This window comes from Mesorhizobium sp. (genome assembly GCF_004963255.1).
In the GTDB taxonomy this organism is placed as follows: Bacteria; Pseudomonadota; Alphaproteobacteria; order Rhizobiales; family Rhizobiaceae; genus Mesorhizobium.
Map to the genome: position 1 here is coordinate 1 of NZ_SUGA01000011.1, position 111,527 is coordinate 111,527.

The following is a 111,527-nucleotide window of genomic DNA, read 5'->3' on the forward strand; positions in this document are numbered from 1 at the left end:
ACCGAATACTGGACCGAGACGCGGCCGCGCTTCACGGCAGACGATATCGAACAGGCGCTTGCCGGCGTGAAGCTGGTGGAGGCGGCGAACGAACGCGACGAAGCGGCGGCAATCGCCATTGCGTTGCGGCGCGCCGTAGAGATCCCAGGCAAGCGCGCGGCGCTCGTCACCGGCGACCGCGCGCTGGCGCGACGGGTTTCGGCCGAACTGCTGCGCTTCGGCGTCGTCGCCGACGATTCCGGCGGCGCGCCGCTCATCAACACGCCAGCCGCCAGCCTGCTCAGGCTCGCGCTGAGCGCCGCGTTCCGGCCCGGCGACCCGGTAAGCCTGCTCTCCTTGCTCAAGCATCCGCTGCTCGGGCTCGGTCTCGAACGCCAGGCCGTGCGCAAGGCGGCCGAGCTCGTCGAGCTGGTCGCCTTACGAGGAGGCACAGGCCGGCCGGATGTCGCATCGCTCGGCGTGCTTTTCGAGACGCGGCTTGCGGAACTGAGCGGCGACACCCGCCAGCCCTTCTGGTTTTCGCGCCTGACCGTGCGCGGCATCGAGCAGGCGCACGGCATGCTTGGCCGCCTTTCCAAGGCGCTCTCGCCGCTCACCGCGATCCGCGACGAGAAGGACGCTGACATCGCGACGCTGACCAGCGCAAGCGTCGTCGCGCTGGAGGATCTGGGCCGCGCCGCCGACGGGAACCTCGCCGAGCTCTATGCCGGCGACGCCGGAGAAAAACTCGCCGAGCTGTTGCGCGGGCTGGTCGCCGCAGCCTCGCCCTTCACCTTCGCCGCTTCGGAATGGCCCGACGTGATGGAAGCGCTGATCGCGCCGGAGACGGTGAAGCCGGCGCAAGGCACCGACCGCAACATCGCCATCTGGGGCGCGCTGGAAGCGCGATTGCAGAATGTCGACACGCTGGTCATCGGCGGGCTCAATGAAGGGGTCTGGCCGCGCAAGCCCGAGAGCGACCGCTTCATGTCGCGGCTGATGAAGACCGGCATCGACCTCGAACCGCCTGAACGGCGCATCGGCCTTGCCGCGCATGATTTCCAGATGGCGATGGGCGCGGCGGAAGTGGTGCTGACGCGTTCGGCGCGCTCCGGCGACGCGCCGGCCGTGCCGTCGCGTTGGCTGCAGCGCATGCTGACCTTCATCGGCAAGGAGCCGGCGGCGGCCCTTCGCGCGCGCGGCGACGCGCTGCTCGGCTGGGCGCGCGCGCTCGATGCCGGCGAGAAGAAGGATTTTGCCCCCCGCCCGCAGCCCAGGCCGCCGCTCAGCATGCGCCCGCTGCATTTCTCCGTCACCGAGATCGAGACGCTGCGCCGCGACCCCTACGCGGTCTATGCGCGGCGCATCCTCGGGCTCTCGCCGCTGGAGCCATTGATCCGCGATCCGGGCGCGGCCGAACGCGGCACGCTGTTCCACGAGATCCTGCATCTGTTCTCGCGGCGGGTGGAGGATCCAAGGGCGCCGAATGCGCTCTCGAGCCTCATCGAAGCCGGCCGTCTCTGCTTTGCCGAGGCAAAGCTTCCACCGGATATCGAGGCCATCTGGTGGCCGCGTTTCGAAAAGCTCGCCGAGAACATCATCGAATGGGAGCATACCCGCGCCGATGCGGTCGCCATGCGCTATGCCGAGGAACGCGCCGACAAGACGGTGGTCGGCCGCACCGGCGTGACGCTGTCCGGCTATGCCGACCGCGTCGATCTGCTCGCCGGTGGCATGGCCGACATACTCGACTACAAGACCGGCTCCTCGCCCTCGAAAGCGCAGGCGCATACGCTGCTGTCGCCACAGCTCGCGCTGGAGGGCGCGCTGCTCAGGCGCGGCGCCTTCAAGGAACTCGGCATTCGCGAGCCCTCGCAGCTTGCCTTCGTGCGGCTGAAGCCGAATGGCGAGGTGTTCGAGGAATCGATTCTCGAATACAACCGCAAGCCCCGCACCGCCAATGACCTGTCCGAGGAAGCCTGGGCGCGGCTGGAGCGTCTGCTCTTCCACTATGCCGACCCGACCACCGGCTATCTGTCGCGCGCCCTTCCGTTTCGCGAGGGCGAGGCCGACGGCGATTACGACCATCTGGCGCGCGTACTGGAATGGTCGGCGGGTGGCGCCAGCGAAGACGAGGCGGAAGGATGAAATATCCGATCCCCTCCGATACCGCCGCCAGCCAGGCGCGCGCCTCGGATCCTGCCTATTCCGCCTGGGTGTCGGCCAATGCCGGCTCGGGCAAGACGCATGTGCTGGCGCAGCGCGTCATCCGTCTCCTGCTCAACGGCACCGATCCGTCGAAGATCCTGTGCCTGACCTATACGCGGGCTGCCGCCGCAAACATGTCGAACCGCGTGTTCTCCACCCTGTCGGAATGGACAGCGCTGCCCGATGCGGAGCTGGCGATCAGGATCGCGGCGCTGGACGGCCGCGGCGCCGACCGCGACACGATGCGGCGCGCGCGGCGCCTGTTTGCCGAGGCGCTGGAGACGCCGGGCGGGCTGAAGATCCAGACCATCCACGCCTTCTGCGAATCCGTGCTGCACCAGTTCCCGCTCGAAGCCAACATCCCGGCGCATTTCGAGATGCTCGATCCGCAGATGGAGGCCTCGCTGTTCGCCGATGCCCGCCGCGACATGATTTCGGGTGCCGGCGCCGGCGTCGAAGGCCTGGCGGAAGCCTTCGCCACCGTGCTGGAGCGCGGCGGCGAGTTCGGGCTCGATTCCCTGCTTGCCGAGATCGTCGGCAAGCGCGACGAGTTGCGCGATTTCATCGCCAAGCTCGGCAGGGATCGGGATTTCCGGCTGCTCTTCGCCGAATTCGGCTTCGGGCCCGGGCAGACGGCCGAGGGCATCGCCGCTTCGCTCTGGCCGCTGCCTGGCTTCGATCCCGGCCAATTCGCCGAATTCGCGCAAGCCGCCGAGGCCGCCGACGCGCGCCAGGTGCTGAACAATGTCATCCCTTACGCCCGGGGCGCCTTCGCCGAAGCCGACCCGATCCGGCGGCTGCGGCTGCTGGCAAAGGCCTTTCTCAAGGCCGACGGCCACCCCTATGAGCCGGCCAAGATCTTCAAGAAGGCGCTGGTCGACCGGCTGCCGGATTTGCCCGACCGCTACCTTGCGACGGCCAGGGCGATCCTCGACGTGTCGGACCGGCTGGCGCTGTTCCGCATGCTGGAAGGGACGGCGGCGGCGCTCACCGTCGCCGGCTGGCTGATCGCGCGCTACGAGCAGTTGAAGCGCGGACGAGGCTTCCTCGACTTCAACGATCTCATCACCCGCACCGTGAGCCTGCTGTCACGGCCCGATGCCGGACCATGGGTGCAGTTCAAGCTCGACCAGGGCATCGATCATATCCTGCTCGACGAGGCGCAGGACACCAGCCCCGACCAGTGGGAAGTGGTGAAGAAGCTGACGGAAGAGTTCTTCGCCGGGCTCGGCCAGCGCGAGGCCGTGACGCGCACGATCTTTGCCGTGGGGGATGAAAAGCAGTCGATCTACTCCTTCCAGGGCGCGGCGCCCGATTCCTTTGCCGAAAGCCGGCTGTTGTTTGCCGGGCGCGTGCGCGACGCTGAAGCCGCCTTCGCCAACTTGAAGCTCACCTGGTCGTTCCGTTCGAGCGACGACGTGCTGGCCGCGGTCGACCGCGTCTTCGCGGAACCCGGCGTGCGGCGCGGCATCAGCCACGATCCCGATCCGCTCAGCCACAAGGCGATCCGCAATGACGCGCCCGGCTATGTCGAGGTGTGGCCTTCGGTCGGCGCCGAAATGGTCGAGGAGCCGGACGATTGGACGCTGCCGGTCAACCATGCCAGCGCTCCCGCGGTGCGCGTCGCCGAGCATGTCGCCACGACCATCCAGACCTGGCTCAAGCAAGGCGAGGTGATCGAAGGCAAGGGCAGGAAATTGACCGCCGGCGACATCCTGGTGCTGGTGCGCAAGCGCGATCGCTTCGTCCATGCGCTGTCGCGCAGCCTGAAGAACCGGCAGATCCCGGTCGCCGGCGCCGATCGGCTCAGCCTGCCCGGCCATATCGCCGTGCAGGACCTGATCGCGCTCGGGCATTTCCTGATCCAGCCGGAGGACGATCTTTCCTTGGCCGCCGTGCTGCGCAGCCCGATCTTCGAGGTCTCCGAGGAGACCTTGCTGGCGCTTGCCGGCCAAAGGCCGAAGGGCCAGTCGCTGATCGCCTCACTCAGGCATCACGCGGCCGAGGATGTTTCGCTCGCCGCTGTCGTTAGCCGGCTCGATGGCTGGGCAACCGAAGTGGCGTTCAAGCCGGTCTTCGAATTCTACGCCGCGGCGCTGGCGCGCGACGAGCTGCGCCGCAAGATGACGGCGCGGCTCGGACCCGAAGCCGGCGACATCCTCGACGAATTCCTGAGCTTTTGCCTGGCCGAGGAACGGACCGGACTGCCGGGGCTGGAATCCTTCCTGTCGACACTGGAGAATGCGGGCCCCGAGATCAAGCGCGAGATGGACCAGACACGCGACGAGGTCCGCGTCATGACCGTGCACGCCGCCAAGGGCCTGGAAGCGCCGGTGGTCTTCCTGGTCGATGGCGGCTCGGCGCCGTTCAGCGACCAGCATCTGCCGCGGCTGATGCCGTTCGAGAGCTCGGGGACGCAATGGAAAGGCAAGGGCTATCTATGGCGCTCGGCCAGCGATGTCGCCAACGGCGTCTCGAAGGCGGCCTCGGTGCGGGCGCGCGAGCTGGCGGACGACGAATACCGGCGGCTGCTCTATGTCGGCATGACGCGCGCCGAGGACCGGCTGATCGTCTGCGGCTATCACGGCAAGCGGCAGCCCAGCACGGGCACTTGGCATTCGGTCGTCAGCCGCGCGCTGCTCGGTGCGCCCGAGAGTTCGGAGCGGCGGCATCCGGCGACGGCCGATGTGGCCGTGCATCGCTTCCACATGACGAAATTGCCACCCGTCGCGCTGGCAAAGGGCGAAGCCGAGCATCGAATCGAGCATGCCGCGCCGCTGCCGGACGGACTATTCCAGCCGTTGCCGCCTTATGAGGAGCTGCCGCGTCCGCTTTCGCCCTCCGGCGCGTCGGCGCTGATCGAGGAAGCGAAAGATGCCGTCCCCGATACGCGCTCGCCGGTGCTCGACGCTGCCGCCGAGCCCGGCTTCGCGGTCTTGCGCGGCCTTGCCCTGCACAAATTGCTGCAGATGCTGCCCGGCATCGCCGAGGCGGAAAGGCACGGTGCGGCCGAGCGCTATCTGGCGCGCGCCGGCGCCGATTGGCCGGCGGACGAGCGCGACAGGGCGATGGAAGCGGTGCTCTCCATCCTCTCTGACGATCGCTTCGGGGCGCTGTTCTGGCCGTCGTCGCGCGCGGAAGTCGCGATCATGGGCAACATCGAGGTGAAGGGCAGGCTGCGTTCCATCTCCGGCAAGATCGACCGGCTGGCGGTCACTGCGCAAAAAGTGTCGATCGTCGACTACAAGACCAATCGGCCGGCCCCCACAAACTTGGCCGAAGTGCCGCCTGCCTATGTACTGCAGCTTGCGCTCTACCGGGCGCTGCTCCAGCCGCTCTATCCGGGGCGCGAGGTGACGGCGGCGCTGCTGTTCACCGAGGCGCCGCGGCTGATCGAGCTGCCGGCGGCGGCCATGGACGACGCCCTTGCCCGACTCACGGGAGCGTGACACAAGAACTGCTTGAACATCGCCGCCACAACCACCACATTTGGTGCAACCCGAGTTTTCGAAAGGATTTCAGCATGGCCACCGTCAAGGTCGACAATGGCAATTTCCAGGCCGATGTGCTCAACGCCAAGGAGCCGGTCGTGGTGGATTTCTGGGCCGAGTGGTGCGGCCCGTGCAAGATGATCGGCCCGTCGCTGGAAGAGATTGCCAAGGAGCTCGGCTCCAAGGTGAAGATCGCCAAGCTCAACATCGATGAGAATCCCGAGCTTGCCGCGCAGTTCGGCGTGCGCTCGATCCCGACACTGATGATCTTCAAGGGCGGCGAAGTGGCCGACATGAAAGTGGGTGCCGCGCCGAAGACGGCGCTGTCGCACTGGATCAACGGCGCCATCGCCTGAGCCAATTCGGATATCCAACGAACAAGCCCGGCCAATCGCGCCGGGCTTTTCTTTGGCGCCATCGCTCATGGCGCCCTGGCCCTGACGTTCGCGCCCGCCATCTCCTCTTCTACAAGAAAAGGAGAATGCCATGACCGGAACAGCCAAGGCCACAGTCCATGTCGACAATGAGCGGGTGATCGTCACCGAATATCGCTTCGCGCCGGGCGCCAACACCGGCTGGCACCGACACGGCCACGACTATGTCGTCGTGCCGCTGATGGACGGCAAGGTGAAGCTGGTGACCAAGGACGGCGAATCCTTCGCCGAGATGAAGCAAGGCGCGCCCTATTTCCGCCGTGAGGGCGTCGAGCACGACGTCATCAACGCCAATGACGGCGAGTACGCTTTTATCGAGATAGAGTTGAAGTAGCCGTCACCAGTCCGCGACGCGATCGCCGCCGGCGAACTGCGCGCTTTTGCCGGTGTATTCGAACAGCTCGATCCTCACGCCGTTGGGGTCACTGATCCAGGCTTGGTAAGTGTCGTCGCAGGCGAGCTTCTTCGGCGTCACCTCGACGCCTTTCGAGCGAATATGGGCGACGGCCGCGTCGATATCTTCCACCTCCAGGCAGAAGTGGTTGATCTGGTGGCGGTCGCTGTAGCTGGCCTCGTGCTTTTCAAAGACCTCGACATGGCTGCGGCCGCCGCAGTCGAGATAGAAGCCGAAAATCCTGCCGTCGCGCAGGAAATTGAACCTTGTGTCCATGCCGAGCACATCGCGATAGAAGGAGCGCGTCGCCTCCAGGTCGTGCGCGAAGATGCAGACATGGGCGAGCTGCCTGACTTTGATCATGGCCGGTTCCTTTCGGCCCCCGCCGAAATCCGCAGCGCTGTCTCGACCTGACCTTAGGTCGGCGGCGTGCCGTTTTCGGCCAGCACGGCGCCGGCGAAATAGAGCGAGCCGCCGATCAGGATGCGCGGCGCCGGGCCGTCCCAGGAGTCGCGCAACAGCATCAGCGCGCTGGCGACGGAGCTGACGGGCTCGGCCGACAGGCCCGCTTCTTCGGCCCGCAACGCCAGCTCGTCGTTCGGCACACCGGCATCGCTGTTGGTCACCGGCACGGTGTAGACATGGCGGGCGAGACCCTTGAAGGCGCTGAAATAGCCGGTCTGGTCCTTGGTGTTGATCATGCCGGAAATCAGCACCAGCGGCCTCGGATTCTTCTCCTCCTGCTCGGCCAGCGCCTCGGCAATGACGATGCCGGCGCCGGGATTGTGGCCGCCGTCCAGCCAGATATCGGACCCTTTCGGCGCAAGCTCCACCAGCTTGCCCTGCGTCAGCTTCTGCATGCGTGCCGGCCAGGCGACATGGATCATCGCCCGCTCGGCGGCGCGATGGCCGATCTCGAAGCCAGCCGCCTTGACGGCGGCGATCGCCGCCGCGGCGTTGGCGTATTGATGGCGCCCGGGCAGACGCGGCAAAGGCAGGTCCATCAGCCCGTCCTCGTCCTGGTAGACCATGCGGCCATTCTCCTCGAAAGCGAGGAAATCCTGGCCATAGATCACGGTCGGGCAATCCAGCCGCTCGGCCGTCTCGATCAGCACCTGAAGCGCGGTGTCGCTTTCCTGGGCGCCGATCACCACCGGGCAGCCGCGCTTCATGATGCCCGCTTTCTCGGCGGCGATCAGCTCGACGCGGTCGCCGAGATAGGCTTCGTGGTCCATCGAGATCGGCATGATCACCGAAACCGCCGGCCGCTTGATGACGTTGGTGGCGTCGAAACGGCCGCCAAGGCCGACCTCGATGATCGCCGCCTCCGCCGGATGCTCCGAAAACAGGATGAAGGTGACGGCGGTGAGAATCTCGAAGACGGTGATCTTCTGGCCTTGATTGGCTTCGGCGACGCGGGCGATGGCCTCCGCGAAAACCTCGTCCTCGACGAGCTTGCCGCCGCCTTCGGCCGCCAGCCGGTAGCGCTCATGCCAGTTCACCAGATGCGGCGAGGTATGGACATGGACGAGATGGCCGACCGCCTCCAGCAGCGCGCGCGAGAAGGCGGCGCAGGAGCCCTTGCCATTGGTGCCGGCGATGTGGATGACCGGCGGCAGCCGGTCCTGCGGATTGCCGAGGCGTTCGAGAAGCCGGGTGACGCGGTCCAGCGAAAGGTCGAAGCCTTTCGGATGCAGCGTCATCAGATGTTCGATTTCGCGTTCGGCGGAGAGCGTTGTCATGGCGGAATCCTAGCGCATGCTTCCGAAGCCGGGAATCGGTTTCGAAACGGCCATGCGCAAATCAGAGGCTACAGCACAGAACGGACGGCGCAAATCGCGGTTCGCGGCGAACGGTGTGGCGTCAGGCCGATCCCGCCTAGGCTTGCGGCCGCGCCTCGGCGTTGACCACCGCCGGCGGCAGGATCTCCGGCTCCAACGGCTTCTCGGCTTGCGGCATCTTGAGCAGCATCTTCAGGAGCCGCGCGATTGTCTGGCGCATCTCGAGGCGCGAGACGACCATGTCGACCATGCCGTGCTCCATCAGATATTCGGCGCGCTGGAAACCGTCGGGCAGCTTTTCGCGAATGGTCTGCTCGATGACGCGCGGCCCGGCAAAGCCGATCAGAGCGCCGGGCTCGGCGATGTGGACATCGCCCAGCATGGCGTAGGAGGCGGTGACGCCGCCGGTGGTGGGGTTGGTCAGCACGACGATATAGGGCAGGCCGGCTTCCTTCAGCCGGTCGACGCCTACCGTGGTGCGCGGCAGTTGCATCAGCGACAGGATGCCCTCCTGCATGCGGGCGCCGCCGGAGGCGGCGAACAGGATCAGCGGCCGCCTGCGCTGCAGCGCGACCTCGAAGGCGTGCACGATGGCCTCACCGGCGGCCATGCCGAGCGAGCCGCCCATGAAGGCAAAATCCTGCACTGTGACTATGACCGGCAGCCCATCAATGGTGCCGGCGCCGTTGAGGATCGCATCCTCGAGGCTGGTCTTGGCCTTCGCCTCCTTCAGACGATCGGTGTAGCGCTTCTCGTCGCGGAACTTCAACGGGTCCTGGACGACCTTGGGATTTTCCAGCACCTCGTATTTGCCGTCGTCGAAGAAGTATTTCAGCCGCTCCTTGGCCGAGATCTTCATGTGGTGGCCGGAGGCCGGGATGACGAACTGGTTGGATTCGAGTTCCTTGTGGAAGATCATCTCGCCGGTCTCGGGATCCTTGATCCAGAGGTTTTCCGGCATGTCGGTGCGCCGGCCGAGCATCGAATTGATCTTCGGGCGAACGTAATTGGTGATCCAGTTCATGGCTTCGGCTCCCGTCCTGGAAAGGACTTCACGCAATTCCAGGAAAAGTCTGTGGCGATTTTCCGTCCGGAACTGCTTGTAGAGGAATAGTCAGGCTATTCGGCGGCAGCAAGGCGGGCCGAACGGACGCCCTGGGCGAGGCCGCTGACCAGCGTGGCGACGGCTTCGGCCGGATCGGCTGTCTTCTCGCCCTTCGGTCCCAACACATTGGCGACCGCGTTGACGATCGCCGTGCCGACCACCACGCCGTCGGCCGAGGCGCCAATGACGCGCGCCTGCTCGGCGGTCTTGACGCCGAAGCCGACGCAGACCGGCAGCGCGGTGTGGCCCTTGATGCGGGTGACCGCCGCGGAGACCTTGGCGGTGTCGGCAAGCGCCGAGCCGGTGATGCCGGTCATCGAGACGTAATAGACGAAGCCGGAGGTGTTTTCGAGCACCTTGGGCAGGCGCTTGTCGTCGGTGGTCGGCGTCGCCAGACGGATGAAGTTGACGCCGGCCTTGAGGGCCGGAATGCAGAGCTCCTCGTCCATTTCCGGCGGCAGGTCGACGACGATCAGGCCGTCGATCCCGCTGGCCTTGGCGTCGGCGAGGAAGCGGTCGACGCCGTAGATATAGATCGGATTGTAGTAGCCCATCAGCACGATCGGCGTCTCGTCGTCGCCGGCGCGGAACTCGGACGCCATCTTCAGCGTCCTGGCCAGGGTCTGGCCGCCCTTCAGCGCCCGAAGACCCGCCGCCTGGATGGCCGGACCGTCGGCCATCGGATCGGAGAATGGCATGCCGAGCTCGATGACGTCGCTGCCGGAGACGGGCAGCGCCTTCATGATCGACAGCGAGGTCTCGTAATCGGGGTCGCCGCCCATGATGTAGGTGACCAGAGCCGGACGGCCTTCGGCTTTGAGCTTCGCCATGCGGCGGTCGATGCGGGTGGTCATTGTCAGATCTCCATGCCCAGCATCTTGGCCACCGTATGCACGTCCTTGTCGCCGCGGCCGGACAAATTGACGATGACGAGCTGGTCCTTGTCCATCTTCGGCACGATCTTCATCGCATGGGCGATGGCATGCGCCGATTCCAGCGCCGGGATGATGCCTTCGACCCGGGTGGTGAGCTGGAAGGCCTCCAGCGCCTCGTCGTCGAGGATCGGCTCATACCGGACGCGGCCGGAATCGCGCAGCCAGGAGTGCTCGGGGCCGACACCCGGATAATCGAGGCCGGCCGAGATCGAGTGGCCGTCCAGGATCTGGCCGTCGGCATTCTGCAAGAGATAGGTGCGGTTGCCATGCAGCACGCCGGGCCTGCCGGCATTCATCGAGGCGCAATGCTCGACGCCGTCGAGGCCGCGCCCTCCCGCTTCGATTCCGATGATGCGGACTTCCTTGTCGTCAAGGAAGGGATGGAAGAGGCCGATGGCGTTGGAGCCGCCGCCGACGGCGGCGATGATGACATCCGGCAGCCGGCCTTCCTGCTCCAGCATCTGCGCGCGGGCCTCCGAGCCGATCACCGACTGGAAGTCGCGCACCATCTCCGGATAGGGATGCGGGCCGGCGGCGGTGCCGATCAGGTAGTAGGTGTCCTCGACATTGGTGACCCAGTCGCGCAGGGCTTCGTTCATGGCGTCCTTCAGCGTGCCGTGGCCGGCAGTGACCGGCCGCACCTCGGCGCCGAGCAGCTTCATGCGGAAGACGTTGGGGCTCTGGCGGGCAACGTCGGTGGCGCCCATGTAGACGACGCAAGGGTAGCCGAAGCGCGCCGCCACGGTCGCCGAAGCCACGCCATGCTGGCCGGCGCCGGTCTCGGCGATGATGCGCTTCTTGCCCATGCGCTTGGCGAGCAGGATCTGGCCGAGGCAGTTGTTGATCTTGTGCGAGCCGGTGTGGTTGAGGTCCTCGCGCTTGAAATAGACCTTTGCGCCGCCGAGATGCTTCGTCAGGCCTTCGGCGAAATAGAGTTTTGAGGGCCGTCCGGCATAGTGGGTCGACAGGTTCTGCAGCTCGGCCTTGAACTCCGGATCGTTCTTGGCGTGGTTCCACTGCTCCTCGAGGTCGAGGATCAGCGGCATCAGCGTCTCGGCGACGAAACGGCCGCCGAAAATGCCGAACATGCCCTGCTCATCGGGTCCGGTGCGGAAGGAATTGGGCATAGCCGGCTTGTTCATCGCCGATCTCTCCTTGACTTGGTGAGCATGTCCTTGTCGGAAAACCGGATTCCACTTTTCCGGGACATGCTGCATTTTGGTTTCGAGCATGTCCTTATCGGAAAACCGGATTCCACTTTTCCGGGACATGCTCGGGTTTGAGCCTGCTCAGGCGGCGCGGTCGTCGCGCGCGGCCCTGACGGCCCGGAAAAACTGCTCGATCAGCGCCGGATCCTTGACGCCCGGAGCGCTTTCCACACCGGACGAAACATCGATTCCGGGAGGGTTGGCCAGTCTCAGGGCATCGCCGATATTGGCGGCGTTGAGCCCACCGGAAAGCATGTAATCGAGCCCGGCGTCAAGGCCGGCAAGGATGCGCCAGTCGAAGGCGACGCCATTGCCGCCCGGCAGCTGCGATCCCTTGGGCGGCTTGGCGTCGAACATGAAACGATCGGCAATCCCGACGAACGGCTTTATACGCCCGAGATCGGCTGTCTCGCTGACGGAAAACACCTTCATGACGGGCAGGTCGTAACGGGCCTTGAGTTCCGCCACGCGCTCCGGCGTCTCGGAGCCATGCAACTGCAGCATGTCCGGCTGCATTTTTGCAACGATGTCATCCAAGAACTCATCGTCGGCATCGACGGTGACGGCAACGGCCAAGGCCTTGCCGCGCGCCGCTTCGCGCAGCCGCCCGGCCTCGGCCGGCTCGACATAGCGCGGGCTCTTGGCGAAGAAAATAAAGCCGACATGGCTGGCGCCGCCGGCAAGGGCGGCGGCCATCGCGGCGTCGGTCTTCAATCCGCAGATCTTGATGTCGAGCGTCATGGGCCGGGCTTGGCACGAAACGGCCAAAGAGTCGAGAAAAAGCATGCTGTTGCCACCACGGCGGAAAACGCTACCTTCATATAGGAACCACAGGCGAGAGCAGGATAATCATGGCCGACCGGACCGTCGCCGAACTCCGACAAAAGATCGCGCAGGCGCGCGAGGTGATCGCGCATCTGATCGACAAGGCCGCCGTCAACGGCGCCGAGGCGCACCGGGCGCTGGAGTATTTCGGCAGCGACGCCTTCGACCGGGATTTCCTGCCCTGGCCGCATATCGAGGAAGGGCTGCGGCCGGAGGAGCTGAACGCGGCGAATGACGATTGAGCGTCCAATGGGCTCAAGCCGATAGCAGAGAGGCTGGCGGGACAGCGCCTCCTCTGTCCTGCCGGACATCTCCCCCACGAGGGGGGAGATCAGATGTCACTCCGGCTTTCGCCAATCACCGATGTAGATGAGGCGCTGCCGGCGAAACTGCCAATCTCCCCCCTTGTGGGGGAGATGCCCGGCAGGGCAGAGGGGGCGCGAAGGAACTCCGTCGTCTCAAACGTTGCGCGCATGCGCGCAACAGCAGAGAGCTACTCGAACACAATCGCCTGCAGCGCCCCGCCGTTCCGCTTCAGCCAATCCTTGCAGCGGTCGGTGTCGGGGCACAGCTTCTCGCACAATCTCCAGAATTTCGGGCCGTGGTTCATCTCCTTCAGATGCGCCACCTCATGCGCCACCAGGTAGTTTATCACCGCCGGCGGGGCCATCATGATGCGCCAGGAGAAGGAGAGGTTGCCCTCCGAGGTGCATGATCCCCAGCGGCTGGAGGTATCCTTGTACCTTATGGCCTTGGCGCGCTTGCCGATCGCCTCGGTGTGCTTGACCACCAGCCTCTCGATCTCCTTCTTGGCCTCGCGCTTGAGATGGTCGGCGACGCGGCGCGGCAGATGGATGCGCTCGCCATGGACGACCAGAAGCGGGCCGCGGTCGTCGCGCGAGACGGTGACGGTGCCGCGCTTCGAAGGCTCATGGACGATGCGGTGCGGCACGCCGCGGATCGGGATTTTTATGCCGGGCCGCACTTGCGGGCGGGTCGGCACCTTGGCCAGGCGCTGCTCCAGCCAGTCTTGGTGGCGGTCGAGGAATTTCTCCACCTCGCCCCGGCGCAGGCCGGGCGGCACGGTGACGCGAAGGCCCTGGCCGCCGGAATCGATGCGCAAAGTGAGCCGCCTGGCCCTGGCGCTTTCGACGATCTTCAGCGGCAAAGTTCGCCCGGCGACGCAATGTTCGCGCTCCACCACAGGGGTGGGCTTTGGCTTGGTCAGATTGCGAAAGAAGCCGAGGGTCATGGTTGGACGATACGCGATTCGAAAAAAACGGCCAGTGGAGGGAAGCTACAAAGAGAACAAAAAAGAAACGGCGCCGCTGAACGCGACGCCGTTGTGTCATCCCAAGACCTGTCGCAGGATCTCAGTCGTCGAGCAGGTTCGTGCCCTTGCCGCGCTTGGCAGCGGGCTTGTCGGCCGAGCCGGTGGTGGTCGGCGCGGTATGCTTGTTGCGCTGGGCCATGAAGCGGTCGAACTCGTCCTGGTCCTTGGCGCGGCGCAGCTCGCGGGCGTAGTCGTCGAACTCGGTCAGCATCTCGTCAAGCTTGCGGCGCTCCTCGGCGAGGCGCTCCAGCTCCTTCTCGCGCCAGTCGTCGAAGGCGACGTTGCCGGTGCGAGCCGAGCCGTGGCCCCATCGGGCCGCCTTGTCGGAGCCGCGGCGGCAGCCGGCGAAGATGCCGTCGGTCGCGCGGTTGACGTCGCGCTTGAAGCCTTCCAGCCGGTCGCCCCAGATGATGTAGGCGAGCATGGCGAAGCCGAGCGGCCAAAACACCATGAAGCCGATGACCATCAGCGCGATGGTGGCCGGCGTCCAGGCCGGACGGATCAATGCACTCGTATTCATTTCTCCCAATCCTTCCGTTGGAGACAGCCAAACCGGCTGCGTGGAATCGAAATGGGAAGGCGAAATGGGCTATTCAAGACAAATCCGGCCAAAACCGGCGAAGCTTCTGAAATGATTATCGCTTTTTGAGTTTTTCCAGGAAAAGCACTGCCATGCCGGCGACAAGCCCCCAGAACGCCGCGCCGACGCCGAAGAGGGTGAGCCCCGAAGCCGTCACGGCGAAGGTGACGGTGGCCGGCATGCGTTCGCCGGCGTCATGAAGGGCTATCGACAGCGCGTTGGCCAGGGGCGCCGTCAACGCAAGCCCCGCGACCAGCACGATCAGGCTTTGCGGCAGGACGGCGAAGATCGCCACCAGCGAGGCGCCGAAGATGGCGAAGATGAGATAGGCGAGCGCGTAGAACGGACCGGTCTTCCACCGCTCGGCCGGATCGGGATGGACATCGGGGCCGGTGCAGATGGCGGCCGAGATCGCCGCGAGATTTGTGGTCGCGGCACCGAACGGCGCCGAGAGCAGCGAGAACAGGCCGGTGACGCCGATCAGCGGGCCGGGCTCCGGATGATAGCCGGCGGCGCGCAGCACCGCGAGGCCCGAAAGGTTCTGCGAGGCCATGGTGACGAGATAGAGCGGCAGGGCAAGGCCGATGATCGCCGAGGCGGTGAATTGCGGCGCAATGAACGTCAATGTCGACAGTTCCGGCACCGGCAGGCTGCCGACGCGGCCGGTGAGGAAAGCGGCAAGGCCGCCGCCGATCAGCACCACCAGCACCGATAAAGCCGGATTGAACAGGCGGATGACGAAGAAGGCGGCGATCAGCGGCAGGATCAGCCAGGGATCGGCGGGAATGGCCTTCACCGCATTGACGGCGAAACTGACCAGGATGCCGGCCAGCATGCCGGACGCGACCGAGGCCGGGATCTGCGCGATCAGCCGGGTCAGCGGCTTGAACAGGCCGGTGGCGACCAAAAGGACACCGGTGACCATGAAGGCGCCAACGGCCTGCGGCGTCGTGAAACCGCTGGAGGCAGCGATCAGGGCGAGACCCGGCGTCGACCAGGCGGTGATGACCGGCATTTTCGTGCGCCAGGACAGCCACAGGCATTCCACGACCATGGCAAGGCAGATCGCCGTCACGCCGCTCGCGGTCTCGATCTGGGTGGCGCCGACCGCCTTGGCGGCGGCGATGACGAGGGCCAGCGTGCCGCCAAAGCCGACGATCGCGGCGACGAAGGCGGATATCGGGATGGAGATGCGCATGGTCAGGCGGCCCGCTTGACCATGTCGGCGACGGCGCGCTTCAGCATGTCGAGATCCTCGGGACGGGACAGGCGATGATCGCCGTCGGGGATCAGCGACAGCGTCACATCGTCGGCGGGAAGCATCGATGCGAGCTTCAAGGCATGGCTGGACGGCACGTCCGGATCGGCCAGGCCCTGCAATATGTGCACCGGACAGTGCGTGTCGATCGGTCCGGTCATGACCCGGTTGGCGCGGCCGTCCTCGATCAGCGCTCGGGTGTAGATATAAGGCTCGTCCGAATAGTCGGACGGCTCGGTGAAAAATCCCTTTTTCGAAAGATCGCGCTTCTGTGCCTTGGTCAGCACCGGTTCGATCAGCTCGAATGTGAAGTCAGGCGCCGGCGCAAGCAGCACGAGACCGGCCACGCGGTCGTCGCCCGCCCGGCGCAATTCCTGGACCATGCGCAGCGCGATCCACGCCCCCATCGAGGAGCCGACCAGGATCTGCTTGCCTTTGCTGAAGCGCCGGAAGACGGCGAGGCTCTCGGCCAGCCATCTGGAGATCGTGCCGTCGGCGAATTCGCCGCCCGACTCGCCATGGCCGGAATAGTCGTGGCGCAGATAGGCGTGGCCCTCGCGAGCGGCCCAGGCAGCAAGCGTCTCCGCCTTCGTGCCCAGCATGTCGGACTTGTAGCCGCCGAGCCACACCACGCCGGGCGCCGTGCCAGGCGCCTGCCTGACGGCGATGCTCGACCCGTCCACATCAATGAAAACCGGAGCGCTGGCGGCCATGGGCTTGTCCTTTCCGCCGGTCTTTTGACACAGGCGGTGGTTCAACGAAAAGTGCTCGCGGCATTTCTTTGCTTGGTGCAGGTAAAGGCAAGCGGACAGGTGATTTTCCAACCGGGCTGTGCTATTGACTCACGCCCCGCGCTCCCCACATAGGCGCGTCCAGCAATTCGAATTACTGAACCCTGAACGAAACGGCCGAGGAGACCACGACCATTCGCAGACCTTTCAAAGCAGCGGCACCCACCAAGGACGGGCCGCGCTCCAACCGAGACATCCGGGTACCCCGGGTCCAGCTTATCGATGCCGACGGCCAGAACCGTGGCGATGTTTCCATCAATGACGCGTTGCTGCTCGCCGAAGAGGCCGGGCTCGATCTCGTCGAGATATCGCCCAATGCGGTGCCGCCGGTCGTCAAGATCCTCGATCTCGGCAAGCTGAAATACGCCAACCAGAAGAAGGCGGCCGAAGCCCGCAAGAACCAGAAGGTCATCGAGATCAAGGAGATCAAGATGCGCCCGAACATCGACAGCCATGACTATGAGACCAAGATGAAGGCCGTGCGGCGCTTCTTCGAGGAAGGCGACAAGGTCAAGCTGACGCTGCGCTTCCGCGGCCGCGAGATGGCGCATATGGAGCTCGGCATGCAGCTTCTGAACAAGGTGCGCGAGGAAGTGTCGACGATCGCCAAGGTCGAGGCGGAGCCGAAGCTCGAAGGCCGCCAGATGATGATGGTTCTGGCGCCGCGCTAAATCCCGCCAAAATCATGGTGCAGGGCGTCCCGACGATCGGCGGGACGCCTGTTTTCTATCCGATCGCGGGCAAATCGACGATCGGGTTCCTCGGTGGCGAGCAAAACTCGACGATCGCTTCGCGATCACGAGCAAACGATCGGGTTTTTCCTCATGGGCGATGAAGTGAAGTCCAAGCCTGCCCGGCAAACGCCAGGTCTCGGCGGCTACCAGCATATGCGCCGCCTCGTGCTGGCCGTGCTGATCGTTGTGCTGTTTGCCGCGCTTGTGTTCGGACAGTCGACTTTTCCGCCGGACACGCCGGTGCACGAAACGATCGAGATGTTCGGCGTGCTCTTGATCTTTCTCGGCATAGTCGGGCGATTGTGGTCGACGCTCTATATCGGCGGGCGCAAATCCTCCGAAGTGGTCACCGGCGGACCCTATTCGATCACCCGCAACCCGCTCTATCTGTTCTCGACCGTGGCGGCCGCCGGCGTCGGCGCGCAGATCGGCTCGTTTTCAGGCATCATTCTCTTTGCGCTGCTGTGCGCCGGCGCGTTCCACATCGTCATCCTGCGCGAGGAGCGCTATCTGAAGGAAGTGCTCGGCGCGGCCTACCAGGCTTATCTGGCCAAGGTGCCGCGCTTCTTCCCGAACCTTTCGCTCTACCAGGAGGGCGACACCGGCAGCTTCAAGCCGCGCCTGCTGTTGAACACGCTGCTCGACGGCCTGGTGTTCCTGGTCGCGCTGCCGGCCTTCGAGCTGATCGATGGCGCGCAGCAGTCGGGAGTGTTGCCGGTGCTCTTCCGTCTGCCCTGATCAAGACAGCGCGTCGCATCGCTGCAGGTGTTGCACACAGGCCGTCTTTGATCTATAGGACCGCCGTTCCAAGAAAACCGCCCGGCAGGGCATGCCGTGGCGGTTTCATTTGCTTTTCGGGCTTTGGTCGGCCCGAAGCGGACAAGAAGCGCGATGGTGCGCCACCAATACGGAGTAGCAAAATGCCCAAGATGAAGACCAAATCGGCCGCCAAGAAGCGGTTCAAGATTACTGCCACCGGCAAGGTGCTGTCGGCTGCCGCCGGCAAGCGCCACGGCATGATCAAGCGTTCCAACAAGTTCATTCGCGATGCCCGCGGCACGATGGTTCTGGCTGAACCGGACGGCAAGAAGGTCATCAAGAATTTTCTGCCGAACGGCCTCTGAGCATTTCGGTTTCAGGAACAGTATTTAAGGAGATCATGACATGGCACGCGTAAAGAGAGGCGTTACCGCCCACGCCAAGCACAAGAAGGTCCTGAAAGCCGCCAAGGGTTTCTACGGCCGCCGCAAGAACACCATCCGCATCGCCAAGCAGGCGGTGGAGAAGTCGCTGCAGTATGCCTACCGCGACCGCAAGAACCGCAAGCGCTCGTTCCGCGCGCTGTGGATCCAGCGCATCAACGCGGCGACCCACGAGCACGGCCTGACCTATGGCCGCTTCATCGACGGCCTCAACAAGGCCGGCATCGAGATCGACCGCAAGGTCCTGTCGGACATGGCCATCCACGAGCCGCAGGCTTTCGCAGCACTCGTGGCCAAGGCCAAAGTCGCGCTCGAATACCTGAAGAACACCACGCCGAATGCTTTTGAGAGCGCTGTCGCCTAAGCCAGCGCTTCCCAAGCATTTCTAGTACTGATTTGGGGAACCCGCGCTGGCACGGCTGGCGCGGGTTTTTCTTATGCCTGATCAAACCAAGATGGTGACGCACCACATGGGTGCTGTCCGCCCGAACGAAGAGAGTTTCGCCGTGAACGCCACTGCTGGAAATCTTGAAGCCCTGGAAGCTTCGCTGCTCGCCGAGATCGCGGCCGCCTCGGACGAGGCCGCGATCGAGGCGGTGCGCGTCTCGGCGCTGGGCAAGAAGGGCTCGGTCTCCGAAATGCTGAAGACGTTGGGCGCCATGAGCGCCGAGGAGCGGCAGGTGAAGGGCCCGGCGATCAACGGCCTGAAGAACCGCGTCACCGAGGCGCTAACCCAGCGCAAGGCTGAATTGAAGGACGTGGCGATCGCGGCCCGGCTCGCCGCCGAGAAGGTCGATGTCACGCTCCCTGTTCGCCAGTCGCCGGCCGAGCGCGGCCGCATCCATCCGATCAGCCAGGTGATCGACGAGATCGCGGCGATCTTCGGCGATCTCGGCTTCTCGATCGCCGAAGGTCCGGATATCGAGACCGACCATTACAATTTCACCGCGCTGAACTTCCCCGAGGGACATCCGGCGCGCGAGATGCACGACACCTTCTTCTTCCAGCCTGACGAGAAGGGCGAGCGCAAGCTGTTGCGCACGCACACCTCGCCCGTGCAGATCCGCACCATGGAGCGGCAGAAGCCGCCGATCCGCATCGTCATTCCCGGCAAGACCTACCGGCAGGATTCCGACGCGACGCATTCGCCGATGTTCCACCAGGTCGAAGGGCTGGTGATCGACAAGACGGCCAACATCGCCAACATGAAGTGGGTGCTGGAGGAGTTCTGCAAGGCCTTCTTCGAGGTGCCGAGCGTCAAGATGCGCTTCCGCCCATCCTTCTTTCCGTTCACCGAGCCCAGTCTCGAGGTCGACATCCAGTGCGACCGCTCGCGTCCGGGCGAAGTGCGCTTCGGCGAAGGCTCGGACTGGATGGAGATCCTGGGCTGCGGCATGGTGCATCCCAACGTGCTGCGTTATGGCGGGCTCGATCCCGACGAATATCAGGGCTTTGCCTGGGGCATGGGCATCGACCGCATCGCCATGCTGAAATACGGCATGCCGGATTTGCGCGCCTTCTTCGATGCCGACGTGCGGTGGCTCACGCATTACGGCTTCCGGCCGCTCGACCTGCCGACGCTGTTCGGGGGGCTATCGACATGACGGCACCCCACACCGGCGGCTGCCGTTGCGGCGCGGTGCGGTTCGAGGCCTCGGCCGAGCCGCACCACATCAGCTATTGCCATTGCGGCGACTGCCGGCGCGCCACGGGCGCGCCGGTGTCGGCTTTTGTCGGCTTCATGGCCGACCAGGTCGCGCTCGAAGGCAAGTCGCTGAAAAGCTATCGCAATGGCCCGGTGGAGCGCTCCTTCTGCGGCACCTGCGGCTCGCCCATCGCCTATGTCGACAAGCGGCTCGACAACCGGATCTATTTCATGCTCGGCGCCATGGATATGCCGGCCTATTTCAAGCCGACGCTGCACGCCTATGTGCGCGAGCAACTGCCCTTCCTGCACATGCCGGACGACCTGCCGAGACATCTGAAGACCAGCGTGCCCCGACCAGAAGGGCAAGGACCGAACGGAACAGAACCATGAAATTCACGCTCTCCTGGCTCAAGGACCATCTCGAGACCGACGCCTCGCTTGCCGAGATCGTCGAGCGGCTGACCGCGATCGGGCTCGAAGTCGAACATGTCGACGACAAGGCCGGCCTGAAACCCTTCGTCATCGCCAAGGTGCTGACGGCGGTGCAGCACCAAGACGCCGACCGGCTGCGCGTGCTGACCGTGGACACCGGCAACGGCAAGCCCCCGGTGCAGGTGGTGTGCGGCGCGCCCAATGCCCGCGCGGGGATGATCGGCGCCTTCGCCGCGCCCGGCACCTACATCCCGGGCATCGACGTGACGCTCTCGGTCGGCAAGATCCGCGGCGTCGAAAGCCATGGCATGATGTGCTCGGAACGCGAGCTGGAACTGTCGGACGAGCACAGCGGCATCATCGATTTGCCTGAGGATGCGCCGGTCGGCACGAGCTTCGCGGCCTACGCGCATCTCGACGATCCGGTGATCGAGATCAATCTGACGCCGAACCGGCCGGATGCGGCCAGCGTCTACGGCATCGCCCGCGATCTCGCAGCGAGCGGGCTCGGCCGGCTGAAGACAGCACCGGTGGAAGCGATTCCCGGCAAGGGCGCGACACCGGTCAAGGTCACGATCGAGGCGCCCGAGCTTTGCCCCGGCTTTGCGCTGAGGCTGGTCAGGGGCGTCAAGAACGGCCCGTCGCCGAAATGGCTGCAGCAGCGACTGATCGCCATCGGGCTTCGGCCGATCAGCGCGCTGGTCGACATCACCAACTACGTCACCTTCGATCGCGGCCGGCCGCTGCATGTGTTCGACGCCAAGAAAGTCGCCGGCAACCTCGTCGTGCGCCGCGCCAAGGATGGCGAAAAGGTGCGGGCGCTGGACGGACGCGAATACACGCTGACGCCTGAGATGTGCGTGATCGCGGACGACAATGGCGTGGAATCGATCGCAGGCATCATGGGCGGCGAGCATTCGGGCTGCGACGAGAACACCACCGACGTGTTGATCGAATCCGCGCTCTGGGATCCGATCACCACGGCCCGCACCGGCCGCGCGCTTGGCATCATCACCGACGCGCGCTATCGCTTCGAGCGCGGCGTCGATCCCGAATTCATGGTGCCGGGCGTGGAGCTCGCAACCAGGCTGGTGCTCGATTTCTGCGGCGGCACGCCTTCCGAAATCGAGGCCGCCGGCTATGCCGGACACAAGCCGATGGTCGTGTCCTTCCCGTTGTCGGAAGTGAAGCGGCTGACCGGCATCGAGGTGCCGAAAGAAGAAGTCCTCGACATCCTTACCCGTCTTGGCTTCGAGCCGCAGGGTTCGGGCGAGGTCGTCAAGGTGACGGTTCCGTCCTGGCGGCCGGACATCGACGGCAAGGCCGACCTGGTCGAAGAGGTGATGCGCATCCATGGCGTCGACAACATCTTGGCCCAGCCGCTGACCTCGCACGACGCCGTCAACGGCAAGATCTTGACCACGCTTCAGGTGCGCACCCGCGCTGCCAAGAGGGCGCTCGCCGTGCGCGGGATGATGGAAGCCGTGACCTGGTCGTTCATCCCGGCCAAGCATGCCGAGCTGTTCGGCGGCGGTCAGACGGCGCTGAAGCTCGCCAACCCGATCGCCGCCGACATGTCCGACATGCGGCCTTCGCTGCTGCCCGGATTGATCGCCGCGGCGCAGCGCAATGCCGACCGCGGCATCGGCGACGTGGCGCTGTTCGAGGTCTCCGGCACCTATGAAGGCGACGCGCCCGAACAGCAGCGGCGCGTCGCTGCCGGCGTCCGGCGCGGCACGGCCAAGCTCGAAGGTTCGGGCCGCAGCTGGGCCGGCAATGCCGGGCCAGTCGGCGTGTTCGACGCCAAGGCGGACGCGATCGCGGCGCTGGAAGCCTGCGGCGCGCCAGTCGACCGGCTGCAGATCGAGCCCGGCGGCCCGGCCTGGTATCACCCGGGACGTTCCGGCACGATCAAGCTTGGCCCCAAGACCGTGCTCGGCACTTTCGGCGAGTTCCATCCGAAGACGCTGGACGGGCTTGACGCGTCCGGCCCGATCTGCGGCTTCGAAGTCTTCGTCGACGCCGTGCCGGAGCCGAAGGCCAAGCCGACGCGCACCAAGCCGAAGCTGGAGCTGTCGCCCTTCCAGGCGGTGAAGCGCGATTTCGCCTTCGTCGTCGACAGGACGGTCGAGGCCGGAACGCTGGTGCGGGCAGCCTTGGCCGCCGACAAAAAGCTGGTCACCGGCGTTTCGGTGTTCGACGTCTTCGAGGGCGCCTCGCTCGGCGAAGCCAAGAAGTCGATCGCCATCGAGGTCTCGATCCAGCCGGTCGAAAAGACGCTGACCGACGAGGATTTCGAGGCGCTGGCCAAGCGCATCGTCGAGAACGTCAACAAGCAGACAGGCGGCGTGTTGAGAGCATAAGGCATTGCCGGAAGGTGGCGAATCGCCTTCCAAAGGGCGATGGACCACCTCCGCTATTCCGGCCTTCCCTTCGAACAGCAGCGCGCGGCGTTCCTTGGCATCGTCGCGGCCGACCCGCTGTTGGCCGAGACGCTGGCGCGGACGCGAGAACTTGCGCTGCCAGATTGGCTGGTGGTTTCCGGCGCGCTCTACAACAGCGTGTGGAACCATCTGACCGGCAAGCCGCCGGGCTACGGCATCAAGGATGTTGATCTGTTCTATTTCGATGACGCCGATCCCTCCTACGAGGCCGAGGATGCAGTGATCCGCCGGGCGGCGCAGTATTTCGAGGGGCTGCCGTTGCCGGTCGAGGTGCGCAACCAGGCGCGGGTGCATCTGTGGTATCCGGTGAAGTTTGGGCGGGAATGCCCGCGGTACGCGAGTTCGAGCGAGTCGGTGAGCTATTTTGCGTCGAAGACGCATGCGGTTGGGGTGCGGTACGATGCTGACGGGGCGCTGGAGCTGGTGGCGCCGTTCGGGCTGGATGATGTTTTTTCGTTTCGCATCACGCCGAACAGGGCGCTGGACAATCAGCGGACGCATGAGGCGAAGGGCAGAAGGGCCAGGGAGTGCTGGCCGGAGATTGAGGTGGTGCCTTGGTAGGGGTGCAGAATAAAATAAGTCGGCGCGAGGCCCCCCTCGCGCCGACCTTTCAACTCTCACCCATTCACCAGCGCCAGCAATTCCTCCGTATAGCGCTTGCCGACCACCTTATCCGGCGACAATGCATCGCCGATCGCCGCAACCTCGGCGGCGCTCAACTCAATCCCAGCCGCCGTCGTGTTCTGCTCCAGATGCCGTATCTTCCTTGCACCGGGGATCGGCACGATGAAATCGCCCTGGTGCAGCACCCAGGCGAGCGCCAGCTGCGCCGGTGTCACGCCCCTTTCCGTCGCCATCTTCTCCAGCACCGCGACGACGGCGTTATTGGCCTCCATCGCTTCCGCCTGGAAGCGCGGCAGGGTCAGGCGCCAGTCGCCGGCGCCGAGCGCGTCCGGCTTGGCGATCGTGCCGGTGAGCAGGCCGCGGCCGAGCGGGCTGTAGGGCACGAAACCGATGCCGAGCTCGCGGCAGACGGGGAAGACCTCGTGCTCGGGATCGCGGCTCCACAGCGAATATTCGCTCTGAACCGCGGCGATCGGGTGCACGGCATGCGCCCGGCGCAATGTCGCGCCGCTCACCTCCGACAGGCCCAGCGCCTTCACCTTGCCCTCGCGAACCAGCTCGGCCATGGCGCCGACCGTGTCCTCGATCGGCACGTTGGGATCGACGCGGTGCTGGTAATAGAGGTCGATGACGTCAGTATCGAGCCGCTTCAGCGAAGCTTCCGCTACGGCCTTGACGTGCTCGGGACGGCTGTCGACGCCGATCATGCGGTCGGTGCCCGAGCCGTGCTCGGAAATCTTGAAGCCGAATTTGGTGGCGATGGTGACCTTGTCTCGCACCGGCTTCAGCGCCTTGCCGAGCAGGATTTCGTTCTCGAACGGGCCGTAGACTTCGGCGGTGTCGAAGAAGGTCACGCCGATTTCGACGGCGCGGCGCAGCGTGGCGATGGCCTCGGCCTCCGGCTGGCCGCCATAGCCGAAGCTCATGCCCATGCAGCCGAGGCCGACGGGAAAGACTTCGAGTTCAGTTCCGAGTTTGCGGGTTTGCATGGCGCATCTCCTTGTTGCGATGGGCATGAGATAGCGCCTGGCACCTTGTTCGATAATGGTTCTCTTTTGTACGGCTTGCTCTATAAAATAGAACAATGAACCGAACGAACCTCTCGCAGCTCGCCGTGCTTGCCAGCGTCGCCCAATGCGCCAGTTTTCGCGGCGCCGCGCGCGAGCTTGGCATCGCGCCCTCGGCGGTAAGCCACGCGGTGTCGAGCCTGGAGGCGCGGCTCGGCGTGCGGCTTCTGGCCCGCAGCACGCGCAGCGTCGCGCCGACCGAGGAAGGCGCGCAGCTGCTCGAACGGCTGCGGCCGGCGCTGTCCGAGATCGACCTGGCGCTGGAGACCGCGGTCGAGGCGCGCGATCGGCCGGCGGGCAATCTGCGGCTCACCGTGCCGCGCACCGCCGCCCACCTGACGCTCACGCCCAGGCTCGGCGCCTTTGCCGCGGCGTATCCCGATATCGTGCTGGAGATCGTCATCGAGGATCGCTTCACCGACGTGGTCGAAGGCGGCTTCGATGCCGGCGTGCGGCTCGGCGAAAGCCTGCAGCGCGACATGATCGCGGTGCGCATCGGGCCGAACATCCGGGGCGCGGTGGTCGGCGCGCCCTCCTACTTCGCTTCCATGCCAAAGCCGCGCCATCCGCGCGATCTGGCCGACCACCGCTGCATCCGCTTCCGTTTCTTCAGCGGCACCCTCTACCGCTGGGAATTCGAGAAGGACGGCGAGGAGATCGAGATCGCGGCGCAAGGGCCGCTGATCCTCGACGAGGACCACCTGATCGCCCAGGCGGCGGTCGACGGCGCCGGTCTCGCCTTCGTCTTCGAGCCCTATGTGCGGGCGCCGCTCGCCGACGGCCGCCTGATCCGCGTGCTGGAGGACTGGTGCCCGTCCTTCGAGGGTTTCTTTGTCTATTATCCCAGCCGCCGGCAGATGCGCCCGGCGCTGCGGGCGTTTGTCGATTTCTTCAAGGTGAGCGGGTAAGCCCACCCTCCCCCTTGTGGGGAGGACTATCGCATATGGCACTCCCCCTCACCCAGCCTCCGCTTCGCTCGGCTGACCATTCCGGGGCGAGCCACGGGTCTCGCCCGTCCTTCGGACCCCCGAGGGGAGAGGAGATTGCCGGCGTCGGCGCCAGTCTCTTCTCCCCATTGGGGAGAAGGTGGCCGCGAAGCGGCCGGATAAGGGGCTGGCGCTGCCATATGCGATTGCCCCGTTGTGGGGAGGGTAAGGCTCCCGGAAGAAAGCCGGCGCTGGCTTCGTTCGCCTCGCATGCAATCCCTCACCAACACTCCCACCCGCTACGGCTGGGCGATGATCGTCCTGCACTGGCTGATCGGCATCATCTTCATCGGCCAGTTCGCGCTCGGCGTCGTCATGACGCGCACGACAAGCCAGCGGACGTCCTTCGAGCTGATCCAGCTGCACAAATCCTTTGGCTTCCTGCTGCTCGGGCTGATCATCCTGCGCATCGCCTGGCGAGTCGGCAACGCGGCCCCGCCGCTGCCCGTTTCCGTCGGAACGCTGGAGCGCCGGGCCGCGCCGCTGGCGCATTTCGCGCTCTATGCCTTCCAGATCGCGCTGCCGCTTTCCGGCTGGGCTCTGGTGTCGGTGTCGACGCTGGAGATCCCGACCATGCCGTTCAACCTCTTCGTGATGCCCAATCTGCCGCTCGCCGAATCCGATGCTTCGGAGAGCTTTTGGGCTTCAGCGCACTGGTACCTCGCCTATGCAGGCATCGCGCTGGTGGCGCTGCACATCGCGGCGGCGCTGCGCCATCATTTCCTGCTGCGGGACAGTGTGCTGACGCGCATGATCACACCTTCGCCAGGCAGGGAATAGAACCGCGCCAGCATTCGTTGGTGGGGCGAGAACGCAGAAAGCTGCGGAAGGAAGAAACCCATGAAAGCGCGCATCCTCGGATTGGCGGCCTTTGCCGCTTGCCTTGCCGTGCCTGCCGTTGCCGCCGTGGCGCTCAGCGACGCCGCCGGCAGCTACACGATCAGCCCGTCGGGCTCCTCGATCCGCTTCACCATCGGCAAGGCCGGCGGCGGCGGCTTCGAGGGCGCTTTCGGCCGTTTCAAGGGCACGATCCGCATCGACAATGGCGATGTCGGCCGCTCCAGGGTCGACCTCACCATCTATCCCGAAAGCGTCGGCACGGGGCAGGGCCGCATCGACCAATTCCTGCGCTCCGACGCGGTGTTCGACGCCGCCAACAATCCGGAAATCCAATTCCGCTCGACCAGCGTGACCCGCACCGGCGACACGACGGCGGTCGTTACCGGGCGCCTGACGGCGCGCGGCAAGACGTTTCCGGAAAAATTCACCGCCGAGCTCGGCGGGCTGAAATCCGGCATGATCAAATTCCACGTGACCGGCAAGGTGCTGCGGTCACGCTACGGCATGGATGTCGGCACGCCGCTCTATTCCAATGTCGTCGATTTCGACATGACGCTGACGGGGAGAAGGGGCTGAGCGCCATTTCCTCGCCCGCGCAACGCGGGGGAGAGGTGGCTCGGGCGAAGCCCGAGGCGGAGCGGGGGACGCCCTATGCGACGGCAGAGCCTTCGCAGAATTGTGCTGTTGTGACCACTCTGAAGTCGGCACCCTACGAAGACCCCTCTCCGTCCCGGCTTCGCCGGGCCACCTCTCCCCACTGCGTGGGGCGAGGAAGCGCGCGCCGCCTCCCGCATTGGCTTTTCCTTCGATTTCGGGCAAACCTCGTCGCCTGTAAACCGACATGGAGAAGCGTGATGTTCCGATGGGGTGTTCTGTCGACGGCGAAGATCGGCCGCGAGCAGCTTTTGCCGGCAATCGTGGATTCGGAGAACGGCGTCCTGTCGGCGATCGCCAGCCGCGACCTGCCGAAGGCCAAGGCGCTGGGCGAGCGTTTCGGCGCCCGCCATGCTTTCGGCTCCTATGAGGAACTGCTTGCCTCCCCGGACGTCGACGGCGTCTATATCCCGCTGCCGACCTCGCAGCATGTCGAATGGACGGCGAAGGCGATCGAGGCCGGGAAGCATGTGCTGGTGGAAAAACCGCTGGCGCTCGACGCCAAGGACATCCCGCCGCTGATCAAGCTGCGCGACCAGAAGAAGGTGCTGGTCTGCGAGGCCTTCATGGTCACCTACCATCCGCAATGGATCAAGGTGCGCGATCTCATTGCCAGCGGCGCCATCGGCCGGCTGCGGCACGTGCAGGGCGCCTTCTCCTACTACAATGTCGATCCCAACAACATGCGCAACAAGCTCGATCTCGGCGGCGGCGCGCTGCCCGATATCGGCGTCTATCCGACGGTGTCGACGCGATTCTCGACCGGCAAGGAGCCGATCCGCGTGCAGGCGACGATCGAGCGTGACAAGACCTTCGGCACCGACATCTATTCCTCGATCCGCGCCGATTTCGGCGACTTCGAATTGTCCTTCTATCTCTCGACGCAGATGGCGGCGCGACAGGTGATGGTGTTCCACGGCGAGAAAGGCTTCATCGAGGTCTTCGGCCCGTTCAATGCCGGGCTCTACGAGCACCACCGCATCGAGCTGCACAACCAGAACCACACCGAAGCGCAGGTGTTCCGCTTCCCCGGCACGCAGCAGTACCGGCTGGAATGCGAGGCCTTCGTGCGCGCCGCCCAGGGCGGCAAGGACCGCGTCTTCACGCTGGAGGAATCGGTGCTCAACCAGAAGGTCATCGACGCCATCTTCCGCGCCGGCGACAAGGACGGCTGGGAAACCGTCTGAACGCGATTATTCTCCGGCTAATAGGAGGAACAATGGCTGACGCGGACGTGATCATTGTCGGCGCGGGGCTGGCGGGCCTCGTCGCCACGGCCGAGCTGGCTGAGGCCGGCAAGAAAATCATCATCGTCGATCAGGAGCCGGAGCAGTCGCTGGGCGGCCAGGCCTTCTGGTCGTTCGGCGGACTGTTCCTGGTCGATTCGCCGGAGCAGCGGCGCATGCGCATCCGCGACTCGCACGACCTCGCGCTCGAGGACTGGATGGGTACCGCCGCCTTCGACAGGCCGGAGGATTTCTGGCCGCGCAAATGGGCCGAGGCCTATGTCGGCTTCGCCGCCGGCGAGAAGCGCTCCTGGCTGATCGAGCGCGGCCTGAAATTCTTCCCCGTCGTCGGCTGGGCGGAACGCGGCGGCGGCAATGCCGTCGGCCACGGCAATTCGGTACCGCGCTTCCACGTCACCTGGGGCACCGGCCCCGGCGTGCTCGAACCATTCGTCCTGCGCGTTCGCGAAGCGCAGAAGCGCGGGCTCGTACAGTTCAGGTTCCGTCACCGGGTCAACGAGATCATCCGCACCGGCGATACCGTCACCGGCGTGCGCGGCGACATGCTCGAGCCAAGCAGCGTCGAACGTGGCCGCAAGAGTTCGCGCGCGGTCGTCAGCGATTTCGAGCTCCATGCGCAGGCGGTGATCGTCGCTTCCGGCGGCATCGGCGGCAATCACGAGCTGGTGCGCAAGAATTGGCCCGAGCGCCTCGGCGCGCCGCCCAAGCGCATGATCACCGGCGTGCCGGACCATGTCGACGGCCGCATGCTGGCGATCACCGAGGCCGCGGGCGGAAGGATCATCAACCGCGACCGCATGTGGCACTATGTCGAGGGCATCAAGAACTGGGCGCCGATCTGGTCCGAGCATGCGATCCGCATCTTGCCCGGCCCCTCCTCGCTCTGGCTCGACGCACGCGGCAAAAGGCTGCCGGTGCCGCTCTATCCGGGCTTCGATACGCTGGCCACGCTCAGCCACATCATGAGCACCGGCTTCGACTATTCCTGGTTCATCCTGACCAGGAAGATCATCCAGAAGGAGTTCGCGCTGTCGGGCTCCGAGCAGAACCCGGACCTCACCGGCAAAAGCTGGCGGCAGGTGCTGGGTCGCGCCACGTCGGGCATTCCCAGCCCGGTGAAAGCCTTCATGGAAAAAGGCGAGGATTTCATCGTCGAGGCCGATCTTTCAAAGCTGGTGGCGCGCATGAATGCGCTGGCCGGCGGCGAGCCGCTGCTGGACCTCGCCCAGGTCGAGCGCGAGATTCGCGCCCGCGACAGGCAGCTCGACAACCCGTTCTCCAAGGATGCGCAGATCACGGCGCTGCGCGGCGCGCGCGCCTATTTCGGCGACAGGCTGATCCGTACGGCGAGGCCGCACAAGATGCTCGATCCGGCAAACGGTCCGCTGATAGCGGTGCGCCTCAATATCCTCACCCGCAAGACGCTGGGCGGACTTGAGACCGACCTCGACAGCCGCGTGCTCGATGCCGCCGGACAGCCGGTGCCGGGGCTCTACGCAGTCGGCGAGGTAGCCGGCTTCGGCGGCGGCGGCCTGCATGGCTATGCGGCGCTGGAAGGCACCTTCCTCGGCAGTTGCATCTTTTCGGGGCGCAGCGCCGGACGGGCGGCCGCGGCCACAATTGCGTGAACGGTGGGTGTGAGGGCGCTTCATCGTTTCACGGAAACGGCGAAGCGCCCTATGTTTTTGTTTAACGCAATTCCACACGAAACCAGCTCCCACTTTTCCCGGCATTGCTCTCGTGAACGAACTCCAATCGCAATGAGAACGACATGCGCATTATCGTCTATGGCATCGGCGCGATCGGCGGCGCCATCGCGGCCCAGCTGAGTTTTTCCGGCCACACGGTCCTCGGCATCGCCCGCGGCAGGCAGCTTGATGCCATCCGCGCTTCGGGACTGTCGCTTTCCACTCCGCAAGGCACCAGGACCGCGCGCTTTCCTGTCCATGCCGACCCGTCGGAGATTTCCTTCGAGCCGGGCGATGTCGTGCTGCTGACGATGAAAACGCCGGATACGCTGGGCGCGCTGCAACGGCTCAACGCCGCCGGCCTGGCGGCGCAACCCGTATTCTGCTTCCAGAACGGCGTCGCCAACGAGCCGCTTGCCTTGCGTTTCTTCGCCAATGTCTACGGCGCGACAGTCATGCTGCCGGCCGATTACGACACGCCCGGCGAGGTCGCGGCCTATTTCGCGCCCAAGATCGGCGCCTTCGACATCGGCCGCTATCCTTCCGGAACCGACGACGCGGTCGAGAAACTGTGCGGGGTCCTGAGCACGTCCGGCTTCATCGTCGAGGCCAGGGACAATGTGATGGACAGCAAATACCGCAAGCTGCTGGCCAATCTTCGTAACATCATCGACGCGGCGCTTGGCGACACCGAGCTTCAGCGGAAATGGCATGCCAGGGCGCTCGCCGAGGCCGAGGCGGTGCTGACCGCCGCCGGAATCGCGTGGGACAAGACCGACGCCATGGCCCGCGAGCAACTGACCATCACCGCCATTCCCGGCCGAACGCGCGTCGGGTCGTCGACGCTGCAGAGCATCGTGCGCGGGACGGGCTCCCTCGAAACCGACTTCCTCAATGGCGAGATCGTGCTGCTCGGGCGGCTGCACGGCATCGCGACGCCCGTCAACGCAGCCTTGTGCAGACTGTCGATCGAGCTGGCCAGCGGCCGGATGCGGCCGCAATCCGCCGGCGACGACACGATCGCCTCCATGATCGGCGCGCCCGGCGGAACCGGCTGATCGCCGGAGGCGATCAAAAGATAGAGCCCGGCCCGAGAATCCTTTCGAGCCCATGGAACGTCTTCCTCATGCAGACCCGCAAACAGGAGACGACCATGACCTATAATCTCATCCGCTACGGCGTGAAGGACGCCAGCATCGCCGAGAACCGGGCGCTGGTGGAAAAGGTGTTCGAGGCCTTGAACGAAGCGCAGCCTCGATCGGTGCGCTATCTGGTGCTCGAACTGGAGAATGGCGAGTTCGTCCACCTCGTGGGCTACGACAAGGACAGCTCGGCGCTGACCGAGCTCGACGCCTTCAAGGCGTTCGGCGCCGAACACGCCGGGCGGCGCTCGACGCCGCTGGTGAGGTCGCCGGCGAAGATCATCGGCAATTATCGTATGCTGGCCCAGGTCGATGAGGCTGTGCCCGCCTGACCTTGGCGTCGACGAGGCGAGAAAGAGGACGATGAGCTTGGCAGCGTTCGACCGCGCGGAACTTGAAGCCATGCTCGTCGGCCTGCGCCCGAAACTGCACCGCTATGTCGCGCGCATGGCGGGCTCCGCCATCGAGGGCGAGGACATCGTGCAGGAGGCGGTGGTCAAGGCGCTCGCCGCCCATGATGGCGGTGCTCTCGTCGAACGCCCCGAGCGGTGGCTGCTCCGCATCGCCCACAATGCGGCGCAGGATCATCTGCGCCGCCGCCAGCGGGAGCGCTCCCGCGTCACCGAGGCCGACATGACCACGATCGAGGATCTCTCGGCCAATGCCGAGGCGAGGCTCGCGGCGGCGGCAAGCCTGCGCAGCTTCATGCAGCTTACGCTGGCGCAGCGCAGCGCCGTGATCCTCGTCGACGTGCTTGGCCTCACCTTGCATGAGACCTGCGAGGTGACGGGCGCGACGCTTGCCGCCACCAAGGCGGCGCTGCACCGCGGCCGGGTGGAATTGAGGGCGCTGGCTTCAGCGCCGGCAGATGTCGCGATGCCGAAACTCGAACCGGAAGAAGAGCGCCGGCTGCGCCGCTACATCGACCTGTTCAACGCGCGCGATTTCGACGGGGTCAGGGCGCTGATCGCCGAGGACGTCCAGGTCGACGTCGTCAACCGCACCCGCCTCAACGGCAAGAAGGAAGCCTCGACCTATTTCGGCAATTACGACCGCCTCGGCGACTGGACACTGTCGCTCGGCTTCGTCGATGGCCTGCCGGCGATCCTCATCCGCAACCCGCAGGCGGACGATGCCGTGCGCGGCTTCGTGCTTGTCCATTGGCGCGGCGATGAGGTCGTGCGCATCCGCGATTTCCGCCATGCGCCCTACTGCCTCGAGAATGCCCAGATTCGTCCCGTCGCGGTTTGATCGTCGCATGAGGCGCCGCCGCTCCATCAAATCATCGTGAAGTCGCACGATCGTCACGGATCGGCCATCAGCGCAGCAGCATAGGCCTGCTCGAAGTCGGCCAGTCCCCGGTCCCATACGCGCCACGGCACGATCATTTCACCGTCCGCGAAGAAGGTGCCTGGCCGGCCGTCATTAGTTTTTTGTCATTTCACCAATCACATAGTGCGGGCGGATAGGAGCCCGCGAGGTTCTCTGATGTCTCTCACCGAAGCCACCAAGCCCGCCAAGCAGGATTCCCGCAAGGCCAAAGCAGCCACCGCGGCGCCGCCGCGCGAGCAGATCCTGATCGGCCCCGATTTCATCCAGAAAGGCGGGCCGCATGAGCGGCTCGACCGGTTCTTCGCCGATCTGGCGAGCCGCTTCGATGCAGCGCCGGCGGTCATCTCCGGCGGTCGGCCCTGGTCGTATCGCGAGCTGAACAGCCGCGCCAACCAGTTCGCGCATCTGTTGATCGAGCGCGGCGTCAAGCCTGGCGACAGGATCGGCCTTTTGCTCGACCGCTCCGCCGAAACCTACATCGCGGTGCTTGCCGTGATGAAGGCCGGGGCGGCATTCGTGCCTTTGGCCACCGCGTTTCCCGAAGACCGCATGGTGATGATCATCGAGGACGCCAACGTCACGATGGTGATCAGCGTTTCCGGTTATGCGGCGCGCGTGGCGCGCCTGCCCGTTCCGCATATCTCGATCGACTCGGCGGAGTCCGAAATTGCGCTCCAGCCGGAAACGGATCCCTTGCCGGACGGCGCCCAGGATCAAACCTGCTACATCCTCTACACGTCGGGCACCACGGGCAAGCCCAAGGGCGTCGTCATCACCCATCAGAGTTTTTGCAACTTCATCCGTGTTGCGGCGGCGTCCTATGGCTACCAGCCGGGCGACCGCGTCTATCAAGGCATGACCATTGCCTTCGACTTCTCTTCGGAGGAGATCTGGGTGCCGTTCGCCGCGGGCGCGACCGTCGTGCCGGCGCCCGGCCAGCAGCCGTTGGTGGGCGAGGAACTGGCCAGTTTCCTGCGCGAGCACAACATCACCTGCATGGCCTGCAGCCCGACGCTGCTGTCGTCGATCGAGAGCGACGCGCCAAGCCTGCGCGCAATCCTTGTCGGCGGCGAGGCCTGCTCTCACAAGCTCGTGGTGCGGTGGGCGAAGCCTGGCCGCCAGATCCTGAATACCTATGGCCCGACGGAGGCGACCGTCACCGCCACCATGGCCTTGCTCACGCCCGACGAACCGGTGACGATCGGCAGGCCGCTGCCCACCTATTCGATCGCCATCCTCGATCCGAAAAAGCCACAGGTGCTGAGCGGTGACGCGCTGGGCGAGATCTGCATCGGCGGCATGGGCGTCGCTGTCGGCTATCTCAATCGGCCGGAACTCAACGATGAGAAATTCATCCATGATTTCATCGGCCTGCCGAACAACCCAGGCGGCCGTATCTATCGGACGGGAGACCTTGGCCGGATCAACGACAAGGGCGAGATCGAATACCACGGACGCATCGACACGCAGGTCAAGATCCGCGGCTATCGCATCGAGCTGGGCGAGATCGAGGCCGTGCTTTTGGATCAGCCGGGCATCGCGCAGGCGGCGGTCACGACCTGGGAGATCGAACCCGAGCGCACGGAGCTGGTTGGCTATTACGCACCCAAAAGCGGCGGCGAGGGTGTGGACCGCACCGCTCTCGTGCAGGAGCTGAAGCGACGGCTGCCCGATTACATGGTTCCAGCCTATCTCGAGCAGTTGCCCGCGATCCCGATGACCGTTTCCAACAAGGTCGACCTGAGGAAGCTGCCAAAGCCGACGAGCGCGCGCGTCGCCGCCGGCCATGCGATGATCGACCCGCGCAACGAGGACGAGACGTTCCTCGTGGAGACGCTGGCGGACGTGTTGAAATTCGAGGACATCTCCATCGAAGACCACTTCTTCGACGACCTCGGCGCGAACTCGCTGCTGATGGCGCGGTTCTGCGCGCGCATCCGCTCGCGCAAGGCCTGGTCGACGACTTCGATGCGCGACATCTACCTGCACCCGACGGTAGCGAAGCTCGCCGAGCATCTGCGGGAACCCCAGATGGCCGCGGTTGCCGCGCGCGAGCCGATGCTGACGCACAGGGCCTCCAATCTTGCCATCTGGGCAACAGGATTCGGCCAGCTGCTGTTCTACGCGGTCTACAGCTATGTGGCGTTGTGGACGATCAATGACGGCCTCAATTGGGTCTATGACGCCCTGGACGACCCGGTGTCGCTCTATCTGCGTTGCGTTCTTCTGTCCGCCTGCGTGTTCTTTGGATTGAGCGGCTTCGCCGTCGCCGCCAAATGGCTGCTGGTCGGCCGCTGGAAGGCCGAGACCTTTCCGATCTGGGGCTGGCGTTACTATCGATTCTGGATCGTCAAGACACTCGTCCGCAGCGCTCCGGTCGTGCTGTTCCGCGGCAGTCCGCTCTATAGCCTCTATCTGCGCCTGCTCGGCGCGCGGCTCGGCAATCGCACCGTCGTCGAGTGCAGGGCCGTTCCGGTCTGCACCGATCTGATCGCCATCGGCGACAACTCGATCCTGCGCAAGGACTCGACGATCCTCGGGTTCCGCGCGCAGGCGGGCTATATCCATACCGGGCCGGTCAATATCGGCAACAACGCCTTTGTCGGCGTCGGATCGACACTCGACATCGATACGCGCATGGGCGACGGCACCCAGCTTGGCCACGCTTCGTCGCTGCATCGCGGACAGGCCATTCCGGCCGGACAGCACTGGCACGGCTCGCCTGCGATCCCGACCGAGGCGGATTACTGCAACGTGCCCAACGTCCCGTTGTCGCGGGTGCGCCGGGTCATCTACGAGGCGATCCAGCTCTTCATCCTTTTTGCCATCGTCACGCCGTTCCCGCTTCTGTTCCACAGCTACTGGGAAAATGTCGGCGACGACTATGATGAGACCATCGGCATCGTGGCGATCGGCACCACGGTCACGGTGGTGGGCTTCATCATCGGCGGGGTGCTGCTGGCGGCCATCGTGCCGCGGCTGTTCAACCTCGTGCTCAAGCCCGGCCGGAACTATTCGCTCTACGGCTTCCACTACTGGCTGCAAACGATGCTGGAGCTGGTCAGCAATGTGCGGCTGCTGAACGTGCTGTTCGGCGACAGTTCCGCCGTCGTCTATTATCTGCGCGCCATCGGCTGGAAGCTGAACGAGGTGGATCAGACCGGATCGAATTTCGGCACCAACCAGCGGCACGAAAACCCGCAGCTGAGCGAGATCGGCTCGCACACGATGGTGTCGGACGGTCTGTTCATGGTGAACATGCAGAAGTCGGCCAACTCCTTCCGGCTCGAGCATACGCGGGTCGGCGAACGCAACTTCTTCGGCAACAACATCATCTATTCACCGGATTCCCGCGTCGGCGACAATTGCCTGCTCGGGACCAAGGTTCACGTGCCGGTGGACGGCCCCATGCGCGAGAATGTCGGGCTTCTGGGCTCGCCGCCCTTCGAAATTCCGCGCATGGTCAATCGCGACAAGGAGCTTCTCGGATTGATCTCCGACAAGGAGCGCAGCCGCCGCCTGCCGCTGAAGAACCTACACAACCTCGTCACTGCGCTGATGTTCGTGGCCGCGCAGTGGCTGATCCTGTTCCTGACGCTCGCAATCTGGGACCGCGCGCTCAACTACTATACCGAGTGGGGGCAGACGGCACTGTTCGTGGCGGTGATGCTGACCACGGCGATCGGCATCCCGTTCTATATCTTCCTCGAGCGGGCCAGCCTCGGGTTCCGCCGTCTGAAGCCCAGGATGGCGACGATCTACGACCCGGTCTTCTGGCGGCACGAGCGTCACTGGAAGCTGTCCGACTCGCCGATCATGGGCCTGTTCACCGGCACGCCGTTCCGGCCGCTGATCCTGCGCATGCTGGGCGTGAAGGTGGGGCTGCGCCTCTATGACGGCGGCTGCATCATCACCGAGCGGTCGCTGGTGGAGATCGGCGACGACGTGACGCTCAACGAAGGCTGCGTGATCCAGCCGCACTCGCTGGAGGAAGGCGCATTCAAGTCCGACTTCATCCGCATCGGCAATGGCTGCACACTGGCGCCGTCCGCTTTCGTTCATTACGCGGTGGTGATGGGCGAGGGATCGGTGGCCGACGTCGACTGCTTCGTCATGAAGGGCGAGGTGCTGGAGCCGAACACGGTCTGGCGCGGCAACCCGGCGAAGCTCTATGGCGTGGTGACGCCGATCGACGCCCGCGCGATGGAAGTCGGGCACGCCCCGTGACGCGTCGCGCCGGCACCATCGACCGGCCGGTTGCCCTGGAGCCTGTCGGCAAGGGCAACCGGGCGGCGATACTGGCGCTCGAACTGTTGCCGGAGCAGCAGGAGTACGTCGCCTCCAACGCCGAATCGCTGGCGGAGGCCAAGCAGGATGACGAGGCGATCGTCCGCGCCGTCGTCTGCGCCGGGCGCGTGGTCGGATTCCTCATGTACAGCGCGCCTCAAGACGATGACGAAGCGATCATCTATCGCTTCATGATCGACCGCCGCGAGCAAGGCAGGGGCCTCGGCCGCGCCGCCGTCGCCAAGGCGCTGGAAGAGATCGCGAAGCTCGGCCACATCCGCCGCGTTGCGATCTGCTATGAACCGGAGAACGAAGCGGCGCGCCGGCTTTACGCCGGCTTCGGTTTCGTCGAGCAAGGACTGGACGAAGACCACGAGATGATCGCCGTGCTCGAACTGGGCGGGTAGAGCGTTGAACACCCGGCCGCAAGGGGCGTCAGCAAGCATCGAACGCGCTATCGAGCAGGCATTGGCCGGGCTCGCGCCACCTGGCCTCATCGTCGGCTGCCGTCTCATCGAGGCCGGCGACGAGCAATATATCCTGCCCGCGGAAAGCGCTTCCATGGCGACACGCGAACCCGGCGCGCGCGCCGCCACTGGGGCAGGCCGCCACATCGCGCATGAATTGCTGCGGCGTCTGGGATGCGCGGACCCAGCGATATTGCGCGGCCGATCGGGAAGCCCGATCTGGCCGGCTGGCATTGTCGGCTCGATCGCGCATGACGACACGATGGCCGTGGCAGTCGTCGCGCGATCCGGCGCGCTGCGAAGCGTCGGCGTCGACATCGAGCCCGCCTTGCCATTGCCCGACGACCTGCGGGCCGTGGTTGCAGCACCGGAGGATCGCTTGGGCGATCTCGATCCAAAGCTGGGCGGCCGCATCCTGTTCGCGGTCAAGGAGGCGGCCTATAAGGCATCGTTCCCGCTCGACGGTCGCGTGCTGGGTTTCGAGGACATCGCGGTCGATGTCGAAAAGGGTGAAGCAATCACTTCGCCGGGCCGTCGCCTGGCCGTCCGTTTTGCCACCTTCCCATGCATCCTGGCGCTGGCTTACGCAGCCGTGGAGCGCTGAGAAGCCCTTCCAGCATCGCCGCGCCCTAAACACATCGGCTGGATAGGCCAGGTACGCGGTATCTGGTCAGGTCTTCTGCGCCTTTCAACCCGCTATCGCGCCATCAACATAGATGTTTGAAACATCAATCCTTGACGCTAGAACATTTTAATGTAGGCTACAGCACCGACACCTCATATCTCAGAACTGAACGAGAGAGTCGTCGGTGATAACCGCACCGCAATTGCGCGCCGCAAGATCGCTGCTCGGCATCGATCAGCGCCGGCTTGCCGAATTGTCCGGCCTGTCGGTGCCGACGATCCAGCGCATGGAAGCCAGCGGCTCGATCATCCGGGGCAATGTCGATTCGCTGATGAAGCTGATCGCGGCGCTCGAGATCTCCGGCATCGAACTGATCGGGGAAGGCGCGGCGAGCCCAGGCGGCGGACGCGGGGTGCGGCTGAAGAGCGGTTTCGATTCCGCCAAGGCGCCCGAACCCGATGGCGGCCAGGTCGAATCGGGCGGGAGCCAGCCGTGAATTCGACCGTCGCCCTTCTGCTGTGCGGTCCTGCCGCGTTTTTGGCGACGACCATAATGGCCGCGGGCGCCAGCCGGCTCGCCGCCGCGACGCGACTGGTCTATGGCGCGACGCTTGTCATTTCAGCCGTGCTGCTCGCGACTGCTGCCGGCCATCTCGCCGGCAACCCCGGCGAGGCCTCCGCCACCTTGCCGCTCGGCCTGCCCTGGACCGGCGCCCGGTTCCGGCTCGACGGCCTGTCGGCGTTCTTTCTCGTCGTCGTCAATTTGGGCGGCACGATCACCAGCCTCTACGGCCTCGGCTACGGCCGGCATGAATCCCTGCCGCATCGGGTGCTGCCATTCTATCCCGCCTTCCTCGCCGGCATGAACCTCGTGGTGCTGGCCAACGACGCTTTCAGCTTCCTGTTGTCCTGGGAATTCATGTCGCTCGCCTCCTGGGCGCTGGTCATGGCGCATCACCGCGACGAGGCCAATCGGCGGGCCGGCTACATCTACCTGGTGATGGCAAGCTTTGGCACGATGGCGCTGCTGCTTGCCTTCGGTCTGCTGGCCGGGCCGGCGGGAACCTATGCGTTCGACGCGATGCGGACGGCGCATCCCGGCCCGTTCGCCGCCGGCGCGGTGCTGGTTCTCATGCTGCTCGGCGCCGGCTCCAAGGCCGGCCTCGTGCCGCTGCATGCCTGGCTGCCGCTTGCCCATCCGGCGGCACCCAGCCACGTCTCGGCGCTGATGAGCGGCATCATGACGAAGGTCGCCATCTATGGCTTCGTCCGCGTGGTGTTCGACCTGCTTGGCGAGCCGGCATGGTGGTCCGGCGTGGCGGTGCTTCTCATCGGCGGCGTGACGGCGGTGCTGGGCATCCTGCACGCGCTGATGGAAAAGGACCTGAAGCGGCTGCTCGCCTACTCCACCATCGAGAATATCGGCGTCATCTTCGCCAGCCTCGGCCTTGCGCTGGCCTTCAAGGCAAACGGCATGCCGTCGGCGGCCGCGCTGGCCTTCACCGCGGCGCTCTTCCACGTGCTGAACCATTCCTTCTTCAAGAGCCTGCTGTTCTTCGGCGCCGGCGCCGTGCTGACAGCAACCGGCGAACGCGACATGGAGAAGCTGGGCGGCCTCATCCACCGCCTGCCGGTGACCAGCTTCGTCTTCCTCATTGGCTGCGTCTCGATCTCGGCGCTGCCGCCCTTCAACGGCTTTGCCTCCGAATGGCTGGTCTTCCAGGCCATATTGCGCAGCCCCGAGTTGCCGCAATGGGGGCTGAAGGTCATCGTGCCCGCGGTCGGCGGCATGCTGGCGCTGTCGGCGGCCTTGGCCGCGGCCTGCTTCGTCAAGGCATTCGGCATCACCTTCCTCGGCCGGGCTCGGTCGGCGGCGGTGGAACGCGCGCACGAAGTCGATCGCTGGTCGCTGGCTGCGATGGCCGTGCTTGCCGCCTTCTGCCTGCTCGCCGGCATCCTGCCAGGCTTCGTCATCGACAGCCTGTCGACGGTGACGCTTCCGCTCGTCGGCGAGCGCATGCCGGTTCAGATGGCGCAGCCCTGGCTGTCAATCGTGCCGATCGCCGAAAGCCGCAGCTCCTATAACGGCCTGCTGGTCTTCGTCTTCATCACCATCTCGGCGTCGCTCGCGGCCTTCTTCATCCACCGCTTCGCTTCGCACGCGCTGCGCCGGGACATTGCGTGGGGGTGCGGCTTCCCGGACGCGGTGCCGGCTGGGCAGTACACGGCCGTCAGCTTCGCGCAGCCCATTCGCCGCGTGTTCGGCGGCTTCGCGTTCCGCTCTCGCGAGACGGTGGACATGCCGGCGCCCGGCGCGCTGGAGCCGGCGCGACTCAAGGTGGAGATGCACGATGTAGCCTGGGAGATTTTCTACCAGCCGATCACCGGCGCGATCGATTTCGCCACCGAGCGGCTGAACCACCTGCAGTTCCTGACCATCCGCCGCTATTTGACGCTGGTCTTCCTCTACCTCGTCATCCTGCTTCTGGTGCTCGCGCTATGGCCATGATCTCGCAGCTGGCCGTGCAGGGCGCGCAGATGCTCGCGGTGCTTTTGCTGGCGCCGCTGCTGATCGGCTTCGTGCGCAAGGTGAAGGCAAGGCTGGTCAGGCGGCAGGGGCCTTCCCTGATCCAGCCCTATCGCGACCTCGTCAGGCTGATGCGCAAGGAGGTCGTGCTGGCGGACAATGCGTCCTGGCTGTTCCGGGTAACGCCCTATCTGATCTTCGCGGCCACCTGGGTCGCGGCCGCGCTCGTCCCGACCTTCGCCACTGGCCTCGAATTCAGCTGGACCGCCGACCTCATCGTCATCGTGGCGCTGCTCGGCAGCGCGCGCTTCTTCCAGGCGCTGGCCGGGATGGATGTCGGCACCAGCTTCGGCGGCCTTGGCGCCAGCCGCGAGGTGATGATCGCGTCGCTGGCCGAACCGGCGATGCTGCTCACCGTGTTCAGCCTGGCGCTGCTTGCCGGCGCCACGCAGCTCTCGACGGTCGCCGCCTTCATGGGCTCTCCGCAAGTCGGACTGCGGGTGTCGCTCGGCATGTCGCTGATTGCGCTGGTGATGGTGGCTATCGCCGAGAATGCGCGCATACCGGTCGACAATCCGGCCACGCATCTGGAGCTCACCATGGTGCATGAGGCGATGATCCTGGAATATTCCGGCCGCCATCTGGCGATGATCGAGCTCGCCACCTTCCTCAAGCTGCTGCTCTATATGTCGCTGATCTCCTGCGTCTTCCTGCCCTGGGGGCTGGACAGCGGGGGGACCGGGCCGAAATCGCTGGCCATCGGCGTCGCCACCTATCTCTGCAAGCTCACGGTGCTCGCCATTTTGCTTGCCGTGTTCGAGACGGCGGTCGCCAAAATGCGTGTCTTCCGCGTGCCGGACTTTCTGGGCGCCGCGCTGATGCTGGCGCTGCTCGGCACGCTGTTGCTGTTCGTCTCGCGGAGCCTGTGATGAACGGTCTCACCTTCGACATCGCCCATCTGCTCGCCGGCAGCCTGGTGCTGATCTCCTTCATGATGCTCTACCAGGACCGGCTGTTCGCGCTGATCAATGTCTTTGCGCTGCATGCCGTCGTGCTGGCGCTTTCAGTGGCCTGGCAGGCTTACATCCAGGACGCGCATCATCTCTACATCACGGCGGCAATCGCGTTGGTCTTCAAGGCGATCGTCATTCCGGTCGGGCTGCATCGCATCATCCAGCGGCTCGGCATCCACCGCGATATCGAGACTGCGGTCGGCATCGGCCCGACAATGCTCGCCGGCATCGGGCTGGTGACGCTCTCCATGGTGCTGATGCTGCGGGTGACACCGGAGGCCGATCCGCTCGCCCGCGAGGACCTCGCCTTCGCGCTGTCGATCATCCTGCTGGGGCTGCTGGTGATGGTCACCAGGCGCAACGCCGTCAGCCAGGTCGTCGGCTTCATGTCGCTGGAGAACGGCCTGGTGCTGGCCGCCACCGGCGCCAAGGGCATGCCGCTGGTCGTCGAGATCAGCGTCGCCTTCTCGATCCTGATCGCCTTCATCGTCATCGGCGTCTTCCTGTTCCGCATCCGGGAACGGTTCGATTCGGTCGATATCGGCGCGCTCGACGACTACCGGGGAGAACGCCGGTGAGCGGGTTTTCCTTCGACGCCGTGGCCGCGATCCTTTTCGTCCCGGCGGGTGCCGCGGCCATCCTGGCGGCAATGCCGAACTACCGCATGACGGCGACCGTCAATGTCATTGCGAGCCTGCTCACCTTGCTCGCGGCGCTGTCGCTGTTCGTCACCGACCGGCCGGCGCCGGGACAATATCTGCTGGTCGACGACCTCAACATCGTCTTCATCGTGCTCAACACATTCGTCGGCTTCACCACCAGCGTGTTCAGCGCGTCCTACATCGCGCATGAGCTGGAAACCGGCCGGCTGACGGCGCCGAACCTGCGCTTCTACCACGCGATGTACCAGATCATGATGTTCGGCATGAACCTCGCCTTCGTGTCGAACAATATCGGCCTGATGTGGGTCGCGGTGGAGCTCGCCACGCTGACCACCGTGCTGATGGTCGGCATCTACCGCACGCATGAGGCGCTGGAAGCGGCGTGGAAATATTTCATTCTCGGCAGCGTCGGCATCGCGCTCGCGCTGTTCGGAACGATCCTCGTCTACATGGCCGCGCAGCCGGTCGTCGGCGAAGGCACCAACGCCATGGTCTGGTCGGTGCTGATCGAAAAGGCGGCGCGTTTCGATCCAGCGCTGCTCAGCGTGGCCTTCATCTTCCTGCTGCTCGGCTACGGCACCAAGGTCGGCCTTGCCCCCTTGCATGCCTGGCTGCCCGACGCGCATGCCGAGGGCCCGACGCCGATCTCGGCGGTGCTGTCGGGCCTGCTGCTCAATGTTGCCCTCTATGCCGTGCTGCGCTTCAAGCTGTTGCTCGCAGCGAGCCCCCAGGCGATCGGGCCCGGGCCGCTGATGGTCACGATGGGACTGACCTCGCTGATCTTCGCGGCCTTCATGCTCTACCGCCGCCGCGACATCAAACGCCTGTTCGCCTATTCCTCGATCGAGCATATGGGCATCATCGTCTTTGCCTTCGGCATGGGCGGCCCGCTCGCCAATTTCGCCGGCCTGCTGCACATGGTCATGCACAGCCTGACCAAATCGGCGATCTTCTTCGCCGTCGGCCACATCGCGCAGGTCAAGGGCACGCAGAAGATTTCCGAGATCAGGGGGCTGACCGAAAGCCATCCCGGACTTGGCTGGGCGCTGGTGATTGGCGTCGTGGCCATCGCCGGCCTGCCGCCGCTCGGCATCTTCATGAGCGAATTTCTGGTCGTCAGCTCGACTTTCGCCAGGCATTCGTGGCTGGCGATCCCGCTGGTGTTGGGGCTGCTCATCGCCTTCGGCGCGCTGCTGCTGCGGCTGACCGGCGTCGCCTTCGGCGAGCCGCGCGGCGGCACGGCGCCGGTCGAGGCGTCCTATGTGCCGATGTATTCGCACCTCGCTTTGGTGTTTGCCGCCGGCATCTATCTGCCGGCGCCACTGGTGGCGTGGTTCCAGCACGTCGCCGGTATCCTGGGGTAGGCGCATGATCCGGAAAAACATGCCCGCGCTTGCCGATCTCATCGAGGCCGACCACCAGGTCGAACATCACGCGCCCTGGCGGCGCGCAGTCGTCGCCCCGAAGGCCTGGAACCTCGCCGTCGAGCAGCTCGCCGCCGGACGCTGGAGCCTGCTCGGCCTGTGGGGGGAGCCGGACAAAGTGCATATGGCGCTTCTCGACGAGACGCAGACCATCGGCGTGATCAGCCTGGATTGCCGTGGCGGCCGTTACCCGTCGGTCGGCCAGCTCCATCCACCGGCGCTCCGGCTGGAACGGGCCGCGGCGGATCTTTTCGGGCTGGCGCCGCAAGGCCTGCCCGACACCCGCCGCTGGCTCGACCATGGCCAGTGGGGCATCAGCCACCCGCTGGCAGCGCGGCCCGGCGGGCCGGCGGCCGCGTCGTCCTACCGGTTCTTGGCGGCCGAGGGCGAGAGCCTCCACCAGATTCCCGTCGGGCCGGTGCATGCCGGCATCATCGAGCCGGGGCATTTCCGCTTCACGGCAGGCGGCGAAACCGTGGTGCGGCTGGAGGAGCGGCTGGGCTATGTGCACAAGGGCATCGAAGGGTTGATGCAGGGCGCATCGATCGATCGTGCCGCGAAACTCGCGAGCCGGACTTCAGGCGACAGCACCGTCGCCTATTCGCTGGCCTTCGCCCGGGCTGTGGAGGCGGCGCTCGGCATCACGCCGCCGGCGCGCGCGATCTGGCTGCGGGCGCTGATGGCCGAATTTGAGCGCCTTGCCAACCATCTCGGCGACATCGGCGCCATCTGCAACGACGCCGCCTTCGCGATCATGCACGCGCATTGCGGCGTGCTGCGCGAACGCGTGTTGCGCGCCGCCGATGCCGCCTTCGGCCATCGCCTGATGCGCGACCGCATCCTGCCGGGCGGCACGGCAAGCGATCTGAACGAGGCGGGGGCGGATGCCATCCGGTCGCTGGTCGCGGAGATCAGGCGGCGCTTCCCGCATCTGGTCGAACTCTACGACAACACCGCCTCGCTGCAGGATCGCACGGTGGCGACCGGCCGGCTCAAGGTCGAGCTTGCCCGGCAATATGCCGCCGGCGGCTATGTGGGGCGCGCCTCGGGCCGCGATTTCGATGCTCGGCGCGCGCCGGGTTACGCGCCCTATGACGAGCTCGCCTTCGATGTACCGGTGCTGCAGGAGGGCGACGTCAACGCGCGCGTCTGGATCCGCGTGCGGGAGGTCGAGCAGAGCCTGTCGCTGATCGAGCAGATTCTCGGGCGGCTGCCCACCGGCCCGACCCTCGTCGACCTCGCTGCGCCAGAAGGGCCGCGCGAAGGCATGGCGCTGGTCGAGGGTTTTCGCGGCGACATCCTTGCCTGGCTGCGCATCGGCGAGGACGGCCTGATCGAGCGCTGCCACCTGCGCGACCCCTCATGGTTCCAGTGGCCGCTCTTGGAAGCGGCGATCGAAGGCAACATCGTCGCCGATTTCCCGCTCTGCAACAAATCGTTCAACTGCTCCTATTCCGGCCACGACCTGTAGAACCATGCGAAAACTGCTCTTCGAAAGCCTGATCCGCCCGCCCCTGACGGAACGCGCGCCGCAAGTCAGCAATGCCGCGGTCGACGAGCTGGCGCGCGCGCTTGACGGCATGGCTCGCAGGAAACTCGGCCGGAGCCTGTCGATCCGCGCGGTCGATGCCGGTTCCTGCAATGGCTGCGAGCTCGAGATGCACGCACTCAATAACGCCTTCTACGACATCGAGCGCTTCGGCTTCCGCTTTGTCGCCTCGCCGCGCCATGCCGACGTGCTGATGGTCACCGGGCCGGTCACCAAGAACATGCGCGAGGCGCTGAAGCGGACCTTTGAGGCGACGCCCAACCCGAAATGGGTGGTTGCACTGGGCGACTGCGCCAAGGACGGCGGCTGCTTCGCCGGCAGCTACGCCGTCGTCGGCGGCGTGTCGGACGTGGTGCCTGTCGACCTGCATATTCCAGGCTGCCCGCCGCGGCCGATCGAGATCCTCAAGGGATTGATCGCCCTGCTCGACGGCGCGAATGGGAAGGCCGGGAAGGCCGGCGCCGTCCAGGGCTGACTGCCGCAGTTTGCGGCCAACTCGGTCCTACCGGTCGACCACCAGCCGCAGCACCCTTAATGCCGGCGACAGCCGCACCTGCCTGCCCCAGTCGAAGGCGATGAAATCCTGCTCTATGCCGTCGGCGAAGATCACGCCGCCCTCGTTCATGCGCGAGGTGATGAAGAGCGGTTTCTCGGTGATCTTTCCCGCCCGCAGTTTCGTCGCGGTGGCGATGCTTGGGAAGGGCTCGCGCACCCAGAAGCCGACCGCATGTTCCTCGCGGCCGAGCGACAGCTCCAGATGCGTCGCTTCCATGATCGAGCGCGCCCAGCCGGTTGCGCCGGTGCCGGAGGCGACGATGAGGCCGCTGGAGGAATGGTCCTCCGCCTCGCCTTCCGCCTCGATCCGGTAGCGGGCCGACTGGTGGCTGCGATGGCCGACGAAAATCTCGTTGAGCGCAAGCAGCGTCTCGCCTTCGCCGAGCTCTGCCTGGACCATGGTGCGCGACTCCATGTCGACATCGCCCGCGGCGCTGGCGACAAGCAGCCTGGCCAGCCTGCCGGCGCCGATGCGCACCAGCACGCCGTCATAGAGGTCGGGCGCCGGATTGACGCCGAGCACTGGCTGGCCGTTGAGATATTTGGCGACATTGGCGACCAGCCCGTCCTGCCCGACGGCGACAATGACGTCGTCGGGCGCGAACAGGAAGCGGTTGAGGTCGGCGCGGCTCACCAGGGTCTGGCGCCAGTCGGCCGGCACCGAGGCGCGCGCCGTGCCCAGCACGGCGTGGAAACGGTCATGCCGGGCCTCGACGTCTTCCAGCCGCTGGCCTCGCGTCTCGAGAAAGAAGCGAGCCTGGCCACGCGTCGCGTGATGCGCGATCAGCAGCTCGTAGTCGGTCTCGCGCGTCACGAAGACCGCGCGGGGACGGTTCGCGGCCATGGCTCGCTCCTTACCGGCCTTCGATCACCGCCGGGCCCTTGCGGAATTCTCCAAGCACCGTGGCGAGCAGGTCGGGCGTGACGTTGACATGCTCGATCTTGTCCAGCTTGCCGGCGAGCTGCTGCGCGGCGAGGCCAAGCAGGATCGCGGGCGGCAGATCGCGGTAGATGGCAATATGCTGCCGTTCGGCTTCTGCCTTCGCGCCCTCGATGGCGCGGATCCGCTCGGCCTCGGCGCCGGCTTCGATCTGCTGCGCCTCGGCCGCGCCGGTCGCGCGGTTGCGGGCGTTCTCGGCCTCTTCGGCGATGAGCAGCTTCTCGCGCCGCGCCAGCTCGGTCTTGTTCGCCAGCTCGTTCTCGGCGATGGCACGCTCCTTCTCCACGGCAAGCGCCCGGCGCTGGAAGGTCGCCTCGTCGGCCTTCTGCTGCAGCGCCTCGAAGGTCGGCGTCTGCAGCGCCCGCTCGAGCTCGCTGGTCGGCGTCAAATTGGTGAGCCTGACCGCGACGGCGGCGACACCGATGTCGGTCAGCGCGGGATCGGCGGCGACCAGCGCCTGCAACCGCTCGCGCAACGGCGCCGGGCCGGCGTCGAGCAAAGCGCGCACCGGCGCCTGGCCGAGATATTGCTGCACGGCCTGGTTGGCGATGCCGGCGATGCGCGCCTGGATCTTCTCGATCGGCTCACCGCGCAGCTTGCCGGTCCTGAGATCGATGCTGAAGTCGACGCGTTCGGCGAGCCGCGCCGGATCGACCACATGCCAGCCGATCGTGCCCTGCACACCGACGGACTGGAAATCCTGGCTGCGGCCCTTGACGAATAAGGTCATCTCGCGATCGTCCATCGGCAGCTCGGCGATGCTGGCGGTCTCGGGCACAAACCAGAAGACCAGACCGCGGCCGCTCTGCATTTCGCGGCCGTTGCGGTAGCGGATGACGTGGCTGCTTGCCTCGCTGCGAAGCTGGGCGATGAAGCCGAAACTGCGGATGGTGGCCATGATGGTCTCTCCCTCAATCAGCCATGAGACGTTGGAAACGATAGAGCTCGGCCGGGCGGAAGGCGGCGCCCGATTCATAGGCGCCGGTCGCCATCAGCCAGCCCTTGTCGAGTTGGCGCCGGCGGAAGGCCGGCTTGTTGAGCGCAGTGCCCAGGATCGCCTCATGCACATCCTGCAGCTGCCGCAACGTGAAGAGTTCGGGCAGCAGCGCGAAGGCGACATCGGAATAGTCGAGCTTGCCGCGCAGCCTGAGCATCGCCGTCGCCAGGATATCGGCATGATCGAAAGCGAGCGTCAGTTTTTCGCCGCCCGGCGCGAGCATATCGACCGGCCCGCCGGTCTCTCCGGCCCAGGCCACATGGATCGCGGCCGGCAGCAGCGCCGGCTTCACGCCGAGCGCCGCATCGAAGGCCTGCTCGGTGAGCAGCGCCAGATAGGCGACGCTGATGATGCGCATGCGCGGATCGCGTTCCACCGCGCCGAATGTGTAGAGCTGCTCGAGATGCGCCTCGGCCATGCCGGCCTTTTCGCGCAGCACGCGCGCGGCGGCCGCGTCGAGGGATTCGTCGATGCCGACAAAGCCGCCGGGCAGCGCCCAGCGCCCCACATGCGGAAGCTGGTCGCGCTTGACCAGCAGCACGGCCGGCCGGCCGGCGCGGATACCGAGCAGCACAAGGTCGACCGCCACCGACGGCCGCTGGAAGGCGCTCGGGTCGTAGTCGTTGAGGAAATCGGTCTCGTTCATCGAACGCTCCATTAATATGCATGATACATATATCTGTCGTGAATATATGTCAATGATGAGTTTTGAGGTCGATGATGAGCGCCCTCTTGGCACTGGTGATGAGGCTTTCGTGCAGAGGACAGATGGCTTCCCGAGCGGGCCGAATAGTGCATTATCCGGGATATCGATCGCGCCAGACATTCCTTGCTTTCTACCGCAGTCGAGCCGCCAAGTGCCTCAGCAGGAGCAGTGCCATGCCCAGCCGCTGGACCATCCTTGCCGTTCTGTTCGTCGCCCGCGCCGCGATGGCGGTGCAATTCCAGAGTATCGCGGCCATTGCACCGGAATTGGGCAAGGCGCTCGATGCAAACCTCGCCGACATCGGCGTGCTCATTGGTCTGTACTTCGCCCCGGGCGTTGCGCTGGCGCTTCCCGGCGGCGCGATCGGCAGGCGCATCGGCGACAAGGCAAGCGTGCTCGCCGGCCTGGCGATGATGCTGGCCGGCGAGATGCTGCTTTTCACCTCGACCGCATGGAGCGTGCAGATCGCGGGACGGTTGATCTCCGGGGTCGGAGGCGTGCTGCTGAACGTGCTGATGACCAAGATGGTCGTCGACTGGTTTACGGGCCGGCGGATCGCCACGGCGATGGCGATCTTCATCAACTCTTGGCCGCTGGGCATCGCCCTCACGCTCGCCGGGCTGCCGCTGATAGGGGCGGAATTCGGCATAGCGGGCACGCAGATTGCCGTGATGGCGCTCATCGTCGCGGCGCTTGCGCTGGTGGGATTCCTCTACCAGCCACCCGGACCCGCCGCTCCGGCTTCAGCGGAAGGCTCGCGGCTTGCGAAGCCTGCTGTCTGGGCCGTGCTGCTGGCGGGTTTGATCTGGGCCTTCTACAATGTCGGCTTCGCCATGATCTTCAGTTTCGCGCCGTCGATGCTGGTCGAGCGCGGCTGGTCGACCGCCGCCGCCGGCTCGGCCGTCAGCATCGTGCTGTGGCTCGCGGCTCTTTCGGTTCCGCTCGGAGGCTACCTCGCGGATCAGAGCAGGAGCCGCAACGCCATGCTGGCGACAAGCTGTCTCGCTTTCGCTGCCTTGGTCCTCTTGCTATGGCGCGGTTCAGCGGTGCTGCCCACCATGGTTGTGCTCGGCCTGGTCTGCGGGCTGCCGGCCGGAGCGATCATGAGCCTGCCGGCGCGGGTGCTGGCGCCGGCGACCCGCGCGCTGGGAATGGGGCTCTTTTACACGGTCTACTACGCCACGATGCTGGTTGCGCCTTGGCTCGGCGGCAAGCTTGCGCTTTGGACGGGCAGCGCCGGCGCGGCGCTCGGCCTCGGCTCGGCGGCTCTTCTAACCTGCCCGATTCTTTTGTGGGGGTTCGAACGCCGGCTGCTCGTGCAGGCCCGAACGGCACCGCAGGCGGGCTGAGACCCTTACCAATTTTCCGCCGTCGAAGCGAGGATGGGCGCCGCCCGAAGACGCAAGCCTCGGCCCGATCAAGGCGCAGGGCTCATCGGGCGGAGGTCGGCGGCGGCGCCACGGATTGCGCCACGACCGGCGCGCAGCTGTCGCCGACCACCAGCGAGGGCTGGAAGACGACGTTGCGCGGTTCGGCAGGACCGCCACGCCTGATCTGATCGACGAGAAGCCGCACCGCCTCGTTGGTCATGTCGACAAGCGGATGCTCGGTGCGCGTCAAGCGCGGGCGCAAGCCTCCGATGCCAGGGATGGTATCGGTGGAAGCGATGGAGATGTCGCCCGGACAGCGCAGGCCGAGATCCGCGACTGCCCGCATCACGCCGAGCGCCATCAGACCGCTCGCGACATAGAGCGCCGTTGGCCGCGCCGGCTGTTCCAACAGGCTGCGCGCCACCGAATAGGCGGCATCCTCGCGGAACTCACCCGAGCGTATGTAGCGCGATTCAAGCGTCAGGCCTCGCGACCGCATGGCCGCCAGCATCCCGTCGAGGCGGCCCCGCCCGGTGGTGACATGCAGCGGGCCGGTGATCGTGCCCAGGCGGGTATGGCCGAGATCGAGCAGATATTCCGTCGCCTGCCGGCCGGCCGATATATTGTCGATCGTCACCGTGTCCGACCTGTCATCGGCGACGGTGCGGCCGAACAGCACGGTCGGGATCGGCTTGCCGTCGGGATCGTTCTGCAGGTGCTCCGTCGAATCGCCGACCGGGACCAGGATTACCCCGTCGCAGGAGAGTGTGCGCACGCGGGCGAGGATGCGACGCTCGAGCTCCGGCTTCTCGTCGCTGTTGAAGATCAGCAGCGAATATCCCCAGGCGGCGACCGCCGCTTCCGCCGCCCACACGACGCGCGAGAAGAAAGGATTGGCGAGGTCGGCGACGACCAGCGCGATCAACTGGCTGCGGCCGCGCTTCAGGTTCCGCGCGGCGAGCGAGGGCGCATAGTTGAGGTCGCGGACGGCGGACAGGACGCGGGCGCGCAATTCCGCGCTCACATAAGCGGAATCGTTGATCACCGCCGACACTGTCGCCGTCGATACCCCCGCCGCACGAGCAACGTCCTTGATGGTGGCCATAGCGAACCCAGCTAATCGATTAGTTGAGTTTTGAGCGCCAGAATGGCCTTTGTCTAGGCTAAATAACCGAAAATTTGCTTGATTGCCGTTGTTATCCGCATAATCTAGCGAAACGGTTCGGCGAGGTAGGCGCCGTACGCAAAGGGAGGAGATCATGAAGTGGATAGTCATTGGGGCCGCGTTGGCGGCCGCGGCCGCAGCGGTTCCCGCTCGGGCGGACACGCCGCTGGTCGGTATCGTCTCGATCTCGGCGACGGAGGCGAACAACGCCCGCTATATCGTCGGCGCCAAAGCCGCCGCCAAGGAGATCGGCTGGGACGTTTCCGTCATCGATGCGGCGGGCAGCGCCGACCAGGCGAATGCCGCGATCCAGAATTTCGCGCAGCGCGGCTCGGCGGCAATCGTCGATATGGTGTTTCCCTATTCCTCGATCGGGGCCGGGCTCCAGGCCGCCAAGTCGGCCAATATCCCGGTCGTGACCTGGGGCGGCGGGCTGGGAAGCTCGGTCGCCGCCACCAATGGGTCGGGCGGGCCGATGGTGGTGCCGGTCAATGAGCTGATGCTGAAAACCATGAGCGGCAAGGGCTCCATCCTGGCGCTGACCTATCACACAGGCGAGGTCTGCCGGAATCGCGAGGTCGAGCTCGACAAGGCGCTTGCGGCCAATCCCGACATCAAGGTCACGAAGAACGAGGTGCGCATCCCCGGCTATTTCGAGGATGGCGCGCAATATGCCAATGCCTGGCTGGCCTCGCATCCGGCAGGCCAGGAGAATCTCGCCATCTGGGGCTGCTGGGACGATCCGGCGATCGGCGCCATCGGCTCGCTCAGGGCGCAGGGCCGCGACGACGTCAAGGTCTATGGCGTCAACGGCAACGCGCAGGCGCTGGAGAACATAAAGAACGGCTTCATGACCGCGACCGCCTGGCAGGACAGCTATACAGAAGGCTACAATATGATCAAACTGCTGCCGGAGATCCGCAAGGCCGGCGCGGACTGGACGCCGAAGGCGGTGGAGGTGCCCGCGGTGCTCGTCACCAAGGACACTATCGACGACTTCACCGCCAAGCATCCGGACGCCATGAAATAGGAACCTCAACGCTTCACCCATGAACCCAGTCCCGACAGCGATGGCGGCGCCGCCGGCGGTGCCGTTCGTGGCGGCGAATGCGATCAGCAAATCCTACGGAGGAGCGCAGGCGCTGCGCGGCGCTTCGCTCTCCGTGCTGCCCGGCGAAGTGCATGGGCTGGTCGGCGCCAACGGCGCCGGCAAGTCGACATTGATCCGTATCCTGGCCGGCGTGACCCAGCCGGACACGGGCGAAATCGCCATCGAGGGCAGGCCGGTGGCGATCGTGTCGCCGCACGCGGCGAGCGGGCTCGGCATGAGCTTCATCCATCAGGAGCTCGCCTTTGTGCCCGATATGACGGTGCTCGAGAACATCATGCTCGGCCTGCCCAAGAAGAAGACGAGGCTCGGCCTGGTCGACTGGAGCGCGATCCAGCGCGACGTCGCGCCGATCATCGAGCGCGTCGGCATAACAGCGCCGCTCGATGCCTCGGCCAAGACCCTGTCGACGGCCGAGAACTGGCTGATCAGCATCGCCCGGGCGCTGGTGTGGAGGGCGTGCCTCATCGTCATGGACGAGCCGACCGCTTCGCTGTCGGCGGGCGAATGCCGCAAGCTCTTTTCCATCATCCGGGGGCTTTCGACGTCGGGCGTGGCGGTGCTCTACGTATCGCACCGGCTGGATGAGATCCTCGATCTGTGCAGCCGCGTCACCGTCTTGCGCGACGGCCGATCGGTGGCGGTCCTCGGCGGCCCCGACCTGACCCGGCGCGGGCTGGTCCAGGCAATCGTCGGCGGAGCGGTGGAGCACCTGCCCAAGTCCCGCGGCGCAGCGCGCGGCGAGGTCGTGCTGTCGGTGCGGGGCCTGTGCCGCCTGCCGCGGGTGACGGAGGCGAGCTTCGATCTCCACCGCGGCGAGGTACTTGGGCTCGGCGGCCTTGTCGGCGCCGGGCGCAGCGAGCTTGCGCGTCTGCTCTACGGCGCCGACCGGCCCGACGCCGGCAGCATGACGATAGAGGGAAGGCCTTTTGCGCCGCGCACCCCGGCCGGCGCGGTGCGCGCCGGGCTCGGCCTTGTGCCGGAGGAGCGCCGTACGGAGGGGCTGCTCCTCAGCAAATCCGTCGCCTTCAATCTCAGCCTCGGCAATCTCACGCCTCTCCTCGCCAGCCCGGTCCTTCCCTTCATCAGCCTGCGCAGGCGGGCGCGGCTGGCGCAGGCGACGATCCGCGACCTGTCGATCAAGGCCGGCTCGCCGGAACAGCCGGTCGGGCGGCTTTCCGGCGGCAACCAGCAGAAGGTCGTCATCGGCCGCTGGCTGCGCTCGAAGCCGAAGGTGCTCATCCTGGACGAGCCGACGCGCGGCGTCGATGTCGGCGCTCGCGGGGAAATCCATCGGCTCATCCGCGAGCTCGCCGGACACGGCATGGCCGTGCTCGTCATCTCGTCCGAACCGGACGAACTCCCCGATCTGTGCGACCGGGTCCTGGTGATGGCGGAAGGACGGATCGTGCGCGAGCTCGCCGGCACCGACCTCACCCGCAGCGCCATCATCGAGGCAAGCTATGCCTTAACCGAGGAAAGGGTTTCCGCATGAGTGACGCCGGTTACACGCGACGCCTCTCGCCCGGCACCAGGGCCGCGCTCGGTGTTTTCGCGCGCTATGGCACGATCATCGGCCTGCTCGTGATGATCCTGGTCTTCTCGTTCCTGTCGCCGCACGCCTTTCCGACCTACAATAATTTCATCAACGTGCTGAGCCAGGCGTCCCTCGCCATGATCATCGCCGGCGGGCTGACCATGGCCGTGATCGTCGGCGAGCTCGACCTCTCGGTCGGCTATGCCGCCAGCCTGCACGGCGTGCTCGTCACGGGGCTGATCGTGGCAAACCATCTGCCGATCCCGGTGGCGGTTCTGATCGAGCTCGCGCTGGGCGCCCTCATCGGTGTCGTCAACGGCGTGATCGTCACCAAGCTCAAGGTCAATTCGGTGATCGCCACGCTTGGCGTCGGCACCGTGCTGGTCGGCCTCTCCTTTGCCTATTCGGCCGGCGTGCCGATCGTCTCCGGCGTACCGGAATCCTTCCTGCAGCTGGCGCTGGGACGCTGGCTGTTCGGCATCCCCAACCCGATCATCTTCATGGCACTGGTGTTCGGCGGCCTGTGGTTGCTGGTCGAGCGCACGGCGATCGGCCAGGAGATCCAGGCGGTCGGCGGCAACCCCGCCGCTGCGAGGCTCGCCGGCATCAATGTCGACCGCATCAAGATCCTCGGCTTCGTGCTTTCCGGCATGTGCGCGGCTCTCACCGGAACCTTGCTTGCCGCCCGGCTCGGCAGCGGCACGACCAATGCCGCCGATTCCTATCTGCTGACCGCCTTCGCCGCCGTCTTCCTCGGATCGGCCACACTGCGCGACGGCGAATTCCACATATTGGGCACGCTCATCGGCACGCTCATCATCGTGCTCGGCTTCAACGGGCTCAACATCTTCGGCGCACCGACCTTCTCGCAATTCGTGTTCCAGGGCGCCATCCTGATCGTCGCGGTCGGGCTCGCCAGCCTTGGCCGCTCGCTTGCCGAAAGCTGAATTGGAGGAGGATACCGATGACCGTTCCGCAATCCGCGAAATGGCAAGTCTTCGTGCTGGAATATGCGCGCTCCAAGGAGCAGCCCTGGGTCGATCTCATCAGCGGCATGTACAATGACGGCGTGGTCGACCTGCCCTTCTCCTTCGTGCTCGCTCGCAACGGCGAACGCAATGTGCTGATCGATACCGGCTTCATGCAGGACGACCACAGCTTCTCGCAGAAGTTCGGCATCCCGACATGGATCTCGCCGGTGCGGATGCTGGCGGCGCTCGACATCGCGCCCGATCAGATCAGCGACATCGTGGTCACCCATGCGCATTTCGACCATATGGGCTCGATCGCCGAATTCCCGCGCGCGCATATCCACATCCAGAAGAGCGAGTTGCTTTCCTGGTACGAGGCGATCGCGCTGCCGAAACGCTTCGCGCATCTGACCGCCATCATCGATCCCGACAATTTGCGCACCGCCCTCGAAGCCTCGATCGAGCATCGCGTGACGCTCATCGACGGCGACAAGGACAACATCCTTCCCGGCATCCATGCGCGGCTCGGCAGCGGCCACACGATCGGCCAGCAATTCGTGCTCGTCGACACCGATGCCGGTCGCCGGGTCATCTCCGGCGATTGCGTCTATTCGCGCCGCCAGTTCACCGGGCACAATCACGACGGCGTCTATGTCCCGCTCAACAATGCGGTGGGCAGCGTCTGGGAGCAGTTGAAGACCATCGACAAGATGAATGACGAGCTTGGCGGCGACCTGTCGAAGCTTGTCGTGCTGCATGATGTCGAGCGCTGGAAGGACCATCCGGTCGTCAAGGAGGTGGAGGGCTTCAAGATCGTCCGGCTCACCTGATCACGGGTGAGATCATGCCGGAGCGTAGGTCAACCTGATCACATCCTCGCCGATCCGGTCATGCGCTATCAGGCGAAGCGGCGGCCGGGGTCCGGCGAAATAAGGCTTGCCGCGGCCAAGCACGACCGGGTGCAGGTAGATCCGATATTCGTCGATCAAGCAGAGGTCGGTGAGGCTTCGCGCCAGGTCCGGGCCGGCAACGGCGATCTCGCCGTCGCGCTCGGCCTTCAGCTTGCGCATCGCGCCCTCAAGGTCCTCTCCGACGAGGCTGGCGTTGGGGCCGACCGATTGCAACGTGCGCGAGACGACCCATTTCGGCTGGTTCCGCCATGCCGCCGCGAAGGCCTGCCGATCGGCATCCCATTCAGGATGATCGTCGTCCCAGTAGCGCATGGCCTCATACATGCGGCGACCGTAGACGCTGCCCGCCTTCCTCCCCACATCCTCGATGAAATGGCGGAACAGCGTGGGGCTTGGTCCAAATTCCGTATGATCGACGTAGCCGTCCAGCGACTGATTCATTCCGAAGACGAGCTTGGCCATCGCCTGTTCCTCGCATGGCTTCCGCGCAATCCGATTGCGTTGCGCAATCGGTTCAGGTTAGGTCGACTGGTTTTATTTTGCAATTGGTTTTTGGCGCGCGCAAGAACGTTTCCAAACCGCAAGATCGGTCGAGAACATTTCAGCCCCTGGCGGCTAAGTGATGCGGCCACAGAGCAAGGAACGATGAAAGCGGCGTTTCAGAACTACCATGCCCGAATGCAGCGGGCGCTGGACTACATAGACCAGCACCTCGACGGCAACCTGGACCTGGAAACGGTGAGCCGCGTCGCGGCCTTCTCCAAGTTCCATTTCCACCGGCAGTTCACGGCGACCTTCGGGTTGTCCGTGCATCGCTATGTCCAACTCACCCGCATGAAGCGCGCCTCGTACCGGCTGGCCGACAGGGAGAGCGTCACGGACATAGCGATGGATGTCGGTTACGAAGCGCCGGACGCCTTCGCCCGCGCCTTTCGGCAACGGTTCGGACAATCGCCCTCGTCATTCCGTAAATCTCCCAACTGGGGAGCGTGGCTTATGGCCTTCGGACCGCTCGACAATGCCAGGAGAAAGCTCATGCAGATCATCTTTACCCAAGACGACGTGACGATCCGTGACGTGCCGCCCACGCCGGTGGCTATCATGGAGCATCGGGGGGACCGGGCGACGCTCGGCGATACCATCCAGCGCTTCATCGCCTGGCGCAAGGCCGCCGGCCTGTCGCCGGAAACAAGCCCGACCTTCAACATCTTCCGTTCCGAGAGATGTCCGGCGGTCGCGGCCGATTACAGCATGGATATTTGCGTCGGGACCGACCAGCCGATCGCGGCGGATGACAAGCAGATGAAGGCCGGCGTCATCCCCGGCGGACGCTGCGCAGTACTGCGCTACCCCGGCAACACCAACAATCTTGAGCCAGCCGGTCTCTATCTTTATCGCGACTGGCTTCCGGCCAGCGGCGAGGAAGCGCGCGACTTCCCGCTCTATTGCCAGCGACGGCTGTCCTTCGCCCCGGACAGGCCTGTGCCCGAGATCATCGTGGAGCTGTTTCTGCCGTTGAAATAGCGGCTTCGGATGGCAGCCTTTCGCTTCGGACCGCGAGAAGGGACAGGCTGCCACATCATCAGCGCAACGAAACCCAGATTCGCGCCAAAGAGATCGAAAAATCGTTATCGTAGCGGCCGGTGCGGCGAAAAATGAAAAATGGCGCGCCCGAAGAGATTCGAACTCCTGACCCCCAGATTCGTAGTCTGGTGCTCTATCCAGCTGAGCTACGGGCGCGCAACAGGCCGTGTGTGACACAAGCCCCGCGATCCGGTCGAGACGGCCGGCCGCGATGTGGAGTGTTCCCTAACGACTGAATTTGCGAAAAGCAAGCCGATCCGGCAAAAGTTTTGTCACAGGTGTTTTCGTCCCTGCTGAGGCGTGTCGCGATTGCAAGCCGCCTCACCTGAATATCGGCACACCTCAAGCCGGGCGGCGCAGGCCGTTGCGCGCTTGATCGAGCCGGACCGGCTGGTCGGGAATGGTGACGGCGAAGACGGTGCGGCCGCCGATCGATTCGACCAGCTCCACCGCGCCGCCATGGGCGCGGATCAATTCATGCGCGATCGCCAGGCCAAGGCCGGTGCCGCCGCTGCGCGCCGAGCCGCGGAAGGCGGCGAAGAGATTCTCGCGCGCCTTGGGCGGCAGGCCGGGGCCGGTGTCGGTGACGGTGATGCGGCTGACGCTGCCATGGCGCTCGGCCGCGACGGCCAGCCGGCGCACCACCGTCCTCTCCGTATCGGCGGCCATCGCCTGAATGGAGTTGCGGCACAGATTGGTGAGCACGCGGAAGAGATGGTCGGAATCGGCGTCCACCTCGAAAGCATGCTCAACGCCGTTTATGAACTCGATGCCTTCCTCGATATCGAGCAGGCCGTGTACGTCGTCGACCAGCTGGCGCAGCCGCAGACGCCGGCGCGACGGCGCCGGCTCCTGCGTGCGGCCATAATGAAGCACGCCTTCGGAATAGGACACGGCGCGGTCGAGCGCGCGCAAAAGCTTTGGCGCGAAGGACTGCACGGTCGGGTCCTTCACCTGGCGCAGGCGGTCCGACATGAGCTGCGCGGAAGCCAGGATGTTGCGCATGTCGTGGTTGATCTTCGACACGGCAAGGCCGAGGTCGGCGAGGTGCTTCTGCTCGGCCAGCATCTTTTGCAGCCGATCCTGCATCTGCGCCAGCTCGCGCTCGGCGACGCCGATCTCGTCGGAGCGCTCCGTCGGACAGATTATGCGCCCGGGATCGTCTGGCGCCTCGGAGAAGGACAGGATCGAGCGCGTCATGGTGCGGATCGGCCCGATCATGATCAGGTCGATCGCCGCGTAGACCAGCATGGCGGTGAACAGCGAGATCAGCAGCGAGACGACGGCGACATTGCGCGAGTATCTCAGCATGGCGTCGCGCAGGCGGTAATCCGGCATGATCAGCTCGAATTCCTTGTCGCTGTCGCCGACCGGGCCGAAGACGCGCAGCATGCGCTTGCCGCCGAAGAACAGCGTGTCGAGCGCGCCGGTCATGCCGTTGACCAGGCCGACATTGGCGATGTCGATATGCTCGTCGACCTGCGGCGGCATGTCGGAAACGACGAGCAGCCGAGAGACGCCGCCGTCGCGCACGGCAATCGCCTTGGCGCCGATCGCCATCAGCACGTCGTTTTGTGCGTTGTGCGACAGCGAGTTGGGCTCGCCCTGCAGGAGCACGATCGACACGGCGGCGGCGGTGCTCAACCGCTCCTTCAGCCAGTTGACCCGGTAGCTGGCGATCCAGGGCAGAAAGATCAGGATTTCGGCCAAGAGCACGAAAGCGATGGTGAGCAGAAGAAGCTTGGTCGACAGGCCGCGCGACAGCGGCACCCGGCGCGTCGGATTTGCCGCCGCCGGGGTTGCCTTTTCATCCGTGGACAGGACTTCACTCGTCATGACGCGGTCTTCACGAAGCCTTGATGGGCAAGATTATGCGATTTGCGGCTTTTTTGCCAATTTCAACCTTGGTCCAGCGAAAAAATGCCCGGAGACCACGGCGGATTGACTTCCAAAAACCTTCTTTCTATAAGCCCGCTCACGCTCGGGCCATTCGTCCCGGCGCGGTTTCGATCGCGCCTAAGCCGGCCCGGCAAAGCTCCTGTTACAGAGTGACAGAATCAAGAAGGGCCGCACCCCGCGGTATTAAAACAAATGAAGCGTACCTACCAACCGTCCAAGCTCGTCCGGAAGCGCCGGCATGGTTTCCGTGCCCGCATGGCCACCAAGGGTGGCCGTGGCGTCGTTGCTGCCCGCCGTAATCGCGGCCGCAAGCGGCTCAGCGCCTGAACGAAAGACGAGATCGTTGCCCGCAACCGGCAAGCCAAAGGGGAAAACTCCCGGGCGGCTTCTGAAACGCGCGGACTTCCTGGCTGTGCGCGGCGGCGAGAAACGCCGCGGACGGCTTTTTCTCGTTGAAGTTCTCGACCGCGGCGACGACCTTGCGCCGCGTGTCGGCTACACCGTCACCAAGAAGGTCGGCAACGCCGTGGTGCGCAACCGCGTCCGGCGGCGGCTGAGGGAAGCCGTGCGCGTTCACGCCGCCGATGACATGGCGCCCGGCAATGACTATGTCATCGTCGGGCGTGAAGACGTGCTCGCCACTCCGTTCGGCCAGTTGAAGGCCGAGCTTTCCCGCCGGCTACGCGGCGCACGATAGGCCAAGGGCTTTCGATGGAAAACAACCGCAATTTCTTCATCACCATCGCGCTGTCGGTGCTGATCCTGACGCTCTGGCAGGTGTTCTACATGAACCCGAAGATGGAGCAGCAGCGGGAGCAGGCCCGTATCGAGCAGCAGCGCGTCGAGGCGCAGAAGAAGGAAGCGGGCGGCGGCGCCAACTCCGGCGCGGCCGGAACGCCGGCCCCGGCGGCCGGCAGCGTTCCCGGCGCACCGGGTGGCGACACCGTAACAGCGGCCAGCCGCGACCAGGCGATCGCCGCCACCAAGCGCGTCAAGATCGACACGCCCAGCCTCCAGGGCTCGATCAACCTGACGGGCGCGCGCCTCGATGACCTGAAGCTCAAGCATTATACCGAGACGGTCGACAAGAACTCGCCCGAGATCGAGTTGCTCAACCCATCGTCGCTGCCCAACGGCTATTTCGCCGAGATCGGCTTCGTCGGCAACGATACGACCGGCGCGGTGCCGGGCGCGGATACGGTGTGGAGCGTCGAGGGCAATCCGACGCTGACGCCCTCGACGCCGGTGACGCTGACCTTCACCAACGACAAGGGCCTGACGTTCAAGCGCACCATCTCGATCGACAACGAATATATGTTCACCGTTTCCGACACGGTGCAGAATTCGGGAACGGCCGCCATCTCGCTCTACAATTACGGGCGCGTCACCCGTTTCGACAAACCGGCCGTCGCCAGCACCTATGTGCTGCATGAGGGTCTGATCGGCGTGACCGGCAGCGAAGGGCTGACGGAGTACAAATACGCTGCCATCGAGAAGGACAAGGAGGTCAAGCCCGGCAAATCCACCGATGGCTGGCTCGGCATCACCGACAAATACTGGGCCGTGACGCTTATCCCGACAGAGAAGCAGCCCTTCCAGCCGAAATTCTCCTATTTCGAGTTCAAGGACGGGCCGCACAGCCACAGCTATCAGTCCGATTTCCTGTCCGACGCGATCAGCGTCGCACCCGGCCAGTCGACGACGATCGAGTCTGAAATCTTCGCCGGCGCGAAGGAAGTCGCCAAGATCAACGCCTACGAGGCCGACCGTCACATTCGCCAGTTCAACCTGTTGATCGACTGGGGCTGGTTCTATTTCATCACCAAGCCGATGTTCTGGCTTATCGACACGCTCTACAAATTCTTCGGCAATTTCGGCCTGGCGATCCTCGCCACGACCGTCATCGTCAAGGCTCTATTCTTCCCGCTGGCGAACAAGTCCTACGCCTCGATGGCGAACATGAAGAAGGTGCAGCCGAAGATGGTCGAGATCCGCGAGAAATACGCGGACGACAAGATGAAGCAGCAGCAGGCGATGATGGAACTGTACAAGACCGAGAAGATCAATCCGCTGGCCGGCTGCTGGCCGGTGGCGCTGCAGATCCCGGTCTTCTTCTCGCTCTACAAGGTGCTCTACATCACCATCGAGATGCGGCACGCGCCCTTCTTCGGCTGGATCCACGACCTTGCGGCGCCCGATCCGACGTCGATCTTCAACCTGTTCGGCCTGCTGCCCTTCGCGGCGCCCGCCTTCCTGCCGCATATGGGCGCCTGGGCGGTGGTGATGGGCATCACCATGTTCCTGCAGATGCGCATGAACCCGGCGCCGCCGGACCCGACGCAGGCCGCGATCTTCACCTGGATGCCGGTGATCTTCACCTTCATGATGGGCTCGTTCCCGGCAGGCCTCGTCATCTACTGGGCCTGGAACAACACGCTGTCGATCCTGCAGCAGGGCGTGATCATGAAGCGCCAGGGCGCCAAGATCGAATTGTGGGACAATCTTGCGGCGATGTTCCGCAAGAAACCATCGCCGGCTGAATAGCCGGACTCCGAGCTACAAATCAAAACCCTGGCCTTCATCGGCCGGGGTTTTTTGTTGGAGATACCGACGGGACAGCGCCAACCTTCGGGATTGGCCGTGGCTTACACCCCGGAGCGACGCGCGCAGACCCTGGAATCCATGCCGTTACGCTAAGGCGTTGCAACGGTTACAGAATTCTGCACCGTCACACTCCGCGGCAGAGGTCACGGAATGGATCCTCGGGTCAAGCCCGAGGATGACGACATCACGAGGGGTTCGGTCGATCTCCAACTTCGCGCCATTCGGACAAGGCGATCGCGCATGGCTTTCTGAGCTCAGATAACCAGCAAGCCTTGATCGGCCGCGTTTGCGTTGGCTTTCGCCGATAAACCCATACGTGATTGCCCTCGATCCGTCGGGGCGAGAATGATTTTCGGGAAATTATTCGGAGCTCCTGAAACTCCGCGCCTGCTCGATTCGTACGATTCCAGTCCTCCCAAAAAGGGCCGGGCGGCTTCCGGCGCAGCGACGCCGGTGTTTGGGAGGTCGTCCGGCAGGGCCGGGGTCCCGCGGGCGGCGGGATCCCGGTCCTTTTATTCCATGACCGCGCTGTGATCGACCTTGGCCGGAGTGCCGGGTTTGCGCAGCAGAAGCACCAGCGGGATGGCGGCGAGCGACAGGATCATCATCAGCTTGAAGTCGTCGATATAGGAGATGATCGTGGCCTGCAGCGTGACGAGACCGTCGAGCGCGGCGCGGCCGGCGGCGGTGTAGGGGCTCAGCGCCTGCGAGATCGCCGGATCGCCGAAGGCCGGATTGTAGGGCGTCACATAGGTGGCGATGTTGGCGTGATTGATCTGCTGGTTCTGCGTCAGGAGCGCCGTGACCACCGAGATGCCGACGCTGGAGCCGATGTTGCGCGACAGATTGTAGAGGCCGGTGCCTTCCGCGCGCCGCTCCGGGGCCAGGGTGGCGAAGGTGATGGTGGTGAGCGGCACGAACAGGAAGCCGAGGCCCGCACCCTGGATGAAGCCGGTGCTGATGATCGTCCATTGCGAGACGTCCGGCGTCCAGCCGGTCATGTCGTACATCGCCCAGGCGGTTATCGCGAGGCCGATGAACAGCAGCCAGCGCGTGTCGACCTTGCCGACGAGGCGGCCGACCAGGAACATGCAGGCCATGGTGCCGAGGCCGCGCGGCCCCATGACGATGCCGGCCGTCACCACCGGATAGCCCATCAGCGTCTGCAGATAGGGCGTCATCAGGGCCAGCGAGGCGAGATAGGTGATGCCGATGATGAAGATGAAGATCATGCCGACGGCGAAGTTGCGGTCGAGGAACAGCCGCGGGTTCACGAAGGTGTCGCGCGCGGTGAAGGTGTGGACGATGAAGATGTAGAAGGCCGAGGCGCAGACCAGCGCCTCGACGATGATCTCGGCCGAGGAGAACCAGTTGAGCTGCTCGCCGCGGTCGAGGAACATCTGCAGCGAGGCGATGGCGATCGAGAGCATGCCGAAGCCCAGCCAGTCGAGCCTTGCCTTCAAGTCGAGCTTGGTTTCCTGGACGAACATCGAGACGCCGATAAAGGCCAGCGCGCCGATCGGCACGTTGATGTAGAAGACCCAGCGCCAGGAGACGTTCTCGGTCAGCCAGCCGCCGATGACTGGCCCCAGCACCGGGCCGACCATGACCGAGACGCCGAACAGCGCCATGGCCGAGCCGCGCTCCTCGACGCTGTAGATGTCGAGCAGAATCGACTGCGACAACGGCACCAGCGCCGCGCCGAACAGGCCCTGCAGCAGCCGGAAGCCGACGATCTGCGGCAGCGACTGGGCAAAGCCGCAGAGCACCGAGGCCACGACGAAGCCGGTGATCGCCACCAGAAGGATGCGCTTGCGGCCGAAGCGGTTGGCGAGATAGCCGGACGGCGGCGTCATCACCGCGGCGGCGACGATATAGGAGGTGAGCACCCAGTTGATCTGGTCGGCGCTGGCCGAGACGCTGCCCTGGATATAGGGCAGCGCGACGTTGGCGATGGTGGTGTCCAGCGCCTGCATGATGACCGCCAGGATGACGCAGGCGGTGATGGCGCCGCGATTGGCGACCACGGGCGCGCCTGTCGCGGAAGCCGTTGTCATGACTTTGGTCCGGATTGCTTGAAGAGGTTGGCGATGAAGTCGGGCAGGCCGCGGGCGTGACCGGTGTCGATGTCGACCACGGCGCTCATGCCTCCGCGCAGCGGCGGCTTGCCGTCCGGATCGTCGATCGTCACGCGCATCGGGATGCGTTGCACGACCTTGACCCAGTTTCCGCTGGTGTTCTGCGCCGGCAGCAGCGAGAAGCTGGACGACGACGCAGGGCTGATCGAGCCGACCGTGCCGTGCCAAACCTCGCCCGGATAGCCGTCGATGCTGATCGTCGCCTTCTGGCCGGGGCGCACATAGGTGAGCTCGGTTTCCTTCGGCTCGGCCGCGATCCAGATGTCGGTCGACGACACCAGGCTGAAGGCCGGCTGCGAGGCCGGCAGGTACTTGCCGACCTGCAGCGCGTCGACATTGGTGACGATGCCGTCGAACGGCGCCTTGACGACGGAGTCGTTGAGGTTGCGCTGCGCATCGTCCACCGCCGACTGAGCCTGCAGGTAGAACGGGTTCTGCTCGACCGGCTGGCTGGCGTCGCCGCCGAGCTGGGCAAGCATCGCCTGCGCCTGCGCCTTGGCGACGGTCACCTTCTGGCGGGCCGCGATCAGATCGTGCTGGGCGCTGTCGAAGGTCGCCTTGGAGGCGGTCGAGGTCTTGAGCAGGTCCTGCTGACGCTGGAAGGCGGACTCATAATAGGGAATGTCGGCTTCGGCCTGGTCGATCGAGGCCAGCGACTGCTGATAGCTCGCCTGCAGCGTCAGCACCTGGTTGCGCACGGTGCCGAGCTGCGCCTTGGCGCCGGCGAGCGCGGTCTCGAACGAGGCGGGCCGCAGGCGGAAGAGCACATCGCCCTTCTTCACCGCCTGGTTGTCGTGCACATCGATCTCGTCGACGGTGCCGGAGACGTCGGTCGAGACGCCGAGCGACTGCGCCTGGATATAGGCGTTGTCGGTGGTCATGACCTGGCCGCCGACGACATAGTAGTAGCCGCCGGCCACCAGCGCGACCGGCAGCAGCGCGAACAGGATCGGCCGCGTCAGGCTGCGGCGCGGCTTGGCGGGAGCAGGCGGAGCCACCGTGACGGAAGCCGGCTTCGGCTGCGCCGAGGGAGCCTCCAGCGTAGCCGGCTCCGGCGCCACGGGCGCTTCCAGCTCATCGTCCTCGACGACAGGCGGGGCACCGCGCCTTTGCTCGCGCTGGCTGTCCAGGCGAATGACCTGGTCGCTTGCTCTTTCGCCGGCATTTTCTCCGTCGGCGGGCTTTCTGGGTGAGGTTCCTTCAGACATGGACTTTCTCCCGGTCGACGGCCGGCTGGGTGCAGGCCTCGATCAGATTGGATTTGATCAGGCAAAGGGTTTGCAGCAGTTGCTGCTGCGCGTCCGCGGACAGGCCGGCAAAGGCTTCGTCGCGCGTTTTCCGACCGTTGCTGCGCATCACTTCAATCAGTGGATGCGCCTTCGGGGTCAGATAGATAAGCCACGCCCGGCGGTCGGCCGGATCGGGCCGGCGCTCGATGAAGCCGCGCGCTTCCATCTTGTCGAGCAACCTTGCGAGCGTGATCGGCATGATCTCGATGAGGTCGGCCAGCTTGTTCTGGTGGATGCCCTCATGCACCGAAAGCTGAGCCAGGACCTGCCATTGCGCGCGGGTCAACCCAAAGGCGCGCGAGCGCTGCTCGAAACGCTTCCTGAGCAGGCGCGCGACATCGTGCAGCACGAAGCTGATATTGGGTGAGGAGGGCATGGGAGAACTTCGGAGTCGGTGGACAAACTTTCGTGAGCATGCTTATTATCATCATGCACATAATCCCGCTGGACGCGGAGCGCAAGACCGACTAAGGCGCTTGGTAAAAATATCGCATAGGCCAGAACCCGCCGGACCGGCTTGGGTTTTCGGCAAGGACAAGACGATGAACCGGCTCAAGATCACCATGCTGGCGCTGCTCATGGGATACGCTTTTCCAGCCGCGGCGAAGGACGCGGTGAGCTGCGGCGGGGCGGCGATGCTGGGCGGCGCGCAGCTCAACTGCAGCCACGTGCAACCCAAGGCGCCGCCGCAATTCTGCACCTTCAGCTGGGCGCTGCACACGATGGCCGGCGACCAGAAAATCGTCGAAGGCAGCTTCTCGCTGCCGCCAGGAGCGTCGAACATTCAGGTCTATCAGGGCAGCGGCTTCGACAGCGCCCTCTCCAACCCGATCGTGATCTGCCGCGGCAGCCACTGAACGGTTGGTGCCGCGGCCGGATCACGTTAGTTTGATCGGACGTTGACCGCGCCGGAACCCACTGTCTCTCTGTTTTTACCGCTCACACTTTTCCTGGAACTGTTCTAGCCACGGAGGGACCGCGATGACCGGACCCAATCCCAACATCAAGCATCCGATCGCGACGTATCCGCGCGTCGGCTTCCTGAAGCCGCTGGTGACGTCGCCCAACATCGAGATCGGCGACTTCACCTACTACGACGATCCCGACGGTCCCGACAAATTCGCCGAAAAATGCGTGCTGCACCACTACGACTTCATCGGCGACCGGCTGGTGATCGGTAAGTTCTGCGCCATCGCCGAAGGCGCGCGCTTCATCATGAACGGCGCCAACCACGCCATGTCCGGATTCTCGACCTATCCGTTCAACATCTTCGGCCATGGCTGGGAGGAAGGGTTCGATCCCGAGACCTGGTCGCGGGAGATCCGCGGCGACACCGTTGTCGAAAATGACGTGTGGATCGGCATGGATGCGGTGATCATGCCGGGCGTCAGGATCGGCAATGGCGCCATCGTTGCGGCGAAATCGGTTGTCACGCACGACGTGCCGCCTTATGCGATCGTCGCCGGCAATCCGGCAAGGATAGTGAAGATGCGCTTCGACGAATTCACGGTCCGGCGGCTTTTGAAGGCGGCCTGGTGGGACTGGCCGGTCGACAAGATCAGCCGCAACCTCAACGCCATTCGCGGCGCCGACATTGCAAAACTGGAGGCTGCGGCTTGAGCGCGCCCAACACGAAAAGCGACAAGATGGCGATCGATCCGGAGCTGTTCACCCGCGGCTGGATCTTCATCCGCGGCGTGCCGTCGATGAAATTCCTGCCGCCGGAAGGACCGCCGGAGATCGCCTTTGCCGGCCGCTCCAATGTCGGCAAGTCGTCGCTGATCAACGCGCTGGTCGGCCACAAGGGCCTGGCGCGCACCTCCAACACGCCGGGGCGCACGCAGGAGCTCAACTATTTCGTGCCGGACGGGTTTTCCGGCGAAGGCGCCGACCTGCCGCCGATGGCGCTGGTCGACATGCCCGGCTACGGCTATGCCAGCGCGCCGAAGGACAAGGTCGATGAGTGGACGAAGCTCATCTACGAATATCTGCAGGGCCGCGTGACGCTGAAGCGCGTCTATGTGCTGATCGACGCGCGCCACGGCATCAAGGCCAAGGACGAGGAAGTGCTGACCCTGCTCGACAAGGCGGCGGTGTCCTACCAGGTGGTGCTGACCAAGACCGACAAGATCAAGGCCGCCGGCGTGCCGAGGCTGATCGAGGAGACGCTGGCCAAGATCAAGAAGCGGCCGGCGGCTTTTCCGGTGGTCCTGGCGACGTCATCAGAAAAAGCCTCGGGTCTCGACGAGCTTCGCGCCGCGATCGTGCTGGTGGCGAACGGCGGCTGACGCCGTCCCCTGAGGCCGATCAGCCGGGATCAGTCCGTCTCTTCGCGTTCCGGCTCGCGATCGCGCCGGCCGGTGAGGATCTCGCGCTTGCCGACATGGTTGGGGGCGCCGACCAGACCTTCCTTTTCCATGCGCTCGACCAGCGAGGCGGCGCGGTTGTAGCCGACGCCGAGGCGGCGCTGGATGTAGGAGGTCGAGCATTTCTTGTCGCGCTTGACCACCTTGACCGCCTCCTCAAAGAGCGCGTCGCCATCTTCCTCGGCGATCGAGCTTTTGTCGAAGACCGGGCCGGTATCGGCCGCCTCTTCAGCCTCCTCCTCGTCGGCGGTGACGGTGTCGAGATATTCGGGACGTCCCTGCGCCTTCAGATGCGCCACGACATGCTCGACCTCGAGATCGGAAACGAACGGGCCGTGCACGCGTGAGATGCGCCCGCCGCCGGCCATGTGCAGCATGTCGCCCTGGCCGAGCAGCTGTTCCGCGCCCTGCTCGCCGAGGATGGTGCGGCTGTCGATCTTCGACGTCACCTGAAAGGAGATGCGGGTGGGGAAATTGGCCTTGATCGTGCCGGTGATGACGTCGACCGAGGGGCGTTGCGTCGCCATGATCAGATGGATGCCGGCGGCGCGCGCCATCTGCGCCAGGCGCTGGATGGCGCCTTCGATCTCCTTGCCGGCCACCATCATCAGGTCGGCCATCTCGTCGACGATGATGACGATATAGGGCATCGGCGCGAGGTCGATGACGCGCTCCTCGAACAGCGGCTCGCCGGTGCCCTTCTCGAAGCCCGCCTGCACCTGCATGGTCACGACCTCGCCCTTGTCACGGGCGCTTGCCGCGCGCTGGTTGTAGCCGTCGATGTTGCGCACGCCGAGGCGCGCCATCTTGCGATAGCGGTCCTCCATCTCGCGCACCGCCCATTTGAGCGCCGTGACCGCCTTCTTGGGATCGGTGACGACCGGCGTCAGCAGATGCGGGATGCCGTCATAGACGGAGAGCTCCAGCATCTTGGGATCGACCATGATGAGGCGGCATTCCTCCGGCTTCATCCGGTAAAGCAGCGACAGGATCATGGTGTTGATGGCGACAGACTTGCCGGAGCCGGTGGTGCCCGCCACCAGCAGATGCGGCATCTTGGCGAGCTCGGCGATGACCGGTTCGCCGCCAATCGTCTTGCCGAGGCCGAGCGCCAGCTTGCAGGAGGTGTTGCGGAAACCGGCCGATCCGATCAGCTCGCGGAAATAGACGGTCTCGCGCGTCTCGTTGGGCAATTCGATGCCGATGACATTGCGGCCCGGCACCACGGCGACGCGCGCCGAGATCGCCGACATCGAGCGGGCGATGTCGTCGGCGAGCCCAATGACGCGGCTCGATTTCACGCCCGGCGCCGGCTCGAATTCGTAAAGGGTGACCACCGGACCCGGCCGGACATGGATGATCTCGCCCTTGACGCCGAAATCCTCCAGCACGCTTTCGAGCAGATCGGCATTCTGCTCCATCCGCTCCTGCGACATGTAGAAGCCCTGGCCTTCGGGCGGCATCTGCAGGAGTTCCTCGGAGGGAAGCTCGTAGCCGACGGAAGTCGGCAACGGCACGACCTCGCCGGCGATGGGCAGGGAGGGTGCCTGCCTTGCCATCCTTGCGTTTGCCGGCGCGGGAACCGGCATGGTCTCGGCAGGTGTGATCTGGGCGGCCACTGGGACCGGTGTCGGCGCCGGAGCAGGGCTCATGTCCGCTGCGTTGGAGCGCCACTCGATGACCCGGTAGAACGATGTGGCCTCGCCCATAAAGGTGGCGCGGGGCGGCATCGGTTGCGCCGCCGGCGCCGGCATCGGCCTGACGGGTGGCGACGCCGGAGCCGCGGGGGTCTGGCCCGCTTCATTCAGGCGCGCCCGCGCCAGGCGCTCGGCGAGGAAAGCCATGCCGAATTCGAAGAAGGCATGATCGGAAAGATAGGACCAGCGCAGTCCGCTCGGGCGAGGCTTTTGTGCCGGAGCGGCGGTGGGCTGGAGCGGCGCAGCGGGAGCTACGGGCGTGGCGGCAGAAGGCGCGACGACCGGTTTGGCTTGCGCCGGCGCCGCTGCCCGAGCGGCGGGAGCTGCAGGAATCGTCCGAACTGAATTGGCTGCCGGCGGCGCGAGCGGTGCAGGCCGTACGGGCTCGCGGGCCGGTGTCCTGGCCGGCGCGGCATCTTCCTGCGGGGCGGCTCGCCGGGCGAGATCGGTGTCCGGCGTACGGGTGAACCGCACGTTTGGCGCGAGGAAGAAATAGTCCTGCCAGGCCGGGCGGCTGAACTCGCCATCGGCCGATTCGGACGACGCGGCGCGAGCCGCGTCCGATTCGCTTGCCGGCGCGACGCGCAGCGCGACCACCTGCCCCGTTTGCGTCTGCGGAACCCCTCCCCGGCGCCCGTCCGCGCCGCGATCGTCCTCGCCCTGATGGGCGGAAGCGCCGGAAAGATTGGCACGGGGAAAACGCATGGATGTCATTCTCGAGACTCGCCGATTGAACGTCTCCCGAGACATAGGAAGCGATGGTTAACAGGTCCTTCCGAAAGCGCATGCCGGAGGGATGCCTATCGATAATTTCAGAGGGGTCGGCGGACGATCGCGACAAGACGCGGCGAGGCCTCCCAGCCTTGCTTCGCGCACTTTGGGATTCACGTGCCCGGTGCGGTCAGGCCGATTGCAGCGCCTTTTCCTCGGCGAGGAATTTTTCCGTGGCGTAGGCCTTGAGGAAGACGTCGACGCCGGATTTCACGACGCGCTCGATCTCGGCCTGGCTCGGCGCCTTGGTGCGGTAGGAAAAGATGCACTGCCGGAACAAACCGGCGAGGCAGAGCTCGGTGAACTGATAGGCGGCAAGGTCGACATCGTCGATCTTGAGCAGGCCGCGCGCGACTGCCTCATCGAGGAAAACCATCATCCGGTCGTGGCCGCGCTTCGGGCCGCGCTCGTAGAAACGCGCGCCGAGCTCGGGAATCCGGTCGGCGGCACCGACCACGGTGCGCTGCGCCTGGATGACCCTGGCCGAGGTGATCTTGATCGAAAGCGCCATGCCGAACTTCACCAGCGTCTTGCGCAGGTCCTCGAAATGATCGAGCACCTCATACAAGTTCTTGAAGATGGTGCCGCGCTCTTCCTCGATGAGAGCCTCGAACAGCTCTTCCTTGTTTTCGAAATAGACGTAGATCGTGCCCTTGGAGACGCCGGCCTCGCGCGTGATGTCGTTCATCGAGGCGGCCTCGAAGCCCTTGTCTATGAAGACGCGGCGGGCGCCTTCGATGATCTGGGCGCGCTTGACCGGGTCCTGCCCGGCCGCCGGGCGGCCCTTGCGTAAGTCGAGCAGATCGCTGTCCGCTGTCGTGTCGACCATGGAAGTCATTCCTTGAAAATATTTCGAACCACTCGGTTCGATTTCCTCTTGATATGGTCCTCTTTCCGCGCTATGTCAATCGCCAATTCGAACCGAACGGTTCAGTCTGACTGACATCCAGAGAGATACCCAATGTCCTCCAACGCGCCCGCCACCGCCGAAGTCCGCACGTTTCCCAACGCCAAGGTCCAGCCGTCGACCGAGGCTCCGGAAATCCCTGTCCAGCCCGCCGCTCCGGTTGCGACGCCCGCGGCTGAAGCACCCGCCAAGAAGAAGCGTTCGGTGCGCTCTTTCCTTTTGCCGATCATCGGCCTCGCCCTGCTCGGCGCCGGTTCCTACTATGGTTATAACTACTGGACCGACGGCCGGTTCATGATCTCCACCGACGACGCCTATGTCCAGGCCGACATGTCGTTCGTGTCGCCGAAAATATCCGGTTATATCGACAAGGTGCTGGTGGGCGAGAACCAGCAGGTCAAGGCCGGCGATCCGCTGTTCGTGATCGACAATGGCGACTACAGGATAGCCGTCGCCCAGGCCGAAGCGCAGATCGCCACGCTGGCAAAGACGCTCGACCGCATCGACGCGCAAACCAAGGCGGCCCAGGCCTCGCTGTCGCAGGCTCAGGCGCAGAAGGTCGCCGACCAGGCCGCCGCCGACAACGCGGCGCGGGCTCAGGATCGCGCGGCGCAGTTGCTCAAGACCCGTGTCGGCACGCAGGCGCAGCTCGACGACGCCCAGACCGCGCTCGACCAGGCCAAGGCGGCGCTTGTCGGCGCCGACGCGCAGATCGCCGCGGCGCAGGCCAATATCGGCGTTCTGGAAGCCCAGCGCGCGGAGCAGGCCTCGACGCTCGCCTCGCTGCAGCTCACCCGCGACAAGGCCCAGCGCGACCTTTCCTTCACCGTGCTGAAGGCGCCTTATGACGGCGTCGTCGGCAACCGCTCGGTCGAGCAGGGCGACCTCGTCAGCCCCGGCCAGAAGCTCGCCGTCGTCGTGCCGATGGACAAGCTCTACATCGTCGGCAACTTCAAGGAGACGCAGCTCGGCCGCATGGTGCCCGGCGAGAAGGTCCGCATCACCGTCGACGCGATCGACGGCCAGAGCTTCGAAGGCACGGTCTCCTCGCTGGCGCCGGCTTCGGGCGCGGTGTTCTCGCTGCTGCCGCCGGAAAACGCCACCGGCAACTTCACCAAGGTGGTGCAGCGCGTGCCCGTGCGCATCGACGTGCCGGCCGACGTCTTGAAGACCGGCAAGCTGCGCGCCGGCCTGAGCGTCGTCGTCGCGGTCGACAGCCGCACCGCGCCGGCCTCGACGACCAACTGAATTGGGGGGGCGGTTCGGTGGCCAATCGAGCGCCGAGCCGCCCAGCCTGTTTTATCCGTTTCGACGCAATTCCGGAGCGCCACGCGCTTGTCTTCGAGAATTGCTTAAGGAGGCCATGACATGGCAACCGCAACCATTACCGCAGGAGCAATGCCCGGGCGCCCGGTCGCTGCCGCCGCGCCGGCCCTGCCCGCGGACCATATGCCTGTGCGCCGCGTCATCGCCTTCCTGGCGATGGTGTTCGGCATGTTCATGGCGATCCTCGACATCCAGATCGTCTCGGCCTCGCTGTCGGAAATCCAGGCGGGCCTCAGCGCCAGCTCCGACGAGATCCCGTGGGTGCAGACCGCCTATCTGATCGCCGAAGTGGTGATGATCCCGCTGTCGGGCTTCCTCAGCCGCATGCTGTCGACGCGCGTGCTGTTCACCGCGGCCGCCGCCGGCTTCACCGCGGCCAGCGCGCTCGCCGCGACCGCCACCAATATCGACCAGATGATCGTCTACCGCGCCATCCAGGGCTTTATCGGCGGCGGCATGATCCCGAGCGTGTTCGCGGCCGCCTTCACCATCTTCCCGCCTTCCAAGCGCGCCGTCGTCTCGCCGATGATCGGCCTGGTGGCGACGCTGGCGCCGACGATCGGCCCAACGGTGGGCGGTTATATCAGCCATGCCATGTCCTGGCACTGGCTGTTCCTGATCAATGTCGTGCCCGGCATTCTGGTGGCGACTGCCGCCTGGGCGCTGATCGATTTCGACAAGCCCAACCTGAAACTGTTCTCCAAGTTCGACTGGTGGGGCCTGGCCGGCATGGCCGCTTTCCTCGGCTGCATGGAATATGTGCTCGAGGAAGGCCCGAACCATGACTGGCTGCAGGAGCCGGCCGTCTTTGCCTGCGCCATCATCATGACCATAGGCGGCGTCGTCTTCTTCTGGCGCGTCTTCACCGCCGAGGAGCCGATCGTCGACCTGAGGGCGTTCAGCAACATCAACTTCGCCTTCGGCTCGCTGTTCTCCTTCGCCGTCGGCATCGGCCTTTACGGGCTCACCTATCTCTATCCGGTGTTCCTGGGACGTATCCGCGGCTACGATTCGATGATGATCGGCGAAGCGCTGTTCGTCAGCGGCCTGGCGATGTTCTTCACCGCGCCGGTCGCAGGCATCCTGTCGAACAAGATCGATCTCAGGCTGATGATGATGATCGGCTTCGTCGGCTTCGCCACCGGCACCTGGTGGATGACGCATCTCACCGCCGACTGGGATTTCTATGAGCTCTTGATCCCGCAGATCCTGCGCGGCTGCTCGATGATGCTGTGCATGGTGCCGATCAACAACATCGCGCTCGGCACTTTGCCGCCGGAACGGCTGAAGAATGCGTCGGGCTTGTTCAACCTGACCCGCAATCTCGGCGGCGCCGTCGGCCTTGCGCTGATCAACACGGTGCTGATCGACCGCAACGCCTTCCACTATGCGCGGCTTGCCGAGCATGTGCAGTGGGGCAGCCAGGCCGCGCAGACCAAGCTGCAGAACATGACGCTGAACTTCCAGCAGACCGCCGGCCTCGACGCAGGCAGCGCGGCGATGTCGAAACTGTCGGGCATGGTGCATCAGCAGGCGGCGCTCTTGTCCTTCATGGACGTGTTCATGATGCTGACCGTGCTGTTCGCCTCGCTCGGGTTCTTCGTGCTGTTCATCAACAAGCCGGCCCAGCAGCGCGGCGGTGGCGGCGGAGGCCATTGAGGAGCCGGAACCCCCGCCTGGTCTCCTCAACACGTGACCCCGGAAATCGGCGACGATTTCCGGGGTCATTCTTTTAAGATACGCCCGCCTGGCGGAGAGCTGCGCCGCAGCCCGGCGGAAGCCGCGGCATTCACGTCGCGCATCGGCCAGATCAATTCCAGGAAAAGTGTGGAACGGCTAGGCTCGGCGACTTCGCCGCAGCCCTCATCCGGAATTGCGTAACATCAAATACTGAGAGCGGTTCGGCGATTCCGTGAAAGGCTGAACCGCTCTAGAGTTCCGGCATGAACATCCTGATTCTCGGCGCGACCGGCTTCATCGGTTCGGCCGTTGCACGGAAGCTTACCGAGGAAGGCCACCAGGTCACAGGGCTTGGGCGCGAGCCGGCCCGCGCGGCGCTGAAGATGCCTCGAGCTCGCTGGCTGAAGGCCAACCTGGCCGGGATGACGCGGAGCGAAGACTGGCAGGATGCGCTGAACGGGCAACGGGTGGTCGTCAATTGCGCCGGCGCGCTGCAGGACGGCTACTCGGACGATGTCGGCGCCACCCAAGAACGGGCCATGCTAGCCCTCTATGAGGCAGCACGCGGACGGGATTTGCTGATCGTGCAGATATCGGCGGAAACGGAGGGAGCCGGCTCCGACCTGCCCTTTCTCGACACCAAGAGGCGCGCCGATGCGGCGCTCACGGCAAGCGGCGTGCGCTATGTCATCCTGCGCCCGGCGCTGGTCCTCGGCCGCAATGCGCATGGCGGCTCCGCCTTGCTGCGGGCGCTCGCCGCCTTTCCGTTCGTGATCCCCCTGGCCTATGCCGACAGCCCGGTCATGACGGTTGCGCTTGACGATGTCGCGGCCGCCGTCAGCGCCGCCATCCAAGGCACGCTGCCGCCGGGATCGGACATCGCGCTGGGCCGCGATGACGGGCTGAGACTGAAGGACATCGTCCTCCTGCACCGCAGCTGGCTTGGACTGCCACCTGCCCCGGTGCTTGCCGTGCCGCCCCTGGTCGCGAAGCCGGTGACATGGCTCGCCGACCTCGCCGGTCGGCTCGGCTGGCGCTCGCCGCTCCGCTCGGCGGCATTGGCGGTGATGTCGGGCGGTGTCCGCGTTCGGCAGCGGCCAGGCGCCGACCGGCGCCTTCTGTCGGCGGCAGAGACACTCGCCGCCGCCCCATCGGGCGTGCAGGATTTATGGTTTGCCCGCCTCTATCTTCTGAAGGCGCCCATCATCGTCACGCTCGCGCTGTTCTGGGTGGTCTCGGGTATCGCGCCGTTCCTGGGATTCGAGGCGGCGCGCGGCCATTTCGCCACCTTCCTGCCCGACCAGCCGGCGAGCGTCATGCTGGTGGCGACGTGTCTTGCCGATATCGCGCTGGGGCTTGGGGTGCTGTTCCGGCCCTGGGCACGGCGCGCTCTGCTCGGCATGCTTCTGCTGACCCTGATATACCTGCTCGCAGCAACATTGGCGGAACCAGCGCTCTGGCTCGACCCGCTCGGTCCCCTGGTCAAGGTGGTGCCGTCGATGCTGCTGACGCTCACGGCCCTGGCCATACTGGACGAACGCTGATGCCGCTCGAGGACATTCTTCGGCTTGTCCATGTGCTCGGCGCAACGGTGCTGTTCGGCACCGGGATCGGCATCGCCTTCTTCATGGCGATGGGCGTCAGGACACGCGATCCCCGCATCATCGCCCATGTCGCCGGCATCGTGGTGATTGCCGATACGGTCTTCACGGCCACCGCCGTGGTGCTGCAGCCGCTGACAGGCTACGGCCTGGCGCGCAGCATCGGCTGGCCGCTCAACGAGGGATGGATCCTGCTGGCGCTGGCCCTCTATGTCGTCGTTGGCGTGTTTTGGCTGCCGGTGGTCTGGATCCAGATCCGGCTGCGCGACATGGCGAGGCAAGCGGCGGCGGACGCGTCCGCGCTGCCGCCCGGGTTCGACCGGCTCTACCGCGTCTGGTTCGCCTTCGGCTTCCCGGCTTTCTTCTGCGTGGTCGCTATCTTCTGGCTGATGCTGGCCAAGCCCAGCATCAACCTGTTCAGCCTCAACTGAAGCCGATCTTGAAAGATGGGCCGATCAGGCGGCGGCCGGCTTGAAGCTCAGCGCCACGCCGTTGATGCAATGGCGCAGGCCGGTGGGCGGCGGGCCGTCGTCGAAGACGTGGCCGAGATGACCGCCGCAGCGGCGGCAGTGCACCTCGGTGCGCGTCATGCCGAGCGAGCGGTCGACGGTCTCGCCGATAGCCTTGGGGATCTCCTGATAGAAGCTCGGCCAGCCGGTGCCGGAATCGAACTTGGTCTCCGACGGGTAGACCGGCAGGTCGCAGCCGGCGCAGGCGAAGATGCCCTTGCGATGCTCGTTGAGCAGCGGGCTGGTGCCCGGATATTCGGTGCCCTGCTTGCGCAGCACGTCGAAGGCGGCATCGGAAAGAATGGCGTGCCATTCGGCGTCGGTCTTGGTGACCTCGAAGGTCTCGGCGGCAAGCGCAGGCTTGGGTCCGCCGGCGCGCAGCATCGCCCCGGTTCCGACGATGAGAGCGGTGGCGGCAGCCCCGCTCCAGAGAAAATCGCGACGGTTCATGGCCGTTCCTCCTGAGACATTTTGCCAAGATAGCGCACCGCCCGGAAATCAAAAGCCGGTGACGCCCCATCCGTTCGTCTTGGTGATGCAGCTCCGCGCCGCTCTTGCGGGACGGCGCGGAGCACACCCTTGCCGGCGGCGCGGATCTTGGATGTCGCGGCCGGCACTCAGCCATGTCTTCGCCGGCCAGGTCCGCTTTGTTACATCTTCGGCAAGAGAACCTTGTCGATGACGTGGATGACGCCGTTCGACTGGCGGACATCGGCGATGGTGACGTGGGCGACATTGCCGTTCTCGTCGGTGACGGTGACCTTGCCCTTCTCCGCCTTCAGCGTCAGCTCGCAGCCGCCGACCGTCTTGACCTGGTGGGCGCCGCCATCGGCCTTCGCCATCTTGGCGACATCTGCCGCCAGCGCCTTGGCGGCGACGACGTGGCAAGTCAGCACCTTGGTCAGCTTGTCCTTGTTCTCGGGCTTGAGCAGCGTGTCGACAGTACCAGGCGGCAGTGCTGCAAAGGCCTCATTGGTCGGCGCGAAGACGGTGAACGGACCGGCGCCCTGCAGCGTATCGACGAGGCCGGCGGCCTTGACCGCGGCGACCAGCGTGGTGTGGTCCTTCGAATTGACGGCATTCTCGATGATGTTCTTCTTGGCATACATCGGCGCGCCGCCGACCATCGGATTGGCATAGGCAACGGCGCCGATCATGGAAAGGCCGAGCGTAGAGGCGAGCAAAAGGGTGGCGAGTTTACGCATTGTGTCAGTCTCCTCGGGTTGTTTTTCCCATCCTTGGGAACACGAGGAAATACGGGGCTGTCGAAAAGCTAGTTTCACGACTGTGCAAATTTTTTTCTCGGCGCGATTTGTTCAAATGCCCCGGCCAACGACGACGGCAGAATTCTCCTGTCATCTGCTGACAAAAAATAGACTTCGATTAGTCTTGGTGAGCGTGATTATGCCGGAAGGACGGTCAGATGCCCTTCAGGTCACCCGCGGCGACGACCGGGCCGGTCGGCTGGCCGGTAGGCGAACCGCCCGAAGGCTCGAGGCTGACGGCGAGCACGGCGCCCTGCGCGAGCTTCTGCTGGACGGCCCGGGTGACGGCCATGCGCGCGGTCTGGCCGGCCGGGATGACGCCCATCGAGACCGGCGCGTTCTTGCCTTCGATCATCCACAGCTCGAAGTCCTTGCCGGCGCCGCGATCGCCGGAGACCAGCGACAGGCCGACCTCATGTCGGGCGGCGTCATAGACGGCGAGGTATTTGACGGGGCTGTTGTCGGCGGCAAGCGAGGCGACCAGCCTGGTCCCGGGCTGCGTTGCCGGCGGGTTGACGTAAGGCAGGGCGACATAGACGGCCAGGGCGGCAATGGCCGCGGCGGCGAGGCCGCGCCAGAAGGTCAGGCTCGTCCACAGGCTGCCGCCGGGCGCCGGGGATGTGGAAGCGGTCGACGCGAACAGGCGGCGGTCGATCGCCACCTTGACCGAAGCCGGAGGCTCGACGGCTGTGTAAGCGGCGGCCATCGGCGCGAAATGGACTTCCCAGGCATCGACCAGGCGGGCGAAGGCCGTCTCGGTGTCGATGCGACGGGACGCGATCTGCCGTTCGTCGGCTGGCAGAACGCCGAGAACGTATTCGGCGGCGAGCATGTCGTCGCCTCCACGTTCCGGTCCGTTGTCTTCCGCCAGCGTCATCTTTCCAGGCATTTTCTCAGTTTGAGCAGGCTTCGCCGCAGCCAAGTCCGCATCGTGTTCAGCGGAACCTTGAACCGTTCCGCCAGCTCGGCATAGCTTTCGCCGCTCAGATAGGCGCCCCGGACGGCCGCCGCCCGGTCTTTCTCCAGTTCGTCGAGACAATGGTGGATGCGTTCGGCCTCGCCGCCCGCCACAGCCATGGCCTCGGGTCCAGGCGTCGGATCGGCGACGTCTAGGGCCGTATCAATGTTGGCGGAAGGACCGCGCCGCGCTCGGATGCGATCGATCGCATGGTTGCGCGCAATGGCCACCAGCCATGAAATCGGGCTCAGATCAGAAACCGCGAAGCGGTCCGCCTTCGTCCAGATCTTGACGAAGACCTCCTGCACCGCTTCTTCCGCTTCACCTCGGTCCCTCAAGACACGCAGGCAGACACCGAAAAGTTTCGCGCTCGTCTGCTTGTAGAGCAGATCGAACGCGGCCCGGTCCTTCATCGAAGTCCGGACGATCAGCTTGCTGATGTCCTGCGGCGCCATGCCGGCAAATTAGAAGATTGCGATTTAATTGCAACGGGCGCCTAAGGCTTCGCCCGCCAAGGGCAGCGGCACGTTCGCGCGAGTCGGCAGTGAGCCGCTGCCAAGCAAATCGGGTCCGCTAAAGCGTTTCGACGACCGCTCAGGCTGCCGGCTTAAATCGCATGGGACGTCCCCGTCTCCGTCCCGGCTTCGCGGACGGAGAGAGAGCTAGCGCTGCCATATTGGTTACATGGCTAGACCGCTAGTGATTTCGTCATTGTGACCGCAAAGCCGTTTGCGGCCTGCGGCAATTCCCGCTAAGAGGCCGCCAATCAAGACTTGATGTTCAAACATGTCTTCATCCCGACACCGGTACCCACTTTCGGGAGACATGCTCAGCTGGGATCGATACCGATGACGGACGTCGCCGCCAACGCCGAAATGCAGGCCGCGCTGCTCTCGCGCGCGCTGCCTTACATGCAGCGCTACGAGAACAAGACGGTGGTGGTGAAATATGGCGGCCATGCCATGGGAGACCATGAGCTCGGGAAGGCCTTCGCCCGCGACATCGCGCTCTTGAAACAGTCCGGCGTCAACCCGATCGTCGTGCATGGCGGCGGGCCGCAGATCGGCGCGATGCTGACCAAGATGGGCATCGAATCCAAGTTCGAGGGCGGGCTGCGTGTCACCGACCAGAAGACGGTCGAGATCGTCGAGATGGTGCTGGCGGGCTCGATCAACAAGGAGATCGTGGCGCTGATCAACGCCGAGGGCGAGTGGGCGATCGGGCTTTGCGGCAAGGACGGCAACATGGTGTTCGCCGAAAAGGCGCGCAAGACCATGATCGACCCCGACTCCAACATCGAGCGGGTGCTGGATCTCGGCTTCGTCGGCGAGCCGGTCGAGGTCGACCGCACGCTGCTCGATCTGCTTGCCCGCTCGGAGATGATCCCGGTGCTGGCGCCGGTGGCGCCCGGCCGCGACGGCCACACCTACAACATCAACGCCGACACGTTCGCGGGCGCCATCGCTGGCGCCTGCCGCGCCTCGCGCCTCTTGTTCCTCACCGACGTGCCGGGCGTGCTCGACAAGAACAAGAGGCTGATCGACGAGCTGACAGTCGCCGAGGCCAAGGCGCTGATCAAGGACGGCACGGTGTCGGGCGGCATGATCCCGAAGGTCGAAACCTGCATCGAAGCGATCGAACGCGGCGTCGAGGGCGTCGTCATCCTCAACGGCAAGACGCCACATTCGGTGCTGCTGGAGCTCTTCACCGAGCACGGCGCCGGCACGCTGATCGTTCCGTAACAAGAGCAGGCAAGTTCGCTGTTTCATGAAACGGTGAACTTAATCAGCCGGCTAATCTTCTCTGGTCTTCAACAATTGCGGCCGGCTTTCGGACCGGCCGCCGGACGATCATCGATTCCTCCTCGGCGTCCTGGGGCGCGCCCCAGAATTCGGCGAGCGTCGGGCCGCCCTTGACGCGGCCGTCGTGGGCGAGAAACCCCCAGACCTCGCGGAACCAGACGCGGCGGCCCATCTTGGTGTACCAGCGCATCGAATGGCGCTGCTCGGGATCGGGGTGGAAGAGGATGCGCGCCAGCGCCTTCGGCCGCGACTGCACGGCGACCTCGATGAGCTTGACGGCGAAGAACAGCATCCAGGGTTTCAGCTTCGTCATGTGCAGAACCTGATGCTTGTAATCCCAGAGGCGGACGTCCTTCTGGATCACCTTGCGGCCGGCGGCGATGCGGAAGAACGGCGTCCAACGATGCGGAGTGACATAGAGCGCCTGGATCTGGTCGGGATCATAGGCGATGAGCTGGCGGAAGCCGCGCCACAGATCGCGAAGGCCTTCGTCCTCGAAACCGGCAACCCAGGTCGCCATCGACAATATGCCATGCCGCCTGAGCAGCCGGATCGCCTCGCGGTCCGACTTGGTGCTGCCGCCCTTGCGGATCAATGACAGTGTCTCCTCATCGGTGTTTTCCATGCCGAGCAGCCAGCGGATGACACCGGCCTTGCGGTAAAGGTGGAGGATATCGGCGTCGCGCACGATGTCGTCGGCGCGGGTCGAGCCGACGATCAGCACCGGCACGTTCTCGGCGATCATGGCGTCGAGAAAGGCGCGCCAGGCTTTCTTCGAGGAGGTCGGGTTCTCGTCCGCCAGGTTGACCAGCTCGATGCCGTGCTCGCGATGCAGCCAGGCGATTTCTTTTGCGAATTTCACCGGGTCGCGATGGCGCCAGCGGGTCCAGAAGCCGCGCTGGCCGCAATAGTTGCACAGATGCGGGCAGCCGCGCGAGAACTGCATGACCACCGCCCGCTTGCCGCCCCAATAGGAGTAGCGGCGATGATCGATCAGCTCCCAGCCGACGCGATAAGCATCGAGATCGGCGATCATCATGGCCGCCTGCGTGGCGACCGGGCGGCCGAGATCGTCGCGATAGGCGATGCCGGCGACGCTTGCTACAGGCTGGCGCATTTCGATGGCCTCGACCAGCGCCGTTGCGGTCGCCTCGCCCTCGCCGCGCACGATGAAGTCGAAGACGTCGGTCGCGGCGAGGATGTCGCGCCAGTGATAGGTCGGAAAGACGCCGCCATAGATGACGATGACGCCTGGAGCGCCGGCCTTGATCATCTCGGCAATCTTCAAGGCGGTCGGATGCGCCGAGGTCGAGCCGGAATGGCCGATCAGGATGAAATCCGGATCGCCGCGCAATGCCTCGTCCGCAAGCGTGCCAAGCGGCATCGGCCCGAACTCGGCATCGACGAGGCGCACCTGATGGCCGGAATCGATAAGCGGGCCGCCGATCGCCAGCAGCCCAAACGGCGGCAGATGGTCGTCGGGGACGCGGCTGCCGATGGCCGTGTGCGGCGGATTGATCAGCACGATGTTCAAGGCGGACCTCCATGTTGGTCCGCTTGTGCTAATTGCCGATGACGAAGCCGCCTTGGCGCGGTTCAGCAGTCTCCACGCAGCTTTTCGCCAGATTTGACCGGATCAGCGCCGCAGATGGCTGAGCGGCACGTGGCCGGGGCCCTTGATGTTCTGCAGCACAAGTTGCGTGTGGACGTCGCGCACACCGGGCAGCCGCATCAGCCGGTGCATGACGAAGGCGTTCAGATCGTCCACCGAAGGCACCATGACATGCAGCAGGAAATCGTGGTCGCCGGTCATCGTCCAGCAGGACGACACCTCGTCCATGCGCTGCACGGCGGCTATAAAACTTTCGGGTGAGCCGTCGCTGTGGCTGACCAGCCGCACCTGGATGAAGACCTCGACGGTCAGGCCGACGGCGCGGCGGCTGAGCACGGCGGCAAAGCCCTTGATGATGCCGGTTTCCTGCAAGGCCTCGAAGCGGCGCGCGCAAGGCGTGGTCGACAGGCCGATCTCCTGCGCCAGCTCGGAGACGGGCTTGCGCCCGTCGCGCTGCAGGATGTCGAGCATCCTTATCTCAAATTCGTCGAATTGAGGCATGTTTTCTCGATCTCTCGCTGATTGGAGTGATTTTACCTCAGAATCCGCCGGAAAGCTACAAACAAGGCTGATTTGCCTCATCAGCCGCCTCTAAACTCCGCTTCACGATCCACGGATCACGATCTCAGAGGAGGATATGATGACGATCAGCGTTGCCGATTACGCCGCCGAATGCGCGGCGCAGGGCCTTCGCGGCGACTATTCGGTCTGCCGCGGCGATTTCACGGTGGCGCAAGGCTACGACTATTCCGCCGAGGAACAGGCGGTGTGGCGCATGCTGTGCGACCGCCAGACGAAGCTGACCCAGAAGCTCGCGCACCGTTCCTATCTGGACGGCGTCGCGGCGCTCGGGCTGCTCGACAGGATTCCGGATTTCGACGCGGTGAGCGAAAAGCTCAGCAAGCTGACCGGCTGGGAGATCGTCGCCGTGCCCGGCCTCATTCCGGCCGGCCCCTTCTTCGACCATCTTGCCAACCGGCGCTTCCCGGTGACCAACTGGCTGCGGACGAAAAAGGAGCTCGACTATATCGTCGAGCCGGACATGTTCCACGATTTCTTCGGCCATGTGCCGATCCTGACCCAGCCGGTGTTCGCCGATTTCATGCAGATGTATGGCGAGAAGGCGGAGGACATGATCGCGCTCGGCGGCGACGAGATGATCACCAGGCTTTACTGGTACAGCGCCGAATACGGCCTCATTCAGGAAGCCGGCCAGCCGCTGAAAGCCTTCGGCGCCGGGCTGATGTCGTCCTTCACCGAGCTGCAGTTCGCGGTCGAGAGCAAGGACGCCCACCATGTGCCGTTCGACCTCGAGACGGTGATGCGCACCGGCTACGAGATCGACAAGTTCCAGCGCGCCTATTTCGTGCTGCCATCCTTCGATGCGCTGCGCGATGCCTTCGCCAATGGCGACCTTGCCGGCATCGTCTCACGGTTCAAGGGTCAGCCGGCACTCGACCCTGCAACGGTGTGATTGTTCTTACGCAATTCCGGACGGAAAAACCGCGACGCACTTTTCCTGGAATTGCTCTGAGGTCGGTTTTCGCCCAACCGACATTCAGGGCGGCTCAGTTGCTGGAAGGCAGCTGGGCCGCTTCGTCCCTTTTGCGATTACGTTTCCAGCACAGGGATTTTGACTGATCGGCTATGTTTATGTTGGGCAGGTGGCATGCCTTGGAGGTTGGCCGAAATGCCCACCCAGTCGTCATCCACGGGCGGAGCAAAGAGCGAAGCGACGCGCGCAGACCCGAGGATCCATTCCGTGTCGCATGAGTGCTGCCGCAGAATTCTGCTCCGCTGCGTTCGTCGATCAAAGTCACGGAATGGACCCCAGGCCTCGGCGACGCCGCTTCGCGGCTCCGCCCAGGGACTGACGAGGTTGGAAGGCTTCGGCCAACCCCCGGCGTTTGCACTCATTTCACGGAAAGGAACGGTGAAAAGTGCCGGTCGACAAACGGCAACCCTTCAAAGTCCTGCGCAGAATCTCTCGTTATGCCTTGTCCGGCTCGGCCTTGATCCTGGCCAGCTGCTCGCTCTGCAGGTCCAGCGCGGCATTGATGAAGCGCAGCACGGTCGCGAGCTCCGCATCGCTGAAGCTCGCCACCACCTTCTCGCCCTCGCGCGCGATCGTGCCGTAGTAGCGCTCTGACAATTCCCTGGTCAGGTCGGTCGCCTCGATCACCACCTTGCGCCTGTCCTCCAGGCTGCGGGTCCGGGTGACGTAGCCGCGCGCCTCGAGCCGGTCGATCAATGCAGTGACGGCGGCTGGCGTCAGTCCGGTCGCTGCCGCCACGGCACCCGCCGATTGCGGTCCCGCATAGAGCAGTCCCAGGCAATGCCGCTCCGCCGCGATCAGGCCCAGCCGTGCGCCCACCGCCTCGTCATAAGCTTGGGTGGCGTCCTGCCAGCGCATGACGGCAAGGCCGACATCGCGGGTCATTTCATCGCGTTTCGTGCTTGACGATTTTATTTCGATCATCTAACTATCTATCTGTCTAACATTCAGACTATCGTATCAATATGCGAGGACGCTTTTGCGTGGCAAGGGCAAAGTCGCCGACAAGGAGTGAATAATGAACTTGATCCAACAGCGCACCCCTCTCTCGAATGAGGAGGAATACAAATACGCCAAGCTGGCGATGGAGTGGTATGGCTGGGGCTCGCCCATCGGCCTCGGCATCCTGCTGGTGGCGCTGGCGGCCGCGGCCGTGCTGGTGCGCATCGCAGTCTACGGCCTCTGAGCGCGAGGCCGCAATTCCCCCAAAAGCGCCAGAGCGGCGCCGGTTGCCGCTCCAGGCGCCGGCGCCACCGGCGTTTCGGACGTCAGACGGCGATCACCTTGCCGAGATGCTCGCCCAGGCGGCAGGCGAGCGCGGTGATGGTTGTCGTCGGGTTGCACTGGCCCGACGTGCAGAACACCGATGAGCCGCCGACATAGAGATTGGCCATGCCGTGCACCTTGCAATTGGCGTCGACGACGCTCTTCAGGACATCGGTGCCCATGCGGGTGCCGCCCATATGGTGGTGGCCGGCCGTCTCCTCATTGGTCGGGTAATCGGCGCCATTGCTGATCCAGTCGTCGATGCGGACGCGGCCGAGATTCTTCTGCGCCAGCGTCGTGCCGAACAGCTTCAGCCCCTCGATCAGGGTGCGGCGTTCGAGCGGCGACTTCTTCCAGTGCAATTCGATGCGCGGCACGCCGGCGTGGTCGACATCGGTCTTCGACAGCTCGATCTGGTTCGAGGCGAGCGGCGCCTGCTCCCAGGCGACGTAGAGCTGGGCGGCGCAACGCAGCCGCTGGTCGAGCTGGGACGACATCCACTCCGCCATGTTCGGCGCGGTGCAGGCAAGGTCGGCGATCAGCTTCTTGACATTGGGATAGGGGCTCTCGATCAGGCGGATGCCGAAATTCATGATCTGCAGCCGCTCCATCGCGGCAAGCGTCGGCGAGAAGAAGGCTTCGTTCGAGGCATCGACCTCGAACTCCGAATAGTTGGCGAGAATGGCGTTGCCGCCCTCGAAGGTCGGATGCTCCATCCAGTAGCGGCCGAGCGCCGCCGCGTTCGGCACCACGCCGCCATTCGAACGCTCGTTCGACCACAACAGCAGCCGCGAATTCTCCAGCCCGCCGGTGCAGGTGACGAAATAGTCCGCGCTGAAGGTGCCGGCGTCCTGGCCGTTCGACCACACCTTCGCGCCGGTGACGCGCTTGCCGTCGCCGATAAGCTCGGTCGCATAGGTGTTGAGCACGACGGCGATGTTCTTGCTCCGGTCGAGCTCGTCGGCGAATTTCTCGCCGAAGCGGACGGCGGGACTCTTGATCAATTGCACCCAGCGTATGTCGTCCGAAACCGGCACATCGGGGCGGAAATCGGGAAGCTCGAGGATGTCGTGGACTTCCTTCAGATAAGGCTCGATATCGGCGCGGCTGATCGGCCAGCCGGTGTCCGGCGCCCAGGCCTTGGGCTCGAAATCCTGCCTGTCGAGCACGCGGCACCAGCCGGCCCAATGGTTGGACGAGCCGCCCATAAAGCGCAGCCTGGTGATGTCGAGGTCGAAGTAGAAGTCGCCGACCGTCTTGCCGCGGTAGAAATCCTGCGACTCGTCGCTGAACTCACGCGAGCCCGCCTCAAGGACGACGACAGGAATGCCGGCGGCGCCCAGCTTCCTGGCGATCGTCGTGCCGGCCGGGCCGGAGCCGAGAATGCAGACCTTGGGTTTGAAGCCGGCCTGCTTGTAGCCTTCGTAGCTGTCGAAGATCATGCGAGGTCGCTCCGCCGCAGGATCCATCCGTTGATCTCGACGATTTCATCGCGGTCGATCTCGTCAGGATTGGCGGGGGCCGGCGGGTTGCGGAACAGCGACAGTGCCGGCAACGTGATCAGCGCCTGCACGATCGCGCGGCGCGATATTCTTCTTATGAACCTGCTCATGACACGTCTCTCGATAGAGGGCTCGATCCACGCATGCCGTTCCTGAACGGCACACATGCCGCCGATGAGGCCAATTCCGTGCCAAACCCGGGTGAAGACGGCGTTACATCCGGAAGTTTAGCGCGGTTGAATATGGACATGGTTAGGGTTCTCATAACCCGCGGCGCACTGGAGCGGTTTAGGCGCCGCGCTGTCGAGTTTTCGATGCATGTCGTTGCCCCAAAACCCGCTTCGCACTTTTGGGCGACATGCAGGACGCCCGCCGCGATGCTTCAAGCCGCTTCGGGAAGCTCGCGGTCGAGAATCGAAAGATTGCGGCCGCGGTTCTTCGCCTCGTAGAGCCGGCGGTCGGCCGCGCGCATCAAATCGGAAACGGTTGCACCCTCGCCGCAGCTTATGCCACCGATCGAGACCGTGAGCGGCACGGTGCGCTCGTCGTCAGGGCGGAAACGGATCAGCTCGACCTCGCGACGGATGCGTTCGGCGACATGCTTGGCCTCACGCTCGCTGGCGCCGACCAGGAAAGCCGCGAACTCCTCGCCGCCGATGCGGCCGAGCACGTCGCCGCTGCGCACGCCGCGTTCGATGGCGCCGGCGATCAGAAGCAGCGCTTCGTCCCCTGTCAGATGACCGTAGCTGTCATTGATCCTCTTGAAGTGATCGGCGTCGATGATGAGCAGCGCGCCGCGGTCGCTCTTGCGCCGCGATCCATCGAGCGCGGCAAAGAAGGTTTCGCGATTGAGCATGCCGGTCATGTCGTCGCGGCTTGCCTTTTCGGAGAGGCGCCTGTGCGCGGCGGCGAGTTGCGCGTGGGCGCGGGCAAGCTCGCGATGGGCGTTCTGCAACCGGTCGCTGTGCCAGAAGCTGCCGGCGCTGGCGGCCCAGGCGAGCACGAGCGGGCATAGCGTCGATGCCAGCCAGACGGTGCGGCTCATCGGAAAGCCCATTGCCGGAACCACGATCAGCGTCAACAACAGCGAGACGGCGACCGAAGCGAATGCTACGGTAGCGGCCTTTAGAAATATGCGGCTCATCACTTGCTCCCAAGGGATAGCCTCTGTGCCAGCAAGCGCTAAAGGCGACCTTTCCGGAACTTTTAAAATTTGAAGCGAGACGCCATTTTCACACTTCGTGACGCGCATAAGTTGTGGATAACTTCAGCGCCGGCATGCCATAGGAAGCCATGACAATGACACCCGATCCTGCCCGCTTTGCCCATGTCACGGACTGGGTGTTCGACCTCGACAACACGCTTTACCCGCATCACTCGAACCTGTTCGCGCAGATCGATGTGAAGATGACCGCCTATGTCGGCGAGCTGCTGACGCTTTCGCGCGACGACGCGCGCAAGCTGCAGAAGGAACTCTACCTGGAATATGGCACGACGCTGAACGGGCTGATGAAGCGGCACGGCATCGATCCCGACGATTTTCTCGAGAAGGTACACGATATCGACTATTCGAGGCTGGTGCCGGATCCGGTGCTGGGCGCGGCGATCCGCCAGCTTCCCGGACGCAAATTCATCTTCACCAATGGCGACCGCAGGCATGCCGAGCGCACCGCGCGCCAGCTCGGCATATTGGAGCATTTCGACGCCATCTTCGACATCGTCGCGGCGGGGCTCAATCCCAAGCCGGAGCGCCAGACCTATGAACGCTTCGCCGAATTGCACTCGGTGACCGGGCACAATGCGGTGATGTTCGAGGACCTGGCGCGCAATCTGGCCGTGCCGAAATCGCTCGGCATGACGACCGTGCTGGTGGTGCCGCGCAATTTCGAACCGACCTTTTCGGAAATCTGGGAACGCGACCCGGCGAATGATGACGACGTCGATTTCGTCACCGACGATCTCGCCGGCTTCCTGACCGCGATCGTCGACGTCGTAGCCTGACCAACTCCGCATAGCCGTGCGTCGCCGGTGCGGACGATGCCCTCTAGTCGAAATCCGGAATCGTGCCGGGCGGTAGTCCCAGCCGGCCGTTCAGTTCCTTCAAGAACCGGCAGACGTCCGGATTGCCGGCTGCTACCGTACCGTTGCCGTTGCCGTCGGACGCGTAGCCGTTGCCGTGGCCGTTGCCGCAATTGGCGTTGCCGTTGAAGCTGCCGCCATTGAAATTGCCGCTGAAGCTCCCGGCATTGCCGTTGCCGTTGAGATTGCCGCTGTTGCCATTGCCGTTGAAGTTGCCGGCATTCCCATTGCCGTTGAAATTTCCGGTGCTGCCAAGGCCGTTGGCGACACCGGCGCCGATTGGAAGATCGGCAATCCTGACCAGGGTCGAGGCATCGGCGGCCAGCAACGCGGCAAGCAGGGTGCCGAGCGCGAGGCCGTTGCCATCAAGCAGCCTCGCCGCCACCCGGCGCTCGCGGGGCCGGGCGGGTCGGGATGATTTCAGGCCGGTCATCAGCGATTCCCCCGGCCGTTGAAGTTGCCGTTGAAGGCGCCGGCATTGCCGTTGCCGTTGAACGAACCGCCGTTGAAGTTGCCGTTGCCGGCGCCGATGTTGCTGTTGCCGTTATATTCGCCGGTGTTGCCGTTGCCGTTGAAGGCGCCGATGTTGCCGTTGCCGCTCGTCGCCGAGGTGTTGTTGTTGCCGTTGAAGGCGCCGACATTGCCGGTACCGCTGTTGAAGGCGCCGACATTGCCGGTGCCGCTGTTCTTGTAGCCGAGATTGCCGCCGAAGTTGCCGAGCGGATTCATGCCCCTGACGTCCGAGCCGATGGCCTGGCCGTATTTGCCGACCGCCGCCTGGACAGCCGACATGCCGAAGGCCTGGCTGCCTGTCGTGGTGTCGGCCTTCGCCGCGGTTGCACTCAACAACCCCAGGCATAGCGCCGGTATGACGTAGCGTTTCATCTGCGAGCTCCTTCCATGGCTAAGCTTGAAATTGGGTTTTCGAAATTGGCCCCTGTTTCGAAAAGGATCGTTCGTCGAAAAGGACTGGGACCGCCGGCGACATGTCGCGATAGCCTTGCGCGGGGGGCGGGCGCGTGGCTCGGCGGTCCCAGAGCCATCAGCGTCTTTCCAAACTGAAGCTTGGCGACGCTGGCGGTTGGACGGCGCTAGCGGTTGGCGTTGCCGTTTCCGTTGCCGTTGCCGGCGCCCCAGTTGCCGTTGCCGTTGGCATTGCCGTTTCCGAGGCCCCAGTTCCCGTTGCCGTTCACGTTGCCGTTGCCGAGGCCGAAATTGCCGTTGCCGTTGCCATTGCCGTTCGCGACGCCGGCATTCAGGTTGCCGTTATAGTTGCCGTTGAAGGCGCCCATATTGGCATTGCCGTTCCCGTTGCCGTTGCCGAAGCCGAAATTGCCGTTGCCGTTGAAGTTGCCGTTGAAGGCACCGGTATTGGCGTTGCCGTTCCCGTTGCCGTTGCCGACGCCGACATTGCCATTGCCGTTGCCATTGCCGCTGCCGATCGAAAGCGCGGATGCCGTACCGGTCAGAGCCGACAGTACGGCCGCGGCCAGGATGATCTTTCTCATGACGTTCTCCTTCGTTTGCGTTGAGCTTCCCGGGCAGTTCAAGATGACCGGGAGGACGCTTGAAGGATGCACGCAGAAATAGCGGCGATACATTCGGGTTGATCAGCGGAGGTTGTCAGTTTTTCTGCCGATCCCCGTGTCAGGAAAAATTGAAGCAATCAGGAAAAAACTGACAGGCATAAGGGCATCTGGCGGGTGTATACTGCGCAGACATTCATGCCTTTTCTCGCCGACCCGCGGGTGGCCTGCGATCCTCGCGACGGCAGTGGGAAGAGAAAGGTTGATGTGGGCGGGTATGGCCATAGGCAAGGACGATAGGGCCCTGCGCCGTAGGCTTGCGCGGCGCTTGATCGCCGTGCAGGAAGAGCAGCGCCTGCGCCTGTCGCGGGAGCTGCATGACGACCTCGGCCAGATGCTGGCCAGCGTCGCGCTGGAGTTGCACAACGTCCGTGCCGGCACGCAAGAGATGGACGGCCGGCTCGAGCGTGCCGTGATGCTTGTCGATCAACTCAGCGCCAAGGTGCATGACGCTGCCTGGAACCTGCGGCCCGCCGACCTTAATCGTCTCGGCCTGCGGGCTTCGGTCGAGGATCTGGCGACAATGCTTTGCAGCCAGCTCGGCATTCCATGCGAGATGGATCTCGACGCCCTTTCGAGCCCGCTGCCGGCAGAGACCGCGCTCACGCTTTATCGTGTCGCGCAGGAGGCGCTTACCAATATCGGCAAGCATGCCCAGCCAAGCCGGGTAAGCGTAACGGCCCATATTCAGGACGATCGAATGCGCCTGGCAATCGAGGATGATGGCCGCGGCTTTAACGGCTGCGCCGACCCCGGTCCGGGCCATCTGGGACTTGCCGGGATGCGGGAGCGGCTGGCGCTGGTCGGCGGTCAATTGACGGTCGAAAGCGCCGCGATGAAAGGAACCACCGTTTATGCGGATGTGCCGTTGGCACATTGAATAGTGGGGAAGGGCTGCGCCTTCCAAGGACCGCTTCGGCTTCGGGCCTGTTCGTCGCGTTTGCCAAGTATCTGGTTTTGCATGGATTCGGACAACAAAACCGCGACGCTCCTTTCCTAAACTCGTCTACGTGAAGCGCCGCACATCCCGGACATTAGCTGCGGCTTACAATCCGCGCCGCATGGGTTAGGCGGGGGGATAGCTTTACCCGCTACGGCCGCCTCAGGGCTTGCCGATACAGACGGGCGTCCCGCGCCATGCGGGGCTGTTGCCTAGACCATCAAGGACAAGAGGCTCTTCCGGAGGAAGGGCTCTTCACGACTGATGGAGGATAAAGGTGCGCTGCAGGCGGATATTTTTGGTCGACGACCACCCGATCATGCTGTCGGGGGTCGGGGCGATGATCAACAGCCAGGAAGATCTGACGGTCGTCGGCCTGGCCGGGAATGCCGAGGATGCCCTTGAAGGGATCGGCAAGACGCTGCCCGATATCGCCGTGGTCGATATATCGCTTCCCGGCGACAGCGGGAGCGTGCTGATCGAAAGGCTCGGCGAGCGCTTTCCCGAGGTCAGCTGCATAGCATTGACGGCGCATGAAGACCCCGGCTGCCTGCGCCAGGTGCTTGCGGCCGGTGGCCGCGGCTTCGTGGTCAAGCGCTCGACCGCGACGGACCTGCTGCAGGCCATCCGATGCGTACTGGCCGGTGACAATTATGTCGATCCCGCACTCGCGGCGCGCATATTGAGCCCGCGCAGCGCCCCGCAGGGCGATCCGGGCAATCTCAGCGAACGGGAGCGGTCGGTCATCCGGCTGGTGGCGCTCGGCTACAGCAACAAGGAAATCTCGTCCCGCCTCAACCTCAGCATCAAGACGATCGAAACCTATCGCACCAGAGCGTCCGGGAAGCTCGAGCTCCGCTCGCGCGCGGCCATTGTGCGCTTCGCGCACTCGAATGGCTGGCTGGCCGAGTTGCCGGTGTGAGCAGGCATGGCCGGGATGCGGTCGGAAGTAGAGGAACTGAGGAACTGGAGAATGGAGGAACGATCGGGATGTCTTTTTTCCTCAATTCCTCAGTTCTTCAATTCCTCAGTTCCTACTCCCCCAACTTGTAGAAGCGTCGGATGATGTCCCAGGCTTCCTCGGCGGTGTCGACGAAATCGATGATATCCTGATCGCCGGGCGAGATCGTGCCCTGCTCGGCGAGGAAATCGAGATCGATCACCCTTCGCCAGAAGGCCTTGCCGAACAGGATCACCGGCACGCGCTCCATGCGCCCGGTCTGTATCAGGGTCAGCGTCTCGAAGAACTCATCCATCGTGCCGAAGCCGCCCGGGAACACGGCGACCGCCTTGGCGCGCATGACAAAATGCATCTTGCGGATGGCGAAATAGTGGAAGTTGAAGCAGAGCTCCGGCGTGACATAGGCGTTGGGCGCCTGCTCGTGCGGCAGCACGATGTTCAAGCCGATCGACGGAGCGCCGACATCGTCGGCGCCGCGGTTGCCTGCCTCCATGACGCCAGGCCCGCCGCCGGTGACGACGACATATTCACGATAATAGGAGGTGGCCGATTGCTGCGAGCACAGACGGGCGAATTTGCGCGCTTCCTCGTAATATCTGCTGTTCGCCTCGAGGTTCTTCTTCTGCGTCTCGTTCTTCGCCGCCCAGGCTTCGCCGCCGGGCTCGGGCAGGCGGGCGCCGCCGAACAGGATCACGGTTGAGCGGATGCCGCGTTCGGCCAGGATCATTTCCGGCTTCAGGAGCTCGAGCTGCAGCCGCACGGCGCGCAATTCGCGCCGCGTCATGAAGTCCGGATCGTTCCAGGCCAGCCGGTAGGTTTCGGCACGAGTCTGCGGGGTGTCCGGCACGCTTTTCGCGCGCTCCAGGTCCTCATCCGAATGCGGCAGCGGCGTCCACCCCGCCTTTTCCATGGGAGTCATCGAATCCACCCGTCCAATTCCCTTAACTGCGCCGTCCCGTGACGCTGGCGCGATTGACCCTCATTCAGCCTTAACATAGGGTCCGCGCGACTTTTAAACAGGTTAAGGCTGAGCCCCTTAACAGCTTGGTAATGGAGCGAAATCATGTCGAAGCCCGATCTGGCGAGCCTCGAAACGACCATCGAAAAGGCTTTCGAGGAGCGCGACACGATTTCGACGGCGACGCGCGGCGAGACGCGCGAGGCCATCCAGGCGGCGCTCGACCTGCTCGACCGCGGTGTCGCCCGCGTCGCCGAGCGGCGGGACGACGGCAAGTGGCATGTCAACCAGTGGCTGAAGAAGGCGGTGCTGCTCTCCTTCCGGCTGAACCCGATGGAGATCATCAAGGGCGGTCCCGGCCAGGCGGTGTGGTGGGACAAGGTGCCGTCGAAGTTCGACGGCTGGAGCGCCGTCGATTTCGAGAAGGCCGGCTTCCGCGCCGTGCCGTCCTCGATCGTGCGCCGCTCGGCCTATGTCGCGCCGGGCGCCGTGCTGATGCCGTCCTTCGTCAATGTCGGCGCCTATGTCGATTCTGGCACCATGGTCGACACCTGGGCCTCGGTCGGCTCCTGCGCCCAGATAGGCAAGAACGTGCATCTTTCCGGCGGCGTCGGCATCGGGGGCGTGCTGGAGCCGATGCAGGCGGGCCCGACCATCATCGAGGACAATTGCTTCATCGGCGCGCGCTCCGAAGTGGTGGAAGGCTGCATCGTGCGCGAAGGGTCGGTGCTCGGCATGGGCGTGTTCATCGGCCAGTCGACCAAGATCGTCGACCGCGCCACCGGCGAGGTCTTCTACGGCGAGGTGCCGGCGAACTCGGTGGTCGTCGCCGGCTCGCTGCCAGGCAAGCCGCTGCCCAATGGCGAGCCGGGTCCGAGCCTCTACTGCGCCGTCATCGTCAAGCGCGTCGACGCCAAGACGCGTTCGAAGACCTCGATCAACGAATTGCTGCGCGATTGATCCTGCCTGAAGCACGTCGCGATCTTTCAGATTCGCTCCCTGCGCTTTAGGATTTTGACCTTGCGCATGTCTTTGTCCCGAAACCGGTTCCCACTTTCGGGAGACATGCTTTGACGGAGCGGACGCGATTGTCTGAAAGATCGCAATTCCTCTGGCTGTTCTTCAGCCTTTCGGGGCGGCTGAGCCCGGTCGCCTATGCGCTTGCCGGCGTCTTGTTGGTGCTCGTCCAGTTTTTCCCTTTCTACCAGTTCGCGCGGGTGGAGTTGAACACCAGCGCCAGCCAGAACTGGGCCATGATCTGCTGGGGCGTGCTCTTGATCTCGGCGTGGGCCACCTTCGCGGTAACGGCAAAGCGCTTCCATGATTTCGGCAAGCCGACCTATTTTGCGTTGATCTCGCTCATCATCGGCCCCATCCTGCTCATCATCCTCTCCTGTTTCCGCAGCGATCCCGGACCGAACCGTTACGGCAGGCGCACCAACGCGCCGGCCGATTCGTGAGGCCGTCATGCGCTACCGCGCGCTCGATCCGCAACTGATCATCGAGACGGCCGAAGGCTGGAGGGGCGGATCGGCGAGCGTTTTCCAAATGCCGGCCTGCGCGGCGTCGCCGCCGAGCTGGTGTCGCTGTCGCGGGACCTCGCCAAGGCGGCCAGGCAACTGGAGACGCCGATCTGGTGGCTGCGCGGCGTCATCATCGCGGCCTTCATCGCCGGCGTGGCGGTGTTCCTGTTCGTCGGCACGATCCTGCCGCTCGACCGCATCTCGGGCGCCGACGACGCCGTGCAGTCGATGCAAGGCATCGAAGCGACGATCAACACCGTCATCCTGGCCGTGCTCGGACTGCTGGCGCTGGTCCGCACCGAGGAGCGCATCAAGCGCAAGAAGGTCTTCCGCCAGTTGCACGGGCTGCGCTCGCTGATCCATGTCATCGACATGCATCAGCTGACCAAGGACCCGGCGGCGCTTTCGGCCGAGTTCAAGCCGACCGCGCACTCGCCCGCCCGCATCACCAACGCCGCGGACCTTGCGCGCTATCTCGACTATTGCTCGGAGATGCTGTCGATCACCGGCAAGGTGGCGGCGCTGTTCGCGCAGTCGGTCAATGACGATGTCGTCATCGACGGGGTCAACGACATCGAGAACCTGAGCTCCAACCTGTCGCGCAAGATCTGGCAGAAGATCACGCTGATCGAAGGCCGCCGCTAGAGCGGTTCACAGTTTCAAGGACACGGCGAACCGCTCCATCCTTTTGTTTTTGCGCAATTCCGGACGGAAAACCGCTCACACTTTTCCTGGAATTGCGCTGACCGCATCCGGCCCGAGGCCGGGGGGACCGCGCCTTTCTGCTTCGGCCTGACGCACCAGAGCCGCGACCCGTTCGTTCATCGGCGTCGGGATGCCGACCTGCCTGGCCAGGCGAATGACCGCGCCCTGCAATTCGCCGATCTCCGTCGGACGGCCGCGTTTGAGATCATCCCACATCGACGAACGCGCCTGAGGGTCGATCGCCAGCATGCGGCGCGCCAGGAGGCCGAACAGCCAGTCGGGCAGCCGCAGCACTTTCGGCAGCAGCGCCGGCGGCAGGCCGGTGATGCGCGCCGGCGCTATCCCCGCCGCCCTCATCGCGGCGAGCGCCTCGTCGACCTGGGCGGCCAGGATCACGCGCCAGCTCCGGTCGGCCAGTTGGCTTGCCAGTGGCAGGTCGGAGAGCGCCACCAGGGCATTGTTGAGGTTCATCAGCAATTTGCTCCACTGCACCGCCTTCATGTCGGCGCGCGCCTCGACGGCAAGCCCGTCGACATCGAGCAGCTCGGTAAGTCCATGGATGCCGGCGTCGATCATCACCTCGCCCTGGCTGGCGCGATGGACGCGGAACGGCAGCTCGCCATCCTGCGACTGGACGACGTTGAACATCACCATGCCGGTCAGCACCCGCCGGCCAGGGAGCGCGTCGCGCAGCCGGTCGGCGTTGTCGACGCCGTTCTGCAGGCTGACCACCACGGCATCCGGGCGCCCATGAGTGCCGATCAGCCCGGCCATCTCCGCGGTCGCGCCGCTCTTCACCGTCACCAGGACGACGTCCGCGTCGCACAGCGCGGTTGCCGGATCGTCGGTGGCTGAAATCGCTTGCGCGTCGAGGCTGCGGTCGCGGCCGTCAAGATCGCTGATCCGCAATCCGCTTTCTCGCATGGCCTCGACGACGCGGCCGCGGCCCAGGAAGACGACCTTGCGCCCGGCGAGCGCCAGGCAGCCGCCGACATAGCAGCCGATGCTGCCGGCGCCGGCTATCGCGATGGTGCTTGTTTCGCTGGCCATGCATTTGTCCTCATCTGGCTCGCAACATGCATTTATACGTGATGAAAACCATATTGTCGGCGGCATGACCGGCGATGATCTGCCACCGTGACACGACAAACGCTTTCGACTATCGCTTTGCCCATGACATTGCCGACCGATCCCGCCACGAATCTTGCCGCCCTGATCCGCTGTCCGTCCGTGACACCCGCAGAAGGTGGGGCTCTTGCCGCGCTGGAGGACATGCTGAAGCCGCTCGGTTTTTCGGTCGAGCGCCCAGTCTTCTCGGAAGACGGCACGCCGGACATCGAAAACCTCTATGCGCGGCGCTCGGGCAACGGCCCGCATCTGATGTTTGCCGGCCATACCGATGTCGTGCCGGTGGGGGACGAATCGGCATGGACGCATCCGCCCTTCGCCGCCGAAATCGCCAAAGGCGAGATGTATGGCCGCGGCGCCGTCGACATGAAGGGCGGCATCGCCTGCTTCGTCGCCGCGGTGGCTCGCCACGTGGCGAAAAACGGCGGCCCGAAAGGCTCGGTCTCGCTGCTCATCACCGGCGACGAGGAAGGCCCGGCGATCAACGGCACCACCAAGCTGCTCGACTGGGCGGCCGCCAAGGGCGAGAGGTGGGACGCCTCGATCGTCGGCGAGCCGACCAATCCGGATGAGCTGGGCGACATGATCAAGATCGGCCGGCGCGGCTCGCTGTCTGGCACCGTGACCGTCAACGGGCGCCAGGGCCATGCCGCCTATCCGCAGCTTGCCGACAATCCGGTGCGCGGATTGATGAGCCTGGTCGACGCGTTGCTGCATCCGGTTTTCGACAAGGGAACCAATGATTTCCAGCCGACCAATCTCGAAGTGACGTCGATCGACGTCGGCAATCCGGCGACCAACGTGATCCCGGCCAAGGCGACGGCGACGTTCAACATCCGCTTCAACGACACATGGGACGCGGAGACGGTCCAGGCCGAGATCCACAACCGGCTCGACCAGGCGGCCGGCCGCAAGAAATACCGGCCGGGCAAGAAGACGCCGGTCGACTACGAGCTTGTCTGGCGCGATCGGCCGAGCCATGTCTTCCTCACCCGCGACGACAGGCTGATCGATACGCTGAGCAGCTCGGTCAAGACGGTGGTCGGCAGGACGCCGGCGCTCTCCACGTCCGGCGGCACGTCGGACGCGCGCTTCATCAAGGATTACTGCCCGGTGGTCGAGTTCGGGCTGGTCGGCAAGACCATGCATATGGTGGACGAGCGCGTCGCGCTTGCCGACCTCGAGACGCTGACGCAGATCTACGAACGCTTCATCGAAGACTGGTTCGCAAAAGGCCTTTCGTGACCATGCTATCGGCGGACGAAACCTATGCTTCGCTGGTCGGCGCCTGGCGGCTGATGTTCGGCAAGGCCGACGGGCTGCGCCTGCTCGACCTTTCGGCGGACGGTTTCTGGAACTCGTTCTACGCCATCCTCGTGGCGGCGCCGGCACTGATCGTCGGCTGGGTCGGAATCGCCAACGAGATCGGCGATCCGGAGGCCTTCGCCGGGCGCCTCGGCATGCTGATCAGGCTGGCGACGGTGGATATCGGCTCATGGGTGCTGCCGCTGGTGGCGCTGGCGCTGGTCGCGCCGCGCGCCGGCATCGGCGGCCGCTTCGTCCACTATGTCGTTGCCTCCAACTGGGCGTCGGCGATCATCGCCTGGCTGATGCTGCCCTCGGCGCTGCTCAGGCTGTTCCTGCCTTCCAACAGCGACGTCAACAGCCTTGTATCGCTGTTCCTGTTCGCGCTGTCGGCGCTGCTGACCTGGCGCATGACCAACGCGTCGATCGGCAAGGGCGCCGCCGTGGGCACCGCCGTCTTTGTCGGCATGTTCATCGCCTCGCTGCTCGTCCTGTTCGGCCTGCAGGCGCTGCTCGGCATCGACATACCCGACAGCACGACAGGTTAAGTGTCGCCGTCCCCGGCGATGGTGAATTTGCCGGGCGCCTCCGGATAGTCGACGCCGACGAGAAAAAGCCCGTCCGGCGGCGCCACTTGGCCGCAGGCGGCGCGGTCGCGCGCTTCGAGCGCCGCCTTGAGATCGGCCGCGCCCCAGGAACCGTCGCCGACGCGCCGCAGCGAGCCCACCATCGAGCGAACCTGGTTGTGCAGGAAGGAGCGCGCCGAGCTGCGCACCTCGATGAAATCGCCATCGCGGCCGACATCAAGGCGGTCAAGCGTGCGGACCGGGCTTTCGGCCTGGCACTGGGTGGAGCGGAAGGTGGTGAAATCATGCCGGCCGAGCAGCACTTTCGCCGCCTCATTCATGGCCTCGGCGTCGAGCCGCTTCGGCACCCACCAGACCTTACCCTTTTCCAGCGCCGCCGGGGCGCGACGGTTGAGGATGCGATAGAGATAGTGGCGGCCGGTGGCGGAAAAGCGCGCGTCGAAATCATCGGCGACAACCGCCGCCTTGAGGATGGCGACGCGCGCGCCGGCGGCCTGCAGATGGGCATTCACGGCGTCGCGCACCTTGTCGCCCGGCCACGCCTTGGCAAGATCGACATGCGCCACCTGGGCGGTGGCGTGCACGCCGGCATCGGTGCGGCCGGCGGCCCGTATTCTTACGTCTTCGCCGCAGAACTTCCCGATCGCCTGCTCGATCGCCTGCTGCACCGAGGGCTGGTCGGCCTGATGCTGCCAGCCCGCGAACTGACTGCCGTCATATTCGATATCGAGCCGAAAACGCGGCATGTTCAGACAATTGCCGATGTCTGAGACGAGACCTTGTTTTTTCGCTGGAGCATGATCTTACCCGAAAACCGGTTCCCACTTTTCGGGATCATGCTCTAGGCGGCCAAAGCGGTGAAGGCCGAAGCGTAGACCAGCCTGCCGGTCTCGGGCGCATCGCCCCAGGCCAGCGCCTGCAGCGCCTCGCCCTGATACTCGCTGTCGAACTTTGCGGCGCGGGCATGAGTGTAGCCGAAGCGGCCGTAATAGGTCGGGTCGCCCAGAACCACGGCCAGCGTCTCGCCGGCTTCCTTGAGGCGGATATGCGCCTCGCGGATCAGCGCACCGCCAATGCCGGTGCCGTGGAAGGAGGGCTCGACCGCCAGCGGCGCCAGCGCGACGGCCGCGAAACGCTTGCCGCCATTCTGCACGTAAAGCCTGGAAAACAGGATGTGGCCGACGACCTGGCCGTCTTCCTCGGCAACCAGCTCGACAACGGCGTCGCCGCCGGTGACCAGGGCATCGACCAGCCCGGCTTCCGCCTGCTGGCCAAAGGCATGTTCTTCGACGAGGCGGATCGCCTCGCGATCCCGCGGCGTCGCCGCGCGTATCGACATCATGCTCATGTCAGTTTCGTTCCTTTTGCGATCTTGGCTCCGCGCAAGAACTCCTGCGCGGCGGCAGGCTTTCCGCCCGCCCGTTGAACTTCGACCAGCCTGACCGCGCCCGATCCGCAGGCGACCGTCAGCCGGTCATCGAGAATTCCTCCCGACTCGCCGACGCCATCCGAGAGCGTCGAGCGAAGCAGTTTCAGCCGCTCCATGCGGCCGCCAATTTCGACCTCGCACCACGCGCCCGGGAAGGGCGAGAGGCCGCGAATGTGATTGTGGACTTCGCCAGAAGGTCGCGTCCAGTCCACGCGTGTCTCCGATTTATCGATCTTTCGGGCGTAGGTCACCCCTTCCGCCGCCTGCGGGGTAAATGTCAGACAATTTATCCCCAACTGCGCGAGCGCCTCGACCATCAGCGAGGCGCCCTGAACCATCAGGCGGTCATGCAATTCGCCGGCCGTCATATCGGGTGCGATAGCAACTTTTGCAACCAAAGCCACCGGACCGGTGTCCAGACCCTCTTCCATCTTCATGACCATCATGCCGGTCCAGGCATCGCCGGCCATGATGGCGCGCTGGATGGGAGCAGCACCACGCCAGCGTGGCAAAAGCGAGGCATGGCCGTTGAGACAGCCGAGCCGCGGGGCGTCCAGAATGGCTTTCGGCAGCAGCAATCCATAGGCGACGACCACGGCGACATCGGCACGAAGGGCGGCGAACGCCGCCTGCTCCGCCTCGCCCTTCAGCGATGTCGGCGTGCGCACGTCCAGGCCCAGCCGCTCGGCCTCGCGCTGCACCGGCGACGGCGTCAGTTCCAGCCCACGGCGGCCGGCGGCACGCGGCGGCTGCGTGTAGACGGCCGCGATCTCGTGACCGGCCTCGGCGATGGCACGCAAGGTCGGCACGGAAAAATCCGGCGTGCCCATGAAGATGACGCGAAGCGGCATGAGGTCCTGCGATCCTGTCTTGCGGTAGGCTCAGGTGCTCGCTCGGCCGGAACGGCCTTCAGCCCACCATCTTGCCCGGCACCTTGTCCTTGGCGAGCTTCTTGAACTTCCGGACCACCATGTCGCGCTTCAGTTTCGAGATGTGGTCGATGAACAGCACGCCGTTGAGGTGGTCGATCTCATGCTGCAGGCAGGTGGCCATCAGACCTTCAGCCTGTATCTCCTGCAGCTTGCCGTCGCGGTCGAGATATTTCACCCGCACGGAAGCCGGACGCTCGACCTCGGCATAATAGTCGGGGATCGACAGGCAGCCTTCCTCATAGACGGAACGCTGGTCGGAACTCTCGAGCACTTCGGGATTGATGAAGACATGCGGCTGAGGCTCCTCGCCTTCCTTGGCGAGGTCGATGACCAGCAGCCGACGCGGCTCGCCGATCTGTATCGCCGCAAGGCCGATGCCCGGCGCGTCATACATGGTCTCCAGCATGTCGTCGGCGAGCTTGCGCAAATCAGCATCGACGCGCTCGACCGGCTTGGAAACCTGGCGCAGGACGGGATCGGGAAGGATGATGAGCGGCTTGATCGACATGGCGTCTCACCTAAGACTTCGCTGGAGAAGCGTCAACGGGGGCAGCTTTTCCCTGTTCACGTTTTGATCTGTGCCAGCGATGCGAATCGGTTATGCTGCGCACATGAACGACATGACCTCCATCCTTTCGCAACCGGTCGCGCGGCTCGGCGCCAGCACGGTCACGCTCGGCCAGGCGCTTGGTATCGCCGCTATCCTGTTCGTCGTGCTGTTCGCCGCGCTCGTCATCGCCCTGTGGCGCGCCGCCAAGGCGCGCGCGGTTGCCGCGGCGGAAGCGGCCGACCATGCCCGCGACGCCGAGGCGCGGATGGCCGACATCATGCAGGCGCAGGCCGAGATGCAGGGGCGCATGGGCGCGATCGCCGACGTGTTCGGCGCCAGGCAGGCGGAGCTTACGCAATCGCTCGGGCAGCGGCTCGACGCCATGACCGGCCGCATCGGCCAGACCATGGCCGAGCAGACAAAGTCGACGCATGAAAGCCTGGCCAAGCTGCAGGAGCGGCTGGCGGTGATCGACACCGCGCAGGGCAATATCCAGTCGCTTGCCGGGCAGGTCGTGCAGCTGCAGGCGATCCTCTCCAACAAGCAGACGCGCGGCGCCTTCGGCCAATCGCGGATGGAAGCGATCGTCGCCGACGGGCTGCCGCACGGCGCCTACGAGTTCCAGGCCAGCCTCAGCAATGGCAGCCGGCCCGACTGCCTGGTGCGAATGCCCAACGGCGCGCCGATGCTCGCCATCGACGCCAAGTTCCCGCTGGAAGCGTGGAACGCCATCCGCGCCGCAGAGGGCGCCGACATGCAGAAGGTGGCGTCGCAGGCCTTCCGGCGCGACATCGAGGTGCATATCCGCGATATCGCGGAAAAATACCTGATCCAGGGCGAGACGCAGGACACCGCCTTCATGTTCGTGCCGTCGGAATCGGTTTTCGCCGAGATCCACGAGAATTTCGAAGCGGTTGTGCAGAAGGCGCACCGCGCCCGCGTCGTCATCGTCTCGCCCTCACTGCTCATGCTGTCGATCCAGGTCATCCAGGCGATCCTCAAGGACGCCCGGATGCGCGAGCAGGCGCATCTGATCCAGGGCGAGGTCATCCGGCTGATGGAGGATGTGGCACGGGTCGACGAGCGGGTGCGCCGGCTGCAGACGCATTTCGGCCAGGCTGCCAAGGACATCGACGACATTCTGGTCTCGACATCGAAGGTCACCAAGCGCGGCCAGAAGATCGAGGCGCTGGAATTCGCCGAGGGCGAGACCGAGGCGCCGCGGGGCGTCCCCGCCAAGGCGGAAGGCGCGCGGGTGGCGGACTCCAAGACAGGCCAGTTGAGGCTCAGGGTCGTCGAGGACGGCGAATAGCCTACTGCTCTTCGAGAGTCGTCATGCCTTCGAATTCCGGCAGCCAGTGCAACGCCGACCGGTGCCATTTCTGTTGTCTGGGAACCAGGTCCTGACGCTGCCGGGCGGTGCCGACCCTGATGCCGTAGACCTTCGGACCATCGCCGACAGACGTTGCATAAAGATGCGAGCCGCAGTCGGCGCAAAATGCCTGGGCGCGCCTGGCGCCGCTTGCCACGACCTTGATATAGATTTTCGGCGCGCCCCTGGTGATCCTGTAGTCGCTTTCCGGCGCCGGAACGGTGACGCGAAAGGCCGTGCCGGTCAGCTGCTGGCAATCCGTGCAGTGGCAGATCGAGGTCTTTTCCGGATCGACTTCCGCCTCATAGGTGATCGCGCCGCAATGGCATCCGCCGTCGATCTTCATCGGCTTGCTCCTCAAAAAATTCGTTGTCGTGTTGAACCTAACTCTCCTCCGAAGCCTCGGCCATGGCCTTGCGCCGCCGCTCCCATGTGCCAGTCGCCTGTGGCTTGACGAAGAGCCTGGAGATTTGCGGCATTTCCTTCTTGAGCCTTGCCTCCAGGCGCTCGACGCAGGCTTCGATCTCGGGCGCGGTGAGGTGATCCTCGAATTCGATGCTCAAGCCCGCGACGATCTCCTCCGGACCGACATGGACGCTCAATATGCCGTTCGCCCGCTGCACCGCCGGATCCTCCTGGGCGATCGCCAGCACCTTCTTCTGGACCTCGGGCGACGCCGGCTCACCCAGAAGCAGGCCCTTGCTCTCGCGCGCCAGAAAAATCGCCGTGGCGCCAAGGATGAGGGCGATGCCAAGAGAGCCGACGCCGTCGAGCTCCGGCCTTTCCAGGAGTTGCGCCGACAGAATGCCGGCGAAGGCGACGACGAGGCCAAGCAGCGCGGCGCTGTCCTCGAACAGCACGGTGTAGACGCTCGGATCCTTGCTCGACTGCACGGCCTCGAACCAGCCCTGCCTGCCCTTCTGCTGGCGGAACTCCTTCAGCGCCACCAGCCATGAGCTGCCCTCGAACAAGAACGAAAGGCCGAGCACGATATAGTTGACCCTGGCGTTGACGACCGGTTCCGGCGCCATGATGTGGATGATGCCCTCATAGAAGGAAACGCCGGCGCCAAGCGCGAACACCAGAAGCGCGACGATGAAACTCCAGAAATAGAGCTCGCGCCCGTGACCGAGCGGATGGGTGCGGTCGGGCGGCCGCGCGGCGCGATGCATGCCGTAGAGGAGCAGCGTGCCATTGCCGGTGTCGACCAGCGAATGCACGCCTTCCGACAGCATGGCGGACGAGCCGGTGAAGGCTGCCGCCGCGAATTTGGTGACCGCGATCGCCAGATTGCCGGCAAGCGCGGCGTAGATCACCCGTCTCGATCCGCTATGTCCTGCCATGCGATCCCCGGCTTGCCCTGCGCGAGCTTAGCGGCCCGCCCGGCAAAGCTCTACAGACAATGCGCCAGTCCATGCGAGGTTTCGAACTGGCGTCGCGGCCGCAAAATCGGTTGACAGCCGGCCGGCCGGCTTAGCAAAGCCGCACTGCCTCTTGCAGTCCGTCATTTCTCTTGTTTCACTCGGATTGCCCACAATCGGAGGAGCGAATCATGGCTAAAGGTGCGATGAAGGCGGGCAAGGAAGCCCGCAAGCCGAAGAAGGACGCCAAGAAGCCCGCCGCGGCCCCGGCTCCGAAGGCGCCGCCGGTCAAGGCGATGCGCATCAAGGAAAAGTAAGCGGCCCGAATCGGTCGAGCCGGCTCCCTGCGGAGTCTGAACCGGCGGCATGACAAAGCTGCCGTTGTTTTGTTGATCGGAAAACAGGCCATCCTATATTCAAGGAGCGAGGACGACCTCGCTTCCCCGAAAAACCGGTCGGGACGACCCGCCACCAAGCATCTCAGGCGATGCTGGAATGACGGAGCGTTTTCGATGTCCTGGATTTTTCTTTTCTTCGCCGGCCTGTTCGAGATTGGCTGGGCGATCGGCCTCAAATATACCGACGGCTTCTCCAGGCCGCTGCCGACCCTTCTCACCATCGCCTCGATGATCGTCAGCCTCGGCCTGCTCGGCCTGGCGCTGAAGACGCTGCCCGTCGGCACGGCCTATGCCGTATGGACCGGCATCGGCACCGTCGGCACGGCGCTGCTCGGCATCTGGCTGCTCGGCGAGCCCGCGACCGTCGTCCGCCTGGCTTGCATCGGCCTGATCGTCTGCGGCATCGTCGGGCTGAAGCTGGTAGCCTAAATTAGAGCTGACAGCACAAATGCGCTCAGGGCCGCTTTTGGCGACCCTGACAAATTTCTTCCAACGAACCCGAACTTAGAGCGAGTCAGCGATTCACAGAATCGCCGACCCACTCTAAGCTTTTTGGTTCTTGCGCAATTCCGGACGGAAAACCGCTACGCACTTTTCCTGGAATTGCTCTAGCGGGCGGAGAAGCCCGGAGGCGTCCTGCCGACGCGCGCCTTGCGGGCGGCGTAGCGTGCGTCACGCTTGGCCTTGCGCGCGGCCTCGTCGGCAAGCTCGAGCGCGATGCGCTCTGCTTCCTCGGCCTCGCGGATTTTGGCCTCGGCGGCAGCGGCCTCTTCGGCGGCGATACGCGCCGCTTCGGCGGCGGCTTCGCGCTCGGCCTTCTCGGCCGCTTCGCGAGCCAGCTTTTCCTGCTTCAGCCTTGCCTTCTCCGCTTCGCGGATGGCGCGGGCCTCGAGGATCGCCTTGCGTTCGGCCTGGCGCGCCAGCACAGCGGGATCATCCGCCGCCGGCTTTGCCTTGAAGCGCGCGAGCAGCGCCTTCTTTGCCTCGTTCGCGGCATTGCGCCGCTCGAAAATGTCTTTTTCCCTGTAGATAGCCAAGTGTACTTCCCTGCAGTCTATTCGCGACGCTTACATACGCGTGAAAGCGCCGAGTTCAAGCGTCAAAACGGTATGCCAGCCATGAAAAAACCGGGCTTGTTGCCGCAGGGATACGGCCCGGCGATGCGCGATGCACTGTTCACCGATCGGGCCTCTGGCGGGCGGCAAGGCATACGGCTACCTAGAGCGCCAACGGGCAAAGGCCCACACGAACAGGTTCAGGACGCAACCAGATGGAACTCGGTCTCTACACTTTTGCCGATGTCAGCCCGGAGCCGGGTCCCGGCGCCATCGGTCCGCATGAGCGGCTGCGCAATCTCATCGAGGAAATCGAGCTGGCCGACCAGGTCGGCCTCGACGTGTTCGGGCTCGGCGAGCATCACCGCCCCGACTATGCCGCCTCCGCGCCGGCCGTGGCGCTTGCCGCGGCGGCCGAGCGCACGAAGAAAATCCGCCTTACCAGCGCGGTCACGGTGCTTTCCTCCGACGATCCGGTGCGCGTCTTCCAGCAATTCGCCACGCTCGACCTTCTGTCCAACGGCCGCGCCGAGATCATGGCGGGGCGCGGCTCCTTCATCGAATCCTTCCCGCTGTTCGGCTACAATCTGGAAGACTATGACGAGCTTTTCGCCGAGAAGCTCGATCTGTTGCTCGCCATCCGCGACCAGGTGAAGGTGACGTGGCGGGGCAAGCTGCGCGCGCCGATCAACGGCCGCGGCGTCTACCCGCGTCCGTTCCAGGACAAGCTGCCGATCTGGATCGCCATCGGCGGCACGCCGCAATCCGCAGCCCGCGCCGGCGTGCTCGGCCTGCCGCTGGCCTTGGCCATCATCGGCGGCGAGCCGGCGCGTTTCGCGCCGCTGTTCGATATCTATCGCGAGGCGGCCCGGCGCGCCGGCACCGATACGGCCAGCCTCGCCACCAGCATCAATGTGCACGGCTTCATTGCCGAGACGACCGACCAGGCCGCCGACGATTTCTACGGACCGCAGGCCGAGGTGATGAACCGCATCGGCCGCGAGCGCGGCTGGGGCCCGACCTCGCGCGCCCATTTCGACCAGTCCCGTGGCCCGAACGGCGCGCTGTTCGTCGGTAACCCCGAGCAGGTGGCTGAAAAGATCGTCGCCCAGCACAGGATCTTCAACAACGACCGCTTCCTGCTGCAGATGGCGATCGGCACCATGCCGCATGCCAAGATCATGAAGGCGATCGAGCTCTACGGCACCAAGGTGGCGCCGGTCGTGCGCAAGGAGACGGCCAAGACGGCGCCAGCGCCGGCTGCTTGACGAGCGGTCCGCTCGAAACCGGCCTCCGGATGGCCGGAAAGCCGGCTCTTGGAACCTTGCCCGGAACTCCCGCGTTTCGGGCACAGGCCCGCCATGCATTGTCGGCTGGCGGCTTGCAAGGGAACCGATGAAAGCCGAACAGATCGCTTCGGGCGCAAGCGCTGCCGAAAGCCCTGACCCGCGTGCCGATGCCAGGGCGGACATACGCCTGATGCGGTCGCTGGTGATCGGGATCTTCATTCTGATGACGGCGGCGGCGCTATACTTCGCCCGCGCCTTCTTCATGCCGGTGATGCTTGCCTTCCTGCTGGCGCTGACGCTGACGCCGATCGTGCGCTTTCTGAGAAAGCACGGGATCCCCGAAGTAGTGTCGGCGACGCTGCTGGTGCTGCTGTCGATCTTCATTTTCACCGCCGCCGGCTATCTGCTCAGCGGCCCGGTTATCGACCTCATCAACAACTCCTATTCGATCGGCCAGCAGCTGACCGAGCGGCTGGCGCCGTTCAGGCGGCCGCTCGAACGAATGATGGACCTCGCGCATCAACTGGAAGCGCTGACCGAGACCTCGCAGGAGCCCGGCCTGCAGCGGATCGCGGTGGCGCCTTCCGGCATCCTCTCCACCGCGGCCAGCAACATCCTGGAAGCAGGCACCGCGATCACCATCGTCTTCGTGCTCTCGCTGTTCCTGCTCGCCTCCGGCACATTGTTCTACGAGAAGATCGTCCAATCCTTCGCCAGCATGACGCAGAAGAAGCGGGCGTTGCGCGTCGTCTATGACGTCGAGCGCGAGATTTCGCACTATCTGCTCACGGTCTCGATCATCAATGTCAGTCTCGGCACGGTGATCGGGTTGGGCCTCTGGGGGCTCGGCATGCCCAACCCATTGGTGTGGGGGGCGATGGCGGCCTTGCTCAATTTCCTGCCCTATGTCGGCGCGCTGATGACCTTCCTGATCGTCGCCGTCATTGCGCTGATCAGCTTCGACACGATCGCCTATGCGCTCTTGGCGCCGGCCTTCGTGGTGCTGTGCGACATTATCGAAGGCCAGTTCGTGACGCCGATGGTGGTCGGGCGACGCCTCGAGATCAACGCCGTGGCGATTTTCATCGCCATCGCCTTCTGGTCATGGCTGTGGGGCTTCGTCGGCGCGCTGATGGCGGTGCCGTTGCTGGTCGTCATCAAGGTGTTTTGCGATCATTTCGAAAGCCTGAGCCCGTTCGGCAATTTCCTGGCGGCGCAGCAAACAACTGTCGTCGATGACGCGCCGGCCGAGAACAACCACAACCAAGCAGCCTGAGGCTGGCCCAATTCCAAATCCCGGCCATTGTTTGCGACACCGGTGACCAGTGCCTATATCGGACCGGTCAAGCCGGACCCGTCCCCGAATGAGCGACTTCGATCTCGATGGCTATTTCGCCCGCATCGGTTACGGCGGATCGGTCGAGGCTTCGCTCGCCACGCTGCGGGCGCTGCACGCCGCGCACCCCAGGGCTATCCCGTTCGAGAACATCGATGCCTTGATGGGCGTATCCGTCGGCCTCGACCTCGCTTCGCTGCAGGACAAGATTTTTGGCCAGGGCCGCGGCGGCTATTGCTTCGAGCACAATCTGATCTTCATGCACGCGCTTGACGCACTGGGCTTCACCGTCGGCGGGCTTGCCGCCCGCGTGCTGTGGGGCCAGCCGGATGACGCGGTCACCGCGCGCAGCCACATGCTGCTGCGCATCGAGCTTGGCGGCCGCACTTACATCACCGATGTCGGCTTTGGCGGCCTGACGCTGACGGCGCCGCTGCTTTTAGAAGCCGGGCTGGAGCAGCAGACGCCGCATGAGACCTTCCGCCTCGTCGAGACCGGCGGACAATTCCGCCTGCAGGCCGATATCGGCGGTGATTGGCGTACGCTCTACCACTTCGACCTGAGCCAGGCCTATGAGGTCGACTACCGGGTCGCCAGCCATTTTCTGTCGACGCATCCGAGCTCGCATTTCCTGTCGACGCTGGTCGCCGCGCTGGCCCTGCCCGACCGGCGCTACGCGCTGCGCAACAACCGGCTGTCGACGTATCATGCCGGCGGCCGCAGCGAGCAACGCGAGATCGCCACGGCCGCCGAGCTCGCCGACGTGCTGGAGAACCAGCTCGCCATTGTCATTCCCGACCGCGCCGCCTTCGAGGCGAGGCTCAGGGAAAAACGCATCGTGGAGACCTGACCAAATGACCGCCCTTTCGGTTCTCGACCTGTCGCCGATCACCCAAGGCAGCACCGCCTCGCAGTCGCTCGCCAATTCGCTCGACCTCGCCCGCCATGCCGAGCGCCTGGGCTACAAGCGCTACTGGCTGGCCGAGCACCACAACATGCCGGGCATTGCAAGCGCCGCGACGTCCGTCGTGATCGCGCATGTCGCCGGCGGCACCAAGTCGATTCGCGTCGGCGCCGGCGGCATCATGCTGCCCAACCATGCGCCGCTGGTGATCGCCGAGCAGTTCGGCACGCTGGCGGCGCTTTTTCCCGGCCGCATCGACCTCGGCCTCGGCCGGGCGCCCGGCACCGACATGCTGACCGCGCGGGCGCTGCGCCGCAACCTGGAGTCCGCCGACAATTTCCCGCAGGACGTGGTCGAGTTGATGGGCTATTTCCAGCCGGCCGAGGAAGGCCAGCGCATCCGCGCCGTACCCGGCGAGGGCCAGACCGTGCCGGTCTGGATCCTGGGCTCCAGCCTCTATGGCGCGCAGCTCGCAGCACTTCTCGGCCTGCCTTACGCCTTCGCCTCGCATTTCGCGCCGGCCGAGCTCGACCACGCGCTCGAGGTTTATCGCACGCGCTTCCAGCCCTCCGCGCAGCTCGACAAGCCCTATGTCATGCTCGGCCTCAATGTCTCCGCCGCGCCGACGGATGCCGAGGCGAAGCTCTTGTTCAGCTCGCTGCAGCAGGCCTTCATCAATCTGCGCAGCGGCCGTCCGGGGCAATTGCCGCCGCCGGTCGAGAATTACGACCGCGATCTCGACCCGATGGCGAAAACCATGCTTGCCCAGGCGCTGTCCTGCGCCGTCGTCGGTTCGCCGGAGACGGTGCGCCAGGGCATCGACGCCTTCATCCGCCGCACCGGCGCAGACGAATTGATGGTGACGGCGCAGATCTTCGATCACGCGGCGCGCGTCCGCTCCTACGAGATTCTCGCCGATGTGCACAAATCGATGTCGAAGGCGGCATGATCGCGCAGTCACTTTTGCCTGACACATTGGTCTGTTAAGGGCGCGCAGATGTCCCTCTCAGCCAAGAGTCCCCGGTGACCAAAGATCTTGACGACCGTATGCATTTTGCCATCGACCTGGCGCGGCGCGCCGGCGAGCTGGGGCTGAAATATTTCCGCGACCTCGACAATCTGACCGTCGAGAGCAAGGGTCATCAGGACCTGGTTTCGGAAGCCGACCGCGAGGTCGAGCTGTTCATCCGCGCGGCGATCGCCGAGGCCTATCCGCAAGACGGCATCGTCGGCGAGGAGCACGCGGCGGTTACCGGAACGACCGGCCATGTCTGGGTGATCGACCCGATCGACGGCACCGCCAATTTCGTGCGCGGCATTCCCGCCTGGTGCGTGGTGATCGCCTGCGCCAGGGACGGCGAGACGGCGGTCGGCGTCATCCATGAGCCTTCGACCGACGAGACGTTCTACGGCCGCCTGGGCGGCGGCGCCTTCCTCAACGGCAAGCCGATCAAGACCAGCAATGCGGCGTCGCTTTCCGACGGCGCCGTCGGCACCGGGCTTTCCAACCGCGCCTCGACCAAGAATGTCGTCATTCTCATCAGCCTGATCATGGCGGAGGGCGGCGTCTTCTACCGCAATGCTTCCGGAGCGCTGATGCTTGCCTATGCGGCGTCCGGCCGGCTGCTCGGCTATGCCGAGGAGCACATGAACGCCTGGGATTGCCTCGCCGGCATGCTGCTGGTCGAAGAGGCCGGCGGCACGGTGCTCAGAGCGGATCCGAAGACTGTGGTCGGCCAGGGCACGCAGGTCATCGCCGGCGGCAAGCGCATCTTCCCGAGATTGCAGGCGCTGTGCGCGGAGGCCTTCGAACCTACGCACTGACGCTCTGCGCGACCGCGCCCAGCGGCCGGCAGGAATTGCGGATCATCAGCCGGCCCTTCAGCACCAGCTTGCGCGGCGGCGCGTCGCGGTTGCCGGCCAGTCGGTCGAGCAGGAGGTTCGCCGCCTGCTCGCCGATCGCCTGCACCGGCTGCGCCACCGTGGTCAGCTGCGGCACGAACACGTCCGACCAGGGAAAATCGTCGAAGCAGGCGACCGAAATGTCCTCGGGGCAAGAGAGGCCGATGTCGCGGATCGCCTTCATCGTGCCGATCACCATCGGGTTGTTGGCCGAGAAGATCGCGCTTGGCCGGTCGTGCAGCGACAAGAGCTGCATGGTCGCGTTGTAGCCGTCGATCTCGTGGAAATTGCCGGAGCGTATGAGCTCCTCCGCCACAGGCAAGCCGGCCGCCTGCAGCGCCTCGCGGTAGCCGATCATGCGGTCATGCATGGGGGATATGTCGGAGGTGCCGGTGATGTAGCCGATGCGGCGATGGCCAAGATGGATCAGATAGGTGACGGCGTCGAACACGGCGCGCTGGTTGTCCAGCACCACCGCGTCGGTATCGACGCCTTCGCAGAGACGGTCGAGCAGCACCACCGGCACATTGGCGTCCTCGACGATGCTCTTCAGGATGCCGCCATCGCCGACGCGCGCCACGATCAGCCCGTCGACCATGCGGTCGAGCAAAAGACGTATCTGCTCGTCCTGCGTGTTCAGATCCTCGTCGGTACAGCACAGCATGACGGCATAGCCGGCGCGGTCGAAGGCCTGCTGGATGACCGAGACGACGTCGGTGAAGAACGGGTTGGTGATGTGCGGCACGGTGAGGCCGATGGTGCGCGTTGTGCCCATTTTCAGGCTGCGGGCAATGGCGTTGCGCTTGTAGCCGATGTCGCGGATCGCCTGCTCGATGCGTTGCGTAAGCTCGGGACTGACGGTGGCGGTACCGTTGAGCAATGCAGAGACGGTGGCCACGGACACACGCGCCGCCTCAGCCACATGTAGCATGGTCGGCGCCGTGGATTTCCGCTGTTTTTTCCGCCCTGACGCCATCATTTTCGAAACGTTTAGCCGCCCATCTTTGACTGAACCTACGTAAAGCCGCCATTTTCCGCAAGAATTGAAATGCATCAATCCTAAGCAACCAGATAGGCGCTTGACACGTTCGAAACGTTTAGATTAGCGTTTGGGCGATAGAAGACGACGGAGGGAGGCCGTCCTTTGTCATGCAGCGCGCGGATTCCATAACGACTGGCAATGCGGCTGCCGATGGTCCCGCCGTCGTCCTCAGCGCGACCAGCATCTCCAAGCGATTTGGCGGCATCACTGCGCTGTCCGATGTGAGCCTGGACCTCAGGCCCGGCGAAGTGCATGCGCTGATGGGCGAGAACGGCGCCGGCAAGTCGACGCTGATGAAGATCCTCTCGGGCGTCTATACCGACTACGAAGGCACTGTCGCCATCGACGACCAGGCGGTCCGTTTCGCCGGCGTTCGCGACGCCGAGGACGCCGGCATCGCCATGATCCATCAGGAGCTCAACCTCGTCCCCGAGCTCAGCGTCGCCGACAACATCTTCCTCGGCCGCGAGAAGCTGATCGCCGGGCTGGTGGTGGACCGCAAGGCGAGCAGCCGCGCGGCAAAAGCGTTGTTGCAGCGTCTCGGCATCGAGCTCGATCCGGAAGCGCGCGTCGGCCGGCTCAGGGTCGGCGAGCAGCAGCTGGTGGAGATCGCCAAGGCGCTGTCGAAATCGGCGCGCATCCTGATCATGGACGAGCCGACCTCGGCGCTGTCGCCGGC

The 111,527-nt window shown here is 64.8% G+C and carries 111 protein-coding genes, 1 tRNA gene and 1 pseudogene (1 of these 113 running past the window's edge); 67 read left to right on the forward strand and 46 right to left on the reverse strand.

Features of this window, described 5'->3' with window-relative positions:
- The 4 genes from addB to E5X34_RS14385 all read left to right on the forward strand — a co-directional run.
- Positions 1-2,127 (forward strand): double-strand break repair protein AddB (gene addB / locus E5X34_RS14370; protein ID WP_292565639.1); only part of this gene is annotated, 2,127 nt, incomplete at its 5' end.
- A complete protein-coding gene (gene addA, locus E5X34_RS14375; RefSeq protein ID WP_292565642.1) occupies positions 2,124-5,636 on the forward strand; it encodes a double-strand break repair helicase AddA in 3,513 nt (1,170 codons plus the stop codon). The genes addB and addA, both read left to right, overlap by 4 nt.
- Before the next feature lie 74 nt (positions 5,637-5,710).
- On the forward strand, positions 5,711-6,034 hold the full coding sequence (trxA, locus tag E5X34_RS14380; protein ID WP_112129004.1) for a thioredoxin: 324 nt from the start codon (positions 5,711-5,713) through the stop codon (positions 6,032-6,034).
- Positions 6,035-6,164: 130 nt separating this feature from the next.
- On the forward strand, positions 6,165-6,446 hold the full coding sequence (locus E5X34_RS14385) for a cupin domain-containing protein (protein ID WP_027166948.1): 282 nt from the start codon (positions 6,165-6,167) through the stop codon (positions 6,444-6,446).
- Between the two features lie 3 nt (positions 6,447-6,449).
- Here E5X34_RS14385 and E5X34_RS14390 read toward each other — a convergent pair whose 3' ends face one another.
- From E5X34_RS14390 to E5X34_RS14415, 6 genes are all read right to left on the reverse strand, one after another.
- Complete coding sequence (locus tag E5X34_RS14390) at positions 6,450-6,869, reverse strand: VOC family protein (protein WP_292565647.1); 420 nt, start codon at positions 6,867-6,869, stop codon at positions 6,450-6,452.
- 53 nt (positions 6,870-6,922) lie between these two features.
- Positions 6,923-8,248 carry a folylpolyglutamate synthase/dihydrofolate synthase family protein gene (locus E5X34_RS14395; protein WP_292565650.1) on the reverse strand — a complete coding sequence of 442 codons (1,326 nt, stop codon included), beginning with the start codon at positions 8,246-8,248 and terminating at the stop codon, positions 6,923-6,925.
- 136 nt (positions 8,249-8,384) lie between these two features.
- Entirely contained in the window at positions 8,385-9,311 is a 927-nt protein-coding gene (gene accD / locus E5X34_RS14400) for an acetyl-CoA carboxylase, carboxyltransferase subunit beta (RefSeq protein ID WP_292565653.1), read from the reverse strand.
- 95 nt (positions 9,312-9,406) lie between these two features.
- Positions 9,407-10,246 (reverse strand): tryptophan synthase subunit alpha, encoded by an 840-nt coding sequence (gene trpA, locus E5X34_RS14405; RefSeq protein WP_292565657.1) that lies wholly within the window; start codon positions 10,244-10,246, stop codon positions 9,407-9,409.
- A 2-nt stretch (positions 10,247-10,248) separates the two neighbouring features.
- A complete protein-coding gene (trpB, locus tag E5X34_RS14410) occupies positions 10,249-11,469 on the reverse strand; it encodes a tryptophan synthase subunit beta (protein WP_292565660.1) in 1,221 nt (406 codons plus the stop codon).
- A gap of 147 nt (positions 11,470-11,616) precedes the next feature.
- On the reverse strand, positions 11,617-12,276 hold the full coding sequence (locus E5X34_RS14415; RefSeq protein WP_292565663.1) for a phosphoribosylanthranilate isomerase: 660 nt from the start codon (positions 12,274-12,276) through the stop codon (positions 11,617-11,619).
- Between the two features lie 110 nt (positions 12,277-12,386).
- Between E5X34_RS14415 and E5X34_RS14420 the strand changes: the two genes are divergently transcribed.
- Entirely contained in the window at positions 12,387-12,602 is a 216-nt protein-coding gene (locus E5X34_RS14420; protein WP_292565666.1) for a hypothetical protein, read from the forward strand.
- Between the two features lie 251 nt (positions 12,603-12,853).
- Here E5X34_RS14420 and E5X34_RS14425 read toward each other — a convergent pair whose 3' ends face one another.
- The 4 genes from E5X34_RS14425 to E5X34_RS14440 form a co-directional block, all read right to left on the reverse strand.
- On the reverse strand, positions 12,854-13,612 hold the full coding sequence (locus tag E5X34_RS14425; RefSeq protein WP_292565669.1) for a M48 family metallopeptidase: 759 nt from the start codon (positions 13,610-13,612) through the stop codon (positions 12,854-12,856).
- Positions 13,613-13,733: 121 nt separating this feature from the next.
- Entirely contained in the window at positions 13,734-14,213 is a 480-nt protein-coding gene (locus E5X34_RS14430; RefSeq protein ID WP_292565672.1) for a DUF2852 domain-containing protein, read from the reverse strand.
- 115 nt (positions 14,214-14,328) lie between these two features.
- Positions 14,329-15,471 (reverse strand): benzoate/H(+) symporter BenE family transporter, encoded by a 1,143-nt coding sequence (locus E5X34_RS14435; RefSeq protein WP_292565675.1) that lies wholly within the window; start codon positions 15,469-15,471, stop codon positions 14,329-14,331.
- 2 nt (positions 15,472-15,473) lie between these two features.
- Positions 15,474-16,244, reverse strand: coding sequence for an alpha/beta hydrolase (locus tag E5X34_RS14440; protein WP_292565678.1), 771 nt, complete (start codon positions 16,242-16,244; stop codon positions 15,474-15,476).
- A gap of 212 nt (positions 16,245-16,456) precedes the next feature.
- Here E5X34_RS14440 and infC point away from each other — a divergent pair, with 212 nt between their 5' ends.
- From infC to E5X34_RS14480, 8 genes are all read left to right on the forward strand, one after another.
- The gene (gene infC, locus E5X34_RS14445; RefSeq protein WP_112128992.1) at positions 16,457-16,993 is read left to right on the forward strand and encodes a translation initiation factor IF-3; all 537 of its coding nucleotides are present in this window, start codon (positions 16,457-16,459) and stop codon (positions 16,991-16,993) included.
- A gap of 153 nt (positions 16,994-17,146) precedes the next feature.
- Positions 17,147-17,794, forward strand: a complete 648-nt coding sequence (locus E5X34_RS14450) for an isoprenylcysteine carboxylmethyltransferase family protein (protein ID WP_292565680.1) — start codon at positions 17,147-17,149, stop codon at positions 17,792-17,794.
- 182 nt (positions 17,795-17,976) lie between these two features.
- The gene (rpmI, locus tag E5X34_RS14455; protein WP_027166935.1) at positions 17,977-18,180 is read left to right on the forward strand and encodes a 50S ribosomal protein L35; all 204 of its coding nucleotides are present in this window, start codon (positions 17,977-17,979) and stop codon (positions 18,178-18,180) included.
- A gap of 40 nt (positions 18,181-18,220) precedes the next feature.
- Entirely contained in the window at positions 18,221-18,622 is a 402-nt protein-coding gene (gene rplT, locus E5X34_RS14460; RefSeq protein WP_042637600.1) for a 50S ribosomal protein L20, read from the forward strand.
- A 106-nt stretch (positions 18,623-18,728) separates the two neighbouring features.
- The gene (gene pheS, locus E5X34_RS14465; RefSeq protein ID WP_292565962.1) at positions 18,729-19,862 is read left to right on the forward strand and encodes a phenylalanine--tRNA ligase subunit alpha; all 1,134 of its coding nucleotides are present in this window, start codon (positions 18,729-18,731) and stop codon (positions 19,860-19,862) included.
- Entirely contained in the window at positions 19,859-20,296 is a 438-nt protein-coding gene (locus E5X34_RS14470) for a GFA family protein (protein ID WP_292565683.1), read from the forward strand. The genes pheS and E5X34_RS14470 overlap by 4 nt, the downstream gene beginning before the upstream one ends.
- Positions 20,293-22,701, forward strand: coding sequence for a phenylalanine--tRNA ligase subunit beta (gene pheT, locus E5X34_RS14475; RefSeq protein WP_292565686.1), 2,409 nt, complete (start codon positions 20,293-20,295; stop codon positions 22,699-22,701). Before E5X34_RS14470 ends, pheT begins: the two co-directional genes overlap by 4 nt.
- Positions 22,702-22,740: 39 nt before the next feature.
- Positions 22,741-23,343 (forward strand): nucleotidyltransferase family protein, encoded by a 603-nt coding sequence (locus E5X34_RS14480; protein WP_292565689.1) that lies wholly within the window; start codon positions 22,741-22,743, stop codon positions 23,341-23,343.
- Positions 23,344-23,399: 56 nt separating this feature from the next.
- Here the strand turns inward: E5X34_RS14480 and E5X34_RS14485 are convergent, their stop codons facing one another.
- A complete protein-coding gene (locus E5X34_RS14485) occupies positions 23,400-24,395 on the reverse strand; it encodes an aldo/keto reductase (RefSeq protein WP_292565692.1) in 996 nt (331 codons plus the stop codon).
- Positions 24,396-24,490: 95 nt separating this feature from the next.
- Between E5X34_RS14485 and E5X34_RS14490 the strand changes: the two genes are divergently transcribed.
- The 18 genes from E5X34_RS14490 (at position 24,491) to E5X34_RS14575 (ending at position 45,390) form a co-directional block, all read left to right on the forward strand.
- Positions 24,491-25,381 carry a LysR family transcriptional regulator gene (locus E5X34_RS14490; protein ID WP_292565695.1) on the forward strand — a complete coding sequence of 297 codons (891 nt, stop codon included), beginning with the start codon at positions 24,491-24,493 and terminating at the stop codon, positions 25,379-25,381.
- Positions 25,382-25,669: 288 nt separating this feature from the next.
- A complete protein-coding gene (locus tag E5X34_RS14495; RefSeq protein ID WP_292565697.1) occupies positions 25,670-26,239 on the forward strand; it encodes a cytochrome b in 570 nt (189 codons plus the stop codon).
- 60 nt (positions 26,240-26,299) lie between these two features.
- Positions 26,300-26,875, forward strand: coding sequence for a YceI family protein (locus tag E5X34_RS14500; protein WP_292565700.1), 576 nt, complete (start codon positions 26,300-26,302; stop codon positions 26,873-26,875).
- A 278-nt stretch (positions 26,876-27,153) separates the two neighbouring features.
- Positions 27,154-28,140, forward strand: coding sequence for a Gfo/Idh/MocA family oxidoreductase (locus tag E5X34_RS14505; protein ID WP_292565702.1), 987 nt, complete (start codon positions 27,154-27,156; stop codon positions 28,138-28,140).
- A gap of 32 nt (positions 28,141-28,172) precedes the next feature.
- The gene (locus E5X34_RS14510) at positions 28,173-29,828 is read left to right on the forward strand and encodes an FAD-binding dehydrogenase (protein WP_292565705.1); all 1,656 of its coding nucleotides are present in this window, start codon (positions 28,173-28,175) and stop codon (positions 29,826-29,828) included.
- A 143-nt stretch (positions 29,829-29,971) separates the two neighbouring features.
- A complete protein-coding gene (locus E5X34_RS14515; protein ID WP_292565708.1) occupies positions 29,972-30,946 on the forward strand; it encodes a 2-dehydropantoate 2-reductase N-terminal domain-containing protein in 975 nt (324 codons plus the stop codon).
- A gap of 95 nt (positions 30,947-31,041) precedes the next feature.
- Positions 31,042-31,362, forward strand: a complete 321-nt coding sequence (locus E5X34_RS14520; protein ID WP_292565711.1) for a hypothetical protein — start codon at positions 31,042-31,044, stop codon at positions 31,360-31,362.
- A 31-nt stretch (positions 31,363-31,393) separates the two neighbouring features.
- On the forward strand, positions 31,394-32,281 hold the full coding sequence (locus E5X34_RS14525) for an RNA polymerase sigma factor (RefSeq protein ID WP_292565713.1): 888 nt from the start codon (positions 31,394-31,396) through the stop codon (positions 32,279-32,281).
- A gap of 237 nt (positions 32,282-32,518) precedes the next feature.
- Entirely contained in the window at positions 32,519-36,589 is a 4,071-nt protein-coding gene (locus tag E5X34_RS14530; protein ID WP_292565717.1) for a Pls/PosA family non-ribosomal peptide synthetase, read from the forward strand.
- Positions 36,586-37,056, forward strand: coding sequence for a GNAT family N-acetyltransferase (locus tag E5X34_RS14535; protein WP_292565719.1), 471 nt, complete (start codon positions 36,586-36,588; stop codon positions 37,054-37,056). The genes E5X34_RS14530 and E5X34_RS14535 overlap by 4 nt, the downstream gene beginning before the upstream one ends.
- 4 nt (positions 37,057-37,060) lie before the next feature.
- Positions 37,061-37,720, forward strand: coding sequence for a 4'-phosphopantetheinyl transferase superfamily protein (locus E5X34_RS14540; RefSeq protein ID WP_292565722.1), 660 nt, complete (start codon positions 37,061-37,063; stop codon positions 37,718-37,720).
- Between the two features lie 205 nt (positions 37,721-37,925).
- Positions 37,926-38,237, forward strand: a complete 312-nt coding sequence (locus E5X34_RS14545) for a helix-turn-helix transcriptional regulator (RefSeq protein ID WP_292565724.1) — start codon at positions 37,926-37,928, stop codon at positions 38,235-38,237.
- Positions 38,234-40,249: a hydrogenase 4 subunit B gene (hyfB, locus tag E5X34_RS14550; protein WP_292565727.1), complete on the forward strand. Its 2,016-nt coding sequence runs from the start codon at positions 38,234-38,236 to the stop codon at positions 40,247-40,249. The genes E5X34_RS14545 and hyfB overlap by 4 nt, the downstream gene beginning before the upstream one ends.
- The gene (locus E5X34_RS14555; protein WP_292565730.1) at positions 40,240-41,196 is read left to right on the forward strand and encodes an NADH-quinone oxidoreductase subunit H; all 957 of its coding nucleotides are present in this window, start codon (positions 40,240-40,242) and stop codon (positions 41,194-41,196) included. Before hyfB ends, E5X34_RS14555 begins: the two co-directional genes overlap by 10 nt.
- The gene (locus E5X34_RS14560) at positions 41,196-41,858 is read left to right on the forward strand and encodes a hydrogenase-4 component E (protein ID WP_095819077.1); all 663 of its coding nucleotides are present in this window, start codon (positions 41,196-41,198) and stop codon (positions 41,856-41,858) included. The genes E5X34_RS14555 and E5X34_RS14560 overlap by 1 nt, the downstream gene beginning before the upstream one ends.
- A complete protein-coding gene (locus E5X34_RS14565; RefSeq protein WP_292565732.1) occupies positions 41,855-43,306 on the forward strand; it encodes a hydrogenase 4 subunit F in 1,452 nt (483 codons plus the stop codon). Before E5X34_RS14560 ends, E5X34_RS14565 begins: the two co-directional genes overlap by 4 nt.
- 19 nt (positions 43,307-43,325) lie before the next feature.
- A complete protein-coding gene (locus E5X34_RS14570; protein ID WP_292565965.1) occupies positions 43,326-44,837 on the forward strand; it encodes an NADH-quinone oxidoreductase subunit C in 1,512 nt (503 codons plus the stop codon).
- Positions 44,838-44,841: 4 nt separating this feature from the next.
- Positions 44,842-45,390 (forward strand): NADH-quinone oxidoreductase subunit B family protein, encoded by a 549-nt coding sequence (locus tag E5X34_RS14575; RefSeq protein ID WP_292565735.1) that lies wholly within the window; start codon positions 44,842-44,844, stop codon positions 45,388-45,390.
- 27 nt (positions 45,391-45,417) lie between these two features.
- Here the strand turns inward: E5X34_RS14575 and E5X34_RS14580 are convergent, their stop codons facing one another.
- The 3 genes from E5X34_RS14580 to E5X34_RS14590 are packed head-to-tail and all read right to left on the reverse strand — an operon-like array spanning position 45,418 to position 48,053.
- The gene (locus E5X34_RS14580; RefSeq protein ID WP_292565737.1) at positions 45,418-46,314 is read right to left on the reverse strand and encodes a hypothetical protein; all 897 of its coding nucleotides are present in this window, start codon (positions 46,312-46,314) and stop codon (positions 45,418-45,420) included.
- Between the two features lie 10 nt (positions 46,315-46,324).
- Positions 46,325-47,308 (reverse strand): SPFH domain-containing protein, encoded by a 984-nt coding sequence (locus tag E5X34_RS14585; RefSeq protein WP_292565740.1) that lies wholly within the window; start codon positions 47,306-47,308, stop codon positions 46,325-46,327.
- A gap of 13 nt (positions 47,309-47,321) precedes the next feature.
- Entirely contained in the window at positions 47,322-48,053 is a 732-nt protein-coding gene (locus tag E5X34_RS14590) for an NUDIX domain-containing protein (RefSeq protein ID WP_292565743.1), read from the reverse strand.
- 233 nt (positions 48,054-48,286) lie between these two features.
- Here E5X34_RS14590 and E5X34_RS14595 point away from each other — a divergent pair, with 233 nt between their 5' ends.
- A complete protein-coding gene (locus E5X34_RS14595) occupies positions 48,287-49,462 on the forward strand; it encodes an MFS transporter (RefSeq protein WP_292565747.1) in 1,176 nt (391 codons plus the stop codon).
- A gap of 82 nt (positions 49,463-49,544) precedes the next feature.
- Here E5X34_RS14595 and E5X34_RS14600 read toward each other — a convergent pair whose 3' ends face one another.
- A complete protein-coding gene (locus E5X34_RS14600; RefSeq protein WP_292565750.1) occupies positions 49,545-50,588 on the reverse strand; it encodes a LacI family DNA-binding transcriptional regulator in 1,044 nt (347 codons plus the stop codon).
- A gap of 154 nt (positions 50,589-50,742) precedes the next feature.
- Here E5X34_RS14600 and E5X34_RS14605 point away from each other — a divergent pair, with 154 nt between their 5' ends.
- Genes E5X34_RS14605 through E5X34_RS14620 form a run of 4 tightly spaced genes read left to right on the forward strand, consistent with a single transcriptional unit; the run spans position 50,743 to position 55,094 of the window.
- Positions 50,743-51,678 carry a sugar ABC transporter substrate-binding protein gene (locus E5X34_RS14605; protein ID WP_292565753.1) on the forward strand — a complete coding sequence of 312 codons (936 nt, stop codon included), beginning with the start codon at positions 50,743-50,745 and terminating at the stop codon, positions 51,676-51,678.
- 19 nt (positions 51,679-51,697) lie between these two features.
- The gene (locus E5X34_RS14610; RefSeq protein ID WP_292565756.1) at positions 51,698-53,251 is read left to right on the forward strand and encodes a sugar ABC transporter ATP-binding protein; all 1,554 of its coding nucleotides are present in this window, start codon (positions 51,698-51,700) and stop codon (positions 53,249-53,251) included.
- Complete coding sequence (locus E5X34_RS14615; protein ID WP_292225153.1) at positions 53,248-54,240, forward strand: ABC transporter permease; 993 nt, start codon at positions 53,248-53,250, stop codon at positions 54,238-54,240. The genes E5X34_RS14610 and E5X34_RS14615 overlap by 4 nt, the downstream gene beginning before the upstream one ends.
- A gap of 17 nt (positions 54,241-54,257) precedes the next feature.
- Positions 54,258-55,094 (forward strand): N-acyl homoserine lactonase family protein, encoded by an 837-nt coding sequence (locus E5X34_RS14620; protein ID WP_126063378.1) that lies wholly within the window; start codon positions 54,258-54,260, stop codon positions 55,092-55,094.
- A 12-nt stretch (positions 55,095-55,106) separates the two neighbouring features.
- On the opposite strand, the gene E5X34_RS14625 is transcribed toward E5X34_RS14620, so the two are convergent.
- On the reverse strand, positions 55,107-55,637 hold the full coding sequence (locus E5X34_RS14625; protein ID WP_292565758.1) for a dihydrofolate reductase family protein: 531 nt from the start codon (positions 55,635-55,637) through the stop codon (positions 55,107-55,109).
- 183 nt (positions 55,638-55,820) lie between these two features.
- Between E5X34_RS14625 and E5X34_RS14630 the strand changes: the two genes are divergently transcribed.
- The gene (locus tag E5X34_RS14630) at positions 55,821-56,699 is read left to right on the forward strand and encodes a GyrI-like domain-containing protein (RefSeq protein WP_292565968.1); all 879 of its coding nucleotides are present in this window, start codon (positions 55,821-55,823) and stop codon (positions 56,697-56,699) included.
- A 139-nt stretch (positions 56,700-56,838) separates the two neighbouring features.
- Here E5X34_RS14630 and E5X34_RS14635 read toward each other — a convergent pair.
- Positions 56,839-56,915 (reverse strand) — tRNA-Arg (locus E5X34_RS14635).
- Positions 56,916-57,101: 186 nt separating this feature from the next.
- A complete protein-coding gene (locus E5X34_RS14640) occupies positions 57,102-58,595 on the reverse strand; it encodes a HAMP domain-containing sensor histidine kinase (RefSeq protein WP_127866293.1) in 1,494 nt (497 codons plus the stop codon).
- A gap of 255 nt (positions 58,596-58,850) precedes the next feature.
- Here E5X34_RS14640 and rpmH point away from each other — a divergent pair, with 255 nt between their 5' ends.
- The 3 genes from rpmH to yidC are packed head-to-tail and all read left to right on the forward strand — an operon-like array spanning position 58,851 to position 61,202.
- Complete coding sequence (gene rpmH, locus E5X34_RS14645; RefSeq protein ID WP_008833937.1) at positions 58,851-58,985, forward strand: 50S ribosomal protein L34; 135 nt, start codon at positions 58,851-58,853, stop codon at positions 58,983-58,985.
- 16 nt (positions 58,986-59,001) lie between these two features.
- On the forward strand, positions 59,002-59,355 hold the full coding sequence (gene rnpA / locus E5X34_RS14650; protein WP_112128961.1) for a ribonuclease P protein component: 354 nt from the start codon (positions 59,002-59,004) through the stop codon (positions 59,353-59,355).
- Between the two features lie 14 nt (positions 59,356-59,369).
- Positions 59,370-61,202 carry a membrane protein insertase YidC gene (yidC, locus tag E5X34_RS14655; protein ID WP_292565763.1) on the forward strand — a complete coding sequence of 611 codons (1,833 nt, stop codon included), beginning with the start codon at positions 59,370-59,372 and terminating at the stop codon, positions 61,200-61,202.
- 572 nt (positions 61,203-61,774) lie between these two features.
- Here the strand turns inward: yidC and E5X34_RS14660 are convergent.
- From E5X34_RS14660 to E5X34_RS14670, 3 genes are read right to left on the reverse strand one after another with little or no spacing between them, the layout of a single operon-like run.
- On the reverse strand, positions 61,775-63,319 hold the full coding sequence (locus E5X34_RS14660) for a DHA2 family efflux MFS transporter permease subunit (protein WP_292565766.1): 1,545 nt from the start codon (positions 63,317-63,319) through the stop codon (positions 61,775-61,777).
- On the reverse strand, positions 63,316-64,608 hold the full coding sequence (locus tag E5X34_RS14665) for an HlyD family secretion protein (protein ID WP_292565768.1): 1,293 nt from the start codon (positions 64,606-64,608) through the stop codon (positions 63,316-63,318). Before E5X34_RS14665 ends, E5X34_RS14660 begins: the two co-directional genes overlap by 4 nt.
- Complete coding sequence (locus E5X34_RS14670; protein WP_292565770.1) at positions 64,601-65,065, reverse strand: MarR family transcriptional regulator; 465 nt, start codon at positions 65,063-65,065, stop codon at positions 64,601-64,603. The genes E5X34_RS14665 and E5X34_RS14670 overlap by 8 nt, the downstream gene beginning before the upstream one ends.
- Before the next feature lie 166 nt (positions 65,066-65,231).
- Between E5X34_RS14670 and E5X34_RS14675 the strand changes: the two genes are divergently transcribed.
- From E5X34_RS14675 to yihA, 3 genes are all read left to right on the forward strand, one after another.
- Entirely contained in the window at positions 65,232-65,546 is a 315-nt protein-coding gene (locus tag E5X34_RS14675; protein WP_292565773.1) for a hypothetical protein, read from the forward strand.
- Positions 65,547-65,670: 124 nt separating this feature from the next.
- On the forward strand, positions 65,671-66,309 hold the full coding sequence (locus tag E5X34_RS14680) for a CatB-related O-acetyltransferase (RefSeq protein WP_292565776.1): 639 nt from the start codon (positions 65,671-65,673) through the stop codon (positions 66,307-66,309).
- A gap of 26 nt (positions 66,310-66,335) precedes the next feature.
- Complete coding sequence (gene yihA / locus E5X34_RS14685; protein ID WP_126064861.1) at positions 66,336-66,977, forward strand: ribosome biogenesis GTP-binding protein YihA/YsxC; 642 nt, start codon at positions 66,336-66,338, stop codon at positions 66,975-66,977.
- A 29-nt stretch (positions 66,978-67,006) separates the two neighbouring features.
- On the opposite strand, the gene E5X34_RS14690 is transcribed toward yihA, so the two are convergent.
- Positions 67,007-69,466: a DNA translocase FtsK gene (locus tag E5X34_RS14690; RefSeq protein WP_292565779.1), complete on the reverse strand. Its 2,460-nt coding sequence runs from the start codon at positions 69,464-69,466 to the stop codon at positions 67,007-67,009.
- Between the two features lie 187 nt (positions 69,467-69,653).
- Positions 69,654-70,352, reverse strand: coding sequence for a TetR/AcrR family transcriptional regulator (locus tag E5X34_RS14695; RefSeq protein WP_292565782.1), 699 nt, complete (start codon positions 70,350-70,352; stop codon positions 69,654-69,656).
- Positions 70,353-70,484: 132 nt separating this feature from the next.
- Between E5X34_RS14695 and E5X34_RS14700 the strand changes: the two genes are divergently transcribed.
- From E5X34_RS14700 to E5X34_RS14715, 4 genes are all read left to right on the forward strand, one after another.
- On the forward strand, positions 70,485-71,678 hold the full coding sequence (locus E5X34_RS14700) for an HlyD family secretion protein (RefSeq protein ID WP_292565785.1): 1,194 nt from the start codon (positions 70,485-70,487) through the stop codon (positions 71,676-71,678).
- A 150-nt stretch (positions 71,679-71,828) separates the two neighbouring features.
- The gene (locus tag E5X34_RS14705) at positions 71,829-73,415 is read left to right on the forward strand and encodes a DHA2 family efflux MFS transporter permease subunit (RefSeq protein ID WP_292565971.1); all 1,587 of its coding nucleotides are present in this window, start codon (positions 71,829-71,831) and stop codon (positions 73,413-73,415) included.
- A 284-nt stretch (positions 73,416-73,699) separates the two neighbouring features.
- Positions 73,700-74,980 (forward strand): SDR family oxidoreductase, encoded by a 1,281-nt coding sequence (locus E5X34_RS14710; RefSeq protein WP_292565788.1) that lies wholly within the window; start codon positions 73,700-73,702, stop codon positions 74,978-74,980.
- The gene (locus E5X34_RS14715; RefSeq protein ID WP_292565791.1) at positions 74,980-75,468 is read left to right on the forward strand and encodes a DUF2269 domain-containing protein; all 489 of its coding nucleotides are present in this window, start codon (positions 74,980-74,982) and stop codon (positions 75,466-75,468) included. The genes E5X34_RS14710 and E5X34_RS14715 overlap by 1 nt, the downstream gene beginning before the upstream one ends.
- A gap of 24 nt (positions 75,469-75,492) precedes the next feature.
- On the opposite strand, the gene msrB is transcribed toward E5X34_RS14715, so the two are convergent.
- From msrB to E5X34_RS14735, 4 genes are all read right to left on the reverse strand, one after another.
- Positions 75,493-75,996 carry a peptide-methionine (R)-S-oxide reductase MsrB gene (gene msrB / locus E5X34_RS14720; RefSeq protein WP_292565794.1) on the reverse strand — a complete coding sequence of 168 codons (504 nt, stop codon included), beginning with the start codon at positions 75,994-75,996 and terminating at the stop codon, positions 75,493-75,495.
- A gap of 200 nt (positions 75,997-76,196) precedes the next feature.
- Positions 76,197-76,703 (reverse strand): fasciclin domain-containing protein, encoded by a 507-nt coding sequence (locus tag E5X34_RS14725; RefSeq protein ID WP_292565974.1) that lies wholly within the window; start codon positions 76,701-76,703, stop codon positions 76,197-76,199.
- 262 nt (positions 76,704-76,965) lie between these two features.
- The gene (locus E5X34_RS14730) at positions 76,966-77,688 is read right to left on the reverse strand and encodes an anti-sigma factor (RefSeq protein WP_292565977.1); all 723 of its coding nucleotides are present in this window, start codon (positions 77,686-77,688) and stop codon (positions 76,966-76,968) included.
- Positions 77,685-78,224 (reverse strand): sigma-70 family RNA polymerase sigma factor, encoded by a 540-nt coding sequence (locus E5X34_RS14735; protein WP_292565797.1) that lies wholly within the window; start codon positions 78,222-78,224, stop codon positions 77,685-77,687. Before E5X34_RS14735 ends, E5X34_RS14730 begins: the two co-directional genes overlap by 4 nt.
- Before the next feature lie 393 nt (positions 78,225-78,617).
- On the opposite strand from E5X34_RS14735, the gene argB reads away from it, so the two are divergent.
- Positions 78,618-79,511, forward strand: a complete 894-nt coding sequence (gene argB / locus E5X34_RS14740; RefSeq protein ID WP_292565800.1) for an acetylglutamate kinase — start codon at positions 78,618-78,620, stop codon at positions 79,509-79,511.
- Between the two features lie 43 nt (positions 79,512-79,554).
- Here argB and bchE read toward each other — a convergent pair whose 3' ends face one another.
- Both bchE and E5X34_RS14750 read right to left on the reverse strand, forming a co-directional pair.
- Complete coding sequence (bchE, locus tag E5X34_RS14745; RefSeq protein WP_292565803.1) at positions 79,555-81,105, reverse strand: magnesium-protoporphyrin IX monomethyl ester anaerobic oxidative cyclase; 1,551 nt, start codon at positions 81,103-81,105, stop codon at positions 79,555-79,557.
- A gap of 102 nt (positions 81,106-81,207) precedes the next feature.
- The gene (locus E5X34_RS14750) at positions 81,208-81,684 is read right to left on the reverse strand and encodes an Lrp/AsnC family transcriptional regulator (protein WP_042647377.1); all 477 of its coding nucleotides are present in this window, start codon (positions 81,682-81,684) and stop codon (positions 81,208-81,210) included.
- Between the two features lie 136 nt (positions 81,685-81,820).
- On the opposite strand from E5X34_RS14750, the gene phhA reads away from it, so the two are divergent.
- Complete coding sequence (phhA, locus tag E5X34_RS14755; protein ID WP_292565805.1) at positions 81,821-82,657, forward strand: phenylalanine 4-monooxygenase; 837 nt, start codon at positions 81,821-81,823, stop codon at positions 82,655-82,657.
- A gap of 516 nt (positions 82,658-83,173) precedes the next feature.
- On the opposite strand, the gene E5X34_RS14760 is transcribed toward phhA, so the two are convergent.
- On the reverse strand, positions 83,174-83,662 hold the full coding sequence (locus tag E5X34_RS14760) for a MarR family transcriptional regulator (RefSeq protein ID WP_292565808.1): 489 nt from the start codon (positions 83,660-83,662) through the stop codon (positions 83,174-83,176).
- A gap of 94 nt (positions 83,663-83,756) precedes the next feature.
- On the opposite strand from E5X34_RS14760, the gene E5X34_RS14765 reads away from it, so the two are divergent.
- On the forward strand, positions 83,757-83,924 hold the full coding sequence (locus E5X34_RS14765) for a hypothetical protein (protein WP_292565811.1): 168 nt from the start codon (positions 83,757-83,759) through the stop codon (positions 83,922-83,924).
- Positions 83,925-84,006: 82 nt separating this feature from the next.
- On the opposite strand, the gene E5X34_RS14770 is transcribed toward E5X34_RS14765, so the two are convergent.
- The 3 genes from E5X34_RS14770 to E5X34_RS14780 form a co-directional block, all read right to left on the reverse strand.
- Positions 84,007-85,446, reverse strand: coding sequence for a GMC family oxidoreductase (locus E5X34_RS14770; protein ID WP_292565814.1), 1,440 nt, complete (start codon positions 85,444-85,446; stop codon positions 84,007-84,009).
- Complete coding sequence (locus E5X34_RS14775; protein ID WP_292565817.1) at positions 85,443-85,616, reverse strand: hypothetical protein; 174 nt, start codon at positions 85,614-85,616, stop codon at positions 85,443-85,445. The genes E5X34_RS14770 and E5X34_RS14775 overlap by 4 nt, the downstream gene beginning before the upstream one ends.
- 272 nt (positions 85,617-85,888) lie before the next feature.
- Positions 85,889-86,650 (reverse strand): GGDEF domain-containing protein, encoded by a 762-nt coding sequence (locus E5X34_RS14780; RefSeq protein ID WP_292565820.1) that lies wholly within the window; start codon positions 86,648-86,650, stop codon positions 85,889-85,891.
- A 149-nt stretch (positions 86,651-86,799) separates the two neighbouring features.
- Between E5X34_RS14780 and E5X34_RS14785 the strand changes: the two genes are divergently transcribed.
- Complete coding sequence (locus E5X34_RS14785; protein WP_126063409.1) at positions 86,800-87,507, forward strand: pyrimidine 5'-nucleotidase; 708 nt, start codon at positions 86,800-86,802, stop codon at positions 87,505-87,507.
- A gap of 43 nt (positions 87,508-87,550) precedes the next feature.
- On the opposite strand, the gene E5X34_RS14790 is transcribed toward E5X34_RS14785, so the two are convergent.
- The 3 genes from E5X34_RS14790 to E5X34_RS14800 all read right to left on the reverse strand — a co-directional run bounded on the left by E5X34_RS14790 (position 87,551) and on the right by E5X34_RS14800 (position 89,093).
- A complete protein-coding gene (locus E5X34_RS14790; protein ID WP_292565823.1) occupies positions 87,551-88,018 on the reverse strand; it encodes a hypothetical protein in 468 nt (155 codons plus the stop codon).
- The gene (locus tag E5X34_RS14795) at positions 88,018-88,470 is read right to left on the reverse strand and encodes a hypothetical protein (RefSeq protein WP_050070922.1); all 453 of its coding nucleotides are present in this window, start codon (positions 88,468-88,470) and stop codon (positions 88,018-88,020) included. Before E5X34_RS14795 ends, E5X34_RS14790 begins: the two co-directional genes overlap by 1 nt.
- A 206-nt stretch (positions 88,471-88,676) precedes the next feature.
- Entirely contained in the window at positions 88,677-89,093 is a 417-nt protein-coding gene (locus E5X34_RS14800; RefSeq protein ID WP_189475957.1) for a hypothetical protein, read from the reverse strand.
- A 355-nt stretch (positions 89,094-89,448) separates the two neighbouring features.
- Here E5X34_RS14800 and E5X34_RS14805 point away from each other — a divergent pair, with 355 nt between their 5' ends.
- Positions 89,449-90,051, forward strand: a complete 603-nt coding sequence (locus E5X34_RS14805) for a sensor histidine kinase (RefSeq protein ID WP_292565979.1) — start codon at positions 89,449-89,451, stop codon at positions 90,049-90,051.
- A gap of 358 nt (positions 90,052-90,409) precedes the next feature.
- Positions 90,410-91,033, forward strand: coding sequence for a response regulator transcription factor (locus E5X34_RS14810; protein ID WP_292565829.1), 624 nt, complete (start codon positions 90,410-90,412; stop codon positions 91,031-91,033).
- A gap of 112 nt (positions 91,034-91,145) precedes the next feature.
- Here E5X34_RS14810 and E5X34_RS14815 read toward each other — a convergent pair whose 3' ends face one another.
- Positions 91,146-91,991, reverse strand: a complete 846-nt coding sequence (locus E5X34_RS14815) for an LOG family protein (RefSeq protein ID WP_126063415.1) — start codon at positions 91,989-91,991, stop codon at positions 91,146-91,148.
- A 144-nt stretch (positions 91,992-92,135) separates the two neighbouring features.
- On the opposite strand from E5X34_RS14815, the gene dapD reads away from it, so the two are divergent.
- The 3 genes and pseudogenes from dapD (at position 92,136) to E5X34_RS14830 (ending at position 94,198) form a co-directional block, all read left to right on the forward strand.
- Positions 92,136-92,990, forward strand: a complete 855-nt coding sequence (gene dapD / locus E5X34_RS14820) for a 2,3,4,5-tetrahydropyridine-2,6-dicarboxylate N-succinyltransferase (protein ID WP_292565832.1) — start codon at positions 92,136-92,138, stop codon at positions 92,988-92,990.
- 128 nt (positions 92,991-93,118) lie between these two features.
- Positions 93,119-93,490: a DUF805 domain-containing protein gene (locus E5X34_RS14825; RefSeq protein WP_128258640.1), complete on the forward strand. Its 372-nt coding sequence runs from the start codon at positions 93,119-93,121 to the stop codon at positions 93,488-93,490.
- A 7-nt stretch (positions 93,491-93,497) separates the two neighbouring features.
- Positions 93,498-94,198: pseudogene (locus tag E5X34_RS14830) on the forward strand (hypothetical protein).
- 75 nt (positions 94,199-94,273) lie between these two features.
- Here the strand turns inward: E5X34_RS14830 and E5X34_RS14835 are convergent.
- Positions 94,274-95,308 carry a 2-dehydropantoate 2-reductase gene (locus E5X34_RS14835; protein WP_292565835.1) on the reverse strand — a complete coding sequence of 345 codons (1,035 nt, stop codon included), beginning with the start codon at positions 95,306-95,308 and terminating at the stop codon, positions 94,274-94,276.
- Between the two features lie 123 nt (positions 95,309-95,431).
- Here E5X34_RS14835 and dapE point away from each other — a divergent pair, with 123 nt between their 5' ends.
- On the forward strand, positions 95,432-96,631 hold the full coding sequence (dapE, locus tag E5X34_RS14840; RefSeq protein ID WP_292565838.1) for a succinyl-diaminopimelate desuccinylase: 1,200 nt from the start codon (positions 95,432-95,434) through the stop codon (positions 96,629-96,631).
- A gap of 2 nt (positions 96,632-96,633) precedes the next feature.
- Positions 96,634-97,239, forward strand: a complete 606-nt coding sequence (locus tag E5X34_RS14845) for a transporter (protein WP_292565983.1) — start codon at positions 96,634-96,636, stop codon at positions 97,237-97,239.
- Here the strand turns inward: E5X34_RS14845 and truA are convergent.
- The 4 genes from truA to def form a co-directional block, all read right to left on the reverse strand.
- Positions 97,236-98,024 (reverse strand): tRNA pseudouridine(38-40) synthase TruA, encoded by a 789-nt coding sequence (truA, locus tag E5X34_RS14850; RefSeq protein WP_292565840.1) that lies wholly within the window; start codon positions 98,022-98,024, stop codon positions 97,236-97,238. The two genes, E5X34_RS14845 and truA, sit on opposite strands and share 4 nt — an antisense overlap.
- A gap of 95 nt (positions 98,025-98,119) precedes the next feature.
- Complete coding sequence (locus E5X34_RS14855; RefSeq protein ID WP_292565843.1) at positions 98,120-98,626, reverse strand: N-acetyltransferase; 507 nt, start codon at positions 98,624-98,626, stop codon at positions 98,120-98,122.
- Positions 98,623-99,558 carry a methionyl-tRNA formyltransferase gene (gene fmt / locus E5X34_RS14860; RefSeq protein ID WP_292565846.1) on the reverse strand — a complete coding sequence of 312 codons (936 nt, stop codon included), beginning with the start codon at positions 99,556-99,558 and terminating at the stop codon, positions 98,623-98,625. Before fmt ends, E5X34_RS14855 begins: the two co-directional genes overlap by 4 nt.
- Before the next feature lie 58 nt (positions 99,559-99,616).
- On the reverse strand, positions 99,617-100,147 hold the full coding sequence (gene def / locus E5X34_RS14865; protein WP_292565848.1) for a peptide deformylase: 531 nt from the start codon (positions 100,145-100,147) through the stop codon (positions 99,617-99,619).
- A gap of 103 nt (positions 100,148-100,250) precedes the next feature.
- Here def and E5X34_RS14870 point away from each other — a divergent pair, with 103 nt between their 5' ends.
- Entirely contained in the window at positions 100,251-101,501 is a 1,251-nt protein-coding gene (locus E5X34_RS14870) for a DNA recombination protein RmuC (RefSeq protein WP_292565851.1), read from the forward strand.
- Position 101,502: 1 nt separating this feature from the next.
- Here E5X34_RS14870 and E5X34_RS14875 read toward each other — a convergent pair whose 3' ends face one another.
- Both E5X34_RS14875 and E5X34_RS14880 read right to left on the reverse strand, forming a co-directional pair.
- Positions 101,503-101,907, reverse strand: coding sequence for a GFA family protein (locus E5X34_RS14875; RefSeq protein ID WP_292565853.1), 405 nt, complete (start codon positions 101,905-101,907; stop codon positions 101,503-101,505).
- 37 nt (positions 101,908-101,944) lie between these two features.
- Entirely contained in the window at positions 101,945-102,904 is a 960-nt protein-coding gene (locus tag E5X34_RS14880; RefSeq protein ID WP_292565856.1) for a cation diffusion facilitator family transporter, read from the reverse strand.
- 209 nt (positions 102,905-103,113) lie between these two features.
- On the opposite strand from E5X34_RS14880, the gene E5X34_RS14885 reads away from it, so the two are divergent.
- Together E5X34_RS14885 and sugE are read left to right on the forward strand one after the other, a co-directional pair.
- Positions 103,114-103,239 (forward strand): hypothetical protein, encoded by a 126-nt coding sequence (locus tag E5X34_RS14885; RefSeq protein WP_095819016.1) that lies wholly within the window; start codon positions 103,114-103,116, stop codon positions 103,237-103,239.
- Between the two features lie 195 nt (positions 103,240-103,434).
- On the forward strand, positions 103,435-103,749 hold the full coding sequence (gene sugE / locus E5X34_RS14890; RefSeq protein WP_112128924.1) for a quaternary ammonium compound efflux SMR transporter SugE: 315 nt from the start codon (positions 103,435-103,437) through the stop codon (positions 103,747-103,749).
- 179 nt (positions 103,750-103,928) lie between these two features.
- On the opposite strand, the gene E5X34_RS14895 is transcribed toward sugE, so the two are convergent.
- Positions 103,929-104,357, reverse strand: coding sequence for a DUF6481 family protein (locus E5X34_RS14895; RefSeq protein ID WP_042647354.1), 429 nt, complete (start codon positions 104,355-104,357; stop codon positions 103,929-103,931).
- A gap of 233 nt (positions 104,358-104,590) precedes the next feature.
- Between E5X34_RS14895 and E5X34_RS14900 the strand changes: the two genes are divergently transcribed.
- The 5 genes from E5X34_RS14900 (at position 104,591) to E5X34_RS14920 (ending at position 109,728) form a co-directional block, all read left to right on the forward strand.
- Positions 104,591-105,643 (forward strand): LLM class flavin-dependent oxidoreductase, encoded by a 1,053-nt coding sequence (locus E5X34_RS14900; RefSeq protein ID WP_292565858.1) that lies wholly within the window; start codon positions 104,591-104,593, stop codon positions 105,641-105,643.
- Positions 105,644-105,770: 127 nt separating this feature from the next.
- Positions 105,771-106,940, forward strand: a complete 1,170-nt coding sequence (locus tag E5X34_RS14905) for an AI-2E family transporter (protein ID WP_292565860.1) — start codon at positions 105,771-105,773, stop codon at positions 106,938-106,940.
- An 88-nt stretch (positions 106,941-107,028) separates the two neighbouring features.
- Complete coding sequence (locus tag E5X34_RS14910) at positions 107,029-107,850, forward strand: arylamine N-acetyltransferase (RefSeq protein WP_292565863.1); 822 nt, start codon at positions 107,029-107,031, stop codon at positions 107,848-107,850.
- Between the two features lie 4 nt (positions 107,851-107,854).
- The gene (locus tag E5X34_RS14915; protein ID WP_292565865.1) at positions 107,855-108,853 is read left to right on the forward strand and encodes an LLM class flavin-dependent oxidoreductase; all 999 of its coding nucleotides are present in this window, start codon (positions 107,855-107,857) and stop codon (positions 108,851-108,853) included.
- Between the two features lie 74 nt (positions 108,854-108,927).
- On the forward strand, positions 108,928-109,728 hold the full coding sequence (locus E5X34_RS14920; RefSeq protein ID WP_292565869.1) for an inositol monophosphatase family protein: 801 nt from the start codon (positions 108,928-108,930) through the stop codon (positions 109,726-109,728).
- On the opposite strand, the gene E5X34_RS14925 is transcribed toward E5X34_RS14920, so the two are convergent.
- On the reverse strand, positions 109,718-110,737 hold the full coding sequence (locus tag E5X34_RS14925; RefSeq protein ID WP_292565872.1) for a LacI family DNA-binding transcriptional regulator: 1,020 nt from the start codon (positions 110,735-110,737) through the stop codon (positions 109,718-109,720). The genes E5X34_RS14920 and E5X34_RS14925 overlap by 11 nt on opposite strands.
- A 218-nt stretch (positions 110,738-110,955) precedes the next feature.
- On the opposite strand from E5X34_RS14925, the gene E5X34_RS14930 reads away from it, so the two are divergent.
- On the forward strand, positions 110,956-111,527 hold the beginning of the coding sequence (locus tag E5X34_RS14930) for a sugar ABC transporter ATP-binding protein (protein ID WP_292565875.1). It continues 1,009 nt past the right edge of the window; 572 of the gene's 1,581 nt are visible here — the first part of the coding sequence; its start codon is at positions 110,956-110,958; its stop codon lies beyond the right edge, outside the window.

Excerpts from the sequence above, each read along its gene's own strand:
- addA (WP_292565642.1), top strand. The coding sequence starts at position 2,124 with ATGAAATATCCGATCCCCTCCGATACCGCCGCCAGCCAGGCGCGCGCC.
- trxA (WP_112129004.1), top strand. The coding sequence starts at position 5,711 with ATGGCCACCGTCAAGGTCGACAATGGCAATTTCCAGGCCGATGTGCTC.
- E5X34_RS14385 (WP_027166948.1), top strand. The coding sequence starts at position 6,165 with ATGACCGGAACAGCCAAGGCCACAGTCCATGTCGACAATGAGCGGGTG.
- E5X34_RS14390 (WP_292565647.1), bottom strand. The coding sequence starts at position 6,869 with ATGATCAAAGTCAGGCAGCTCGCCCATGTCTGCATCTTCGCGCACGAC.
- E5X34_RS14395 (WP_292565650.1), bottom strand. The coding sequence starts at position 8,248 with ATGACAACGCTCTCCGCCGAACGCGAAATCGAACATCTGATGACGCTG.
- accD (WP_292565653.1), bottom strand. The coding sequence starts at position 9,311 with ATGAACTGGATCACCAATTACGTTCGCCCGAAGATCAATTCGATGCTC.
- trpA (WP_292565657.1), bottom strand. The coding sequence starts at position 10,246 with ATGACCACCCGCATCGACCGCCGCATGGCGAAGCTCAAAGCCGAAGGC.
- trpB (WP_292565660.1), bottom strand. The coding sequence starts at position 11,469 with ATGAACAAGCCGGCTATGCCCAATTCCTTCCGCACCGGACCCGATGAG.
- E5X34_RS14415 (WP_292565663.1), bottom strand. The coding sequence starts at position 12,276 with ATGACGCTCGACATCAAGATCTGCGGATTGAAGACCGACGCCGCGATG.
- E5X34_RS14420 (WP_292565666.1), top strand. The coding sequence starts at position 12,387 with ATGGCCGACCGGACCGTCGCCGAACTCCGACAAAAGATCGCGCAGGCG.
- E5X34_RS14425 (WP_292565669.1), bottom strand. The coding sequence starts at position 13,612 with ATGACCCTCGGCTTCTTTCGCAATCTGACCAAGCCAAAGCCCACCCCT.
- E5X34_RS14430 (WP_292565672.1), bottom strand. The coding sequence starts at position 14,213 with ATGAATACGAGTGCATTGATCCGTCCGGCCTGGACGCCGGCCACCATC.
- E5X34_RS14435 (WP_292565675.1), bottom strand. The coding sequence starts at position 15,471 with ATGCGCATCTCCATCCCGATATCCGCCTTCGTCGCCGCGATCGTCGGC.
- E5X34_RS14440 (WP_292565678.1), bottom strand. The coding sequence starts at position 16,244 with ATGGCCGCCAGCGCTCCGGTTTTCATTGATGTGGACGGGTCGAGCATC.
- E5X34_RS14450 (WP_292565680.1), top strand. The coding sequence starts at position 17,147 with ATGGGCGATGAAGTGAAGTCCAAGCCTGCCCGGCAAACGCCAGGTCTC.
- rpmI (WP_027166935.1), top strand. The coding sequence starts at position 17,977 with ATGCCCAAGATGAAGACCAAATCGGCCGCCAAGAAGCGGTTCAAGATT.
- rplT (WP_042637600.1), top strand. The coding sequence starts at position 18,221 with ATGGCACGCGTAAAGAGAGGCGTTACCGCCCACGCCAAGCACAAGAAG.
- pheS (WP_292565962.1), top strand. The coding sequence starts at position 18,729 with ATGGGTGCTGTCCGCCCGAACGAAGAGAGTTTCGCCGTGAACGCCACT.
- E5X34_RS14470 (WP_292565683.1), top strand. The coding sequence starts at position 19,859 with ATGACGGCACCCCACACCGGCGGCTGCCGTTGCGGCGCGGTGCGGTTC.
- pheT (WP_292565686.1), top strand. The coding sequence starts at position 20,293 with ATGAAATTCACGCTCTCCTGGCTCAAGGACCATCTCGAGACCGACGCC.
- E5X34_RS14480 (WP_292565689.1), top strand. The coding sequence starts at position 22,741 with ATGGACCACCTCCGCTATTCCGGCCTTCCCTTCGAACAGCAGCGCGCG.
- E5X34_RS14485 (WP_292565692.1), bottom strand. The coding sequence starts at position 24,395 with ATGCAAACCCGCAAACTCGGAACTGAACTCGAAGTCTTTCCCGTCGGC.
- E5X34_RS14490 (WP_292565695.1), top strand. The coding sequence starts at position 24,491 with ATGAACCGAACGAACCTCTCGCAGCTCGCCGTGCTTGCCAGCGTCGCC.
- E5X34_RS14495 (WP_292565697.1), top strand. The coding sequence starts at position 25,670 with ATGCAATCCCTCACCAACACTCCCACCCGCTACGGCTGGGCGATGATC.
- E5X34_RS14500 (WP_292565700.1), top strand. The coding sequence starts at position 26,300 with ATGAAAGCGCGCATCCTCGGATTGGCGGCCTTTGCCGCTTGCCTTGCC.
- E5X34_RS14505 (WP_292565702.1), top strand. The coding sequence starts at position 27,154 with ATGTTCCGATGGGGTGTTCTGTCGACGGCGAAGATCGGCCGCGAGCAG.
- E5X34_RS14510 (WP_292565705.1), top strand. The coding sequence starts at position 28,173 with ATGGCTGACGCGGACGTGATCATTGTCGGCGCGGGGCTGGCGGGCCTC.
- E5X34_RS14515 (WP_292565708.1), top strand. The coding sequence starts at position 29,972 with ATGCGCATTATCGTCTATGGCATCGGCGCGATCGGCGGCGCCATCGCG.
- E5X34_RS14520 (WP_292565711.1), top strand. The coding sequence starts at position 31,042 with ATGACCTATAATCTCATCCGCTACGGCGTGAAGGACGCCAGCATCGCC.
- E5X34_RS14525 (WP_292565713.1), top strand. The coding sequence starts at position 31,394 with ATGAGCTTGGCAGCGTTCGACCGCGCGGAACTTGAAGCCATGCTCGTC.
- E5X34_RS14530 (WP_292565717.1), top strand. The coding sequence starts at position 32,519 with ATGTCTCTCACCGAAGCCACCAAGCCCGCCAAGCAGGATTCCCGCAAG.
- E5X34_RS14555 (WP_292565730.1), top strand. The coding sequence starts at position 40,240 with ATGGCCATGATCTCGCAGCTGGCCGTGCAGGGCGCGCAGATGCTCGCG.
- E5X34_RS14560 (WP_095819077.1), top strand. The coding sequence starts at position 41,196 with ATGAACGGTCTCACCTTCGACATCGCCCATCTGCTCGCCGGCAGCCTG.
- E5X34_RS14570 (WP_292565965.1), top strand. The coding sequence starts at position 43,326 with ATGCCCGCGCTTGCCGATCTCATCGAGGCCGACCACCAGGTCGAACAT.
- E5X34_RS14575 (WP_292565735.1), top strand. The coding sequence starts at position 44,842 with ATGCGAAAACTGCTCTTCGAAAGCCTGATCCGCCCGCCCCTGACGGAA.
- E5X34_RS14580 (WP_292565737.1), bottom strand. The coding sequence starts at position 46,314 with ATGGCCGCGAACCGTCCCCGCGCGGTCTTCGTGACGCGCGAGACCGAC.
- E5X34_RS14585 (WP_292565740.1), bottom strand. The coding sequence starts at position 47,308 with ATGGCCACCATCCGCAGTTTCGGCTTCATCGCCCAGCTTCGCAGCGAG.
- E5X34_RS14590 (WP_292565743.1), bottom strand. The coding sequence starts at position 48,053 with ATGAACGAGACCGATTTCCTCAACGACTACGACCCGAGCGCCTTCCAG.
- E5X34_RS14595 (WP_292565747.1), top strand. The coding sequence starts at position 48,287 with ATGCCCAGCCGCTGGACCATCCTTGCCGTTCTGTTCGTCGCCCGCGCC.
- E5X34_RS14600 (WP_292565750.1), bottom strand. The coding sequence starts at position 50,588 with ATGGCCACCATCAAGGACGTTGCTCGTGCGGCGGGGGTATCGACGGCG.
- E5X34_RS14605 (WP_292565753.1), top strand. The coding sequence starts at position 50,743 with ATGAAGTGGATAGTCATTGGGGCCGCGTTGGCGGCCGCGGCCGCAGCG.
- E5X34_RS14610 (WP_292565756.1), top strand. The coding sequence starts at position 51,698 with ATGAACCCAGTCCCGACAGCGATGGCGGCGCCGCCGGCGGTGCCGTTC.
- E5X34_RS14615 (WP_292225153.1), top strand. The coding sequence starts at position 53,248 with ATGAGTGACGCCGGTTACACGCGACGCCTCTCGCCCGGCACCAGGGCC.
- E5X34_RS14620 (WP_126063378.1), top strand. The coding sequence starts at position 54,258 with ATGACCGTTCCGCAATCCGCGAAATGGCAAGTCTTCGTGCTGGAATAT.
- E5X34_RS14625 (WP_292565758.1), bottom strand. The coding sequence starts at position 55,637 with ATGGCCAAGCTCGTCTTCGGAATGAATCAGTCGCTGGACGGCTACGTC.
- E5X34_RS14630 (WP_292565968.1), top strand. The coding sequence starts at position 55,821 with ATGAAAGCGGCGTTTCAGAACTACCATGCCCGAATGCAGCGGGCGCTG.
- E5X34_RS14640 (WP_127866293.1), bottom strand. The coding sequence starts at position 58,595 with ATGACGAGTGAAGTCCTGTCCACGGATGAAAAGGCAACCCCGGCGGCG.
- rpmH (WP_008833937.1), top strand. The coding sequence starts at position 58,851 with ATGAAGCGTACCTACCAACCGTCCAAGCTCGTCCGGAAGCGCCGGCAT.
- yidC (WP_292565763.1), top strand. The coding sequence starts at position 59,370 with ATGGAAAACAACCGCAATTTCTTCATCACCATCGCGCTGTCGGTGCTG.
- E5X34_RS14660 (WP_292565766.1), bottom strand. The coding sequence starts at position 63,319 with ATGACAACGGCTTCCGCGACAGGCGCGCCCGTGGTCGCCAATCGCGGC.
- E5X34_RS14665 (WP_292565768.1), bottom strand. The coding sequence starts at position 64,608 with ATGTCTGAAGGAACCTCACCCAGAAAGCCCGCCGACGGAGAAAATGCC.
- E5X34_RS14670 (WP_292565770.1), bottom strand. The coding sequence starts at position 65,065 with ATGCCCTCCTCACCCAATATCAGCTTCGTGCTGCACGATGTCGCGCGC.
- E5X34_RS14675 (WP_292565773.1), top strand. The coding sequence starts at position 65,232 with ATGAACCGGCTCAAGATCACCATGCTGGCGCTGCTCATGGGATACGCT.
- E5X34_RS14680 (WP_292565776.1), top strand. The coding sequence starts at position 65,671 with ATGACCGGACCCAATCCCAACATCAAGCATCCGATCGCGACGTATCCG.
- yihA (WP_126064861.1), top strand. The coding sequence starts at position 66,336 with ATGGCGATCGATCCGGAGCTGTTCACCCGCGGCTGGATCTTCATCCGC.
- E5X34_RS14690 (WP_292565779.1), bottom strand. The coding sequence starts at position 69,466 with ATGACATCCATGCGTTTTCCCCGTGCCAATCTTTCCGGCGCTTCCGCC.
- E5X34_RS14695 (WP_292565782.1), bottom strand. The coding sequence starts at position 70,352 with ATGGTCGACACGACAGCGGACAGCGATCTGCTCGACTTACGCAAGGGC.
- E5X34_RS14700 (WP_292565785.1), top strand. The coding sequence starts at position 70,485 with ATGTCCTCCAACGCGCCCGCCACCGCCGAAGTCCGCACGTTTCCCAAC.
- E5X34_RS14705 (WP_292565971.1), top strand. The coding sequence starts at position 71,829 with ATGCCCGGGCGCCCGGTCGCTGCCGCCGCGCCGGCCCTGCCCGCGGAC.
- E5X34_RS14710 (WP_292565788.1), top strand. The coding sequence starts at position 73,700 with ATGAACATCCTGATTCTCGGCGCGACCGGCTTCATCGGTTCGGCCGTT.
- E5X34_RS14715 (WP_292565791.1), top strand. The coding sequence starts at position 74,980 with ATGCCGCTCGAGGACATTCTTCGGCTTGTCCATGTGCTCGGCGCAACG.
- msrB (WP_292565794.1), bottom strand. The coding sequence starts at position 75,996 with ATGAACCGTCGCGATTTTCTCTGGAGCGGGGCTGCCGCCACCGCTCTC.
- E5X34_RS14725 (WP_292565974.1), bottom strand. The coding sequence starts at position 76,703 with ATGATCGGCGCCGTTGCCTATGCCAATCCGATGGTCGGCGGCGCGCCG.
- E5X34_RS14730 (WP_292565977.1), bottom strand. The coding sequence starts at position 77,688 with ATGACGCTGGCGGAAGACAACGGACCGGAACGTGGAGGCGACGACATG.
- E5X34_RS14735 (WP_292565797.1), bottom strand. The coding sequence starts at position 78,224 with ATGGCGCCGCAGGACATCAGCAAGCTGATCGTCCGGACTTCGATGAAG.
- argB (WP_292565800.1), top strand. The coding sequence starts at position 78,618 with ATGACGGACGTCGCCGCCAACGCCGAAATGCAGGCCGCGCTGCTCTCG.
- E5X34_RS14750 (WP_042647377.1), bottom strand. The coding sequence starts at position 81,684 with ATGCCTCAATTCGACGAATTTGAGATAAGGATGCTCGACATCCTGCAG.
- phhA (WP_292565805.1), top strand. The coding sequence starts at position 81,821 with ATGATGACGATCAGCGTTGCCGATTACGCCGCCGAATGCGCGGCGCAG.
- E5X34_RS14760 (WP_292565808.1), bottom strand. The coding sequence starts at position 83,662 with ATGATCGAAATAAAATCGTCAAGCACGAAACGCGATGAAATGACCCGC.
- E5X34_RS14765 (WP_292565811.1), top strand. The coding sequence starts at position 83,757 with ATGAACTTGATCCAACAGCGCACCCCTCTCTCGAATGAGGAGGAATAC.
- E5X34_RS14770 (WP_292565814.1), bottom strand. The coding sequence starts at position 85,446 with ATGATCTTCGACAGCTACGAAGGCTACAAGCAGGCCGGCTTCAAACCC.
- E5X34_RS14775 (WP_292565817.1), bottom strand. The coding sequence starts at position 85,616 with ATGAGCAGGTTCATAAGAAGAATATCGCGCCGCGCGATCGTGCAGGCG.
- E5X34_RS14780 (WP_292565820.1), bottom strand. The coding sequence starts at position 86,650 with ATGAGCCGCATATTTCTAAAGGCCGCTACCGTAGCATTCGCTTCGGTC.
- E5X34_RS14785 (WP_126063409.1), top strand. The coding sequence starts at position 86,800 with ATGACAATGACACCCGATCCTGCCCGCTTTGCCCATGTCACGGACTGG.
- E5X34_RS14790 (WP_292565823.1), bottom strand. The coding sequence starts at position 88,018 with ATGACCGGCCTGAAATCATCCCGACCCGCCCGGCCCCGCGAGCGCCGG.
- E5X34_RS14795 (WP_050070922.1), bottom strand. The coding sequence starts at position 88,470 with ATGAAACGCTACGTCATACCGGCGCTATGCCTGGGGTTGTTGAGTGCA.
- E5X34_RS14800 (WP_189475957.1), bottom strand. The coding sequence starts at position 89,093 with ATGAGAAAGATCATCCTGGCCGCGGCCGTACTGTCGGCTCTGACCGGT.
- E5X34_RS14815 (WP_126063415.1), bottom strand. The coding sequence starts at position 91,991 with ATGACTCCCATGGAAAAGGCGGGGTGGACGCCGCTGCCGCATTCGGAT.
- dapD (WP_292565832.1), top strand. The coding sequence starts at position 92,136 with ATGTCGAAGCCCGATCTGGCGAGCCTCGAAACGACCATCGAAAAGGCT.
- E5X34_RS14835 (WP_292565835.1), bottom strand. The coding sequence starts at position 95,308 with ATGGCCAGCGAAACAAGCACCATCGCGATAGCCGGCGCCGGCAGCATC.
- dapE (WP_292565838.1), top strand. The coding sequence starts at position 95,432 with ATGACATTGCCGACCGATCCCGCCACGAATCTTGCCGCCCTGATCCGC.
- E5X34_RS14845 (WP_292565983.1), top strand. The coding sequence starts at position 96,634 with ATGCTATCGGCGGACGAAACCTATGCTTCGCTGGTCGGCGCCTGGCGG.
- truA (WP_292565840.1), bottom strand. The coding sequence starts at position 98,024 with ATGCCGCGTTTTCGGCTCGATATCGAATATGACGGCAGTCAGTTCGCG.
- E5X34_RS14855 (WP_292565843.1), bottom strand. The coding sequence starts at position 98,626 with ATGAGCATGATGTCGATACGCGCGGCGACGCCGCGGGATCGCGAGGCG.
- fmt (WP_292565846.1), bottom strand. The coding sequence starts at position 99,558 with ATGCCGCTTCGCGTCATCTTCATGGGCACGCCGGATTTTTCCGTGCCG.
- def (WP_292565848.1), bottom strand. The coding sequence starts at position 100,147 with ATGTCGATCAAGCCGCTCATCATCCTTCCCGATCCCGTCCTGCGCCAG.
- E5X34_RS14870 (WP_292565851.1), top strand. The coding sequence starts at position 100,251 with ATGAACGACATGACCTCCATCCTTTCGCAACCGGTCGCGCGGCTCGGC.
- E5X34_RS14875 (WP_292565853.1), bottom strand. The coding sequence starts at position 101,907 with ATGAAGATCGACGGCGGATGCCATTGCGGCGCGATCACCTATGAGGCG.
- E5X34_RS14880 (WP_292565856.1), bottom strand. The coding sequence starts at position 102,904 with ATGGCAGGACATAGCGGATCGAGACGGGTGATCTACGCCGCGCTTGCC.
- E5X34_RS14885 (WP_095819016.1), top strand. The coding sequence starts at position 103,114 with ATGGCTAAAGGTGCGATGAAGGCGGGCAAGGAAGCCCGCAAGCCGAAG.
- sugE (WP_112128924.1), top strand. The coding sequence starts at position 103,435 with ATGTCCTGGATTTTTCTTTTCTTCGCCGGCCTGTTCGAGATTGGCTGG.
- E5X34_RS14900 (WP_292565858.1), top strand. The coding sequence starts at position 104,591 with ATGGAACTCGGTCTCTACACTTTTGCCGATGTCAGCCCGGAGCCGGGT.
- E5X34_RS14905 (WP_292565860.1), top strand. The coding sequence starts at position 105,771 with ATGAAAGCCGAACAGATCGCTTCGGGCGCAAGCGCTGCCGAAAGCCCT.
- E5X34_RS14910 (WP_292565863.1), top strand. The coding sequence starts at position 107,029 with ATGAGCGACTTCGATCTCGATGGCTATTTCGCCCGCATCGGTTACGGC.
- E5X34_RS14915 (WP_292565865.1), top strand. The coding sequence starts at position 107,855 with ATGACCGCCCTTTCGGTTCTCGACCTGTCGCCGATCACCCAAGGCAGC.
- E5X34_RS14925 (WP_292565872.1), bottom strand. The coding sequence starts at position 110,737 with ATGCTACATGTGGCTGAGGCGGCGCGTGTGTCCGTGGCCACCGTCTCT.